Origin of the sequence: Aminobacter ciceronei (genome assembly GCF_014138625.1) — a bacterium.
GTDB lineage: Bacteria > Pseudomonadota > Alphaproteobacteria > Rhizobiales > Rhizobiaceae > Aminobacter > Aminobacter ciceronei.
This window is the reverse complement of sequence record NZ_JACJHY010000014.1, coordinates 1-113,658: the sequence shown is the minus strand read 5'-3', so window position 1 is coordinate 113,658 and position 113,658 is coordinate 1. Positions and strand designations below refer to the sequence as shown.

Annotated in this window: 106 protein-coding genes, 2 tRNA genes and 1 pseudogene (1 of these 109 only partly in view); 49 read left to right on the top strand and 60 right to left on the bottom strand. The window is 64.7% G+C overall.

The features are described 5' to 3' along the window. The 4 genes from HNQ95_RS15850 to HNQ95_RS15835 form a co-directional block, all read right to left on the bottom strand. Positions 1-1,675 carry the 5' portion of a serine hydrolase domain-containing protein gene (locus tag HNQ95_RS15850; protein WP_182574499.1) on the bottom strand. It extends 2 nt beyond the left edge of the window, so 1,675 of the gene's 1,677 nt are visible here — the first part of the coding sequence; its start codon is at positions 1,673-1,675; only part of the stop codon is in view: it crosses the left edge, with 1 base visible at position 1. Positions 1,676-1,712: 37 nt separating this feature from the next. Further along, entirely contained in the window at positions 1,713-2,585 is an 873-nt protein-coding gene (locus HNQ95_RS15845) for an ABC transporter permease (protein WP_067955573.1), read from the bottom strand. Then, positions 2,582-3,619, bottom strand: a complete 1,038-nt coding sequence (locus tag HNQ95_RS15840) for an ABC transporter permease (protein ID WP_312874162.1) — start codon at positions 3,617-3,619, stop codon at positions 2,582-2,584. Before HNQ95_RS15840 ends, HNQ95_RS15845 begins: the two co-directional genes overlap by 4 nt. A 78-nt stretch (positions 3,620-3,697) precedes the next feature. Beyond that, positions 3,698-5,626, bottom strand: coding sequence for an ABC transporter substrate-binding protein (locus HNQ95_RS15835; protein ID WP_182574517.1), 1,929 nt, complete (start codon positions 5,624-5,626; stop codon positions 3,698-3,700). Positions 5,627-5,751: 125 nt separating this feature from the next. Between HNQ95_RS15835 and HNQ95_RS15830 the strand changes: the two genes are divergently transcribed. From HNQ95_RS15830 to HNQ95_RS15810, 4 genes and pseudogenes are all read left to right on the top strand, one after another. After that, positions 5,752-6,705: a LysR family transcriptional regulator gene (locus HNQ95_RS15830; RefSeq protein WP_182574498.1), complete on the top strand. Its 954-nt coding sequence runs from the start codon at positions 5,752-5,754 to the stop codon at positions 6,703-6,705. A 260-nt stretch (positions 6,706-6,965) separates the two neighbouring features. Continuing rightward, positions 6,966-8,845 (top strand): annotated as a pseudogene (locus HNQ95_RS34185) (ABC transporter ATP-binding protein). A 48-nt stretch (positions 8,846-8,893) separates the two neighbouring features. Further along, positions 8,894-10,117, top strand: a complete 1,224-nt coding sequence (locus HNQ95_RS15815) for an alanine racemase (protein ID WP_246340769.1) — start codon at positions 8,894-8,896, stop codon at positions 10,115-10,117. 67 nt (positions 10,118-10,184) lie between these two features. Further along, positions 10,185-10,526: a hypothetical protein gene (locus HNQ95_RS15810; RefSeq protein ID WP_067955578.1), complete on the top strand. Its 342-nt coding sequence runs from the start codon at positions 10,185-10,187 to the stop codon at positions 10,524-10,526. A 160-nt stretch (positions 10,527-10,686) separates the two neighbouring features. On the opposite strand, the gene HNQ95_RS15805 is transcribed toward HNQ95_RS15810, so the two are convergent. Then, a complete protein-coding gene (locus tag HNQ95_RS15805) occupies positions 10,687-11,751 on the bottom strand; it encodes a siderophore-interacting protein (RefSeq protein WP_182574496.1) in 1,065 nt (354 codons plus the stop codon). A gap of 189 nt (positions 11,752-11,940) precedes the next feature. Between HNQ95_RS15805 and HNQ95_RS15800 the strand changes: the two genes are divergently transcribed. Further along, a complete protein-coding gene (locus HNQ95_RS15800) occupies positions 11,941-12,198 on the top strand; it encodes a hypothetical protein (RefSeq protein WP_182574495.1) in 258 nt (85 codons plus the stop codon). Positions 12,199-12,446: 248 nt separating this feature from the next. Here HNQ95_RS15800 and HNQ95_RS15795 read toward each other — a convergent pair. Then, a tRNA-Ala gene (locus tag HNQ95_RS15795) sits at positions 12,447-12,522 on the bottom strand. A 146-nt stretch (positions 12,523-12,668) separates the two neighbouring features. Beyond that, the gene (locus HNQ95_RS15790) at positions 12,669-13,055 is read right to left on the bottom strand and encodes a TIGR02300 family protein (protein ID WP_067955590.1); all 387 of its coding nucleotides are present in this window, start codon (positions 13,053-13,055) and stop codon (positions 12,669-12,671) included. Positions 13,056-13,230: 175 nt separating this feature from the next. On the opposite strand from HNQ95_RS15790, the gene aroA reads away from it, so the two are divergent. From aroA to HNQ95_RS15765, 5 genes are all read left to right on the top strand, one after another. Then, positions 13,231-14,571, top strand: a complete 1,341-nt coding sequence (gene aroA / locus HNQ95_RS15785) for a 3-phosphoshikimate 1-carboxyvinyltransferase (protein ID WP_154385240.1) — start codon at positions 13,231-13,233, stop codon at positions 14,569-14,571. Positions 14,572-14,609: 38 nt separating this feature from the next. Then, the gene (locus HNQ95_RS15780) at positions 14,610-15,311 is read left to right on the top strand and encodes an SDR family oxidoreductase (protein ID WP_182574494.1); all 702 of its coding nucleotides are present in this window, start codon (positions 14,610-14,612) and stop codon (positions 15,309-15,311) included. A 20-nt stretch (positions 15,312-15,331) separates the two neighbouring features. Further along, positions 15,332-15,970 carry a (d)CMP kinase gene (cmk, locus tag HNQ95_RS15775; protein ID WP_182574493.1) on the top strand — a complete coding sequence of 213 codons (639 nt, stop codon included), beginning with the start codon at positions 15,332-15,334 and terminating at the stop codon, positions 15,968-15,970. Between the two features lie 170 nt (positions 15,971-16,140). Beyond that, entirely contained in the window at positions 16,141-17,838 is a 1,698-nt protein-coding gene (gene rpsA / locus HNQ95_RS15770) for a 30S ribosomal protein S1 (protein ID WP_067955598.1), read from the top strand. 219 nt (positions 17,839-18,057) lie between these two features. Beyond that, on the top strand, positions 18,058-19,200 hold the full coding sequence (locus HNQ95_RS15765) for an alpha/beta hydrolase (protein WP_182574492.1): 1,143 nt from the start codon (positions 18,058-18,060) through the stop codon (positions 19,198-19,200). A gap of 50 nt (positions 19,201-19,250) precedes the next feature. Here HNQ95_RS15765 and HNQ95_RS15760 read toward each other — a convergent pair whose 3' ends face one another. Genes HNQ95_RS15760 through HNQ95_RS15750 form a run of 3 tightly spaced genes read right to left on the bottom strand, consistent with a single transcriptional unit; the run spans position 19,251 to position 22,208 of the window. Then, the gene (locus HNQ95_RS15760) at positions 19,251-19,958 is read right to left on the bottom strand and encodes an SDR family NAD(P)-dependent oxidoreductase (protein ID WP_182574491.1); all 708 of its coding nucleotides are present in this window, start codon (positions 19,956-19,958) and stop codon (positions 19,251-19,253) included. Between the two features lie 31 nt (positions 19,959-19,989). After that, positions 19,990-21,564: a 5-guanidino-2-oxopentanoate decarboxylase gene (locus HNQ95_RS15755; protein WP_182574490.1), complete on the bottom strand. Its 1,575-nt coding sequence runs from the start codon at positions 21,562-21,564 to the stop codon at positions 19,990-19,992. Continuing rightward, positions 21,561-22,208 carry a TetR family transcriptional regulator C-terminal domain-containing protein gene (locus HNQ95_RS15750; RefSeq protein WP_067955605.1) on the bottom strand — a complete coding sequence of 216 codons (648 nt, stop codon included), beginning with the start codon at positions 22,206-22,208 and terminating at the stop codon, positions 21,561-21,563. The genes HNQ95_RS15755 and HNQ95_RS15750 overlap by 4 nt, the downstream gene beginning before the upstream one ends. 234 nt (positions 22,209-22,442) lie before the next feature. Between HNQ95_RS15750 and HNQ95_RS15745 the strand changes: the two genes are divergently transcribed. The 6 genes from HNQ95_RS15745 (at position 22,443) to HNQ95_RS15720 (ending at position 27,925) form a co-directional block, all read left to right on the top strand. Beyond that, complete coding sequence (locus tag HNQ95_RS15745) at positions 22,443-23,255, top strand: ABC transporter ATP-binding protein (protein WP_067955607.1); 813 nt, start codon at positions 22,443-22,445, stop codon at positions 23,253-23,255. Positions 23,256-23,347: 92 nt separating this feature from the next. Continuing rightward, the gene (locus tag HNQ95_RS15740; RefSeq protein WP_067955609.1) at positions 23,348-24,121 is read left to right on the top strand and encodes a transporter substrate-binding domain-containing protein; all 774 of its coding nucleotides are present in this window, start codon (positions 23,348-23,350) and stop codon (positions 24,119-24,121) included. 257 nt (positions 24,122-24,378) lie between these two features. Next, the gene (locus HNQ95_RS15735; protein WP_182574515.1) at positions 24,379-25,107 is read left to right on the top strand and encodes an ABC transporter permease; all 729 of its coding nucleotides are present in this window, start codon (positions 24,379-24,381) and stop codon (positions 25,105-25,107) included. Next, positions 25,104-25,913, top strand: coding sequence for an ABC transporter permease (locus HNQ95_RS15730; protein WP_067955611.1), 810 nt, complete (start codon positions 25,104-25,106; stop codon positions 25,911-25,913). Before HNQ95_RS15735 ends, HNQ95_RS15730 begins: the two co-directional genes overlap by 4 nt. 5 nt (positions 25,914-25,918) lie before the next feature. Next, positions 25,919-26,944 carry an Ldh family oxidoreductase gene (locus HNQ95_RS15725; RefSeq protein WP_192312697.1) on the top strand — a complete coding sequence of 342 codons (1,026 nt, stop codon included), beginning with the start codon at positions 25,919-25,921 and terminating at the stop codon, positions 26,942-26,944. Between the two features lie 600 nt (positions 26,945-27,544). After that, positions 27,545-27,925: a hypothetical protein gene (locus HNQ95_RS15720; protein ID WP_067955616.1), complete on the top strand. Its 381-nt coding sequence runs from the start codon at positions 27,545-27,547 to the stop codon at positions 27,923-27,925. Between the two features lie 228 nt (positions 27,926-28,153). On the opposite strand, the gene HNQ95_RS15715 is transcribed toward HNQ95_RS15720, so the two are convergent. Continuing rightward, the gene (locus tag HNQ95_RS15715) at positions 28,154-28,351 is read right to left on the bottom strand and encodes a CsbD family protein (protein WP_067955618.1); all 198 of its coding nucleotides are present in this window, start codon (positions 28,349-28,351) and stop codon (positions 28,154-28,156) included. Between the two features lie 214 nt (positions 28,352-28,565). Between HNQ95_RS15715 and HNQ95_RS15710 the strand changes: the two genes are divergently transcribed. The 3 genes from HNQ95_RS15710 to HNQ95_RS15700 all read left to right on the top strand — a co-directional run bounded on the left by HNQ95_RS15710 (position 28,566) and on the right by HNQ95_RS15700 (position 30,974). Continuing rightward, positions 28,566-29,024 carry a DoxX family protein gene (locus HNQ95_RS15710; protein WP_182574488.1) on the top strand — a complete coding sequence of 153 codons (459 nt, stop codon included), beginning with the start codon at positions 28,566-28,568 and terminating at the stop codon, positions 29,022-29,024. 193 nt (positions 29,025-29,217) lie between these two features. Next, positions 29,218-30,192, top strand: coding sequence for a complex I NDUFA9 subunit family protein (locus HNQ95_RS15705; protein ID WP_067955620.1), 975 nt, complete (start codon positions 29,218-29,220; stop codon positions 30,190-30,192). A 14-nt stretch (positions 30,193-30,206) separates the two neighbouring features. Then, positions 30,207-30,974, top strand: coding sequence for a sulfite exporter TauE/SafE family protein (locus tag HNQ95_RS15700; RefSeq protein WP_182574487.1), 768 nt, complete (start codon positions 30,207-30,209; stop codon positions 30,972-30,974). 264 nt (positions 30,975-31,238) lie between these two features. On the opposite strand, the gene HNQ95_RS15695 is transcribed toward HNQ95_RS15700, so the two are convergent. Beyond that, complete coding sequence (locus HNQ95_RS15695) at positions 31,239-32,045, bottom strand: undecaprenyl-diphosphate phosphatase (RefSeq protein ID WP_067955625.1); 807 nt, start codon at positions 32,043-32,045, stop codon at positions 31,239-31,241. 160 nt (positions 32,046-32,205) lie between these two features. Between HNQ95_RS15695 and HNQ95_RS15690 the strand changes: the two genes are divergently transcribed. The 13 genes from HNQ95_RS15690 to HNQ95_RS15630 all read left to right on the top strand — a co-directional run bounded on the left by HNQ95_RS15690 (position 32,206) and on the right by HNQ95_RS15630 (position 43,408). Further along, entirely contained in the window at positions 32,206-32,898 is a 693-nt protein-coding gene (locus HNQ95_RS15690) for a glutathione S-transferase family protein (protein ID WP_067955626.1), read from the top strand. Further along, positions 32,879-34,042, top strand: coding sequence for a tRNA epoxyqueuosine(34) reductase QueG (gene queG, locus HNQ95_RS15685; RefSeq protein ID WP_182574486.1), 1,164 nt, complete (start codon positions 32,879-32,881; stop codon positions 34,040-34,042). The genes HNQ95_RS15690 and queG overlap by 20 nt, the downstream gene beginning before the upstream one ends. Then, the gene (locus HNQ95_RS15680; protein WP_067955631.1) at positions 34,039-34,953 is read left to right on the top strand and encodes an SDR family oxidoreductase; all 915 of its coding nucleotides are present in this window, start codon (positions 34,039-34,041) and stop codon (positions 34,951-34,953) included. Before queG ends, HNQ95_RS15680 begins: the two co-directional genes overlap by 4 nt. A 94-nt stretch (positions 34,954-35,047) precedes the next feature. Continuing rightward, positions 35,048-36,142 carry a penicillin-insensitive murein endopeptidase gene (gene mepA, locus HNQ95_RS15675; RefSeq protein WP_182574485.1) on the top strand — a complete coding sequence of 365 codons (1,095 nt, stop codon included), beginning with the start codon at positions 35,048-35,050 and terminating at the stop codon, positions 36,140-36,142. Between the two features lie 126 nt (positions 36,143-36,268). Further along, a complete protein-coding gene (locus HNQ95_RS15670; protein ID WP_182574484.1) occupies positions 36,269-36,652 on the top strand; it encodes a methylglyoxal synthase in 384 nt (127 codons plus the stop codon). A gap of 26 nt (positions 36,653-36,678) precedes the next feature. Then, a complete protein-coding gene (locus HNQ95_RS15665) occupies positions 36,679-37,701 on the top strand; it encodes a glucokinase (RefSeq protein ID WP_154385253.1) in 1,023 nt (340 codons plus the stop codon). Between the two features lie 92 nt (positions 37,702-37,793). Next, positions 37,794-39,641: an ABC transporter ATP-binding protein gene (locus HNQ95_RS15660; protein WP_182574483.1), complete on the top strand. Its 1,848-nt coding sequence runs from the start codon at positions 37,794-37,796 to the stop codon at positions 39,639-39,641. Position 39,642: 1 nt separating this feature from the next. Then, a complete protein-coding gene (gene dapB, locus HNQ95_RS15655) occupies positions 39,643-40,452 on the top strand; it encodes a 4-hydroxy-tetrahydrodipicolinate reductase (protein ID WP_067955638.1) in 810 nt (269 codons plus the stop codon). A gap of 40 nt (positions 40,453-40,492) precedes the next feature. Beyond that, entirely contained in the window at positions 40,493-41,110 is a 618-nt protein-coding gene (locus tag HNQ95_RS15650; protein WP_067955640.1) for a 2,3-bisphosphoglycerate-dependent phosphoglycerate mutase, read from the top strand. Between the two features lie 236 nt (positions 41,111-41,346). Further along, a tRNA-Leu gene (locus HNQ95_RS15645) sits at positions 41,347-41,431 on the top strand. 230 nt (positions 41,432-41,661) lie between these two features. Continuing rightward, positions 41,662-42,150 (top strand): YbjN domain-containing protein, encoded by a 489-nt coding sequence (locus tag HNQ95_RS15640; RefSeq protein ID WP_067955642.1) that lies wholly within the window; start codon positions 41,662-41,664, stop codon positions 42,148-42,150. Between the two features lie 257 nt (positions 42,151-42,407). After that, positions 42,408-42,836 (top strand): outer membrane beta-barrel protein, encoded by a 429-nt coding sequence (locus HNQ95_RS15635; protein WP_182585802.1) that lies wholly within the window; start codon positions 42,408-42,410, stop codon positions 42,834-42,836. Further along, entirely contained in the window at positions 42,833-43,408 is a 576-nt protein-coding gene (locus HNQ95_RS15630; RefSeq protein ID WP_182574481.1) for a hypothetical protein, read from the top strand. Before HNQ95_RS15635 ends, HNQ95_RS15630 begins: the two co-directional genes overlap by 4 nt. Positions 43,409-43,451: 43 nt before the next feature. Here HNQ95_RS15630 and HNQ95_RS15625 read toward each other — a convergent pair whose 3' ends face one another. The 3 genes from HNQ95_RS15625 to HNQ95_RS15615 form a co-directional block, all read right to left on the bottom strand. Next, entirely contained in the window at positions 43,452-44,411 is a 960-nt protein-coding gene (locus tag HNQ95_RS15625) for a hypothetical protein (protein WP_182574480.1), read from the bottom strand. A gap of 61 nt (positions 44,412-44,472) precedes the next feature. Beyond that, a complete protein-coding gene (locus HNQ95_RS15620; protein ID WP_182574479.1) occupies positions 44,473-44,727 on the bottom strand; it encodes a hypothetical protein in 255 nt (84 codons plus the stop codon). A 237-nt stretch (positions 44,728-44,964) separates the two neighbouring features. Further along, positions 44,965-45,339, bottom strand: coding sequence for an SPW repeat domain-containing protein (locus HNQ95_RS15615; protein WP_067955652.1), 375 nt, complete (start codon positions 45,337-45,339; stop codon positions 44,965-44,967). A gap of 231 nt (positions 45,340-45,570) precedes the next feature. Between HNQ95_RS15615 and HNQ95_RS15610 the strand changes: the two genes are divergently transcribed. Beyond that, complete coding sequence (locus HNQ95_RS15610; protein WP_182574478.1) at positions 45,571-47,163, top strand: alkaline phosphatase family protein; 1,593 nt, start codon at positions 45,571-45,573, stop codon at positions 47,161-47,163. On the opposite strand, the gene HNQ95_RS15605 is transcribed toward HNQ95_RS15610, so the two are convergent. Both HNQ95_RS15605 and HNQ95_RS33670 read right to left on the bottom strand, forming a co-directional pair. Further along, the gene (locus HNQ95_RS15605; RefSeq protein ID WP_067955656.1) at positions 47,147-48,043 is read right to left on the bottom strand and encodes a glycosyltransferase family 2 protein; all 897 of its coding nucleotides are present in this window, start codon (positions 48,041-48,043) and stop codon (positions 47,147-47,149) included. The genes HNQ95_RS15610 and HNQ95_RS15605 overlap by 17 nt on opposite strands. Positions 48,044-48,162: 119 nt before the next feature. Next, complete coding sequence (locus HNQ95_RS33670; RefSeq protein WP_246340767.1) at positions 48,163-48,483, bottom strand: hypothetical protein; 321 nt, start codon at positions 48,481-48,483, stop codon at positions 48,163-48,165. Positions 48,484-48,656: 173 nt separating this feature from the next. On the opposite strand from HNQ95_RS33670, the gene HNQ95_RS15595 reads away from it, so the two are divergent. Next, on the top strand, positions 48,657-49,013 hold the full coding sequence (locus HNQ95_RS15595; protein WP_067955657.1) for a septal ring lytic transglycosylase RlpA family protein: 357 nt from the start codon (positions 48,657-48,659) through the stop codon (positions 49,011-49,013). A gap of 30 nt (positions 49,014-49,043) precedes the next feature. Here the strand turns inward: HNQ95_RS15595 and HNQ95_RS15590 are convergent, their stop codons facing one another. The 7 genes from HNQ95_RS15590 to HNQ95_RS15560 all read right to left on the bottom strand — a co-directional run bounded on the left by HNQ95_RS15590 (position 49,044) and on the right by HNQ95_RS15560 (position 55,896). Next, a complete protein-coding gene (locus tag HNQ95_RS15590; RefSeq protein WP_182574477.1) occupies positions 49,044-50,099 on the bottom strand; it encodes a D-alanine--D-alanine ligase family protein in 1,056 nt (351 codons plus the stop codon). 159 nt (positions 50,100-50,258) lie between these two features. Beyond that, on the bottom strand, positions 50,259-51,128 hold the full coding sequence (locus HNQ95_RS15585; RefSeq protein WP_154385259.1) for an SMP-30/gluconolactonase/LRE family protein: 870 nt from the start codon (positions 51,126-51,128) through the stop codon (positions 50,259-50,261). A 1-nt stretch (position 51,129) separates the two neighbouring features. Beyond that, positions 51,130-51,765, bottom strand: a complete 636-nt coding sequence (locus tag HNQ95_RS15580) for a 2-dehydro-3-deoxy-6-phosphogalactonate aldolase (protein WP_154385260.1) — start codon at positions 51,763-51,765, stop codon at positions 51,130-51,132. Further along, on the bottom strand, positions 51,762-52,703 hold the full coding sequence (locus tag HNQ95_RS15575) for a 2-dehydro-3-deoxygalactonokinase (protein ID WP_182574476.1): 942 nt from the start codon (positions 52,701-52,703) through the stop codon (positions 51,762-51,764). The genes HNQ95_RS15580 and HNQ95_RS15575 overlap by 4 nt, the downstream gene beginning before the upstream one ends. Next, on the bottom strand, positions 52,700-53,467 hold the full coding sequence (locus HNQ95_RS15570) for an SDR family NAD(P)-dependent oxidoreductase (RefSeq protein ID WP_154385261.1): 768 nt from the start codon (positions 53,465-53,467) through the stop codon (positions 52,700-52,702). Before HNQ95_RS15570 ends, HNQ95_RS15575 begins: the two co-directional genes overlap by 4 nt. 254 nt (positions 53,468-53,721) lie before the next feature. After that, on the bottom strand, positions 53,722-55,065 hold the full coding sequence (locus HNQ95_RS15565) for a putative bifunctional diguanylate cyclase/phosphodiesterase (RefSeq protein ID WP_067955669.1): 1,344 nt from the start codon (positions 55,063-55,065) through the stop codon (positions 53,722-53,724). A 189-nt stretch (positions 55,066-55,254) separates the two neighbouring features. Further along, positions 55,255-55,896, bottom strand: a complete 642-nt coding sequence (locus HNQ95_RS15560; protein ID WP_182574475.1) for a ferric reductase-like transmembrane domain-containing protein — start codon at positions 55,894-55,896, stop codon at positions 55,255-55,257. 106 nt (positions 55,897-56,002) lie between these two features. On the opposite strand from HNQ95_RS15560, the gene HNQ95_RS15555 reads away from it, so the two are divergent. From HNQ95_RS15555 to HNQ95_RS15545, 3 genes are all read left to right on the top strand, one after another. After that, complete coding sequence (locus HNQ95_RS15555) at positions 56,003-56,650, top strand: TetR/AcrR family transcriptional regulator (RefSeq protein WP_067955672.1); 648 nt, start codon at positions 56,003-56,005, stop codon at positions 56,648-56,650. Between the two features lie 147 nt (positions 56,651-56,797). Next, the gene (gene gshB / locus HNQ95_RS15550; RefSeq protein ID WP_182574474.1) at positions 56,798-57,742 is read left to right on the top strand and encodes a glutathione synthase; all 945 of its coding nucleotides are present in this window, start codon (positions 56,798-56,800) and stop codon (positions 57,740-57,742) included. Positions 57,743-57,807: 65 nt separating this feature from the next. Beyond that, positions 57,808-58,209 (top strand): VOC family protein, encoded by a 402-nt coding sequence (locus tag HNQ95_RS15545; protein ID WP_182574473.1) that lies wholly within the window; start codon positions 57,808-57,810, stop codon positions 58,207-58,209. A 124-nt stretch (positions 58,210-58,333) separates the two neighbouring features. On the opposite strand, the gene cml is transcribed toward HNQ95_RS15545, so the two are convergent. Together cml and HNQ95_RS15535 are read right to left on the bottom strand one after the other, a co-directional pair. Further along, positions 58,334-59,524 (bottom strand): CmlA/FloR family chloramphenicol efflux MFS transporter, encoded by a 1,191-nt coding sequence (gene cml / locus HNQ95_RS15540; protein WP_182574472.1) that lies wholly within the window; start codon positions 59,522-59,524, stop codon positions 58,334-58,336. 347 nt (positions 59,525-59,871) lie between these two features. Continuing rightward, on the bottom strand, positions 59,872-60,912 hold the full coding sequence (locus HNQ95_RS15535) for a diguanylate cyclase domain-containing protein (RefSeq protein ID WP_182574471.1): 1,041 nt from the start codon (positions 60,910-60,912) through the stop codon (positions 59,872-59,874). A gap of 282 nt (positions 60,913-61,194) precedes the next feature. On the opposite strand from HNQ95_RS15535, the gene HNQ95_RS15530 reads away from it, so the two are divergent. Beyond that, positions 61,195-62,727, top strand: coding sequence for a YifB family Mg chelatase-like AAA ATPase (locus HNQ95_RS15530; RefSeq protein WP_067955681.1), 1,533 nt, complete (start codon positions 61,195-61,197; stop codon positions 62,725-62,727). Between the two features lie 258 nt (positions 62,728-62,985). Here HNQ95_RS15530 and HNQ95_RS15525 read toward each other — a convergent pair whose 3' ends face one another. The 9 genes from HNQ95_RS15525 to dnaK all read right to left on the bottom strand — a co-directional run bounded on the left by HNQ95_RS15525 (position 62,986) and on the right by dnaK (position 72,480). Next, positions 62,986-63,615 (bottom strand): transglutaminase-like cysteine peptidase, encoded by a 630-nt coding sequence (locus HNQ95_RS15525; protein WP_067955683.1) that lies wholly within the window; start codon positions 63,613-63,615, stop codon positions 62,986-62,988. Positions 63,616-63,915: 300 nt separating this feature from the next. Continuing rightward, the gene (locus tag HNQ95_RS15520; protein WP_067965868.1) at positions 63,916-65,187 is read right to left on the bottom strand and encodes a polyhydroxyalkanoate depolymerase; all 1,272 of its coding nucleotides are present in this window, start codon (positions 65,185-65,187) and stop codon (positions 63,916-63,918) included. A 293-nt stretch (positions 65,188-65,480) separates the two neighbouring features. Continuing rightward, positions 65,481-65,768 carry a DUF1330 domain-containing protein gene (locus tag HNQ95_RS15515; protein ID WP_055982026.1) on the bottom strand — a complete coding sequence of 96 codons (288 nt, stop codon included), beginning with the start codon at positions 65,766-65,768 and terminating at the stop codon, positions 65,481-65,483. A gap of 146 nt (positions 65,769-65,914) precedes the next feature. After that, positions 65,915-66,616, bottom strand: coding sequence for an orotidine-5'-phosphate decarboxylase (pyrF, locus tag HNQ95_RS15510; RefSeq protein WP_067955685.1), 702 nt, complete (start codon positions 66,614-66,616; stop codon positions 65,915-65,917). Further along, on the bottom strand, positions 66,613-67,209 hold the full coding sequence (locus HNQ95_RS15505) for an NADPH-dependent FMN reductase (RefSeq protein WP_067965870.1): 597 nt from the start codon (positions 67,207-67,209) through the stop codon (positions 66,613-66,615). Before HNQ95_RS15505 ends, pyrF begins: the two co-directional genes overlap by 4 nt. 90 nt (positions 67,210-67,299) lie before the next feature. Continuing rightward, positions 67,300-67,905, bottom strand: coding sequence for a phospholipid N-methyltransferase PmtA (gene pmtA / locus HNQ95_RS15500; RefSeq protein ID WP_067955687.1), 606 nt, complete (start codon positions 67,903-67,905; stop codon positions 67,300-67,302). Positions 67,906-68,004: 99 nt separating this feature from the next. After that, complete coding sequence (gene dnaJ / locus HNQ95_RS15495) at positions 68,005-69,138, bottom strand: molecular chaperone DnaJ (protein WP_067955689.1); 1,134 nt, start codon at positions 69,136-69,138, stop codon at positions 68,005-68,007. A 165-nt stretch (positions 69,139-69,303) separates the two neighbouring features. Beyond that, positions 69,304-70,395 (bottom strand): acyltransferase family protein, encoded by a 1,092-nt coding sequence (locus tag HNQ95_RS15490; RefSeq protein WP_182574470.1) that lies wholly within the window; start codon positions 70,393-70,395, stop codon positions 69,304-69,306. 168 nt (positions 70,396-70,563) lie between these two features. Continuing rightward, complete coding sequence (gene dnaK, locus HNQ95_RS15485; RefSeq protein WP_067955694.1) at positions 70,564-72,480, bottom strand: molecular chaperone DnaK; 1,917 nt, start codon at positions 72,478-72,480, stop codon at positions 70,564-70,566. 214 nt (positions 72,481-72,694) lie between these two features. Between dnaK and HNQ95_RS15480 the strand changes: the two genes are divergently transcribed. Then, the gene (locus HNQ95_RS15480) at positions 72,695-73,807 is read left to right on the top strand and encodes a zinc metalloprotease HtpX (protein ID WP_067955696.1); all 1,113 of its coding nucleotides are present in this window, start codon (positions 72,695-72,697) and stop codon (positions 73,805-73,807) included. A 322-nt stretch (positions 73,808-74,129) separates the two neighbouring features. On the opposite strand, the gene HNQ95_RS15475 is transcribed toward HNQ95_RS15480, so the two are convergent. From HNQ95_RS15475 to infC, 12 genes are all read right to left on the bottom strand, one after another. Beyond that, positions 74,130-74,828 carry a spermidine synthase gene (locus HNQ95_RS15475; protein WP_182574469.1) on the bottom strand — a complete coding sequence of 233 codons (699 nt, stop codon included), beginning with the start codon at positions 74,826-74,828 and terminating at the stop codon, positions 74,130-74,132. A 116-nt stretch (positions 74,829-74,944) separates the two neighbouring features. Next, the gene (locus HNQ95_RS15470) at positions 74,945-75,931 is read right to left on the bottom strand and encodes a Gfo/Idh/MocA family protein (protein WP_067955701.1); all 987 of its coding nucleotides are present in this window, start codon (positions 75,929-75,931) and stop codon (positions 74,945-74,947) included. Between the two features lie 90 nt (positions 75,932-76,021). Continuing rightward, complete coding sequence (locus tag HNQ95_RS15465; RefSeq protein WP_067965872.1) at positions 76,022-76,612, bottom strand: YceI family protein; 591 nt, start codon at positions 76,610-76,612, stop codon at positions 76,022-76,024. 69 nt (positions 76,613-76,681) lie between these two features. After that, positions 76,682-77,260 carry a cytochrome b gene (locus HNQ95_RS15460; RefSeq protein WP_067965874.1) on the bottom strand — a complete coding sequence of 193 codons (579 nt, stop codon included), beginning with the start codon at positions 77,258-77,260 and terminating at the stop codon, positions 76,682-76,684. Between the two features lie 57 nt (positions 77,261-77,317). Then, a complete protein-coding gene (locus HNQ95_RS15455) occupies positions 77,318-77,917 on the bottom strand; it encodes a nucleotidyltransferase family protein (protein WP_067955703.1) in 600 nt (199 codons plus the stop codon). Positions 77,918-77,935: 18 nt separating this feature from the next. Continuing rightward, positions 77,936-80,341: a phenylalanine--tRNA ligase subunit beta gene (pheT, locus tag HNQ95_RS15450; protein ID WP_182574468.1), complete on the bottom strand. Its 2,406-nt coding sequence runs from the start codon at positions 80,339-80,341 to the stop codon at positions 77,936-77,938. Beyond that, on the bottom strand, positions 80,338-80,769 hold the full coding sequence (locus HNQ95_RS15445; protein WP_067955708.1) for an ASCH domain-containing protein: 432 nt from the start codon (positions 80,767-80,769) through the stop codon (positions 80,338-80,340). Before HNQ95_RS15445 ends, pheT begins: the two co-directional genes overlap by 4 nt. Continuing rightward, positions 80,766-81,851, bottom strand: coding sequence for a phenylalanine--tRNA ligase subunit alpha (gene pheS, locus HNQ95_RS15440; protein WP_067955709.1), 1,086 nt, complete (start codon positions 81,849-81,851; stop codon positions 80,766-80,768). The genes HNQ95_RS15445 and pheS overlap by 4 nt, the downstream gene beginning before the upstream one ends. A 114-nt stretch (positions 81,852-81,965) precedes the next feature. Continuing rightward, positions 81,966-82,367 carry a 50S ribosomal protein L20 gene (rplT, locus tag HNQ95_RS15435; protein ID WP_067955711.1) on the bottom strand — a complete coding sequence of 134 codons (402 nt, stop codon included), beginning with the start codon at positions 82,365-82,367 and terminating at the stop codon, positions 81,966-81,968. Between the two features lie 34 nt (positions 82,368-82,401). After that, a complete protein-coding gene (gene rpmI / locus HNQ95_RS15430; protein ID WP_018430570.1) occupies positions 82,402-82,605 on the bottom strand; it encodes a 50S ribosomal protein L35 in 204 nt (67 codons plus the stop codon). A gap of 209 nt (positions 82,606-82,814) precedes the next feature. Beyond that, positions 82,815-83,441 (bottom strand): methyltransferase family protein, encoded by a 627-nt coding sequence (locus HNQ95_RS15425; RefSeq protein WP_067965876.1) that lies wholly within the window; start codon positions 83,439-83,441, stop codon positions 82,815-82,817. Between the two features lie 127 nt (positions 83,442-83,568). Then, positions 83,569-84,105: a translation initiation factor IF-3 gene (infC, locus tag HNQ95_RS15420; RefSeq protein ID WP_040457142.1), complete on the bottom strand. Its 537-nt coding sequence runs from the start codon at positions 84,103-84,105 to the stop codon at positions 83,569-83,571. A gap of 199 nt (positions 84,106-84,304) precedes the next feature. Between infC and HNQ95_RS15415 the strand changes: the two genes are divergently transcribed. The 4 genes from HNQ95_RS15415 (at position 84,305) to HNQ95_RS15400 (ending at position 87,654) form a co-directional block, all read left to right on the top strand. Beyond that, the gene (locus HNQ95_RS15415; RefSeq protein WP_067955716.1) at positions 84,305-85,078 is read left to right on the top strand and encodes an alpha/beta hydrolase; all 774 of its coding nucleotides are present in this window, start codon (positions 84,305-84,307) and stop codon (positions 85,076-85,078) included. Between the two features lie 4 nt (positions 85,079-85,082). Continuing rightward, entirely contained in the window at positions 85,083-86,225 is a 1,143-nt protein-coding gene (locus tag HNQ95_RS15410) for a benzoate/H(+) symporter BenE family transporter (protein ID WP_182574467.1), read from the top strand. Between the two features lie 121 nt (positions 86,226-86,346). Further along, positions 86,347-86,787, top strand: coding sequence for a DUF2852 domain-containing protein (locus tag HNQ95_RS15405; RefSeq protein WP_067955719.1), 441 nt, complete (start codon positions 86,347-86,349; stop codon positions 86,785-86,787). Between the two features lie 108 nt (positions 86,788-86,895). Further along, positions 86,896-87,654 carry a M48 family metallopeptidase gene (locus tag HNQ95_RS15400; RefSeq protein WP_067955721.1) on the top strand — a complete coding sequence of 253 codons (759 nt, stop codon included), beginning with the start codon at positions 86,896-86,898 and terminating at the stop codon, positions 87,652-87,654. Positions 87,655-87,784: 130 nt separating this feature from the next. Here HNQ95_RS15400 and HNQ95_RS15395 read toward each other — a convergent pair whose 3' ends face one another. After that, complete coding sequence (locus tag HNQ95_RS15395) at positions 87,785-88,654, bottom strand: LysR family transcriptional regulator (RefSeq protein ID WP_067965877.1); 870 nt, start codon at positions 88,652-88,654, stop codon at positions 87,785-87,787. Between the two features lie 314 nt (positions 88,655-88,968). On the opposite strand from HNQ95_RS15395, the gene HNQ95_RS15390 reads away from it, so the two are divergent. Genes HNQ95_RS15390 through HNQ95_RS15370 form a run of 5 tightly spaced genes read left to right on the top strand, consistent with a single transcriptional unit; the run spans position 88,969 to position 94,080 of the window. Then, the gene (locus HNQ95_RS15390; RefSeq protein WP_067955723.1) at positions 88,969-89,628 is read left to right on the top strand and encodes a phosphoribosylanthranilate isomerase; all 660 of its coding nucleotides are present in this window, start codon (positions 88,969-88,971) and stop codon (positions 89,626-89,628) included. A 29-nt stretch (positions 89,629-89,657) separates the two neighbouring features. After that, entirely contained in the window at positions 89,658-90,908 is a 1,251-nt protein-coding gene (gene trpB, locus HNQ95_RS15385; RefSeq protein ID WP_067955725.1) for a tryptophan synthase subunit beta, read from the top strand. A 2-nt stretch (positions 90,909-90,910) separates the two neighbouring features. Then, positions 90,911-91,753, top strand: coding sequence for a tryptophan synthase subunit alpha (gene trpA / locus HNQ95_RS15380; protein ID WP_067955727.1), 843 nt, complete (start codon positions 90,911-90,913; stop codon positions 91,751-91,753). Positions 91,754-91,789: 36 nt separating this feature from the next. After that, a complete protein-coding gene (gene accD / locus HNQ95_RS15375) occupies positions 91,790-92,713 on the top strand; it encodes an acetyl-CoA carboxylase, carboxyltransferase subunit beta (protein WP_182574466.1) in 924 nt (307 codons plus the stop codon). Positions 92,714-92,748: 35 nt separating this feature from the next. Next, positions 92,749-94,080, top strand: a complete 1,332-nt coding sequence (locus HNQ95_RS15370; RefSeq protein WP_182574465.1) for a bifunctional folylpolyglutamate synthase/dihydrofolate synthase — start codon at positions 92,749-92,751, stop codon at positions 94,078-94,080. Positions 94,081-94,156: 76 nt separating this feature from the next. On the opposite strand, the gene trxA is transcribed toward HNQ95_RS15370, so the two are convergent. The 12 genes from trxA to HNQ95_RS15310 form a co-directional block, all read right to left on the bottom strand. Continuing rightward, positions 94,157-94,477, bottom strand: coding sequence for a thioredoxin (trxA, locus tag HNQ95_RS15365; RefSeq protein WP_067955731.1), 321 nt, complete (start codon positions 94,475-94,477; stop codon positions 94,157-94,159). A gap of 74 nt (positions 94,478-94,551) precedes the next feature. Then, positions 94,552-98,082, bottom strand: a complete 3,531-nt coding sequence (addA, locus tag HNQ95_RS15360) for a double-strand break repair helicase AddA (protein WP_182574464.1) — start codon at positions 98,080-98,082, stop codon at positions 94,552-94,554. Continuing rightward, positions 98,079-101,204, bottom strand: coding sequence for a double-strand break repair protein AddB (addB, locus tag HNQ95_RS15355; protein ID WP_067955735.1), 3,126 nt, complete (start codon positions 101,202-101,204; stop codon positions 98,079-98,081). Before addB ends, addA begins: the two co-directional genes overlap by 4 nt. Further along, positions 101,201-101,905, bottom strand: coding sequence for a nucleotidyltransferase family protein (locus HNQ95_RS15350; protein ID WP_067955737.1), 705 nt, complete (start codon positions 101,903-101,905; stop codon positions 101,201-101,203). Before HNQ95_RS15350 ends, addB begins: the two co-directional genes overlap by 4 nt. A 36-nt stretch (positions 101,906-101,941) precedes the next feature. Next, positions 101,942-103,450, bottom strand: a complete 1,509-nt coding sequence (gene tsaE, locus HNQ95_RS15345; protein WP_067955738.1) for a tRNA (adenosine(37)-N6)-threonylcarbamoyltransferase complex ATPase subunit type 1 TsaE — start codon at positions 103,448-103,450, stop codon at positions 101,942-101,944. A gap of 5 nt (positions 103,451-103,455) precedes the next feature. Then, positions 103,456-106,005 (bottom strand): sensor histidine kinase, encoded by a 2,550-nt coding sequence (locus HNQ95_RS15340; RefSeq protein ID WP_154385273.1) that lies wholly within the window; start codon positions 106,003-106,005, stop codon positions 103,456-103,458. Between the two features lie 195 nt (positions 106,006-106,200). Beyond that, the gene (gene ahcY / locus HNQ95_RS15335) at positions 106,201-107,601 is read right to left on the bottom strand and encodes an adenosylhomocysteinase (protein WP_067955742.1); all 1,401 of its coding nucleotides are present in this window, start codon (positions 107,599-107,601) and stop codon (positions 106,201-106,203) included. Positions 107,602-107,753: 152 nt separating this feature from the next. Continuing rightward, complete coding sequence (locus HNQ95_RS15330) at positions 107,754-108,056, bottom strand: HPr family phosphocarrier protein (RefSeq protein ID WP_067955743.1); 303 nt, start codon at positions 108,054-108,056, stop codon at positions 107,754-107,756. Continuing rightward, positions 108,053-108,454, bottom strand: coding sequence for a PTS sugar transporter subunit IIA (locus HNQ95_RS15325; protein ID WP_067955745.1), 402 nt, complete (start codon positions 108,452-108,454; stop codon positions 108,053-108,055). Before HNQ95_RS15325 ends, HNQ95_RS15330 begins: the two co-directional genes overlap by 4 nt. A 159-nt stretch (positions 108,455-108,613) precedes the next feature. Then, the gene (locus tag HNQ95_RS15320; protein ID WP_182574463.1) at positions 108,614-109,060 is read right to left on the bottom strand and encodes an HPr kinase/phosphorylase; all 447 of its coding nucleotides are present in this window, start codon (positions 109,058-109,060) and stop codon (positions 108,614-108,616) included. A 3-nt stretch (positions 109,061-109,063) separates the two neighbouring features. After that, positions 109,064-110,824, bottom strand: coding sequence for a sensor histidine kinase (locus HNQ95_RS15315; RefSeq protein WP_182574514.1), 1,761 nt, complete (start codon positions 110,822-110,824; stop codon positions 109,064-109,066). Between the two features lie 28 nt (positions 110,825-110,852). After that, a complete protein-coding gene (locus HNQ95_RS15310) occupies positions 110,853-111,554 on the bottom strand; it encodes a response regulator transcription factor (protein WP_109578295.1) in 702 nt (233 codons plus the stop codon). A 357-nt stretch (positions 111,555-111,911) separates the two neighbouring features. On the opposite strand from HNQ95_RS15310, the gene HNQ95_RS15305 reads away from it, so the two are divergent. Continuing rightward, positions 111,912-113,522, top strand: coding sequence for a phosphoenolpyruvate carboxykinase (locus HNQ95_RS15305; protein ID WP_154385274.1), 1,611 nt, complete (start codon positions 111,912-111,914; stop codon positions 113,520-113,522). The last annotated feature ends 136 nt before the right edge of the window (positions 113,523-113,658 follow it).

The following is a 113,658-nucleotide window of genomic DNA, read 5'->3' as shown; positions in this document are numbered from 1 at the left end:
AGGCCGCCTCCGCCCGGGACAAGGGGCGCCGCTCGAGAAACATCGGCCCGACGCGGATGCCGCGCCTGCCGTGATCGTCGACGGCATCGAGCTCCAGGATTTCGTCCTCATAAAGCTTGCCATGCATGCGGAAGCGCCCTTCGCCCACCGGCTCGCAGCTGTGGGTGCAGAAATACTCGATCAGGCATTTCAGCCCGCCATGGCTGTAGCTGAGATAGGTGATGTTGAAGTCCGGGCCGTACTCGCCGAGATGCGGCTCGATCTCCTCCGGCACGGTCTCGTCGGCAGGCGCCTCGATGCGCGTCCAGCTGGCATCCTTCCAGACCAGCTTGCCCGGCTCGGGAAAGGACAGGTTCATGTGCGCATAGCCGGCGCCGCGGCCATAGATGCGGCCGTCGATGACGAAGTCCTTGCCTGATACTGGCCGGATCTGCAGCGGCACGCCGTCGCCCATCAGATAGAGCTTGCCGTCCTTCGCCTTGACCTCGACGACCTCCTGCGTGGCATCGTCGCTGTAATAGCCGGGCAGGGTCCTGAACTGCTCGTCGGCGATGACGGGCGGACGCTGCAGGCGCTGCAACGGCTTGCCCATCTTGCGCTCTGCAAGGGCTATGCGCAGACCATCGACGCCGAGGCGTGAGGCGATCTGGTTGGCGAAATCGAGCGTCGCGAACATCAGCACGCCGATGCCGGCACCTGGCAGGATCAGCATGTGCGAGGCATAGCCATAGACCGCCCCGCCATGGCCGACCGACTCCCAGCCGTCGACCTCGCCGGCGCCGTAGCACAGGCCATATCCGGCCATCGACTTGTCAAGGCTGTCGGGGCGTTTGCCGAATGGCGCCCACATCTCGCGCAGCGAGGCCGGCGAGATGATCGAGTTGCCCTCGGCATTGAAGCCGCCGCGCAGCAGGCACTGGACGTAGCGCGCCATGTCGCCGGTCGTGGAGAAGATGTTGCCCGCAGGCGAGCCGCCGAGGCTGAACACCGGCGCCGGCGTGTCGCCGTCCAGGGTCCACATGTCGGCGGGCGCCAAGCGTTCGCGGATGCCTGAAGCCATGCCGCAGGACGACTGGTTCATGCCGAGCGGCTTCATGATGTTTTCTGAGACATAGTCGGAATAGCTCTGGCCGGTCACCACCTCGATGACCCGCCCGACCACGGCGATGCCGGCATTCGAATAATGCATGATGCCGATGCTCGGATCCTGCTTCAGCGTCGAGCTGGCGAGCTCATTGACCGTATCCGCGAGCGGCGGCCGGGTGGCGTCGAGATAGTGGCCGCTCTTCGGCTCGCGCACCAGACCGGAGGTGTGCGTCATCAGCTTGCGCAGGCTGATCACCGAACCATGCGGACCAGCTTCGGCGCCGGCGAACGGGTTGATCGGATGGAAGCCGGGCAGGTAGGTCGAAACGTCGACATCGATGTCGACGAGCCCCTTCTCGACAAGCTGCATCATCGCCAGCGAGGTGAAGGTCTTGGTGATCGAACCGATGCGGAAGCAGGTGTCTTCGCGCATGTCGAAATGGCGGTCGCTCCGCTGGATGTGACCCTCGGCCAGCACGCCGTCGTGGTCGACGAGTGCATAGGAGATCGACGGGATCGCCTTGTCCTCGACCTCGTAGCGGATCAGGTCCTCGAACAGCTCGATCGATGCGGCGGACAGGGAAGGCATGGCAAATGCTCCTTGAGCTGAAAAGATGGGGGAAATTTCAGTGGGAATGGCGGGGGTCGAGCATGTCGCGCAACGCGTCGCCGACAAGGTTCCACGACAGCACGAACAGGAAGACGGCAGCACCTGGGAAGGCAAGCGTGTACCAGAACTGGAACGGGTTGCCGGGCTGGCCGACGATCCAGTTGCGCGAATAGGCGATGAACTGGCCCCAGTCGGCATAACCTTCCTCGGTGCCGACACCGAGGAAGCTGAGCGCGGACGCCGACAGCACCATCGAGCCGGTGGCCATGGTCGCCAGCACCAGCACCGGGAACATGGCATTGGGCAGGATGTGCAGCACGATCAGCCTGAGGTCGCTGGCGCCATAGGCGCGCGCCGCGTGGATGTAGTCCATCTCGCGGATTCTGAGGATCTCGCTGCGCACGATGCGGGCGTAGCTCATCCAGCCGAAGGTTGTCAGCGCGATGGTGATCGGCCAGATGCCCTTGCCGAGCAGTGCGGTCAGCACCATTGCGGCGATCAGGAACGGCACAGCCATGAACACGTCGACGATGCGCATCAGCACCTCTTCGACCAGCCCACCATAATAGGCGGCGACAGCACCGATCACCGTGCCGATCAGCACCGAGATGGCAACGACGCCGAGGCCGATCTTGAAGGCGGTGCGGGTGCCCCACACGACGCCGTAGAAGATGTCGTACTGGCCTTGCGTGGTGCCGAACAACGCATCACGCGACGGCGGCATCGGCGTCGCCAGAAAGCCGGCGCGCGGCGTGTCGTAGGGCGACAGCTGGAAGCTCTGCGGCGGCGCCAGCATCGGGGCAAAGATGGCAATCAGCACGAAGGCCAGAAGGATCACGACGCCGAGCAGCGACACCGGATTGCGCGCGAGGTAGCGAAGAAACTTCATTGCGTCTTCACCCTCGGATCGAGCAGCGGATAGATCAGGTCGACGATCAGGTTCATCAGCACCAAGACGACCGCGAAATAGAGGCCGAAGCCGAGAACCGCCGGGAAGTCGAGATTGGCCGCGGTCTTGGCGGCGAACTGGCCGAGCCCGGCATAGTCGAAGATGGTCTCGGTGATGACGACGCCGCCCATCATGACGGCAAACTCCATGCCGGCGATGGTCGCCACCGGCAAAAGCGCGTTGCGCCGGGCGTGCTTGAGTTCGACCACGCGGCGCGGCAGGCCCTTGGCGCGGGCGGTGCGGACATAATCCTGACGCAGCGTCTCGAGCATCGAGGTACGCATCACCCGCGTCATCGAGGCAACGTTGACATAGGTCAGCGTGATGACAGGGGCTGCGAGGTGGCGCAGCGAATCGACGAAGATCGCCCAGTTGCCGTTCAGGATCGAATCGACGGTGTTGGCGCCGGTGTAGCGGACAAAATTGCCGGAGCTGACGGTCGTTTGTGCCCACTGGCTGAGCCGGCCAGGCGGGAACCAGTCGAGCGCCGAGTAGAACACCAGAAGCATCAGCAGGCCGAAGACATAGACCGGAAACGACCAGCCCAGGATGGTGAAGATGCGGATGACGTGGTCGGGCCAGCGGTTGAGGTGGATGCCGGCGCGGGAACCCAGGAATACCGCGAGCAGCAGGCACGGAATGAACGCCAGCACCACCAGTTCCAGCGTTGCCGGAAACAGCGACATCAGCGCCGTCGACACCGGCTGGCGGGCCGTTTCCGACCAACCGAGATTGCCGGTCAGCACGCCGCCGATCCAGCGGCCATACTGGATGTAGAAGGGATCGTTCAACCCGTACTGCTCGATCATCCGGCGGATGCTTTCCTGGCCACCCTTGAGGTAGTCGGGCGACGGCGCATAGGCCGCCAGGCGCTGTGTCGGCGATAGCGACATCTGCAGCGCAAAGATCATCAACGACAGCGCGAACAGGACGATGGGCAGCATCATCAATCGTCTGAGGGCGTAGGTCAGCACGGGTGCACGGGTTCCGGTTTCGGGGAAAACAAGCAATACGCCGGGCGAAGGGGATCGCCCGGCGTATTTGGCCGCCAATCAGTCGTTGGCCTTGGTCACCGGGTAGAAGTCCCAGGCACCGTAGAGGATCATGTTGTCGACATAGCCGTCGATGTTGCTACGGGTGACGACGTAGCCGAAGTCCTCCCACAGGAACTGCGTGGTGGCGTATTCGTAAGACATGTCCTGCAGCTTGGCGTAGATCGGCTCACGCACGGCCGGGTCGTTCGAGGCCCAGGCCTCATCGAGCAGCGGCTTGAACTTCTCCGCCATCAGGTCGCGGTAGCCCTGGCCGACCATGCCGCCGACGAGGCCGGTGGGCGAGAGGTAGTAGGATGCCGCACCGAGCGGGCCGCCCGGATCGGAATAGTCGGGACCCCAGCCCATCACCGTCAGCGGCGCCGCCGGCTTTTCGCGGTTGTTGAGCTTGTCAGAGACGGACGCCCAGGGCAGTGCCTGGATCTGCATCTTGAACTTCGGGTTGATGCGCGACAGGCCCATCTGCAGCGCCGACAGGGCTGCCGTCAGCTGCGGATTGCCCTCGGTCACATAGGCGGTGAAGGTGAAACCGACGTCCCACAGCTTGCCGCCAAAGGCCTTCTTGAAGTGCTCCTCGGCCTTGGCAGGGTCGTAGCTGTAGATGGGTGAATCCGGGCGGTAGCCCATGATGCCGCGCACCGTCGGCCCACGCGACTGCACCGTCTTGCCGAGCAGCACCTGGTTGATCAGCGCGTCGTAGTTCTGGGCGTAGTTGAAGCCCTTGCGGACATCGATGTCGGCGAAGAAGTCTGGCGGAATGCCTTGACCGTCCAGCTTGCCGCTGCCGATGGCGGGATTGTCGTTGTCGTCGAGCGGCCAGGCGAAAAAGATGCCGCGCGAGAACACCTTCTGCAGGCCGTCAATGACCTTGACGCCTTCGGTCTTGCTGAGCTCGTCGATGAACTCGACGGGCGCCGCGACGAAATCGGCATCGCCCGACAACAGCTGCAGGCGCCGCGTCGTCCATTCCGGCACCGTGCGCATGACCACGCGCTCGAGCTTGGCCGGACCCTGGAAGTAGTTGTCGAAGCGCTTCAGCGTGATGCGGCGGTCGGTGCGGTCCCATTCCTCGAGCATGAACGGACCGGTGCCGTTTTCCTCGGCGAACAGCGGATTGGCGCCGAGCTCCGGGCGGTAGTGCGCCTTCCAGTTGTCGCCCGAACCGTCCCAGCCGCCGACCGAGGCGACCCATTCCTTGTCCAGGATGGAGGTGCCAAAAGGCAACGCGATGACGCCGAGCGTCGCCGGGAACGACTTCGGCAGCTTGAGCGTGACGTTGTCGCCGTCGACGACGATCTGCTCCGACAGCTGGTCATAGACCTTGCGCAGCGTCTCGGGGCTGGCCTCGGCGAAGGTCTTGACCTTGCCTTCCGTCTCCACCCACTTGGCGATGTCGGTGTATTTGCCCGCCGTGATCACCTCGGTAATCGCGTTCGACATCCAGGACTGGCCCTGCAGGATGGCGCGCAGCAGCGAATAGCGCACGTCATCGGGCGTGATCTGGCCGTAGCCCGGCTCTATCGCCGCCTTCTGGGCGTCGGTCAGCTTGTCGTAATACTCCCAGGTGATCTTGCCGTCGGCGCCCTTGACGCCGACCTTGTGGGCAAAGACGCCCTTGCGGATCGGGAAGGTGTAGCTCACCGAACCGTCGTCGCCCTGCTTGATCAGGCCGTTTTCCAGCGACGGCACCTCCGTCGATAGCGACGGTACGAACTCGGAAATCTTCGAACCGTTGAAGTTGAGCAGGCGGCTGTAGATGTTCAGTGCGCCATAGGAGCTCGGCGTGTTGGCGATGTAGGCCGGATCAAACGACTGGATGTCGTCGGTCCACATGAAGACGAATGTGCCGGGGTTCTTTGTCTCGGCCATGACAGGCGCAGCCGTGACGGCAAGCCCCATGCCCATAGCCAACGCTAAGGCTAGTTTCATCATCGTTCCCTTCTGATGGCGGAGGAAGTTTTCTTCTTCTCGTTATGGAAAGGCTAGAAGAGCGCTTGCCGGTCTGTCCAATGTGTAGATAGGATGGACTATGCAAAACACGCATGAGGGCCGGCATGGAACTGCAATGGCTTGAAGATTTCCTGGAAATAGCCGCGACACGCAATTTCTCGACCGCCGCCACTGCGCGCAACATTTCGCAGCCGGCCTTCAGCCGTCGCATCAAATCGCTGGAAAGCTGGATCGGCGCCGACCTCATCGACCGCAGCACCTATCCGGTGCAGCTGACCCGGGCGGGCAATATGTTCCTGCCCGGCTGCCAACGGCTGGTGCGCGAGGCCTACCGGTTGCGCACCGACTGCCGCAATGTCGCCGGCGAAAGCTCGGCAATGCTGACCTTCACCTCGCTGCACACGCTGGCGATGTACTTTTTTCCGAAGTGGATCAGCTCGCCGCTGATTTCGCGCATGCCGCTACGCACCAGCATGCACGCGGCCGATTTTCTCGAAAGCGTCGACCATCTGTGCTCGGGGCAGTGCGACTTCTGCATCACCTATGTTCATCCCGACGGCCCGCCCGTTCTTGAAGGCGGACCTTTTGAATCGTTGCAGATTGGCAAGGACAGGCTTGTTCTGGTCTCGGGTACCGACGAAAACGGCCGCGCCCTGTTCGACATCGACGTGCCCGAAAGCACCGAGATTCCTTACCTCGCCTACTCCTGGAGCGACGGCTACATCGGCAAGCTGGCGACGCTGGTACAGTCGCGCTGGCGCCGCCCGCTCAATCTCAGCACCGTCTACCAGTCGGCGCTTGCCGACGGCCTGAAGCACATGGCGGTCGCCGGGCGCGGCGTCGCCTGGCTGCCGCAGATCTGCGTCGCCGAAGCGATGAAGCAGGGCCAGCTCGTCCAGATCGGCGGCCAGCAGATGGCGCTGGAAATGGAGATCCGCATTTTCCGGCGCGCCGGCGCGGGCAGCCATGACGGCGACGCCCTGTGGCAGCATCTCAAGGAATGCGCCGAACTGCCCCGGTACCGAAGCAGTCTCGATGCCACGCTGGACGCCGCCTGACCGATCGGGATGCCCCGAATGGCTGGTCAGGCTTGCTATGCGAAGACAGGCGATACGATGCGTGATGCGCATAGTTTTGGCCGACCCAATTGCGGCGCCTTGATTTCACTGGCTTTTGCGCCGGCGCGTCACGTCACCGGCCAGACATGACCGCTCCAGGGCGGGCCACTACCCCCTGCCCGCCTATTGACAGGACGCGGCGCCGTTGCGTTCGATGCCCCGACACGACATCTCGTCGTTGAAACCGGGTCCATGCGCCGATGATCCCTGCCAACTCCGCCCCACCCGAACTGCCCGAGGATGTCATCCTGTCGGTTGAGGATCTCGAAGTCTCCTTCGCTGTCCGCTCCCGCGCACCTTTCCGCGCCGTGCGCGGCATCTCCTTCACCATTTCGCGCGGCGAGACGGTAGCGCTGGTCGGCGAGTCCGGCTCGGGCAAGTCGGTGACGGCAATGACGATCATGCGGCTGACCGAATATGATGGTGCCGCCATCACCGGCGGACGGGTACTGATGCGCCTCAAGGACGGCAAGGTCGCCGACCTCGCCAAGCTCTCCGAAAAGCGCGTCGAGGCACTCAGGGGCGCCGAAATTTCGATCGTCTTCCAGGATCCGATGTCGAGCCTGAACCCGGTCTTCACCGTCGGCGACCAGATCGCCGAGGCCGTCGTCCACCATCAGGGCAAGACACCGGAGCAGGCGCGCCAGATCGCGCTCAACACGCTCAAGCTGGTGCGCGTACCCGATGCCGAACGCCGCCTCGACCAGTATCCGCACCAGCTCTCCGGCGGCATGCGCCAGCGCGTGATGATTGCGATCGCGCTCGCCTGCCGGCCGTCGCTGATGATCCTCGACGAGCCGACAACGGCGCTCGACGTGACCATCCAGGCACAGATCCTCGATCTTGTTCGCGCCTTGCAGCAGGAGATCGGCATGTCGGTATTGTTCATCACCCATGACATGGGCGTCGTCGCCGAGGTCGCCGACCGGGTGTGCGTCATGCTTAAGGGAGAGATCGTCGAGACGGGAACCGTCTACGACGTCTTCGCCAAGCCCAGGCACGCCTATACGCGCGCGCTGATCTCGGCAGTGCCGCGCCTCGGCAGCATGGCCGACAAGGACGCGCCCGAAAAGTTCCCGCTCTTGGTGTTCGAACCGGAGCGCCAGCTCGCCGAGGCAGACGAATGAACGCATCCTCCCCAATGAAAGAGGTTGGCCGGCCGCTGGTCGAAGTGCGCAACCTGGTCACCCGCTTCGACCTCAAGACCGGCCTGTTCGGCCATGTCTCCGGCCGCGTCCATGCCGTTGAAAACGTCTCCTTCGACATCTTCCCCGGCGAGACACTGGCGCTGGTCGGCGAGTCGGGCTGTGGCAAGTCCACCGTCGCGCGGTCGATCATGCAGCTCGACAAGCCACGCTCCGGCTCGATCCGCTTCGACGGCGTCGAACTTGTCGGCGCGCCGCGGCAAGTCGTGGCGAAGTTTCGGCGCCAGGCCCAGATGGTCTTCCAGGACCCGTTCTCCTCGCTCAATCCGCGCATGACCATCGAGCAGTCGCTGATCGATCCGATGCGGGTGCACAAGCTCGGCTCGCTCGAGACCATGCGCGCCCGTGCCGCCGAGCTGATGGCCAAGGTCGAGCTCGCGCCGGAGCTGCTGGAACGTTACCCGCACGCCTTCTCCGGCGGCCAGCGCCAGCGCATCTGCATTGCCCGCGCCCTTGCCCTCCGCCCGCGCCTGATCGTCGCCGACGAGGCGGTCGCCTCGCTCGACGTCACCATCCAGGCACAGGTCATCAACCTTTTGATGGATTTGCAGCGCGACATGCAGATCGCGCTTTTGTTCATCAGCCACGACATGGCCGTGGTCGAGCGCATCGCCCACCGGGTCGCAGTGATGTATCTCGGCGAGATCGTCGAGATCGGCGACCGCCGCTCGATCTTCGGCAACCCACAGCACCCCTACACGCGCAAGCTTTTGTCGACGGTGCCGATCGCCGATCCGACGCGCCGTCCCGAAGGACGAGTGCCAATGTCGGACGAAATCCCGAGCGCCATGCGCGCGCCCGACTTCGTGCCCGTCGAGCTGCCGATGCACCAGATCTCATCCACCCACTACGTAAGACAGGTGGCCGCGGGCTGACGACTGCCTTATCAAGCATTCCCTATTTCAAATCAGAGCATTCCCAACATGACCCCTTCGAACATGTCGTTGGCGGCCGCCCCTGCGTCCGCCAACACAAGCCCCGACATTGCCGCATCCCAAGCGCAGCTGAAGATCGAGGGCCTTAGACGCCCGGCCGCGGCGGAATGGCCGACACCCTATGTCGAGGTCGACGAGACGCGCTTGGCCCGCAACATGCAGGCGATGCAGGCCCGCGCCGATGCTGCAGGGCTCGTCATGTTCCCGCACGTCAAGACGCACAAGAGCATCGACCTGGCGAAGCGGCAGCTGGCGCTTGGCGCCCGTGGCATCACCGCCTCCAAGCCAAGCGAGGCACTGGTCTTCGTCCAGGCCGGCATCCCCTCGATCATCGTCGCCTATCCGATCGTCAATGCCAGTTCGCTCGACCGCCTGCTGCCGGCGGTGAAGGCGCACGGCACCCAACTGCGCACGATTGCCGCCAGCGAAATGGGCGTCGACGCGCTCTCCACCGCTGCCGTGCGCCACGGCGTCGACATCGGCGTCTTCCTCAAGGTCGATGTCGGTCTCGGTCGCGTCGGCCTCAAGCCGAACGATCCCGCGGCGATCGCTGTCTGCCAAAAGATCGCCGCAGCACCCGGCCTGCATTTCGCCGGCCTGCTGTCGCATGCCGGCCATTCCTATGCCGCTACCGATTCAGAAAACCTCGCCGCGGTTGCCCGCACCGAGGCGGCAGCAATAACCGGCCTCGCCGCCATGCTGAAGGGCCTGAGCATCGATGTACCCTGCCTGTCGGTCGGGGCGACGCCGACCTGTCTCGGCGCGCCGCTGCAGGCAGTCGACTGCATCCGCCCTGGCAACTACGTCTTCCTCGACGGCACCGCCCTCCGCCTCGGCATCTGCAGTGCCGACGATCTGGCGCTTTCGGTGGTGGCTCGTGTCGTTGCCGCCAACGACACACATTTCATCATCGATGCCGGCTCCAAGACGATGAGCTCCGACCGTGGCGCCCATGGCATGGGCGGCAACGGCTTCGGCATCGTCATCGGCGCCGACGCCGGCAGCGGCGCCGGCGTGTGGACGCTCGAACGCATGTCGGAGGAGCACGGCTTCGTACCCGCGGGAGGTCGCACCCTGCCGCTCGGCAGCCGCGTCAGGGTGTTCCCCAATCACTCCTGCGCCACCATCGCCAATTTCGACAGTTTTGTCCTCCGCCGTGACGAGGGCGAAGTGCTGACGCTGCCGGTCAACGCCCGCAGTTGCCAGACCTGAGCTGACGCGCGAGCGCTCACCTGGGCACCTGGTTCCAATCTCCGGCCGGGCTTGTTACTCTTGCCCGATGAAGGCAATTGCTCTTGCTTCAGCGAGGACCACACTGTTCCTCGCCCTGGCCGCCGCGGCCGGCTGCGTATCCGGGCCAGGCTCGGTCGGACCAGTCGATCCGCTGAAATACGACGCCATGGCCTGTGCTGAACTCGATGTCGTCATGGGCACCACGGCATCAAGCATTTCGCGCACCGCGATCAGCCGCGGCACCGTCGGCCAGTGGAACGTTCCGGCATGGGCGCCGGGCGGCACCAAGGCCATCACTGCCATCCAGGACAGGCAGACGGCCAGGATCGACGGCCTGCGGCAGGAGCAGGCCGCCATCGACTCTGTCAGAAAGCGCAAATGCCGCTAGGCAATTGCCGCGCAACACGCCGACACTTTCCACGACGACGGCCGTGGCCAGCGGCGCTACCGCCTGCCGACCGGGCGCTATCACATGCACTGGACCGTCGACCGGCAGACGGACGGCCGCGTCAGCGCGATGCGCTTTCACATGGAATGATCCCCGGGGATCAGCCGGCGTCGCCTCGCGTCCAGTAGGCCGAGGCGATCGTCTGGTCTCGGCCCAGCGACAGATCGCTGCGCCAGTGGTCGCGCACCCGTTTTGCCGCTGCGGCTTCCGCCGCAAACCAGCCGAAGCCTGTTACCTGCTCCGGCCAGGCAACCGACATGACCGCATCGGCGAGGGCCGAGCTCTCGCCGCCTGCTACACCGTTGCGGTACAGCCACTTCACCTCAACCGCGGTCAGATTGTCGATCTGCTGGCGTTCGCCCTCGTCAGCGACTTCGATGAAGCCGATGCCGCGCGTCGTTGCCGGCAGGCCCTCCAGCATCCGCCCGACCGCCGGCAGGCCGGTTTCGTCGGCACCCATGACAAACCAGTCGGCCGGCCTGAGCGGACGTCCGACCGGCCCCAAAATGCCGACCTTGTCACCCTCGCGCGCTGACGATGCCCAGTTGGAACCGACGCTCTCGCCTTCGTGGATCAAGAAATCGACGTCGAAATGCCCGCCGGCCACTTCCAGCCGGCGGATGGTGTAGACCCGCGATGGTGGGCGCCTGTTTTCGTCGGGCCAAGACACAAGGCCGTTGTTGCCGCGCACCGGCCAGACCGGATTCGGCACACTGGCCGTCGGAAACAGCATGCGGATGTGCAGACCGCCAAACGAGGCGAAGCGTTCGAGATTGGGCGCCTTGAGCCGGATGCGCTTCATATGCGGCGTCAGGTCGATCACGTTGACGACGGTCGCCAGGCGGAACTGCTCCAGCTCGCCTTGGCCCGATAGGTCGCCCTGCCAAACGATCTGCGGCTGGCTCTCTCTGGCGTAGAACTCCACCGACGTCGCCATTAAATCCTTGAGCCGGGCCAGGCCGTCGGGATGCGATGACCTGGCCCGCATGATCAGCGCTCCCTTGGGCATCACCAACGAGGCTTCGCCAAAGAGGAAGCGGAAATTGACGGCATCGCCCTCTGCGCTTGCGCTCGCGTCAAAGCTCTCCAGCCGATCGCGGATCTTCTCCAGTTGATCGGGCGAAAGTTGCAGCTGCAGTTCGGCGCGGGATTGAAGGTCGGTCATGTCAGTTCGCTTCCGGTTCGTGTCGCTTCCACCCCCCAGGTCGTCCATCTGGCAAATTGCTGGCTGAATGTGCGGGGCCGCACCGAGCTGGCTCGACGGGTACTGTCCGCGTCATGGGCTTGAATATTTAAACTTGAATATGATAGTCAAGTTAAATCGTTGCCGCAGCCTCAGGACAGGACCGACGACATGGACCGTGTAGAGCCCTTCAGCTTACTGGCAGTCGCGCAGACCTTGCTCCGGTCGCGCGCCATTGCGCGCGCGGCCCTGCTTTGCCTGCTGCTCGCTGCACTCACCATGCTGGCGCATGCCGGCACGGTCGTCGATTCGACTGGACTGATGGTCAGCGTCACCGGCGGCCGAACGCCAGGATTTCTACTCATCCAGTTGATGAGTGACGGTTTTGGCCGACCGACGGCGGAGCAGGTGTTTCCGTCCCGGCGTTGAGCACCGCGCCTAAGGCAGCGAATCGGGCGCTGGTCGCACTCGACGGCGCCCGGATGGCCGGCTGCGGTCCATGCACGGCGGACGCGCTACCCAACTGGCCTGCACGCTCAATCCGGATGAAATGGCTGCGCCGACAAACCGAGCGGATGCGGACTAACTCGTGATGTGACGAAGGAAAACTGCGTGGTCAGGCCAACGTAGCGGCTTGCTGGCCACTGTCTCTAACGTGCTGACTTGGTGAAGGAATTTGGTGGAGCCAAGCGGGATCGAACCGCTGACCTCCTGCATGCCATGCAGGCGCTCTCCCAGCTGAGCTATGGCCCCACACCGGCCTTGGCCGGGCGCCGTTTCCGGCGAAGGTCGGCGCGAATTTGTCGTCCGCGCCGGTGTTGTTGGGCGGCTTCTAGCGCCGCATTCGACCATTGGCAAGCCTTGATCGAAACCTTTTTTCGGTTTCCCGAAAAGCCGCGTCAGATCTCGTCGTCGTCGTCGCCGACGCCGATCATGTCGGAGACGTCGTCGTCTTCCTCTTCCTCGTCGGCGAGGAACGTGTCGTCGTCATCGTCGCCCAGGTCGACATCATCGTCGTCCAGATCCGGCAGGTCGTCGCCGCCCTTGGCCTCGTCGTCGGCGTCCTCCAGGGACACGACCTCTGCGCCTTCATCCTCGGCGTCGAGCTCCTTGGCGTCGGCTTCCTCTTCCTCTTCCATGATGGCGGCGATCTTGCCATCGTCGAAGTAGGAGCGCGGATAGGCCTTGCCGGTGTAGGGCGAGACGATCGGGTCCTTGTTCAGATCATAGAATTTACGTCCCGTTTCCGGGTCGACACGTTTGGTGCCAAGTTCGGGTTTTGCCACGTCAGGCCTCGTCTTGTCGCTTTTTGGACCCCTTAGCCGCAGTTTGGGGCGCTGTCAAAGCCAAATCCCCCGGCAGGGGCGATGGGGGATGACCGTTGCGGCAATCGATGCTACGACACCGCCGCAATCATTGGGAAAGCCCGGTTTCGCGGGGCGTCCCGCACGAGGAACCACCATGTCGCATCAAGCTGTGCCGCAGCCGGCCATCGCCCGGAAGTCGAAATCCCTGTCTGGAACCGCCCGCGTTCCTGGCGACAAGTCGATTTCGCACCGCTCCTTCATGTTTGGCGGCCTGGCTTCCGGCGAAACCCGCATCACCGGCCTGCTCGAGGGCGAGGACGTGATGCGCACCGGCGACGCGATGAAGGCAATGGGCGCCCATATCGAGAAGCATGGCGACGAATGGGTCATCAAGGGCACCGGCAACGGCGCGCTCCTGCAGGCCGAGGCGCCGCTCGACTTCGGCAATGCCGGCACCGGCTCGCGCCTGACCATGGGCCTCGTCGGCACCTATGACATGGAAACCACCTTCATTGGCGACGCCTCGCTGTCGGGCCGGCCGATGGGCCGCGTGCTCGATCCGCTACGCCAGATGGGCGTGCAGGTGCTGAATGCCGCCCCCGGCGACCGCATGCCGCTGACGTTGCGCGGCCCACGTCAGGCCGCTCCGATCAGCTACCGCGTGCCGATGGCCTCCGCCCAGGTCAAGTCGGCCGTGCTGCTTGCCGGCCTCAACACGCCCGGCATCACCACCGTCATCGAGCCGGTGATGACCCGCGACCACACCGAAAAGATGCTCAAGGGCTTCGGCGCCAACATCGAGGTCCAGACCGACGAGCAGGGCGTCCGCCACATCTTCATCGAAGGCCAGGGCAAGCTCACAGGCCAGATCATCGCAGTGCCGGGCGACCCGTCTTCGGCCGGTTTCCCGCTGGTCGCGGCGCTGATCGTGCCGGGCTCCGACATCACCATCGAAAACGTGCTGATGAACCCGACCCGCACCGGCCTGATCACCACGCTGATCGAGATGGGCGGGTCGATCGAGATCCTCAACCGCCGCAATGCCGGCGGCGAGGACGTCGCCGATTTGCGCGTCCGCGGCTCCGAGCTCAAGGGCGTCAAGGTCCCGGCCGAACGCGCGCCGTCGATGATCGACGAATACCCGGTCCTCGCCGTCGCCGCCTGCTTCGCCGAGGGCGAAACGCTGATGCAGGGGCTGGAAGAGCTGCGGGTCAAGGAATCCGACCGCCTGGCAGCGGTTGCCCGCGGCCTCGAAGCCAATGGCGCCGACTGCACCGAAGGCGAGACAACGCTGTCCGTCCGCGGCGTGCCCGGCGGCAAGGGCCTCGGCGGCGGCACCGTCAAGACCCATCTCGACCACCGTATCGCCATGAGCTTCCTGGTCATGGGCCTGGCTGCCGAAAAGCCCGTCACCGTCGACGACCAGGCGATGATCGCAACCAGCTTCCCCGAGTTCATGGGCCTGATGGCAAATCTGGGTGCAGAGATCGAATAAGCCCCTTAAGTTCGGCAGGACCAACGAGGAGCGAGCCTATGTCTGACAAAGTAGCAATGATCGTCGGCGGCGGCAGCGGCATGGGTGCCGCGGCGGCGCGCAAGCTGGCAGCAGACGGCTATTCGGTCGCCGTCCTGTCGTCCTCCGGCAAGGGTGAGGCCTTGGCCAAGGAGCTCGGCGGGCTCGGCTTCACCGGGTCCAACCAGTCGAACGACGACCTCAAGCGCTTCGTCGACCTGACGATGGAAAAGTGGGGCCGCATCGACGCCCTGGTCAACGGCGCCGGACATGGGCCGCGGGCGCCGCTGCTGGAGATCACCGACGAGCAGTGGCACACCGGCATCGACGTCTATTTCTTGAACGTCGTGCGCGCGACGCGGCTGGTGGCGCCCATCATGGTCGCCCAGAAGGGCGGCGCCATCGTCAACATTTCGACCGCCTGGGTCGGCGAACCGGCGGCGATGTTCCCGACATCGGCCGTGGCGCGCGCCGGCCTCGCCGCCTACACCAAGCTCTTCGCCGACCAGTACGCCCAGCACAATGTCCGCATGAACAATGTGCTGCCGGGCTGGATCGACAGCTTGCCGCAGACCGACGAGCGCCGCGACGGCGTGCCGATGCAGCGCTACGGCACCTCGGCCGAGATCGCCGCGACAATCGCTTTCCTCGCCTCCGAGGGTGCCGCCTACATCACCGGGCAGAGCCTGAAGGTCGATGGCGGCCTGATGCGCGGCGTCTGACCAGGAGTTCGGGCCAGGACATGCCTGCTTCGATCACCATCGCCATCGACGGTCCGGCCGGCGCCGGCAAAGGTACGCTCGCCCGCCGGCTCGCCGACTACTACCACCTGGCGCTGCTCGACACCGGGCTGACCTATCGCGCCGTCGCCCACATGCTGCTTGAGAAGGGCTGGCCGCTCGACGACGTCGCCCACGCCATCGAGGCGGCAAGGCTGGTCGATCTCGGCCATCTCGACCGCAAGGTGCTGTCGGCGCATGCCGTCGGCGAGGCGGCGTCGAAGGTCGCGGTCATCCCCGAGGTGCGCAAGATTCTTGTCGACAAGCAGCGTGACTTCGCACGCGCGCCGCAAGGTGCCGTGCTCGACGGCCGCGACATCGGCACAGTGGTCTGCCCCGACGCGGAAGTGAAGCTCTATGTCACCGCCAGCGCCGAGGTCCGCGCCCAGCGCCGGCTCGCCGAGATCGAGGCCAATGGTGGTGTCGCCGATTTCGCAGGCATTCTCGCCGATATTGTCCGTCGCGACGAGCGCGACACCGGCCGCGCCGACTCTCCGCTCAGGCCTGCCGACGACGCGCACTTGCTCGATACGTCGGAAATGGATATAGAAGCCGCGTTTTCCGCAGCCAGGGATATCGTTGATCGGGTCCTCGGCAGCTGAGAACAGGCTGAAATCCTCGGATTTCGCCACTTAACCGACCTGTCCGCATTTTTCTTGCGCCGATTTGCCGCATCAGGCGGCCAAGGGCCTTTGGCCCGGAATGTTGGCAGGTCAACGCAACGCTAACCCACGGCGCCGCTCCCGCTAGACGGGACGCACCAGGAGATCCAATGTCACAAGCTAATCCCTCCCGCGACGATTTCGCGAGCCTGCTCGAAGAGTCCTTCTCGGACGGTCATTCGGGCGAAGGCCAGGTCGTCAAGGGTATCGTCACGGCCATCGAAAAAGACATGGCCATCATCGACGTCGGCCTGAAGGTCGAAGGTCGCGTTCCGCTGAAGGAATTCGGCGCCAAGGCCAAGGACGGCTCGCTCAAGGTCGGCGACACCGTCGAGGTTTATGTCGAGCGCATCGAAAACGCGCTTGGCGAAGCCATGCTGTCGCGCGACAAGGCTCGCCGCGAAGAGAGCTGGGTCAAGCTCGAAGAGAAGTTCACCAAGGGTGAGCGCGTCGAAGGCGTCATCTTCAACCAGGTCAAGGGCGGCTTCACCGTCGATCTGGACGGCGCCGTTGCCTTCCTGCCGCGTTCGCAGGTCGACATCCGTCCGATCCGCGACGTCACCCCGCTCATGCACAATCCGCAGCCCTTCGAGATCCTCAAGATGGATCGCCGTCGTGGCAACATCGTCGTGTCGCGCCGCACCGTTCTCGAAGAGAGCCGTGCAGAGCAGCGCTCCGAGATCGTCCAGAACCTTGAAGAGGGTCAGGTTGTCGAGGGCGTGGTCAAGAACATCACCGACTACGGTGCGTTCGTTGACCTCGGCGGCATCGACGGCCTGCTGCACGTCACCGACATGGCCTGGCGCCGCGTCAACCATCCGACCGAAATCCTCAACATCGGTCAGACGGTCAAGGTGCAGATCATCCGCATCAACCAGGAAACCCACCGCATCTCGCTCGGCATGAAGCAGCTCGAGTCGGATCCGTGGTCGGACATCGGCACCAAGTTCCCGATCGGCAAGAAGATCACCGGCACCGTCACGAACATCACCGACTACGGTGCGTTCGTCGAGCTCGAGCCGGGCATCGAAGGCCTCATCCACGTTTCGGAAATGTCGTGGACCAAGAAGAACGTGCACCCCGGCAAGATCCTGTCGACCACCCAGCAGGTCGACGTGGTCGTGCTCGAAGTGGATCCGGCCAAGCGCCGCATCTCGCTCGGCCTCAAGCAGACGCTCGAGAATCCGTGGGAAGCTTTCGCCCGTAACCACCCGGTCGGCACCGAAGTCGAAGGCGAAGTCAAGAACAAGACCGAATTCGGCCTGTTCATCGGTCTCGACGGCGACGTCGACGGCATGGTGCACCTGTCCGACCTCGACTGGAACCGTCCGGGCGAGCAGGTCATCGAAGAGTACAACCGTGGCGACATGGTCAAGGCTCAGGTTCTCGACGTCGACATCGAGAAGGAGCGCATCTCGCTCGGCATCAAGCAGCTCGGCAAGGACGCCGTCGGTGAAGCTTCGACCTCTGGCGAACTGCGCAAGAACGCCGTCGTCACCTGCGAAGTGATCGCGATCAAGGACGGTGGCCTCGAAGTCCGTCTTGTCGAGAGCGGCATCGAGACCTTCATCAAGCGCGCCGACCTGTCGCGCGACCGTGACGAGCAGCGCCCTGAGCGCTTCGTCGTCGGCCAGAAGGTTGACGCCCGCGTCATCGCTTTCGACAAGAAGACCCGCAAGCTGCAGGTCTCGATCAAGGCGCTGGAAATCGCCGAAGAGAAGGAAGCAGTCGCTCAGTACGGCTCGACCGACTCCGGCGCTTCGCTCGGCGACATCCTCGGCGCAGCCCTGAAGAACCGCAACAACTGAGCCAACAGCTCATTGTCGTGAACTGAATGACCCCGCCGGAGCGATCCGGTGGGGTTTTTCTTTGTCTGATTGTCGTCGCCGGCCAGAAGTGATGCCGGAATGCTTCACGGCTCATCCGAATGCTTCCCGGCCGGGCATGATCGGCTTGTCCAAGGTTGCCGCGACAGGGAATTGCTGCGCATTAGTCGCAGACTTGCCGCCCGCGTTCAGAGCCTGCCCATGCCCAGTTTGCGTTTTCTGACCGTCTTTTTCGTGTTGCTGGTCCTCTCAGGCTGCGGCGGCCGGGCCGTGCTTGGGCTCAATGACGGCAAGCAGGGCGAATCCGCTTCCGTCGTCCAGATCTATGTCTCGACAATGCGCGCCCGCTCGAATGACCTGTCGTTGCCCTATTCGGCGGAACGCGCCAAGCAGCTCAACTTCGCAAAGTTCGAGATCGGCATCCCAAGGACCCATGTCGCCGGCGAGGTCGAAAGCACGAGCCGCACGCCGAGCCCGGAACGCAATTTCATCGCCCGCACCTTCCAGCCCTATGACGACAAGACGCAGTTCGTCGCCGCCCTCGACGCCGACCTGATGCGACGTCCCGAGGCCGAGCGCGAGATCTTCATCTTCGTGCACGGCTACAACAACAACTTCGCCGACAGCATCTTCCGCAACACCCAGATCGTCCACGACTACAAGGTCAAGGCGGTGGCGTTGCATTACGCCTGGCCGTCGGCCGGGTCGCTGCCGCTCTATGTCTACGACCGCGACAGCGCCGCATACAGCCGCGACGGCCTTGCCGACACCATCGAGATCGCCGCCCGCACCAAGGCCAAGCGCATCGTGCTCGTCGGCCACTCGATGGGCAGCTATGTGGTGATGGAGGCGCTGCGCAGCCTGTCGCTGAGCGGCCGCGGCAAATACATCAACCGCATCAACGGCCTGGTGCTTGCGGCACCCGATATCGACATCGACGTCTTCCAGAGCCAGCTGCGCGATATTGACGACCTGCCCGACCCGTTCATGATCCTGGTTTCGAAGCGCGACAAGGCGCTCAACCTGTCGGGCGGGCTAACTGGCGGCCATCCACGCGTCGGCAGCGGCGCCGACGTCGCAGCCCTCCAGGCCGAGAACATAACCGTGCTCGACACCTCCAACCTCGACGGCGGCAGCCATGGCGTCTTCGCCAGTTCGCCGACGCTGATGGCGTTGACGACCTCGGGCGGACTGATGAACGACGTCACCGACAGGGGCGAGGGCGCGCCGGCCGAGACGATCCTGGCCGACGGCGGCCAGGTCATCAAGGGCGCTGCCTCGCTGGTCATCTACCTGCCGGCCAAACTGCTTGGCGTACCCAATGGCGGCCTGCTGACACAGTAGGCGCGGCCACTATTCTGCTCGCGGCCCGACTTCGTTGCAGGCGATTGTGCCTACGCGCGGCCGTAGATCTCTGCCACCGTGCCGCTGGTGACCTGATTGGCCGGCGATGCCAGCTGCGCGATCGTAACAGCAGCCGCTTCGAGGCTGACCCATTTGGCGAAATCCGCCTTGGGCATCGCATCGCGATTGGCCTTGGTGTCGAGCGTCGACGGCGCCACGGCGTTGACCAGGATGTCGGCGCCCTTCAACTCCTCGGCTAGCGCCAGGGTCAGCGCCGCAACAGCTGCCTTGCTCACCGCATAAGCGGACATGCCGCCGCCCTTGCGCGGCTCGATGCCGGCGCGGGCCGAAACGTTGACGATGCGCCCGCCAGCCTGGCCCGCAATCATTGCGCGCGCCGCCGCACGGCAGCACAGGAAGGCGGTCTTGGCGTTGATGTCCATCATCTGGTCGAACTGGGTCGGATCGACCTTGTCGATGGAGGCCATGTCGAAGCCACCGGCGGAATGGAGCGAAGCCCACAGGCCCGGAATGGCGTCGTAGAAAGCATCCACGGCTTTGGCGTCGGTCAAGTCGACGCTGGTGGCGACATGGACGCGATCATGACCGGCAAACTCGAACCCGTCAGGAGCCTTGGCCCGGCTGATCGGCAAGTGGCAGATGGCGCCCTCGGCCAGCAGGTGCCTGGCAACCGCTGCCCCCAGCGCACCGGTCGCGCCGGTAACCACCACATGCCGGCCTTCGAAATTCTTAGTCATGATCAACTCCCGTAATGGGCCGCGACGCAGCCTATTCTACGGTGACTTCTATCAGACAGGGTTTTCCCGTCGAGCGGGCCTTCTTGAGCGCCACACCCAGCAGGTCGACACTCTGCAATCGCTCCGCCTCAAGCCCATAGGCCTGCGCGATCAGCACGAAATCCGGCGGCACCGGCGACACGCCAATGGGTTCGACCCCAGCGTCGAGCATCGAGGTCTCGATCTCGCGATAACCGCGGTTGTTCCAGACGACGAAGATGACGGGTGCTGCCGCATCGAGCGCAGCACCCAGCTCCGGCAGAGTGAACTGGAATCCGCCATCGCCGCTGAGACAGACGACTGGCGCATCGGGGACGGCAAGGGCTGCGCCGATCGCCGCCGGCGGCCCGAAGCCGAGTGCGCCATAGCCCGTCGCGGCGTTGAACCAACCGCACGGCCGGTCATGGTCGTAATAGAGATTGGCGGCATAGACCGGCTGGGTGGAATCGCCGACGATCATCGCGCCCGGCAAGGCGTCGCGGATCACTTCAACGGCCTTGACCTGCGCCTGCATCGCCGGACCGATCTCCGTCCAGGCGCTTTCCCGCGCTGCCCGGGCGCGCGCCGCACCATCGGCCTTGCGCGCGTCGCCGACATCGTCCCCTATCCTCGCCAGCGCTGCCGCCGCATCGGCCTGGATCGAAACCGGTGCCGGGCGCCGTCCCAGCTGCATCTCGTCTATGTCGATGCGGATCAGCTTCTCCGGCATCACGAAGCCGCCGTCGCCATACATGTCGTAGTCGGTCGGGCCGAATTCGGTGCCGACGGCGATCACAAGATCGGCGTCGGCCATCAGCGCGCGCACAGCCTTGAGGCTCGGGCTTGCCGGCACGTTGAGCTCGTGCCCGTGCATCAGCCCGCGTCCATTGGCCGTGGTCACAACAGGCGCATCGAGCCTTGCCGCCAGGGCCGCAAGTTCGGCTCCGGCCCGCCGCGCCCCGCCGCCGGCAAGGATCAGCGGCCGTTTCGCGGCACTGATCAGCGGCCTGGCCTCGGCGATGACGCGTTCGCCCGCAAAATGCGCGGCGCCACGCTTCGGCAACTGCCGCAAACCGTCCGCCGGCAAGGCCATGACATCGAGCGGAATCTCGATATGCACCGGCCCCGGGCGCCGCGTCGCAAAGATCTCGAAGGCCTTGCCAATCGCACCGGGCAGTTCGGCCGCCTCGGTCACTCGCCGCGACGACAGCACCACCTTCTCCATCATGCCACGCTGGTCGGGCAGCTCATGCAGGAAGCCCAGCCCCTTGCCGAGCGAGCCAAGCGCGTTGACGCCAGAGATGACCAGCATGGGCACAGAATCGGCGCGTGCCTGGGCCATGGCGGTGATGGTGTTGGTCAGGCCCGGGCCGGTGATGACAAAGGCGACGCCCGGGCGGCCAGAAGCACGGGCATAACCGTCGGCCATGAAACCGGCACCCTGCTCATGGCGCGGCGTGACGTGGCGAATGCTTGAGCGCGCCAGCCCGCGATAGAGTTCGATCGTGTGCACACCGGGAATGCCGAACACCGTGTCGACGCCATGCGCCTCCAGAAGCCCGATGAGCGCTTCGCCGATCGTCGTCATGCCACGTCTCCCTGTCGCAAGCTCAATCCCAGCATCGCCTCGACCGAGCCGATGCCGATCTCCGCCAGTTCGCCGCTGGCAAACATGTCGCCGGCGAGACAACCCTCCACCCACAAACCATCGATGATCGCATTGATGGCGATGGCGTGACGGCGCAATTCGCCCTCGCTCGCCTTCCGGCCGACATCGGCCAACACCTTGGCCACCAGCGCCTCGACCTCGTCACGGAAGCCGAGATAACCGGCCCTGTGCGCCACGCCCAATGCCGGGTCGGAGCCGGCCCGGCCGATGAAGCTCGCCCACAAAGAGAATGTCCTGGCGTCGATGACCGGCGGCACCAGGCTGGCACCGACGAAGGCGGCGAGCCTCAGCCTCGGTTCCTCCTCGACGGTCGCAAGCGCTGTCTTGGCGAGTTCGGTCATGCGTCCCATGATCGTCGCATAGGCTGCCTGCAGCAGCTCTTCCTTGCCCGGGAAATAGTGCCTGATCAGGCCTGCGGTGACGCCGGCGCGCAGAGCAATCGCCCTGACGGTGGCACCCTGCAGGCCGTTTTCGGCGACGCAATCCAGCGTCGCCTCGATCAGGTCCTGCCGCCGGCGCTCCTCGCCTTCGCGGCGGAATTTTCTCCGCGCAGCGACTGCCATGCCCACCTTCGCGTCTTGAGAATAATCGCCGAAGCCGGCTTTTCGCAATATTTATACACTTGCATAACAACGTCGCAAGTGCCGTAATGGGCCGCATAAGAAGCGGGAAATGGCGCCGTTGACGCCGCAAGGCAGAAGGGTCCACTCTCCCCGCCCAGGGGAACATCGCGACGCGACCATGAGCAGCCGATTGCCAGCTGACGGGACAACGTTCATACGCCGGGGCCATCGCTGATGGTTGCGGTCGATGCAGCCAAGCACCCTGCCCCGACCGACGGCCTCGCCGCCGAAGCCATCCATGTCGAGAACCTGCACAAGAAGTTCGGCCAGTTGCATGTGCTGAAGGGCGTGTCGCTGTCGGCCCGCGATGGCGAGGTGGTGGCGATCATCGGTGGCTCGGGCTCCGGCAAGTCGACGCTGCTGCGCTGCATCAACTGCCTGGAAAACCCGACCAGCGGCATCATCCGGGTCAATGGCGAGGAGATCCGCCTCAAGCCCAATGGTTTTGGCGACAGCATCCCCGCCGACCGCCGTCAGATCGAGCGCATCCGCTCGCGCCTCGGCATGGTGTTCCAGAGCTTCAATTTGTGGAGCCACATGACGCTCCTGGAAAACGTCATCGAGGTGCCGGTGCATGTGCTCGGCATCAAGCGCATGGACGCCATTGCAGAAGCCGAGCGGCTGCTCGCCCGTGTCGGCCTCGCCGAGAAACGCGACGTCTATCCGGCCTATCTCTCCGGCGGCCAGCAACAACGCGCGGCGATTGCGCGCGCGCTCGCTGTGCAGCCGCGCGTCATGCTTTTCGACGAGCCGACCTCGGCGCTCGATCCCGAACTGGTCGGCGAAGTGCTCAAGGTCATCGGCGACCTCGCCCGCGAGGGCCGCACCATGGTGCTGGTCACCCACGAGATGAAGTTCGCCCGCGAGGTGGCGACGCATGTGATCTATCTCTTCAACGGGCAGGTCGAGGAGGAAGGGCCGCCCGAACAGATTTTCGGCGCGCCGAAGTCGGAACGCCTAAAGCAATTCATCCGCAGCATCGGCTAGCGTAGTCCCCGATGGCACGGACCATGCGCAAAACCCAGACGAGCGGACGAAATCAAGGGAACGTCAAAACAAACGATAACGGGAGTGACAGCATGAAATCTCTGCTTGCAACTGTGGCCCTGGCCTTGGTTCTCGGCGCCGGAAGCGCCAGCGCCCAGTCGATCAAGGTCGGCATGGCGCCCGAACCCTACCCGCCCTTCGCCTCGCCCGACGCTTCCGGCAAATGGGGCGGCTGGGAAATGGACATGATCGAGGCGCTCTGCGCCGAAGCCAAGCTCCAGTGCGAGGTCACCATGACCGCCTGGGACGGCCTCATCCCGGCGCTCAACTCCAAGAAGATCGACGCCATCATCAACTCGATGTCGATCACCGACGAGCGCAAGAAGTCGATCGACTTCTCCGACAAATACTACAACACCCCGACCGGCATCATCGGCTCCAAGGACGCCAAGTTCGACGCCACGCCGGAAGGGCTGAAAGGCAAGATCATCGGCGTCCAGGTATCGACCGTGCACGAGGCCTACGCCAAGAAGCACTTCGGTTCCACCGCTGCCGAGATCAAGATCTACCAGACCCAGGACGAGGCCCAGGCCGACCTTGCGGCTGGCCGCATCGATGCAGTGCAGGCGGATTCGCTCTCGCTCAACACCTACCTCGCCACCGATGCCGGCAAGGCCTGCTGCGACATGAAGGGCGACGTCGCCGAAGACCTCGAAGTGCTCGGACCGGGCGTCGGCGTCGGCCTGCGCCAGGGCGACACCGAGCTGAAGGACAAGTTCAACGCCGCCATCAAGGGCATCCGCGACAACGGCAAATACGCCGAGATCACCAAGAAGTATTTCGACTTCGACATCTACGGCAAGTGAGCGGGCCGGCGCAGGGTGCCTTGGTCTGCCGCCATGATGTTTGCGATCCAAGCCCCTCTCCGCCTCGCTTCGCTCGGCACCTCTCCCCCACTTGCTGGGGGCGAGGAACCGAGCGTCTGCAAGGTCGCGCCAAACTTCCTGGACAGGCGCCACCTTTCCCTTACGAAGCGGAAAAAGGTGGCGGGGACGGTGAGGGTGACTTTTGACGACCTCGTGTGCGAAGGACCACTGACATCGAGCATCTGCTGAACCCGCTGCTGCAAACGAGCGCCGTCGAGCTGCTTGCGATCTCGCCGCCCGGCTGGGGCGCCAACCTGTTGCGCGGGCTCACCAATTCGATCCAGATCGCGGTTGGCGCCTTCGGGCTTGGCCTTGCCATCGGCATCGCGGGCGTCTGGGGCAAGCTCTATGGCAGTCCTGTCGTGCGCGACCTGATGGAGATCTACACCACCTTCGTGCGTGCCGTGCCGGAGCTGGTGCTGATCCTGCTGCTCTATTATGCCGGCACCGACCTCATCAACCGGGCGCTCGAACAGTTCGGCTACGCCACTGTCGACATCTCCGGTCTCGCCGCCGGCATCGGCGTGCTCGGCATCGTCCAGGGCGCCTACGCCACAGAGGTCATCCGCGGCGCCATTCTGGCCATACCGCAGGGCCAGATCGAGGCGGCGCGCGCTTATGGCATGCCGCCGGGCAAGATGCTGCGCCGCATCACCCTGCCGGCGATGTTGCCCTTCGCCATTCCCGGCCTCGCCAACCTCTGGCTGATCGCCACCAAGGACACGGCCCTGCTCGCCGTCGTCGGCTTCAACGAGCTGACCCAGGAAACACGCCAAGCCGGCGCCACCACCAAGGCCTATTTCACCTTCTTCGTCGCAGCCGGCGTGCTCTACCTGCTGTTGACCCTGTTCTCCAACGTCATCATCGGCCGCATCGAGCGCTGGGCGCGGCGCGGCATGCCGCCGATCGCCGAGACCGGCCGATGAGCGCAACCACGCCCTTTGCAGCAGTGTCTGCTGCCCGCTCCGAGTGGCTGCAGCCGCACCGCATCGTGCTCATCGCCATCGCTGCAGCACTGGTGCTCTCGGCCGCCATCTTCATGCGCTGGGACTGGCTGCCCAAATATTACGACCTGGCGCTGCTCGGCATCTGGCGCACCATCTGGATCCTCGCCGTCACCGTGACGCTCGGCTTCATGCTTGCCGTGCCGCTCGGGCTCGCCCAGGCCGCAGGTCCGTTCTGGCTGGCCTGGCCGGCTAAGGCGTTCTGCACAGTCATCCGCGGCACGCCGCTGCTGCTGCAGCTCTGGCTGCTCTATTACGGCCTCGGCTCGCTGTTCCCGCAATATCCGTGGATCAGGCAATCCGAACTCTGGCCGATCCTGAGGCAGGCCTGGCCCTACGCCGTCGTTGCGCTGACGCTGTCTTATGCCGCCTATGAAGGCGAGGTGATGCGCGGGGCGTTCGCCGGCGTGCCGAGGGGGCAGCTCGAAGCGGCGCGCGCCTTCGGCATGAGCCCGTGGAAGCGCTTCCGCCGCATCTGGCTGCCGCAGGCGATCCATCGCGCCTTGCCGACGTTGGCCGGCGAAACCGTGCTGCAGCTCAAGGCAACGCCGCTCGTCGCCACAATCACCGTCATCGACATCTACGCGGTCGCCTCGCGCGTCCGCCAGGACACCTTCATCGTCTACGAGCCGCTGTTGCTGCTCGCCCTCATCTATCTGATCATCACCGGCATCCTCGTCTTCGGCTTCCGCAAGCTGGAGGCGAAGATTCCGTCCAGACTGGGATGACGCCCGTGCCGCAGACAAAGACAGAGACCGTCACGCTCAACCTCGAAGAAGCCCGTAACTTGTGCATCGCCGCAGCCATCGGCGCCGGCGCCTCCGAGGAAACGGCGATCTCGATCGCGCTTGCCGCCGTTGCCGCAGAGGCCGACGGCCAGGCGAGCGTCGGGCTGTCGCATTATGTCGACTATCTCGAGGCGCTCGAGGCCGGGCGCATCGACGGCAAGGCCGAGCCCGTGGTCAGCCGGCCGGCGCTGGCGATCTACCTGTCCGACGGCCAGGGTGGTGCGGCGCATACCGGCTTCGACCGAAACTTCCAAGAGATCGCCAAGGCAGCCCGGCTGTTCGGCGTCACCGTATTCTCGCAGAAGAATGCCTACACCTGCGGCTCGCTCGGCTATTTCACCGGCCGCCTCGCCGAAGCCGGCCTCGTCGCGCTCGCCGCCACCAACGGACCGGCGCTCGTCGCCGGCTCAGGCTCGACCAAGCCGGTCTACTGCACCAACCCGATCTCGCTTGCAGCACCCGCCGCCGACGGCCCACCCCTTGTCATCGACCAGTCGTCCAGCGCCACCGCCTTCGTCAATGTCCGCAAGGCGGCTGAAACAGGCGAGGCGATCCCCGAGGGCTGGGCCCTCGACGCCAAGGGCAAGCCGACGACAGACGCAAAAAAGGCGATGAAAGGCGTGCTGCTCGCCTTCGGCGGCGCGCGCGGCGCCAATGTCGCACTGATGGTCGAGGTGCTTGCGGCCGGCGTCTCGGGCGCCAACTGGTCGATCGACGCGCCGTCCATATCGGAAGGCCACCAGACGCCAGGCACCGGGCTGTTCATCGTGGCGCTCGACCCGAAATTGTTCGATCCCGGCTTCGAAACGCGCATGCGCGAACAGCTCGACCGGCTGTCCAGCCAGTACCACGTCCACATCCCCGGCCCGGCAAAAGCTGTGGCGCGGGCCCGCTCAGAGGCCGGGGGGATCGCAATCCCTGCGGCCCTGCACGCCCGTATCAGCGAGTTTGCCGCGCGGCAGGCAGAGTGAGCCTAGGCGTTTTCGGCCCCACTTCATTACCTGACCGTTGGGGGCGCGAAGCCCGTAGTGGCGGTTTCACCGTCGCGGCAAGGATCCCCGGGTTTCCGCACTCCTTCGCTCCTGCTCCACCCGAGGATGACGAAGACATGGGCCTCGACGCTCGTCGTCGACGTCGGAGGCTCGCGGAGAGCTTCCAGCTCCTGTTCCTGCGTTGCCCTGCATTGAGAACACCCGCCAAAAAACCAACCTCGAAGCCTGCCAACCACTGACGTCGGCGATTGGCCGCAGGCCTCAAAGCCTTCGTCATCCTCGGGTGGAGCAGGAGCGAAGCGACGTGCGGAAACCCGGGGCTCCATGCCGTGACGCCTCCAATAACCTGGCGGTTCAGAACCCCAACCCGACGGACCAAAAACCACCCACGAAACCCTCGCGAAAATAATTCGAACTCGCTTTGAACCTTTCCCGCTGACGCTGCGACCCAGTCATGTCCAGGGCGAGGTGAGCTCGCCAGATCAACCGGGGGGGAACCCAAACCGAAAGATCGTTCCGACGTGGAAACCAGAGCGTTTCCGCGACCCCGAAACGCAACCTCGAAAAGGGAATAAGACAATGAAGACCAAGATCACCATCCTGACCGCCGTCCTGCTGCTTGCCGGCGCCATCGGCAGCGCCAATGCCGCCAGCTTCTCGGCCGGCCCGGGCGGCGGCGACCGTCCGTCGGGTCCGAGCGACATTTCCGACGCCCCCGGCGGCAACGGCCCTTCGGGCCCCGGCGACATCTCCGACGCCCCCGACAATGACAAGCCGTCCGGCCCGAGCGGCAAGGCTTCGTCGGGCAATGGCGGCGCGACCGAAGACAAGTACTGCAAGAACGGCTCCAGCAAGTTCCCGGACTGCAACACCAAGTTCATCCAGGACTGCAAGGCCGCAGGTGGCAACATGTCGGGTCAGCAGGGTTGGGGTGGCAAGACCTGCCGGGAACCCTCCTGATGCCTCGAGCATGATCGAGAAGTCTGGAACCGGCTTTGGGATCATGCCTCGCGAAGGCTGCGGCCTCGCCAGACATCGGCCACCCGATTGCTGCCATCCGGAGAACCCCGCCTCGCGCGGGGTTTTCTGCATCGGCGCTATCTGCAACGAAAGCCTGCAACGAAAAGCCCCGCTCGACGGCGGGGCTCTGCGCGGGAGGATCGCCCGCGGCGCGTTGCGAAAGACGGTTCAGTGGCGGGAGAGCCAGCTGTCGATGTCCTTTTCGGCCTCTTCCTGGGCCTTGCCATAACGGGCCTGCAGCTTGCCGGCGAGTTCCTTGCGCTTGCCCTTGATGACGTCGAGATCATCGTCGGTCAGCTTGCCCCACTGGCTCTGCACCTTGCCCTTGAACTGCTCCCAATTGCCTTCGATCTGGTTCCAATTCATCGCGATTTCTCCTTCGGGGATTGATCTGGATTGGCACGACAGGTCCGCCGCACTGAGGGGTCAACGCCTCGGTCAGCGCAGGGTTCCGACATTATTAAAAGTTGACTTTGTCAATCATCTTTATATCAAACCTTGTTGACTTGACCGTGACCCGGCCATCGCGGCGTTGGTGCATTGCAATATTTTAATCGTGCATAGCCCCGCAATCGGAGACATGTCCTTGACCCTGACGACCGAAAATTCCGGCCGCCGACTGTTCATCCCCGCGCTCCGCGGCCTTTATTCGAACCTCCACGATTCAGCCGAAACCGTTCTGCGCGTCGTCGCCGGCGCAGCGCTGGTCACCCACGGCCTCGGCAAGATCTCCGATCCGTTCGGCGCTGCCGGCATGGTCGAAGGCCTCGGCTTCTACCCCGGCGCCTTCTGGTCGCTGCTTCTGTCCTGCACCGAGTTCTTCGGCGGCATCCTGATCGCCATCGGCCTGTTCACGCGCCCGGCCTCCTTCGCCGCCATGTTCGTGCTCCTGGTCACCGTCTGGTTCCACTGGGTCACGATGAGCCAGGGCTACCAGGGCGCCGAGAAGTCGATCATCTGGGCGGCGATCTTCCTGTTCTTCGTCATTCGCGGCGGCAACCGCCACTCGGTCGACGCACGCCTCGGCCGCGAGTTCTAGTTTGTGACCCGCATGGTCGTTTCCGGAAAACCGGATTTCGATCCTGCCTCGAAACCCTGCCTCCCAAGGCAAGCCGCATGCCCGCGCCAGATCGGCGCGGGCCGCTCCGTGCAGTCGCTCGATGATTGCCTTTTTTGCGAAACGGGCTAAGAAACGCTACATCTTCTGCCCCTTTTGGCGACCGGAGCCAGCGATGACTGAAATTCTGCAGACCCCGCAACTCGTGACCGTTTTCGGCGGGTCCGGCTTCCTCGGCCGCCATGTCGTGCGGGCGCTGGCCAAGCGCGGGTATCTCGTGCGCGTCGCCTGCCGTCGGCCCGACCTCGCCTTCCACCTGCAGCCGCTCGGCAATGTCGGCCAGATCCAGCCGGTGCAGGCCAATCTGCGCGTGCGCTGGTCGGTCGACCGCGCCGTCCAGGGCGCCTCGCACGTCGTCAACCTCGTCGGCATCCTGCATGAAGGCGGACGCCAGCGTTTCTCGACGGTACAGGAATTCGGCGCCCGCGCCGTCGCCGAGGCGGCGCGCGCCGTCGGCGCCACGCTGACCCATGTCTCGGCCCTTGGCGCCGACGCCAATTCGCCCTCGCTCTACGCCCAGACCAAGGCGCGCGGCGAAAAGGCCGTCCAGGACACGCTGCCAAACGCGGTGATCTACCGCCCGTCGATCGTCTTCGGCCCCGAGGACCAGTTCTTCAACCGTTTCGCCAATATGGCGCGTTTCTCGCCGGTGCTACCGCTTATCGGTGGAGGCGAAACCCGCTTCCAGCCGATCTATGTCGGCGACGTTGCCGAAGCGGTCGCGCGCGCCGTCGACGGCAAGGTCAAGGGCGGCTCGATCTATGAGATCGGCGGCCCGCAGGTGCTAAGCTTCAAGCAGTGCATGGAAGAGATGCTCGAGGTCATCGACCGCAAGCGCACGCTGGTGCCGGTGCCGTGGTCGATCGCCAACCTGCAGGCCTCGATCCTCGGCATGCTGCCCAATCCGCTGCTGACCAAGGACCAAGTCCTTTTGCTGCGCTCCGACAATGTCGTGTCGAAGGCAGCCCTCGACGAAGGCCGCACCATCGCAGCCACGGGCATCGCCCCCAAGTCGACAGCATCGATCCTGCCCAGCTACCTCTGGCGCTACCGCGCCGCCGGCCAGTTCACGCGCCGGACAGAAGCCTGACCGGCTGAGGGCGCATGGACGCCCTCGCCTTGCTCCTGCCTGAGGGACTCGACCCGCTCATCGGGATTGTTCTCATCGTCGCCAGCGCCTTCACCTCGGCGCTGACCGCCGCTTTCGGTGTCGGCGGCGGCATCGCCATGCTGACGCTGATGGGCCTGTTCGTGCCGGTGGCCGCGCTTATCCCCGTCCATGGCGCGGTGCAGCTCGGCTCCAACAGCGGCCGCGCCTGGCACCAACGCGCCAATGTGCGCATGGACGTCGCCGCCCCCTTCATTGTCGGCTCGATCGTCGGTGCCGTCATCGGCGCCTTCGTCGTCATCCAGCTGCCCGACGCCTGGCTCAAGCTGGTGCTCGGCGCCTTCGTCATCGCCATCACCTGGACCAAGGTTCCCGGCATCGACAAACTGACTCGCACCGGGCTTGCGATCGGCAGCGTCATCGTCGCTTTGATCGGCATGCTCGTCGGCGCCACCGGGCCGCTGGTCTCGGTGCTGTTCGCGCAGTTCTTCGCCAATGACCGCAAGGCGCTCGTCGCCACCCATGCCGCCGGCATGGTTGCCCAGCATGGGCTCAAGATCATCGTTTTCGGCCTCGCCGGCTTTGCCTTCGGGGACTGGCTGCCGCTGATCGGCGCAATGATCGTCTCGGGCTATCTCGGTACCGTCTACGGCACCAAGCTGCTCGAACGCATGCCGGAAGAGAGCTTCCGCAAATGGTTCAAGATCGCCATCACCGTGCTGGCGCTGGACCTGCTCAGGCGTGGACTGACGACCCTCGCCTGAGGCCCAACCCGTCCAATCACAGGTTGCAACCTTTTCGGAGCCGCACCGTTATCATTGCAGGCTACCTGAATTTGCCTGGACGCAAGAGCCTGCAGTGGTGTGCGGAGGGTGCCATGGAAGAGGACAATTTCGGCAGGGGTATAGCCTTCGGCGCGGTTGTGAGCGGTGCCGTGTGGGTTGTGGTGATCGTCGTCGTCTTTGCAATTTTCTAACGGCGCGATTTCCTGACGGACGGCTCACCCTGAACAGACCGCCTCGGGGCGATCAGCCCCAGACCATCAGTGCGATCAGCCCGGCGCCGCCGACCAGCAGGCGCCACCAGCCAAACAGCGCGTAACCGTTGCGGGAGACATAGTCGAGCAGGTGCCGCACCACGATCAGCGCGGTGATGAAGGCGGCAAGAAAGCCGACCGAAATCACCGGCAAGTCAGCTGCCGACAGGATGTCCCGGTTCTTGTAGAGGTCGTAGGCAAAGGCGCCGGCCATTGTCGGCATCGCCAGAAAGAACGAGAACTCGGCCGCCGCGCGCTTCTCCACGCCCATCAGCAACGAGCCGACGATGGTGGCGCCAGAGCGCGAGGTGCCGGGGATCATCGCCAGGCACTGGAACAGGCCGATCTTGAGATAGACCGACAGCGGGAAATTGGTGACGTCGCCATAGCGCGGCTTGAGGTCGAGCCTGTCGAGGAACAACAGCACCAGGCCGCCGAGGATCAGCATGACACAGATCAGCTGCGGCGATTCGAACAGCACCGTCTTGATGAAATCATGCGCCAGGGCACCGATCACGGCCGCCGGTAGGAAGGCGATCAGGATGCCTGCGACGAAACGCTGCGTCTTCGGGTCCGACGGCAAGGTGACCAACATCTGCCACAGCTTGGTCGCGTAAACCGACAGGATCGCCAGGATAGCACCGAGCTGGATCAAGATCTCGAAAGTCTTGCCGGTCGAGTTGAAACCGAGGAAATGGCCGGCAAGCAGGATATGGCCGGTCGAGGACACGGGGATGAATTCCGTCAGGCCCTCGAGCAGCCCGAGCAGCAAAGCATTGATGATTGTCTGGCTATCCATTCCCATCCCCGCGAGGCGTTCATGCGCGATTGCTTGTCATGCGGCGGAACTCACCCTATAGGTCGGGTCGCCCGAGAGCCCGGCGAGCCGGGCCGCAGAAGCTCTAACGACGCCTCAGGCGATTCGCCAGAGCGCCATCGATCACGAATTTCGCAGGACCATGCTGACGCTTTTCCACCACCCGATGTTTGCCACATGCCGTTTCGTCCGTTTGGCGTTCGGCGAGTATGGCGAGGAGCTGGCGCTGATCGAGGAGAAGCCGTGGACGCGGCGCAAGGAGTTCCTGTCGCTCAACCCGGCCGGAACGCTGCCGGTGCTCCTGGCCGAGGGCGACGTGCCGATCGTCGGCGCGATGATCATTTCCGAATATGTCGACGAGACCCGCGGCGTGCTCAAGCGCGAGCGTCGTCTGTTCGCCGAAGACCCGATGGAACGCGCCGAAATCCGCCGCCTGACCGACTGGTACCTGACCAAGACCGAAAGCGAAGTGACCCGGCATCTGGTGCGCGAGCGCGTGCTGAAGCCGCTGATGCCGGAAGCGGCCGGCGGCGGTTCGCCCGATTCGGCGGCCATTCGTGCTGCCCGCGCCAACATTCGCCAGCATATGAAATACACCAACTGGCTCGCCGGCACGCGCCACTGGCTCGCCGGGTCGCGCATCACCTATGCCGACCTTGCCGCCGCCGCATCGCTTTCGGTGCTCGACTATCTCGGCGAGATCGACTGGCGCGAATATTCCTCGGCGCGCGAATGGTACACACGCGTCAAGTCGCGCCCGTCCTTCCGGCCCCTGCTCGCCGACCGGGTGCGCGGGCTGACCCCGGCATCGCATTATGCGGACCTCGATTTCTGAGAGCGCGCTGCGCCACCTGATCGAGCGCGAAGCCAGCCGCGCCGGCTTCGCTGCCATCGCCGTCACACGCCCCGACGCCATCCCGCTCGCGCCTGCCCGCCTCGCCCAGTTCGTCGGCGAAGGCCTGCACGGCTCGATGGCCTGGATGGCGGAGACGCTGGAACGGCGCAGCGAACCTTCCGTGCTGTGGCCCGAGGTGCGTTCGATCGTCGTGCTCGCTATGAATTATGGGCCGGACAGCGACCCGCGCGCGCTGCAGGCCATGTCCGACCGGGCGGCGATCTCGGTCTACGCTCGCAACCGCGACTATCACGACGTCATGAAGGGCCGGCTGAAGGAGATCGCCGGCAAGATCGTGTCCCGTGCCGGCGGCGACGTGAAGGTGTTCGTCGACACGGCGCCGGTGATGGAAAAGCCGCTCGCCGAAGCCGCCGGCCTCGGCTGGCAAGGCAAGCACACCAATCTGGTCAGCCGCGAATTCGGCTCGTGGCTGTTCCTCGGCACCATCTTCACGACAGCAGAGCTAGCACCTGACGAGGCCGAAATCGACCGCTGCGGCTCCTGCCGCGCTTGCCTCGACGCCTGCCCGACAGAAGCGTTCCCGGCGCCCTACCGCATCGACGCGCGGCGCTGCATCTCCTATCTCACCATCGAGAACAAGGGTCCGATCCCGCTCGAATTCCGCCCAAAGATCGGTAACCGCATCTATGGCTGCGACGACTGCCTTGCGGCCTGCCCGTGGAACAAGTTCGCCCAGGCCGCATCGGAGCAGAAACTCGCCGCCCGCGACGATCTGCGCGAGCCGCGCCTTGCCGAACTGCTTTCCCTCGACGACGCGACGTTCCGGATCTTCTTCTCCGGTTCGCCGGTCAAGCGCATCGGCCGCGACCGCTTCGTCCGCAACGTGTTGATCGCATCAGGCAATTCCGCCGACGCCACGCTGATCGCACCATGCCGGACGTTGCTCTCCGACACCTCGCCTCTGGTGCGCGGTGCCGCCGTCTGGGCATTGTCGCGGCTGCTGCCCGACGCGACGTTTTCGGCTCTTGCAGAACAGATGCTGAAGGTCGAAACCGATAACGACGTGATCGCGGAATGGCAGGCCGGGCTCACCCAAGTCGAACAGTCGCGGACGCAGTCATGACCGAGCAGACCTTTTTCATCTTCGGCGCCGGCTATTCCGGCAAGGCATTTGCGCAGATGCGCCCGCAAAGCCTTAGCGTTGCCGGAACGACGCGTTCTCAGGACAAGTTTCCGGCGCTCGAAGCCGCTGGTATCGAGCCCTTCGTCTTCGACGGCCACCTCACCCCCGAAATCAGGGCGCAACTGGCCAGGACCACGCATCTCGTCGTCTCCGCCGCTCCCGGCGATGATGGCGATCCCGTGCTCAACGCCGCCCGCGAGGCGATCACGCACGACATGCCGCTGCTGCGCTGGATCGGTTATCTCTCGACCGTCGGCGTCTATGGCGACCATGGCGGTGCCTGGATCGACGAAACCGCCACGTGCCGGCCCAAACCGGGGCGATCGACCATGCGCCTCGAGGCCGAACAAGCGTGGCATGCACTTGGCGAACAGATCGCGCGCCCAGTCGCCATCCTGCGCCTGTCCGGCATTTACGGCCCCGGCCGCAATGCCTTCGTCAATCTCGAAAACGGCACCGCCAAGCGGCTGGTCAAGAAGGACCAGGTCTTCAACCGCATCCATGTGCAGGACATTGCCAGTGCGCTGTGGTTCCTCGCCGAGGGCGACTATGGCGGGGTCTTCAACGTCACCGACGACGAGCCGGCACCGCCGCAGGACGTCGTCGCCTATGCGGCCGAAAAGATGGGCGTTGCACCGCCGCCCGAAATTCCGTTCGAGACCGCCCAGCTTTCGCCCATGGCGCGGTCCTTCTATGGCGAAAACAAACGTGTCGCCAACACCGCCATCAAGGCGCTCGGCTTCGCCTTCGGCATGTCCAACTATCGCAAGGCGCTGGACAGCATGTGGGCCGACGGCAGCTGGCGCGGCGAAGGCGAAAGCGACAGGCGCAGCCCGATCAGGCAGGGCTGAGCGGAAGTCGCGCAAAGAATGACCGGGGTGCGGGTGCCGAAATTTACCTCTAGGTAACCGTGGCAGCCCAAGCTGGCTGAGAGGATCGGGTTCCATGACGACAATTTTCAGCGGACTTCTTGGCAAGGCGGGGCGGCTCCTGATGGCGGCGGCAACGCTTGGCCTTGTCGGTACCGACATCCAGGCGGCCAGCGCTGCGGAGCTCGCCAAGGACCTGTTCGGCAACAAGAAGCTGCCGGCAGCGATCGCGCCCGCGTCCTACGGCTTCTACTCCAAGGGCTGTTTCTCCGGCGGCGTGGCGATCGCCACCGACGGCCCGACCTGGCAGGCGATGCGCCTGTCGCGCAACCGGCGCTGGGGCCATCCCAAGATGATCGCGCTGATCGAGAAGCTGTCGCGGGAAGCCACCCAGGACGGCTGGCCCGGCCTTCTGGTCGGCGATATCTCGCAGCCGCGCGGTGGCCCGATGCTATCAGGCCACGCCTCGCACCAGATCGGCCTCGACGCCGACATCTGGCTGACGCCGATGCCCGACCACAGGCTGTCGCCGACCGAGCGCGAGAACATGAGCGCGGTGTCGATGGTCAACGAAAAGACCCATCGTGTCATCGAGAAGCGCTGGACGCCGGCGCATACGCGCCTGCTCGAGCGCGCGGCGAGCTACCCGGAGGTCGAGCGCATCCTGGTCAATCCGGGCATCAAGAAGAAACTCTGCGACACCGTCACCGGCGACCGCTCGTGGCTGCGCAAGGTGCGCCCGTTCTGGGGCCACGACTATCATTTCCACGTCCGCATCGGCTGCCAGCCGGGTTCGCTGGGCTGCAAGGAGCAGGATGCGACGCCGCGCGGCGACGGCTGCGACAAGTCGCTGGCCTGGTGGTTCACCGAAGAGCCGTGGCGTCCGGCTACCGGCCCGGCCAAGCCTCGGGCGCGTGACATCATGACCATGGCGAGCCTGCCCAAGGCATGCCGCGGCGTGCTCGACGCACCCTCGCCGGTCAACGAGGCGGCCGTCACCTATCACGGGCCCGGCGGCAGCGCATATGCGGCAACGCCCAACCCTGCGGCTCCGGCAGTGGCAGAGACACCAATCATCGCCGAACCCGGCGTGCCGGCCACGGCAAACGCCTTTGCGCCCCGACCTTCAGTCGACATTCCGGTGCCGCGCCCCCGGCCTGCCGGCAAATAGGCCCCGCCAACAAGCAGGTTGGGCGCGTTGGCCGCGCCGGCTGCATTCACGCACCCGGCGCTTCCAAAGCGATCGAAATCGGTCTATGGAATTTCAACCGATTTAGCTTGCCTGGATGAACCCCGAGTGACACCAGCTTTGCGTCTCGCATTGATCGCCCATGACGAAAAGAAGGACGACCTCGTCGCCTTCGCCAGCGATCATGTCGACTTCCTTATGACCTGCCATATCGTCGCCACCGGAACCACCGGTCAGCGCATCCTGGCGGCCTGCCCGAACCTCAACCTGACGCCGCTGAAAAGCGGTCCGCTCGGCGGCGACCAGCAGATCGGCGCGCTGATCAGCGAAGCCAAGATCGACCTTTTGATTTTCTTCGTTGATCCGCTGACGCCGATGCCGCATGACGTCGATGTGAAGGCATTGATGCGGCTTGCCATCGTCTACGACATTCCCATGGCGTTGAACCGGGCGACGGCCGAGATCATGCTGGAAAACCAGGAGAACGGCTGAACGCCGGCACGGGGACGAAACAGGGCATGTCACATCAGAGCGACCAGTCGCAGGCTCTCCCCTTTCCGATCCTGATCGGCGACATCGGCGGCACCAATGCGCGCTTCGCCATCGTCGAGAGCGCCGACAAGGACGCCGGCGAGCCGCGCATCGTCCAGACTGCCAGCTACGCCACCATCGACGACGCCATCTTGGCCGTGCTCGACGGCTCGCCCATCCGCCCACGCTCGGCGGTGCTGGCAGTTGCCGGCCCGGTCGAGGGCGAGGAGATCGCGCTTACCAATTGCCCGTGGGTGGTGCGCCCCCGGCAGATGTTTTCGACGCTCGGCCTCGTCGACATCCTCGTGCTCAACGACTTCGAAGCCCAGGCACTGGCCGTCGTGGCGCTCGGCGACGAACATATGGAAAGGATCGGCGGCGGCGAGCCTGAACCAGGCGCCGGCCGCGTCGTGCTCGGACCCGGCACCGGCCTCGGCGTCGCTGGTCTTGTCCACGCGCTCGGGCGCTGGATTCCCATTCCCGGCGAAGGCGGGCACATGGACATTGGTCCGCGCTCCAAGCGCGACTTCGAGGTGTTCCCACATATCGAAAAGCTGGACGGCCGCATCTCGGGCGAGCAGATCCTGTGCGGCCGCGGTCTGGTCAACACCTACCGCGCCGTCGCCAGGACCGACGGCAAGGCACCTGTGCTGACCCAGCCGGCACAGGTCACCGCGGCAGCGCTCGACGGCAGCGACCCGGTGGCGGTCGAGGCGCTCGAGCTGTTCGTGACCTGCCTTGGCCGCACCGCCGGCGACCTCGCTCTGGTGTTCAAAAGCAAGGGCGGCGTCTTCCTCACCGGCGGCATCGCCCAGAAAATTGTGCCGGCGCTGAAACGGGGCAATTTCCGCGAGGCCTTCGAGGACAAGGCACCACATCGCGAGCTGATGGCCTCGATGCCGGTCTATGTCATCACCCACCCGCTGGCGGCCCTTGCCGGGCTTGCCGCCTATGCCCGCAATCCCGATCTCTTCGGCATCGAGACAGGCGATCGGCGCTGGCGGACATAGCCATCGCCGCACTGCGGCAAATGGCGGTTTCCCCTCGCGGCATCATGCTTTAAGAGGGGCGCAGTTTTCGCAAGAGCGACAGGACTGCCTGTTTGACCATCGACCCCAACCAGACGCCGAGCTCCAAGCGCAGCGAGATCGTCGGCGTCATCAAGCGCATCGTCGCCGAAAACGGCCGCGACTACATCTGGCACTACACCTTCGCGGCGATCTTCCTGCTCACCATTTCGGCGACGACAGGCTTCCTTGCCTGGATAATGCGCGACATCATCAACCTGATCTTTTATGAGCGGCGCGCCGACCTGATCCTGTTGATCACCCTGTCGACCTTCGCCGCCTTCGTCATTCGCGGCCTGTCCACCTATGGCCAGGCGGTCGTCCTAGCCAAGGTCGGCAACAACCTCATCGCCCGCTATCAGCGTCGCGTCTTCGACCACCTGATGAGCCTCGGCATGGACTTCTTCTCGTCGCAGCGCTCGGCTCAGCTGATCGCCCAGGTCAACCAGAATGTCGCCGGCGTGCGCGACCTGCTCAACATCCTGATCACCTCGATTGCCCGCGATGCGGTGACACTCATCGTGCTCATCGGCGTGATGGTCTACCAGGATCCGGTTCTATCGCTGCTGGCCTTGCTGATCGGGCCCCCGCTGGTCTTTGCCGTCAACTACCTGATGCGCCGGCTGCGTCGCCTCAACCGCGATGCCATCCTCGTCGGGGCCCGTCTGTTCGGCTCGATGCAGGAAACCGTCCAGGGCATGGCCATCGTCAAGGCCTTCACCATGGAGGATCAGCTCGCCAGGCGCATGGACGGGCTGATCGGCGACGTCGAGGCACGCTCGAACAAGATCGCCCGGGTGTCGGAGCGTCTTTCGCCGATCACCGAAATTCTCGGCGGCGCGATCTTTGCCGGCATCATCGGCTACGCCGGCTACCGCTCGGCAGTCGACATGCAACCGCCTGGCAACATCATCTCGTTCATTTTTGCGTTCATCTTCGCCTATGATCCGGCACGCAAGCTCGCGCGCACCCAGGTAGGCCTCGAGAGTGCGTTGGTAAACGCCCGCATGCTCTACGAGATTCTTGACACCCAGCCGCGGCAGGAAGACGCCCCGGACGCCAAGGCGATCGCTGTCGGCAAGGGCGAAATCCGCTTCGACAACGTCTCCTTCGGCTATGGCGACGACCTCCCCGTCCTGCGCGAGCTGAGCTTCACCGCCGTCGGCGGCAAGACCACGGCGATCGTCGGCGCCTCGGGCGCCGGCAAGTCGACGCTGATCGCGCTTTTGCAGCGCTTCTACGATCTCGACGGCGGCCGCATCGTCATCGACGGCCAGGACATATCAGGCGTCACCAAGCGCTCGCTGCGCCAATCCATCGCCTATGTCTCGCAGCATCCCTACCTGTTCGAAGGCACCATCGCCGACAACATCCGCTACGGCCGCCCCGATGCCACCGACGCGGATATCCGCGACGCCGCCAGGCAGGCCTTCGCTGATGACTTCATCCTCGACCAACCTGAGGGCTACGACACGCCGGTCGGCGAAAGCGGCTCGACATTATCCGGCGGCCAGCGCCAGCGTGTCTCCATTGCGCGCGCCCTGGTACGCAATGCGCCTATCCTTTTGCTCGACGAGGCGACCTCGGCGCTCGACAACGAGTCCGAGGCGCGTGTCCAGCAAGCGCTTGCCACCGCCACGCAAGGGCGCACCACCATCGTGATTGCCCATCGCCTCTCGACGGTCATCAATGCCGATCATATCGTCGTGCTGGACGCAGGCCGGCTGATCGAGCAAGGCACCCATGCCGCGCTGATGGCCGACCCCAACGGTGTCTATGCGCGCTTCCACAATCTGCATGACGAAGCCGCACTTGGACTCGTGGACGATACCACCGAGACTGCAATGGTAGAGCGGCAGCACGCGCTGCCTCAGGGAGCCTGATATGAGCGAGATGGGTCTTGTCGTCGTCGGTGCCGCCGGGCGGATGGGTCAGGTGCTGTTGCGTACCGTGCACAGCATGGCAGGCGTGCGTGTCGTCGGTGCCATCGAACGGGCAGGCTCGCCGCATCTCGGCAAGGATGCTGGCGAACTCGCCGGCATCGGCATCATCAACGTGCCGATCTCTGACGATCCGCTGTCCGCCTTCGCCAAGGCCGACGGCGTGCTCGACTTCACCGCGCCGGCAGCGACGATCGAATTCGCCGGCTATGCCGCGCAGGCCCGCATCGCCCATGTCATTGGCACGACCGGCTGCTCGCCGGACGACGACGCCAAGATTGCCGCCGCCGCGCGCCATGCCACCATCGTCAAGTCGGGCAATATGAGCCTCGGGGTCAATCTGCTGTCGGTGCTCGTCGAGAAGGCCGCGCAGGCTCTCGGACCCGATGATTTCGACATCGAGATCGTCGAGATGCACCACCGCCACAAGGTCGACGCGCCATCGGGCACGGCACTTCTGCTCGGCGAAGCCGCCGCAGAGGGCCGCAAGATCGCACTTGCAGAGAAGAGCGTACGCGTTCGCGACGGCCACACCGGCGTGCGCGAAACCGGTACGATCGGCTTTGCTGCGTTGCGCGGCGGCTCGGTCGTCGGCGAACATTCGGTTATCCTCGCCGGCACGGGCGAGCGCATCGTCATGTCGCATCTCGCCGAGGATCGCACCATCTTTGCCCGCGGCGCCGTCAAGGCGGCGCTGTGGGCGCATGGACGCAAGCCCGGCCTCTATTCGATGCGCGACGTGCTCGGCCTCTAATCAAACTCCGCCACTACAGTCCTCACCCAAGGGAGCAAAAATGTCCGGTACTCTCGTGCTCGTCCGCCATGGCCAGAGCGAATGGAACCTCAAGAACCTGTTCACCGGCTGGCGCGATCCCGGCCTGACCGAGCAAGGCCACGCCGAGGCCAAGTCGGCCGGCGAGAAGCTCAAGGCGCGCGGGCTCAAATTCGACATCGCCTTCACCTCGGCGCTGTCGCGCGCCCAGACCACCTGCCAGCATATCCTCGACGTTCTCGGCCAGGGCGACCTCAAGACGATCCGCAACGCCGCGCTCAACGAGCGCGACTACGGCGACCTCAACGGTCTCAACAAGGACGACGCCCGCGCCAAGTGGGGCGAGGAGCAGGTCCATATCTGGCGCCGCTCCTACGACACCCCACCGCCCGGCGGCGAGAGCCTGAAGGACACCGGTGCGCGCGTGTGGCCCTACTATTTGCACGACATGCAGAAGCATGTGCTCTCCGGCGGCACCGTGCTGGTCGCAGCCCACGGCAACTCGCTGCGCGCGCTGATCATGGCGCTCGACGGTATTTCTGGGCCTGACATCGTCAAGCTCGAACTCGGAACCGGCGTGCCGATCGTCTACAAGCTCAACGCCGATTCGACCGTCGCTTCCAAAGACGTGCTGGCCTGAGTCGCGATGGCGTCGGCCGTCCAACGGGACGCGCAAAGGACGGCGTAGATTTTTGAACGTATTCGGGAGCCGTGCATACGCGGCTCCCGACCCTTCGCCGGCTTCGAAAGCCAGTCGGCCCCTGCGTCAGCCTCATCACCCGAATGCGACATTTGCGGCCTGCCGCAGCATTCCTCGGCAAAAGCAGAAAAAGCGCGTTGACACAGTCGCTTCGCCCGCTTACATCACCGCCACCAGCCCAGATGGCGGAATTGGTAGACGCGCACGGTTCAGGTCCGTGTGCCGCGAGGCGTGGAGGTTCGAGTCCTCTTCTGGGCACCAGTTTCCTGCTTCAGACAGCTCCAACTGTCTGAAGACACTCAAAAAGCCCGGTTCGCCGGGCTTTTTTGTTGTCCGCATTTTCCAGCCTTTTCTCCCGTTCTCCCCGACAATCTCCATGCATTGCCGAAGCCGGCTCCATCGCCCGAATGGTCAGCTTCCGACTGACCCATCGCAGGTGATAATATCAGGTTGAGCTAATTATTGAGCACAACCCGTCGAGGAGTCCGCCGATGCTGCGTCTGGTCCTTGCTGCTGCACTGGCTCTTGCTGCCGGCACGGCAGCCAGGGCCGAAGACAAACCACAGGCCGCCCCAACGGTTATGGAAGGCATAACCGTCGCGGAGTTCGGGGACATCATGACCAAGGCCGGCTATCAGGCCAAGGTCGGCGTCGACAGCGACAACCTGCCGGTCATCGATTCCAAAGCCTCCGGCATGAATTTCTGGGTCTATTTCTACAATTGCGAGGGCGGCGAACCGCAAAAGTGCCGGCGCGTCCAGTTCCAGAGCAGCTTCAAGACCGACAAGGCGATGCAGGACAAGGCACTCGAATGGAACAACAAGAAGGTCGCCGGCCGCGCCTCGAACGACAAGGACAACACCTATTTCGACTACCTGATCGACTGCGGCGGCGGCGTCTCGTCGACCAACCTGTCACAGAATCTCGAGCGCTTCGACACGCTGATGGCCGAGTTCACGACGTACATAGGCTGGCGCTGAACGACGCGCACAGGACTGCCAGGCAGCATGCACTGGATGCATGCATGTTGCATACTTGCGTGCACGATAAGAAAACTGAGGCAAATATGCCACGCGGCATTATTACTTCTCATATATTGATAAATTTGTCGTCTGTGCCATTGCTATCGCCCCACCAATACTCATTCAGTCAAATAATATTTGAACCATAAAATTTTCAAGCGAAAATCCGGGGTGGCACAGTGAAATCTAGAAATTATCTTGGCGCAGCCAGCGTCATGGCTTTCCTATGCGTGTCATCGGCTGTGGTCGCGGGCGAACAGGTTTCCGACCAGCAGTCCATCGGCTACCGCATCGGCCTTGCCTTCGCCGGTGTCCACAACACTCTTGGCGGGATGGGGATAGAATCATCAGGCGGCGTCAGAGTTGACGACACACGTCCAACCGTGATGTTTGATGGAACACTGGGCTACGACTTCGCGCCCAACTGGGGCATCCAGGGCGACCTGCAGGCGGCAGCGCTAGGCAAGCCCGACGTCGCCGATGGCGACAGGACCAACGCCTATGGCCATGGCGCCGTCCACCTCTACCATCGTACGGACAGCTTTCTCGTCGGCGCCCTGGGCGGCCTTGGCATTCACGACGATCGCGGCGATTCCAACCGGGAGATGAACTATTGGTTCGCCGGCGCCGAAGGCAGCTGTTGACCGGCTGGGGCTCGGTCTTCGCGCAGGCGGGCTATCTCGATTCTTACGACAGGTACGACGAAGGCACGCGGGAGGCGCCGTTCGCCCGGCTTGGCATCAACTACCTCCTCAACGACAACTGGTCGGTGAAGCTCGACGGCGCTTATGCCGGCGGCAAGAAGTGGACCGACAACCTGCCCAACCGGATCTTCGACTTCAACGTGGAGAGTGAAATCCGCCCGGAAACCTGGCCGGTCTCGTTGTTCACCCGCTACGAATTCACCCAGATTTCCTATCATGCGCTCGATAGCGACCAGTACCGCTATGGCGAGAACTTCCATACCGTCATGGTCGGGCTCAAGTTCCGCTCCGGTACGACCCTGCACGAGGCCGACCGTGCACCCGGCTCGCTCGACTTGCCATCCCTTGGCAAATGGGTCGCCTTCAACGCCAACGAGCAGCCGGTCGCTTCGCGCTCCCAGCTACCCTTCATCTGCCTGACCGACGATCACGCGCTGCGCAGCGAAAGCAGGGACTGCCGCGTTGTCGAACCGCTGTTTCCGCAGGATCCGATACCAGCCAGCGCAACCTGAAAATCCGCCCGCATGTCCATTTGCCCGAACACGACTGCTCCATCTACATCGACAACTCCGTGATCCTGAAACGGCCCCCCTCCGAACGAATGCTGGAGCTGATCCGGCAATCGGCTTCCTCGTCGCACCGCATTCCTACCGGGAAACGGTACTGGATGAGTTCCTGGAGATGGCGAGAAAAGGTTCTGACGACGCCTCCCGCATTTTCGAGCAGCTCAACCACTGCACGCTGAGCTGCCCCGAAATACTGGAGGAGCGCCCATGATGGACAGGCATGATGATCCGCGACCATCGTTCGGCGCGCGTCACTTCCATACTTGAAGCCTGGGCCTTCCACGTGATGCGCTACTCGCGCCGGGATCAGCTCTCGATGAACGTGGCGTTTCGGTCGGCCAGCTTCAGCCCAACGGCATGGGCCGTGGACAACAGGGAATCCGACCTGCATCTCTGGCCACATACGGTGGGACGGGATCGCGACCTGGGTTCCCGCAATCCGGCGATCAGCCTGATGCCCGCAGCCGCCCGCGTGCGGCGCATCGAGCTGAAAGAGGCCGCATGGACCGCGCAGGAGCGTGCCTATCGCGCCGAGATCGAACGGCTTAACGCGAAAGCCGAGGCGCGCAAACCGCACAACCGATTGCGCAGGCTGGGCGAAAAGCTCCTTCGGCTGCCCGACAGGCGCACTGGCAGCCGAACGCCAGAAGAAGCCGTCGCGCTGCCGGTCCGTGTCCGCGCGCCTGGCGGCGCGTGGATTCATGTCGACCCGCTGGACCGTCGCGCCCAGAAACTGATCCAGTCCGACGGCAATCTCAATCCGCCCGCCCTGTCTGCCTGGCATCTGCTGCTGCAGCAGCATGCCTGGACGCATGTCATCGATGTCGGCGCCAACTATGGCGAGATGCTCGTCAATGGCGGCCTGCCTTCCGGGGCAAGCATCATCGCGGTCGAACCCAATCCGGCGATCCGCCCCTATCTCGAACGAGGCAGGGCTGCCGGCGATCATCCTGGACGCTGCGTTGTCCGACAAGGAAGGCCAGGCCGCGCTTCACGTCGACCCAAACTGGTCAGGAACGGCTCGTCTCGCCAAGCCCGGCGACAACGGCGCCTTGCCGGTGCGGACGACCACGCTCGACCGGCTCCTTCGCAGCTTCGATGCAGGTCCTTCGATGATGCGCGTGCTGGTCAAGCTGGATGTCGAAGGAGACGAGGCAAACATCCTGCGCGGTGCGCTGGCCATACTGCCAAGCCTCGGCGAATTCGCGGCGCTGGTCGAGATCCTGCACGTTGCGCCGGCCGATCTCGTCTTGCTGGTCGAGCATTTCGAGATCTCGCTGCTCGACATGCAGCCGGGCGGCGGGCTGGTGAGGCCCCCGCCACGGCAGCTCGGTGACATGCTGCGTCCGGGCGCTACCACACGCAGGATGCCGTGTTGCGACGGCGCAGGTGAAGCGCACCAGACAATTCTGTCTGGCAATTCCCCGGTCCGGAATCCCGTACCGTTCCGGCTTCGCAGACCGCCCCCCGAAAGAGGTCCCCTCTCCTGTCTCCCGCTGCTGCTATGCCTCGAGGTTGCGGTTGCGATCCTGCCAGAGTTCAAGGGTCGCCAGCACCGCCACCGCGATGCCGAGGCCGATGTGCCAGCTGCGCAGAGCGCCGCCATATTCGAAGACGAACGGCTGCACCACCATCCAGACGCCGCAGAACAGCGACAGGATTTCTTCCCAGCGCCGCAGGAAGATCTGCTCCAGTCCGGACAGAACGACGATCGCAGCACCGACGAGCGCGGTGACCGCCATCATTGTCGGCATCTCGGTCACGCCGAGCCACATCGGCGAGACGATGATCGCGGCGCCGAGGATCATCGACACGATGTCCTCCCAGCGCCGATGCCGGGTGAGCCCAAGGGGCTCCATTACGTTTAGCGTTGCCATGATGAACAATCCTCTTTGGCTACGTTCGAGTTAAGCTCGAGCGCCCGTGAGGACTATGTGCGTGCCAGTCGAACTCCTCAGCGGGCGTTCTCGCACTGGGAATATTATCTCAGATATCGGTAAGAAATTCAATGAAGCGCCGGTGTCGCAGGCTACCGCGTCCTATCCGGCCATTGTCGACCTTGGCTGGCTCAGCAATACTGGTCGTGGGGAACTCAGGCTGGAGGGAAAATGCCGCGCGTCATTGCAATCGGGCTAGACGGGATGGACCACGACCTCGTCGAGCGGATGATCGGCGAAGGACGCCTACCCAACCTCGATCGGTTGCGGCGCAACGGCATTGGCCTCAAGCTCGATCATGGCCGCGACAAGCTTTCGGGTCTCGCCTGGGAACACGTCGCCACCGGGCTCGCGCCATCCGATGGCGGCCGCTGGTCGGCGGTCCGTTACGATCCGGCCACCTATGACGTCCTTCAGGAAGAAGTCACTGCCGCTTCCCATCTGCCGGGCATCGGCCGCAAGGTGGTGGCCTTCGACTTGCCCTATTGCCGCCTGGGCGACAGTGGCGATGTCCTCGGCCTCGCCGCCTGGGGTGCGCATGATCCCGGCGTCGAGGCCCATTCCAATCCACCTGGTCTCGCTGCCGAAATTGCCGGCAGGTTCGGCCCATACCCCGCCCCGGAATGGATCTACGGCTTCTGCTGGCCTTCCGCCGCGAAAACCGAAGCGGCCGCCGCCGCCCTGATCGCTGCAGTCGAAAAGCGCCGCGAGATCGCGCAGTGGCTGCTGCGCGAGAGGCTTCCCGACTGGGATCTGGCGATCGTCGTTCCCTCCGAGGCACACTCCGGAAGCGAGCCGTTCTGGCACGGCATCGATACCGAACACCCCCTCCATCATCACGCCTCCGCAGTCCCGGCAAGGCGAGGGATGATCGGCATCTACGAAGCGCTCGACCACCTGGTCGGCGACCTCGCCGACACCTTCCCCGACGCGACGGTGCTGGCCTTTTCCATGCATGGCATGGGCATGAACGAGGGCGACGTGCCCGCGATGGCGCTGCTGCCGGAGCTGCTCTACCGACGCAGCTTCGGCAAAGCCTATATGCGCGACCTCAAGCCTGCGGCGCGCCTTGCCGACGGCACGCCGCTGCTGGGTGAGCATGAGGGTTGGGAGCCGACGCTGCGCAAGCTCGCTCCATGGCCGGACAAGCCTGGCCCCATTGCCCGCGCGCTGGTCAAGGCAGGCATAGGCAGGCGGCGCGACGCCGAATCGCTTCGCCGCCAGCGGGAGCCTCGCGGCATCGGCTGGATGCCCGCGACGCGCTATCGCGGCTTCTGGCCTGATATGGACGCCTTTGCCATTCCAGCCTTTTACGACGGACAGATTCGGCTGAACCTGCGCGGCCGGGAAGCATCGGGAAAGGTGGCGCCCGAACGCTATGATGCACTCCTCGACGAACTTGAATTGCTGCTGTCGCAGTGCCGCGATCCGCTGAGCGGCGAACAGGCGGTGCGCGAAACCTTCCGGGCTGGCAAGCCACCGTTCGAAATCGGGCCACATGAGGCCGATCTCTACGTCCTTTTCCGCAAGGGCCTTCTTGGCATGACGCATGAGCGACTCGGCACCGTCGGTCCGCTGCCCTGGCGCCGGACGGGTGGCCATACCGGCGACTGGGGGTTCATCTTCGGTGCCGGCCCGGGCCTCGAAGCCGGCCGCTCGGGCACCAGCAGTTCCTTTGACGTCGTGCCGACGATCCTGGACCTGTTGGGCGTATCCCCGGATCTGGCCCCCAGCGGAAAGACGCTGCTCAGAGATCCGGTCTGACACCGGCCTTTCCTGCCAGCTGCGCCGCCTTGACGAACAGCTTTAGCCATTCCCGGGGCTCCATCCTTGTCCGCGCCCGCCGATAACGGCGAAAGGCCCTACCGGCCTTGAGCCGACCCAGAAGCGACGCCGGGTGCGCGGACATTCGCTGCTGTGCGTCGGCGTGAAAATACCCCCACAGCCAGACCTCGCTCTGCCGCTCCGGTCCGATGAGATGGTCGACGATCGCTTCGGGAACCCAGCACCCGTGGTGACCGGCGGCAATTGCGGCGCGCATCACAGCGATCTCCTCGCCGCCGGCGAACGGGCTGCCTGGCCGCCGGCCAAGCTCGGGATCGAAGCGAAAGCGGCGCTGGGCATCGGTCACCATGCCGTAGTTGGCGCCGAACGGAAGATCGGCGTCGACGTCGGCAAAGACATCGGCTGTGGCTCGCCGCCGGGCCGCATAAGCGCCCTCCACCACATCAAGCCCGGCCAGCAGCCAGGCGGGCGGCTCTCCGTCCAGGCGCGGAACGATCACGCCGCCAAAGATGCTGCATCGTGGCGATGCGGCCATGGCGGCTGCATAGGCACGCAGGAAGCCGGGCCGCACCAGGGCGTCGTCGTCGAGCCAGACGATCAGCCGTCCGCGCGCCTCATCAATGGCCCGGTTGCGGGCGTGGGACAGCCCGCCCCGCGGCTCCGCGACGACGACCATCGGCAGTCGGTCGGCGAAACGCTCCGCCACCGGCACTGTGTCGTCGCTGCAGTCATTGGCCACAACCACGATTTCGAAGCTGGAGCTCGGCTTTTCGGCCGCGGCGAGTGCGGCAAGGCATCGCAAGAGCAGCGGCGCCCGGTTGCGGGTGCATATCGCAATCGTCATGCCGATTTCGGTCAATTGCCCCTCGCACCCAATACCGACCGGACCGGCCACGCCTTAGCGAGCCTATTCTTAGCGGCTCGGCGCCCAGCTGCAATTGTCTGACGTGTTGTCGTCCGGCAGTGCAACCGTTCGTTTCACCTGCCGGGGCGTCTGAGCCACAAAAACGCGACACAACCGGCCAACGCCGTCACGATCCCGATCCAGAACCATTCTGTACGCCCTGTCATGAAGCTGCCGCCGAGCAGGCCGGCGCCTTGCAGAATCCAGACGATGCCTATGACGACCGCGAGTCCCGCCACGATGTTTGGCAATAACTTCATTTCGACACAGCCTTCCTGTTGATTATCTTCACAACGCTCGCTTGATTCTTGATATTTCTTTCCTTCTGAAAGTATCATCAAGAAGTTTTTCGCCAGCGGCGAATCCAGTGATTCAGCGATGAACTCGTCGCCCACTCCGCAATTATGAAGATATTCCTTCCCTGCGTCCCGAACGGGCCTGACAAACTGTTACCTTGAGACTCCAAACGTGTGCGCTCGCCTCGGAACTGCCCGATGCTTGCCGCATTCGCTGCCACATTTCGGGTGAAACCGCTCCGTGTGTTTATCAACAGAGCGTTAACCAGAAGATGAAGAACCGCGCCAAGCCTGCGATCGCGGCGGCCACCCTCGCCGCCGGCATGATGATAGCCCTCACCGGCACCGCTTCCGCCCAGTGCGGCAAGGCGTCCTGGTATGCACTGACCTCGAAGACCGCTTCGGGCGAACGCATGAACCCATCGGCCATGACCGCGGCGCACCGCTCGCTTCCTTTCGGCACCAAAATCCGCGTCACCAACCAGAAGAACGGCAAGAGCGTCGTCGTCCGCATCAACGATCGCGGCCCATTCATCAAGGGCCGCGTGCTCGACCTGTCCAAGGGCGCAGCCCAGCAGATCGGCTTCGTCAGGTCGGGACATACGTCCGTCTGCATGCAGCGCACCTGACGGTTGCGCTGCCAAAGACGCGGCGCGCCTCTAACCGATGCGCCGCGCCGCCGTCTCGGCCATCGCCTCGGCGAGGCTGAGCTGCCACTCCGTCCGGCAATAGGCGCGGAAATCGAAGCAGGGCAGGCCCGGGCAGACCTCGAATTCGATGAGGTGCACGGTGTCGTCGGCCTCGACGCGGAAGTCGAGCGAGAAGACATCGCGCAGGCCGAGGCCCGCCACCAGCCTTGCGGCGATCCGCCGGATGCGCTCGGCCGCGCGCGGCTGCAGCGACGCCACCTGCACCAGTCCCGGCTCGACATACTTCCCCGCTTCCCTGGCTGCCGCGCCGGTGTCGCCATAGAGCGCCATACTGTCGGCCATGGTCTGGAAATCGCCACCTGAATCGACAAAAACGATGCCGAGCGCCTCGGGCCCAACTTCAGGATCGACCGCCAGGAAGCTCGCCCGCACATTGCGGCCCGCGACATAGGGCTGGACGATGACGTCGTCGCGGTAGGCGTCGAACACCCTGCGCCCGAGCGCCAACGCCTCCGTGACGTTGGCGATCCGCGAATCCGCCCAGATGCCGATCTTGGCGCCGAGCCGGTTCGGTTTGACAAAATAGCCCGACGAAGACGCCGGCGGTTCGACCAGCCATTCGCCGCCGCGCACGAGGCCCGCCGCCGGCACCGGCAGGCCGAGAGCCGATAGCACGGAACCGGCACGAAACTTGTCCTGGCACAGCGCAAACAGGCTGTCGTCGGCGCCGATGGTGCGCAAGCCGTTCAGCCGGGCAAGTGCCGGTGCGGCACCGCCACGGAAAAAAGCAATGCCGTCGGTCAGCGTCCACACCAGGCTGGCGCCACGGTCAACTGATGCCAGCACCGCTGCCGCATCGTCCAGTTCGACGGCGCGAAAATCGAGGCCACGCCTGGCGCATGCTTCATCTAGGGCGCTGAACTCCGGCACCATGTCGGTCGACTGCGCCAGATAGGACGAGATCTCCATCGCCGCCTGGGCCGAGAAGCCGTCATCGAGCAATCGCTCCGAACACGCACGCTCCGGCTCATGGACGAGAAAAAGCGTCGGTTTTTGTCCGGCCATCGACACTGTTCCTGCATGCGAGCGGCGCGGAAGCACTTCGCCGGTGCACGACAATGGCATCCCCGTCGTCTCAGGCTTGCCGGAAAACCGACCTGTTGCCATCGTCCGGGCGACAAGGCCCGCCAGTTGAAGGACTGCAGAGCGGGCGCTTGCCGCGCCTCAGATCAGTACGTTCGGCTCATGCCGACCATTGACCTGGATGTCGAGCAGGAAGGTCTTGCCGGCATGCGGATCCGCCCGGCGCGCTTTGGCGCTCATGCCTTCGGCCGCCGAGGTCACCACCATCCGGTCGGCGGCGTGCCCGACGAAGGCCGGGCACGAGGTCTGCACCGCCGGCACTGGCACGCTGCGCACCAGCTTGCCGTCGGGCGCATAGGCGTCGACGCGGCCGCCGCCCCAGCTGGCGTTCCACAGCACCCCGTCGCGGTCGACGACCGAGCCGTCGATGCCGCCCCTGTCGCCGCGCCGATCAACAAACAGCTTCGGCTCGCCGAGCGGCAGACCGGTGTCGGCATCGCAGTCGAGGCGGTAGAGCAGGTTGACCGCCGTGTCGGTGTAGTAGGCGGTCTTGCCGTCCGGGCTGAAGCAGATCGAATTGGGAATGCTGATCGCCGGAAAAAGCAGCCTGAGCTCGCCACGGAAGAACCAGTAGATGGCGCCGGCACCGGCCTCGGCCTTCTTGCCCATGGTGCCGAACCACAGCGCGCCGCACGGATGCACACGCGCGTCGTTCGAGCGCGTGTCGGCATTGGCGGCTTCGACCGACATATGCAGCTTGAGCTTGCCGGTCGTAGCATCGCGGACATGCAACCCGGTTTCGGTGAGCAGCAGCTGGCGCTCGCCGTCGATCGTGGCGATCGCGCTCGCCATCTCGTCCAGTTGGTGGATGCGCGTCTGCCCGCCGGACAGCTTCTTCTCCAGCATCCGGCTCGCCAGTATGTCGAACCAGTAAAGCGTGTCGGTGGCGGGATCGTAGGTCGGGCCCTCGCCGAGCTCGCAGGTCTCGTCGGACAGGATGCTGGCCGCCATGTCAGGCACCCTTGCCGATGGCGTCCCAGCCGGCCACTGCCGCCCGGGCGCGTTCGCCGACGTCGGCAGCACTCATGCCGGGTTTGTAGAGGCTGGAGCCGAGCCCGAACAATTGTACACCGACCTTGGCGTAGGCGGCGAAATCGACCTCGGACACGCCGCCGACGACACCGACCTGCGTCTCCCTGGGCAGCACGGCACGGATCGCCGAAATGCCGCCTGGCCCGAGCACGCTCGCCGGGAAAAACTTCAGCGCCGAGGCGCCCAGCCGCAGAGCCAGGAACGCGTCGGTCGGCGTCATCACGCCGGGCATCGTCACCATTTTGTGCGCACCCGCGCGGCCCATCACCTCGGCATCGATGTTGGGGCTGACCAGCAGCCGCCCGCCGGCATCGTGAAGCCGATCGACATCCTTGGCCCACACCACGGTGCCGCCGCCAACCAGTGCCGCAGGCAGCGCCCTGGCCAGGATCTCGATCGAGCGGAACGGATCGGGCGAATTGAGCGGCACCTCGATCGCCTCGATACCGGCATCGAACACCGCCTGGCCAACGCCAAGCGCCTCCTCCGGTTTCAGTCCGCGCAGGATGGCAACCAGCCCGCGGCCAAGCTCGGGGAACGGTGCAGTCACGCTCATTCAGCCACTCCTTCAGCCAGCATCCCATTGCGGCGGGCAGCGGCCACCAGGCCGGCCAGCACCGCTTCATCGGCATCGGCGATCGTCACCGCAATGCCGGCGAGGCGCATCGCCTCGGCGTAGAGCCCGCCCAGCGCGCCGGAGACGACAAGCACGACAGGCGTTTCGCGCCGGCCGAAGCGCCTGACCGCCGAGGCAACCTCGGCGCCGATCAGCAGGCCCGAAAGTGCCGCTGCCGCATCCTCCTGGCCGAGTCCGGAGAGCAGGCCGGCGGCGCGGATGCCGAACAATCTCGCGCCGATGTCGCCGTCGGACAGCGCTTCCCCGCACCAGTCGCGGAAGACCTTGCTGTCCGGCGACACCTTTGCCGGCTTGTCGCCGATCGAGTGGCGCAGGATCGAATGCTGAGCCAGCACCGAGAACATCTCGCCGGTCGGCCAGGTGCCGAAACCCTGGATGGCGCCGCCCGCGGCGGTCACCCATTTGCAATGCGTGCCGGGCATGCAGACGAGATGGCTGCCCGCTCCGATCAGGGCGGCAATGCCGGCGAGCTGGGTCTCCTCGCCGCGCATGACATCGGGCGCCCGCGGGTCGCGCTGGGCCAGTCCCGGCACGATGCGGACGTCGCGGCCGGCACCCGACACGGGCACGGCGGCGCCCAGAATGTCGCCCAGCGACGACGGCACGTCGACATAAGGCGCCTCGACCCAGCCCTGGCGCGCACCTGCCATGCCGCAGACGATCGCCGGCAGGTCCTTCGCAGCGCCCATGTCCTGCAGCTGCCTGTCGAGAACCGTGGCAAAACCCTTGTGCTGCGCCGTGAGCAAGCCCTCGTCGCTGCGCCGTTCGTCCAGCACCGCGCCCTTGGCGTCGAGCAGCCAGACACGCAGCCTGGTCGTGCCCCAGTCAACGGCCGCTATCGTAGGGGTAGCACTCACAAGATACCTCCATCGACGATCAGCGTCTGTGCCGTCAGCATTTTCGACGCGTCCGAAGCCAGGAAAAGCACCGGCCCGACCATGTCTTCCGGCAGCATCATCCGCTTGATGCACTGGCGCGAGATATGCGCCTTGAGCGACTTCTCGCTGACCCACAATTCGCGCTGCCGCTCGGTGATCACCCAGCCCGGCGCCACCGCATTGACCCTGATGTTGTCGGGGCCGTAGCGCCCGGCAAGCCCCTTGGTCAGGCCAACGATCGCAGCCTTTGCCGCCGTGTAGGCCGGCATGGCGCCGATGTTGAGCATATAGGAGGTCGAGCTGAAATTGATGATCGAGCCGCCGCCGGCCTTGACCATGCCCGGCGCCACCGCCTGGATGGTGAAGAAATGCGGCCTGATGTTCACCGCCTGGTTCTCGTCCCAGCTCTCGGGAGTGACATCTGATACCTCGTGGCGCAGGTCGTTGGCAGCGTTGTTGACCAGAACCGTCACCGGGCCATGCTCTTCCTCGGCCCGGCCGACGGCCCGGCGCAGCTCCGAGATGTCGCGAAGGTCGGCGCGCAGATAGAGCGGCCGGTTGCCGGTCGCCTGCTCGATCTCGTCACACAGCTCCTGGCTCGGCTTCAGCGCGATGTCGATGAAGGCGACCTTCGCGCCCTGCCGGACAAACGCCTCGGTCAGCGACGCACCGATGCCGGTGCCGCCACCAGTGATCAGCACCGACTGGCCCTCGAGATCAGGAAAACGTGCCGATGGCATCATGATCTTTCCCCTCGCCTCGCCCACTTCCCCCAAAGCCGGACATGCCCACCGTCATAGAGCAAGATCGCAAGAAGTGGGAACCGGTTTTCGGAGAAGATCGTGCTCGCTCACGGAAAATTCGGAGCATCCTGCCGGAGCCTCGAACGGGAACAATCTATCACGCCATGCTCCCGGACCGGCGCCCCGACCTTGTGTTCGCGACGGGTGCAGCACAGCCACCGCGCGACGCGAGAAGTGATGTCAGGACATGGCGGTCAGACCGCCCGGGCGAAGCTCCCGCCGCGATGGGCTTCGCGCAGATAGCCGAGCGTGGCGGCGGCGTCGGCCGGACGGCCGAACAGATAACCCTGCCCGCCGGCACAGCCGAACTGCGTCAGCCGTTCCGCCTGCGCCTCCATCTCGATGCCTTCGGCGACGACATCCATGCCGAGGCCTTCGCACATCGCCAGGATGGCGCGGATGATGTGTTCGGACGGCCGGTCTTCGAGGATCGAGGCAACAAAGGCGCGATCGATCTTGAGCTTGTCGAAGCGGAATTCGCGCAGGCGCCCGAGCGACGATTGGCCGGTGCCGAAATCGTCGAGCGAGACACGGATGCCGACCCGCCTGAGATCCTCGACGATCTTTTCGGCCGAGGCGGGATCGGTCATCAGGCCGGTTTCGGTGATCTCGATCTCGAGGCGGCGCGGGTCGAAGCCGGTGCGCTCGAGGATCGACAGAATGTGCAGGCCGGTGTTCTGGTCGACCAGCTGCGACGGCGACAGATTGAATGACAGGAACATTTCCTTCGGCCAGCTGCGCGCCGCTTCCGCCGCCTTGCGCAGCACCAGCTGCGACAGCGGGCCGATGATGCCGCGCTCCTCGGCGATCGGAATGAAGACTGCCGGCGAAACGAAGCCGAGGTCGCGGTCGGTCCAGCGTGCCAGCGCCTCGAAACCGATGGTGCGGCGGCTGTTGAGATCGACGATCGGCTGGAAATGCGGCGCGACATCGCCGGCGGCAACCGCACGGCGCAGCGCCTGCTCGATTCGGGTGACGCGCTTGGCCGCCTCCTCCATCTCGCGGGTGTAGACGACGACGCGGCCGCGACCCGAGCGCTTGGCGTGGTAAAGTGCTGTCTCGGCCTTGCGCACCAGCGTCTCGGTGGTGTCGTCGCTCGAATGGAACAGCGAGCAGCCGACCGACGCCGACAAGCGCGCCGTGCGCTCGCCGACATCGTAAGGTGCCGACAGGATTTCGATCAGCATGCGCGCTTTCTCGGCCGCCGCATCCTCTGAGAACACCAGCGGGTAGAGGAAGGCGAACTCGTCGGCGCCGATACGCGCCACCGCCGAATAGCCATCGCAGGCGGCGCGCAGCCGCATCGCCACCTGGATCAGGATGTCGTCGCCGGCGCGGTGTCCGAACAGGTCGTTGATCGGCTTGAAGCCGTCGAGATCGAGGATGCCGACGGTGAACGGCGCGGGGTCCTCGGCGCGGTCGCCGATCAGCCTTTCGACCTTGTCGAAGAAACGACGCTGGTTGCCCAGCCCGGTCAAGGCATCGGTGAAGGCCAGATCCGCCGTTTCCCTGTCCGAATGGCTGACGCCGATAGGCATGCTTTGTCTCTGTTCTGCTAATATTTGCAACTGTTGCAGCACAGTGCCAGCAAAGCGTTTAGGAATTGTATTCAATCAGCTTGCCGTCCGGATTTCGACACGGCGTCGAAACCGGTTTCAGCGATGGCAATCCGGCGCTGCCAAAATGCTGGATCCAGGCGCCAGTCAGCCATCAAATTGACGCGCAAGCTAAGCGCCTTGCCCGGCCACGTCGCGCTTGCGGCCACACAATTGGCTCATCAACCGGAGCGCGATCGCGGCAAGGATCAGTGCCATGTAAGGCCAGTACATTCCCGGGTTCAGCACCGCCCGGCGCCCGAAATTGACGACAAAGAAGACAGCCAAGAACCAGGCGCCACCGCCGTGGATGATGCGCCAGGCTTTCGGCCCGATCGCGGCAGCCGTCCGGTCGAACGACGTTGCCGCCATCAGGATGATGGCGAGATAGCCGGCGCCGCCGGCGATGAAGGCGGCGGGCGCCGTGAGCTCGTCGAACAGCACCGGATCGAGCTGCGACAGTGCGATGATGGCGACGGCATGGACGCCGTGCGAAAGGGCGAAGGCCAGGCCGAAATGGCGGCGGTTCGCCCTGATCCAGCGCGACATGGCCGATGGCCAGAGCCAAGCCAGGCTCGAGGCGGTGAATGCGAGCACGAACAGCATGAGTGAGGTGCGTGCGGTGAGCCTGATCACCACGCGCGCGCCGTCGACCGGATCGCCTGCCAGGCCGGCAGCAGCGCCGCACGCCGCCAACACGACCAAGCCAAGCCAGGCTGTCAGCCGCCAGCCGCTGGGCGGCCATCTCGAAGTGCTTTCGGGCCAGACCCGCATGATTTTTCCTCCTATGTAATCACTGCTTACATTCGGTTGCAAAGAACTGTCAAGTCGATGTTTACGCCGCTTACATTTCGGCCCGCCGACCGCTACTAGAAGAGGCATGACCAACTCTTCCCGCGCGGCGTATCATCACGGCAACCTCGTCGAGGAGCTCATCGCCGCCACCATCGGGATGATCGAGGAGAAGGGCGTCGACGCCGTTTCGGTGCGCGAAGCCGCAAAGCGCGCCGGCGTTTCGCCTGCGGCCCCCTTCCGCCATTTCGCCAACAAGACAGCTTTGATGACGGCGGTGGCCGAGCAGGCGATGGGCCGCTTGACCTTGTCGGTCCAGCAGGAGCTGTCGGCGACCGGCGACGCCGACCCGGTCGAGGGCCTGCGCGCCATCGCGCGGGGCTATCTCGCCTGGGCGCTCGCCAATCCGACGCACTTCGACGTCATCGCCTCGCGCACGGTGATCGACTTCCACGGCTCGCCGAAACTGACCGGCGAAACCGAGGCGATCCGCCTGGTCATGCTCGACCTGATCGCCCGCGGACAAGCGTCCGGCCGAATATCTGCAGCCCTTGCCCCCGACGCGTTGATGCTGTCGGCGCGCGCCTTCATCTATGGCCTGTGCCGGATGTGGATCGACGGCCACTTTGCCGAATGGCATGTCGAAAAGCCGGCCGGGCAGGCCATGGCCGAAGCGGTCGAGCTGTTCATCGACATGATCGGCGGGCGCCATGCGACGAACCTCTCCGGGACCTAGCATCGGCCAGCCGATGCATCGGGTGAACTTGTTCGCACCCGCCGCCATTGCATAAGGACGGCAAATTGCTACATCCTCGTCACCGCAGAGCGCGACCGGAGCCCGGCCCGCGCGACAAGATTACCGAAAGCCGCGCCGGAGACGTCCATGCCGCTCAAGATCGCCGTCCAGATGGACCACATCTTCACCGTCAACATCGCCGGCGACACGTCGTTCGCGCTGTCGCTGGAGGCCCAGCGACGCGGCCACGAACTCTACCACTACACGCCCGACCGGCTGTCGATGCGCGATGGCAAGGTCTTTGCCCGGATCGAGAAGCTCGAGGTCCGCGACGTCAAGGGTGACCACTTCACCCTCGGCGAGCCCGTCCGCACCGACCTGTCGGAGATGGACGTGATCCTTTTGCGCCAGGATCCGCCCTTCGACATGAACTACATCACCACCACCCACATGCTCGAGCGCATCCACCCCAAGACGCTTGTCGTCAACGACCCGGCATGGGTGCGCAACAGCCCGGAAAAGATCTTCGTCACCGAATTCGCCGACTTGATGCCGGAGACGCTGATCACCAAGGATCCGCAGGAAGTGGCCGCCTTCCGCAAGGAGTTCGGCGACATCATCGTCAAGCCGCTCTACGGCAATGGCGGCGCCGGTATCTTCCACCTGCACGAGGCCGACCGCAATCTGTCGTCTCTGCTCGAGATGTTCGGCCAGCTGTTCCGCGAACCCTACATCGTCCAGCGCTACCTCAAGGACGTGCGCAAGGGTGACAAGCGCATCATCCTGATCGACGGCGAACCCGCCGGCGCCATCAACCGCGTGCCGGCCGAGCATGATGCCCGCTCCAACATGCATGCCGGCGGGCGGGCCGAGAAGACCGAACTCACCGAGCGCGAGCGCGAAATCTGCGCCCGCATCGGCCCGTCGCTGCGGGAACGCGGTTTCATCCTCGTCGGCATCGACGTCATCGGCGACTACATGACCGAGATCAACGTGACCTCGCCGACCGGCATCCGCGAGGTCAAGAAGTTCGGCGGCGCCGACATCGCCGCGCTGTTCTGGGACGCGGTGGAGAAGAAGCGGGCGAAATAGCCCCTTTCGCCTGCGGCGACATCACGACCCACGTCGATGAAGTTGACCAGCATGGAGGCAAGACAATGGAACTGAAGCGCGGTCGTTTGATTGACCATCTGCATTTGCGCACCCGCGACCTCGCGGCAAGCAAGCGGTTCTATACGGCCGTGCTTGGCGTCCTGGGGATTCCGATCATCGATGGCGGCGCGCATTTCTACGCCGACGAGCTGTGGGTCGACGCCGGCGAGCAGTCCAGCCGCGTGCATGTTGCGTTTCAGGCTACCGACCGCAGTGTCGTCGACCGGTTCCACGCCGCAGGTCTTGCTGCGGGCGGCAAAGACAATGGCGCGCCCGGCGAGCGCGCCTATCATCCCGGCTACTACGCAGCCTTCCTGTTCGATCCCGATGGCAACAACATCGAAGCCGTGTTTCACGGCCCCGCCAACCGCTCGGTCGACGCGGTTACGATCACCTGGGCTCCATAACAAGGACAGCGTGATCCCGTCGGTGCCGCCGGCGGAGATGGCTGCAACTCCGGCTTCAAGCGCCGCGCCCCTGACAAGGGGACGCGGCAAAAGGCGGCCTGCAAGGCCCCCTGGAGTCACAGACTTACCCCACCTGCAACCACCTCAGGCCGCACAGCGTCGCAATTGCCATGACCGCGCAATAGGCGGCGAGCGGCCAGGCTGTGTCGCCGCCGAGCATGAGCACCGCCAGCGTGCCCATAAGGCCGACGATCAGGCTCTGAACGCAGAAATAGAGCGCCACCGCGGTGCCTGCGGCATCGCCGAACGCTTCGAGCGCGCCATTCGCCGTCACCGCGCCGGCAAAGACGATACCGATGGCGATCACCCACATCGGCATGATGAAGGTCGCGAAGGAGGGTTGGCCGAAAAGCTGGCCAAGACAGAGCAGCACTGCGCCTGCGAGCAGCATCGCCATGCCGCGCTTCAGGCTGCCGGGTATCCCCCAACGCGCCACGAACAGTTTGGCGAAGCGCGTGGTGACGATCATGGCCACCGCCGCGGTGGCAAAGGCAAGGCTGAAGCCGAGCTGCGAATAGCCGGCGCGATCGATGAGCACGCGTGGCGCCGTCGAAAAGAAGACGAAGAACGCCCCCATCGCGGCGCTGAAGCCGAGCGTATAGACGAGGAAGGCCGGGCTCTTGAGGATCGCCCGGAAGGCGGGGCGCGACTGGGTCGTTTCGGGCCGGGTCTCGTGCCAACGCAGAAGCGCATTGACCATGGCCAACACGGCGAGCAAGCCGAGCGTGGCGAAGATCGCCCGCCAGCCCAGGCCATGAGCAATAAGCGCGCCGGCGATCGGGCCGAACGCCGGCACGCAGGCCAGCATGGCGCTGAACAGGCTGTAGATAACAGCACCTTCCGGCCGCTCGGCATAGGCGTCGCGTACCGTGGCGAAGGTGGCGACGAGTGCCGCGGAGGCGCCCAGAGCCTGGACGACGCGCAGGGCGACGAACAGCGGCGCCGAGCTGGTGACGGCAAGCAGGAACGAGGCGGCAGCAAACAGCAGCACGCCGCCAAGCAGCACCGAGCGGCGGCCGATCCTGTCGGAGATCGGGCCGAAGATCCCCTGCCCGAGGCCGAGCACGATCATGTAGAGGCTCAGCGTCAGCTGGACGACGTCGGGCGTGGTGGCGAGGATTGCCGGCATCTCCGGCACCACAGGCAGGTAGATGTCCATGGCCAGCGAGGCCAGGATGTCGAAGGGCGCCATCAAAAGCAGCGCCGCGGGCAGGGAATGGCTCCACGTGGGCGTGGGAGAGTTTCGATTGGGCATGACTTTTCATCCGCACAAATGAATTTCATCTGGCGGCGATCTGCCACTTCGCTTGTCGATTACATCGGCTGGATGTCAGGAAACGATTTCCCGCAACCGCGCCGGACCGATCAGTGATCAGGAAATGAGGGGGCAGGGCGCCGCAACAACGTCTTGGTGTTGTTGCGGCCTACCTGTCTGCGGACTTGGCTGTACCCATGTTCGTCTCGCGGAGAAGCGCGGGCGCCTTGATTGGCTCGCGGCTTCCTAGCAGCCCGCCTAGCCCGGAACAACCCCGAGCCTCGGAAGGAGGCGGCTCGGGCGGCCCCGCCGAAAAACCAGCTCGCCAGCAAAAGCGCAGTCGCGCCTCAGGCGGCGCGCGGGTTTCTCACCCCGATGGCCTCGGTCGGCTTGAAGATCCGGAAGGTGTTGCGACCCGCTGATTTGGCGGCATAGAGCGCGGTATCGGCTCGCACCAGCAGATCCGAGGGGCTGCACACTTCATGAATCGCGATGCCGATCGAGGCGCCGAGCTTCAGGGCCCGGCCGCCGTGGTCGACCGGTCTGCCCAGCCTGTCGATGATCTGGCGCGCCAGTTCCGAGATCGCCGCAAGGTCCAACTCCGGCCCCACCAGCACGGCGAACTCGTCGCCGCCGATGCGCGAGACGAGCTCGACGCCGGCGCAGGCGTTTTGCAGACGCCGGGCCACTTCCTTCAGGCACTCGTCGCCGGCGACATGGCCAAAGGTGTCGTTGATCTGCTTGAAGCCGTCGAGGTCGACCAGCAGCAGCGCTCCGAGCAGAGGCCGATCGTCGGCATCGGCCGTCAGCTCCGCCAACTTGGTCTGGAACCGGCTGCGGTTGGCGAGCCCGGTCATGACGTCATATTCGGCGAGATAGCGGGTCTGGTCGGCCAGAATCTTCTCTTCGGTGATGTCCTGCTTCATGCCGAAGATACGCACGGCAACGCCATCCTCGCATTCGACGCTGGCAGTGATGCGGATCCAGCGGCGATTGCCCTTCGCAGTCACGATCTCGGCGTCGAGGCCGAAGCCGGTGCGCTCCGCAATGCCCCTGCTGCGCTTGGCATGCAGCTCGATGGCGGAAGCCTCGGTGTAGCATTTGACGATGTCCTCACGGACGAGCGGTGCTCCACGCGGCAGGTCGAACAGATCATAGACCACGTCGGTCCAGTGCAGCGCCTGGTCGGCGAGGTTGCATTGCCAGACGCCGATGCGGGCAGCGGCCGAGGAGCGGTCGAAAATCTTCTGGCTGTGCGCCAGCGAGGCCGCTTGTTCGCGGATCAGCGCCGTCTGCGCCTCAAGCCTTGCCTCGAGCCCCGCGATGATGGCGTCGCTCTGCCTGAGAACGGCCCGCCGCCGTATGTGCCGCGATGACGGACTGCGCATGTGGATAGCCCCTGTTTCGGGCAGAGCTTCGCGCGGCGGCGCTTAATATTCCCTCTCTCTAATGCCGCAAGGGCAGATTGCTGCGCACCAGGGTTAACGTATCCCGAACGCACAATGCCGACGTGCATGTTCTTGAATTGTTCTTGCGCACCTTTGCAATCTATGCTTGTCTTTGGCTGAGGCTTACGCAGGCGAGGGGCCACCTGCCGGAAGCAACGTGCATGAATTCGCCACAGCGCATCCGTGCGGCCCCAAGGAGCGCGGTGCTATAGGGAGGGCAGCATGGTTTCGCGCGTGCGCACTGTCGCGTTCCAGGGCATCGAGGCGGTTCCCGTCGACGTGCAGGTGATGGTCGCGCCCGGCAAGGTCGGCATGCAGATCGTCGGCCTGCCCGACAAGGCGGTGGCCGAAAGCCGCGAGCGGGTGCAGGCGGCGTTGCACGCGTCCGGCCTGTCGATGCCTGCCAAGAAAGTCACCATCAACCTTGCCCCGGCCGACCTGCCCAAGGAAGGCAGCCATTACGACCTGCCGATTGCGCTCGGGCTGATGGCAGCACTCGGCGCCCTGCCGGGCGATGCTCTCGCCGCCTATGTCGTGCTCGGCGAGCTGTCGCTGGACGGCACCATTTCGGCGGTCGCAGGTGCGTTGCCGGCGGCAATCGGCGCCAATGCCGAGGGCAAGGGGCTGATCTGTCCCGCCGCCAGCGGACCGGAAGCCGCCTGGGCCGGTGCCGACATCGACATTCTGGCGCCGCGCAGCCTGATTGCCATCGCCAACCATTTTCGCGGCACCCAGGTACTTTCCCGACCCGAACCCGGCATTCGTGCTGCGGCGCGCGACCTGCCCGACCTCGCCGACATCAAGGGCCAGGAAAGCGCCAAGCGAGCGCTTGAGGTCGCCGCCGCTGGCGGCCACAACCTGTTGATGGTCGGCCCGCCTGGCGCCGGCAAGTCGATGCTGGCGGCGCGGCTGCCCTCGATCCTGCCGCCTTTGTCGCCCAAGGAACTTCTCGAAGTGTCGATGATCGCCTCGATCGCCGGCGAACTCGCGGAAGGCAAGCTCACCGACCGGCGCCCGTTCCGGGCACCGCATCATTCCGCCTCGATGGCGGCGATGGTCGGCGGCGGATTGAAGGCGCGGCCGGGCGAAGTATCGCTCGCCCATCACGGCGTGCTGTTCCTCGACGAGCTCCCCGAATTCACACCACAGGTGCTCGATTCTTTACGCCAACCGCTCGAAACGGGCGAATGCATGATCGCCCGCGCCAATCACCGCATCACCTATCCGGCGCGCATCCAGCTGGTCGCGGCGATGAACCCGTGCCGCTGCGGCATGGCCGGCGAACCCGGCTATCGCTGCCTGCGCGGCACGCGCTGCCAGTCCGACTATCAGGCACGTATCTCCGGGCCGCTGCTCGACCGCATCGACCTGCGCATAGAGGTGCCCGCGGTCTCGGCCTCCGACCTCATCCGCGGCAGCCGCTCGGAAGCCAGCGCCGATGTCGCCTTGCGTGTCGCCCGGGCGCGGACGATCCAGCGCGAGCGCCTCGAACGCCATGGGGTCACAGGTGCCACCACCAATGCGCAGTGCGCCGCAGGCCTGATCGAAGACATCGCCGCGCCCGATGCCGCTGGGCTTTCGCTGTTGCGCGACGCCAGCGAAAAGCTCGGCTTTTCCGCCCGCGCCTATCACCGTGTGCTCAAGGTGGCACGCACGCTGGCGGATCTCGATGGCAGCGAGACTGTCGGCCGCATTCACCTCGCCGAGGCGATTTCATATCGCATGAGCGCCGAGCGCATGGCGCAGGCAGCGTAGGAAGAGGAGGGGCGCCGCAAGCGCAGTTCAGGCTGTCGCAAGGGAGGTGAAGGCAGTAGACGAGCCCAATGAAAGCGAACAGCGGACATGCAGCGTCCGCGGCGCTGGCGGAACTCAACCTCACCGCTCGGTAAGTCTAACGGGACGGTGGCATATGGCCGCCGTTTTGCCTCGCCAGAGGACGCGGCCAGGACCACTTGGCCACAAGCCGCCCTGCGAAACACGAAGGAACAGCGGTTACCGTATCCGCAAGAGACGCTACTTGACCGAGCCGACCAGCATCGGCTGGCCTTCGCGGATCGTCACCCAGCGGCCGGTGTTCTCGCTCGACTGGCGCTTGAGGTAGCTGTAGCCGGTCTCGTCCCACTGGCGCACGGCATCGGTCAGATTGTCGAGGATGAAGTCGCCCTTGGAGGTGCGCACGGTCAGCACCGCATGACCCTCGCCATCGGGCTTGCGCACCACCGTGATCAGCAGGTTGGACAGTTTCAGACCTTCGCGGTTCAAGGTCCGGCGCTTTTCCAGCACATAGTCCTCGCAGTCGCCTTCACTATTGTCGGGGTAGGTCCAGACCTCGTCGCGGCCATAGATGTCGATATCGTTCATTGGTTTGACGGCGGCGTTGACCGACACGTTTACGGCGACGATCTTGCGCCACATCGCGCCTGTCATCTGCTCGGGCCCGGTGTCGCGCGACCGGATCGAGCACTCGGCCGGATTGAGGCGGCAGAAATCGTAATGGCCGATCGGCTGCGACGTCAGCCCACCCGTAGTCATCGGCTGGGACGCAGCAAAGGCTGCGCCAGCGGACAAAACCACGCCCGTCATCAGCCCGAAAAACACACCGGCACGCCCCGCCGCGCACCGTACGCCTGCTGCGGAAATCATCTGCCCCGCTCGCCCCATTTACATCGTTAATAAAACGTTAAGAGCGAGGGGCAGGCGGAGTCAATCAAAGCTCGCTGCAGATTGCAGACATGGTTACCGCAGCGGCGGCCAAGCGATAATTGTGCAACAGACGCACGGCACGGCGGCCGGACAACCGGAGCCGGCTTTCGCCAGCCGCGCTGCACGAATTCAACGAGTTAGGGTGCCCTGTACCCGAAAAGGCGCACAGAACGCAGAAAGGCCCGGCGTTTGCACCGGGCCTTGCCTGTGGAAAAGATGAACCTGGCTGGGCGGCGGCCGTCAGGCCTTGCGCACCAGCCGAGGCTTGGCCGCCTTGCGTGCGGATGCGCCATAGCTTGCCATGAAGTCGACGATGCGGGGCACGATCTCGGCGCGGAAGCGTGAGCCGTTGAAGACGCCGTAATGGCCGACAGCCGGCTGCATGTAATGCGCCTTCATGTCCTGGGGAACGTTGACGCACAGATCATGCGCTGCCTGCGTCTGGCCGAGGCCCGAAATGTCGTCGTTCTCGCCTTCGACGGTGAACAGCGCGACGTTGCGGATTGCCGAGGTGTCGACGGGCTGGCCGCGATGGGTCATCTCGCCCTTGGGCAAAGCGTGGCGCACGAACACGGTGTCGACCGTCTGCAGGTAGAATTCGGCGGTCAGGTCCATCACCGCCAGATATTCGTCATAGAAGTCGCGGTGCTTCTCCGCCCCGTCGCCATCGTTCTTCACCAGGTGCATGAAGAAGTCCTTGTGGGCGATGATGTGGCGGTCGAGGTTCATGGTCATGAAGCCCGACAACTGCAGGAAGCCCGGATAGACCTCGCGGGCAAAGCCGGGCGCCGGCCACGGCACCTGCATGATGACGTTGTCGCGGAACCAGTCGATGCTCTTCTTCTCGGCCAGTTGGTTGACGGCGGTCGGATTGCGCCGGGTGTCGATCGGGCCGCCCATCAACGTCATCGTCGACGGCGCGAAGCGGTCGCCGCGCGCCTCCATCACGGCGACTGCGGCGAGCACCGGCACCGAAGGCTGGCACACCGCCATCACATGGGTGTCCGGTCCCAGCGCGTGGAACATGTCGATGACATAATCGATGTAGTCGTCGAGATCGAACTTGCCTTCGGTCACCGGCACCATGCGGGCATCGGCCCAATCGGTGATGTAGACGTCGGCATACGGCAGCATTGCCTCGACAGTGCCACGCAGCAGCGTCGCATAGTGGCCCGACATCGGCGCCACGATCAAAAGCTTGGGGTCGGGGCGGCGGCCGGCGGGCAGGTCGCGCTCGAAGCGGATCAGATTGCAGAACGGCCGCGACCACGCGACCTTCTCGGTCACCGCCACCGGCTGGAAGTCGACAACCGTCTTGTCGAGACCGAAGGCGGGCTTGCCGTAGCGGCGCGTCGTGCGCTCGAACAGTTCGGCCATCGCCGCCACCGAGCGGCCGACCGGCATGTGCGAGAACGGGTTGAGCGGGTTGGAGTAGAACAGCTTGACGGCGTCCGCATAGGCGCGGGCCGGCTGCAGCGCAGCATGGGTCGATTCATAAAGCTGGTAAAACATGATGTCCTCATACGGCCATTCGGGGAGGCGAGCCGGCCGGAGGCCCGTCATGCAATGCAGCGAAGGTAACAAACATCTGCTGCGATGCAATATCTCACTTGGTGTGAAACAGGGTCATTCTTTGGTCCAAGCTGTTGAAAATCCGTTTTCAATCGCGCCGCCGGCTCAGCACCTGTCGCCCTTGACGTTGTGCGACGCCGAAAGACCCCGAATCAGCCCGGCGGCCAAACACCATCGCCCCGCCGGGCAAGACTGCACGGCGGAGCAGGACAATTCAGAGTGTTGTGAAGCTGCTAGATGCCTTCGACCAGCATGATTTCGCCATCGGCAAACTGCTGGCGGATCGACTTGGCGTGCTGGTATTCGGGCGAGAAGTAGCAGTTGCGCGCGTCGTCCATCGAGGCGAACTCGATGATCACATTGCGGGCCCGGCCAGGCCCCTCGACCGCCTCATGGGCGCCGCCACGGGCGATGAACTTCGCACCGAAGCGTTCGAAGGCCGGCTTGGCCGCAGCGACATAGCCCTTGTAGCCCTCGGGGTCGCGAACATCGACGCGTGCGATCCAGTAAGCCTTGGTCATTCTTTCCTCCCGGGCTGCCCCATCTTCAAAACGCGCTGTGACGAGCCGACTGGTGTTGTTGTCGAGAACCGGAGCACAGTGGACATTCAGGTCCGTGAGCACCGGAAGCGGAGACAACCGCGGCGGGCGTTCGTCACAGAGGAATCTTAGGCTTTTGCCATTTCCTCAAGGATAGCCTGCGCCGCAGCCTTCCTGTCAACCGCGCCGACGATCGGGCGGGCAACGACGAGGTGGCTCGAGCCGTTGCGCATGGCGTCGGCCGGGGTAACAACCCGCTTCTGGTCGCCATGGTCGCTGCCTGCAGGGCGGATGCCCGGCGTCACCACCGCCATGCTTGGCCCGACGATGCGGCGCACTGCCGAGGCTTCGCTGGCCGAGCAGACGATGCCGCCCATCTTTGCCTGCAGCGCCTGTTCGGCGCGGCGCAGCACCAGCGTGTGCGGGTCGTATTCATAGCCCGCGTCGATCATGTCCTTTTCGTCCATGGAGGTGAGGACCGTTACCGCGAGCAGGCACAGGTCGCTGCCTTTGGCTGCCTCGACCGCCGCCTTCATCGCCTTGGGATAGGCATGCAGCGTCAGCATGGTCATGCCCATCTTGACGATGTTCTCGACGCCCTTGGCCACCGTGTTGTCGATGTCGAGCAGCTTCATGTCGAGGAACACCTTGGTGCCGCCGCTGGCCAGTTCGCGGGCGAAGTCGAGCCCTCCGGCAAAAGCCAGCTGGTAACCGATCTTGTAGAAGCTCGCGGTGCCTTCGAGTTCGCGGACCGCTCTTTCGGCTTCCTTGACGGTGGGCAGGTCAAGGCCGACGATCAGCCGGTCGCGTACAGTGTCTATGCTGCTCATGGTTCTACCCTTCGCGACATCATGGTGGCTCGTTCGACAAGCGTTTGGCACAGCCGCTGCATGCCCTTGCGCAGGCGCTCCTCGCGGAATTCGCCGTTGTCGTCGAAGGCTTCGCTGCCATGCGGCACCGAAACCTGCGGCGAAATCACTTCCATCTGGATGTGCGACAGCACCGCGCGCAGGTGAGTTGCGCTGCGGATGCCGGCGAAATGGCCGTCGGAGGACGAGCAGATCGCCACCAGCTTGCCGGCATAAGGCTGAAGCCGCCTGCCGCCGTCGCTACGCACGCGGCTGACCCAGTCGATGGTGTTCTTGAGCAAGGGCGGCATCGAGCCGTTATATTCGGGCGTCGCGATCAGCACCGCGTCGTGCATGTCGATCAGGCGGGCGAGCCTGACGGCGTTTTCGGGCACGCCGTCGCGTTCCTCGAGGTCTTCGTCCATGATCGGCAGCGGATAGTCGGCGAGCGAGATGCGCGTCACCTCGGCACCCTGCAGCGCCAATTCCTTCTGCGCTATGTCGGCCGTGCGGCCGCTATAGGCGCCGGCCCTGATCGAACCGGCAAAGACGAGAATTCTGGGAACGAGCGGCATCATCCATCCTGTGGCACGCCCGGCAAGACGCACCAAACATCGTGGCGACGGTATAGGGGCGATCAGCCGGCCAAATCAAGGCCGCTGTGCTCAGTGCTTGGCGCGGCGATAGACCCAGAGCTGCGTCGGCGGAATGTTGCGGATGATGAAGTCGAAATGCTCGACGGTGTAGTTGCCGAGGCCCGGAGGAATCGGCGACTTCGGGCCGTAGGTCAGCTGGATCACCGGCCGTCCGGCAGGGATGCGCTTGAGCAGGCCCTCGAGATAGGCAACGCGGCTGGTGACCGGAAAGTTGAGCAGCGGCACGCCCGAGACGACCGAATCGAAGATCAGGTCCTTCTTGTCACCGAGCGTGTTGTCGAGGTCGAAGGCGTCGCCCTCGATGACGTTGACGCCTGGGTAGAGGCGGCGCAGGTGCTGGACGAAATCGGCTGAGTATTCAACCGTATAGAGATCCTCGGGCTTCACGCCGTGGGCGAGGATCGCCTTTGTGATGACGCCGGTGCCGGGCCCGACTTCGAGGACCGGCAGGCCCGAGCGGGTGTTGATGACCGAGGCCATGCGCTTGGCGGTGACCGAGCTGGTCGGCACGATCGAACCGACGGCCTTGGGCTTGTCGATCCAGCCCTTGAAGAACTTCAGTTCGTCGTCGAACCTTGCCGCAAGGGTTTTGCGCAATCCGGAACCGCGTGGCATCGCTTCGATCTCCTCACCGCTGCTGGGGGGAGAAATAACAGCAAAGTGGGCCAGCGCAAGCAGAAAGCTGGCTCAATTTCCGTTACGGCAGAAACATCCTCATTTATCGCCGAAGGACTCGAAAAAGTCCTTCATGCGCGAGAAGAAACCGCTCGACTGCGGCGAGTTCTCGGTCGACGACAGCTTCTCGAATTCCTCGAGCAGCTCGCGCTGCCGCCGCGTCAGGTTCTGCGGCGTCTCGACGGCGGTCTGGATGTAGAGATCGCCGACCTGCGGCTGGCGCAGCACCGGCATGCCCTTGCCCTTGAGGCGGAACTGGCGGCCATTCTGGGTGCCTTCGGGCACTTTTACGCGGGTCTGGGTACCGTCGAGCGTCGCCACCTCGAACTGTCCGCCCAGTGCGGCGGTGGTCATCGAGATCGGCACCTTGCAATAGAGATCGGCACCATCACGCTGGAAGAACTCGTGCGGCTTGACCGACAGGAAGATGTAGAGATCGCCTGACGGGCCGCCGCGCAGGCCGGCCTCGCCTTCATTGGCGAGACGGATGCGGGTGCCGTCCTCGATGCCCGAGGGGATGTTGACAGACAGCGAGCGCTCCTCGGTGACGCGGCCCTGGCCGGCGCACTTGCCGCACGGGTCCTTGATCGTCTGGCCGCGGCCCTGGCACTGCGGGCAGGTGCGCTCGATGGAGAAGAAACCCTGGCTGGCGCGCACCTTGCCGTGGCCCTGGCACATCGAGCAGGTCACCGGCTGGGTACCGGGCTTGGCGCCCGAACCGGCGCATTCGGTGCACAGGATCGATGTCGGCACGCGGATTTGCGCGGTCTTGCCGGCAAAGGCCTCCTCGAGCGAAATTTCCATGTTGTAGCGCAGGTCGGCACCGCGCTCGCGGCCACCCGAGGAGCGACGGCGCCCGCCGCCCATCATGTCGCCGAAGATGTCCTCGAAGATGTCGGCGAAGCCGCCGGCGCCAAAGCCGTGGCCGCCGCCATTGCCCATGCCGCCATTCTCGAAGGCGGCGTGGCCGAAGCGGTCATAGGCGGCGCGCTTCTGCGGGTCCTTCAACGTCTCGTAGGCTTCGTTGATTTCCTTGAACTTGTGCTCACACGCGTCGTCGCCCGGATTGCGGTCGGGGTGGAACTGCATGGCAAGCTTGCGGAAGGCCGACTTCAGCTCCTTCTCGTCGGCGCCCTTCTGGACACCCAGCGTTTCGTAGAAATCAGCTTTCATATCTTCCCGTCACTGCCTCGGCGCGATCCACCGGATTGCGCCATCGGTGGTAATAGGCCCCGATTTAGTAAACCATGCGCCGGTATGCCATAGGCCGGTTGGCCGAAGCGGCAGATTTCGGCAGAAAATCGGCTAAATTTGCAGCCATTGTGGCCTTGGGGCCGCTCAAGCGATACGGCGACGTGCCGCTTTAGGTTTTTCCACCCCCAACCGGGAATTGAGATACTGGCTCACCGGCCCCTCAAAGTAGCGGTCGGAGGCCATCGCCACCACCATGACGGTTGCCGCCGGCACCAGCCAGAAGGTGTAGAAGCCGATCACCTCGAGCGGTTCGACCAGCTTGCGCCAAACTAGCGCCAAAAGCAGCGTCTCGATGACAGGGTGGATCATGTAGATGCCGAACGAGACGCGGCCGAACGGATGCAACGGCTTGAGATAAAGCGCGCCATCGGGATTGTTGCGCTCGGCAAGGGCGGCGAGGAACATCGCCGCCGCCAGCAAGAGCACGATCACATAGGCGTTCTGCTGGGTCGCCATTGCCGCGATCGCCAGGGCAAAGGTCAGCCAGCCGGGCAGGTGGCTCGACAACTTGAGCCTGGAGTCCCGCATGGCCACCGCCACCATCGCGCCGAGTGCGAAATCGGCAAAGGCGCGATAGGCGCCCCAGGTGTTGGCCTCGAGCCAGCTCGGAAACGGGATCCAGCCCAGCATCACCGCCAACTCCAGCCCAGAGACGGCGGACGCCGCCACCACAGCCAGTCCCAACCTGCCGTGGCGGCGATAAGCCAGGACGATGACGGGCAGGGCGAGATAGCAGAACCACTCTGCCGACAGCGTCCAGCTGACATAGTTGAAGGTCAGATTGTCGGTCAGGCCCCAGGCCTGGACCAGCAGCAGGTTGGCTGGCAGCACCGCCCAGGCATAACGCTCGGGCTGCTGGGTCTGCACCAGGCCGAAATGCAGGGCCGCGGCAACCACGCAGAAGAACAGCAGCGTCACCAGATAGAGCGGATAGAGCCGGGCCAGACGGCGCACGATGAAGCGGCGGAACGATCCCGGCTCGGCCATAAGCGTGTCGGCATAACGCAGCATGATCAGGAAGCCGGAGATCATGAAGAACATTTCCATCAGCGGCATCAGCCGGTAGAGCGCATTGCTCGCCGCCTCGTGTCCGGGCGGCGCATATCGCAGAAAATGCCACATCATCACGGTAAGAGCTGCGGCCAGCCGCCAGATTTCGAGCGTCCTGAAGTGCATGCCGCCCTCCACCACCGCACCGCCGAGGTCAACTCTCGGCCGGGTCCAGCCACAGCCTGCCTGTACATTCTTTCCTTAAGCTTAAACGCCGACAGTCTCTGTATTTGACGCAAAAGAAAAGCCCGGCGCAATGGCCGGGCTTTCCGATTAGACTGGATGTCGATCCGATCAGGCCGACTTCTTCTTGTCGTCGTTGTCGTCGATCTCTTCGAAATCGGCGTCGACCACGTCGCTGTCCTTGGCAGCATCGGCGGCGGCGTCGGATTCGGCCGCTTCCTTCTGCGAAGCCTCGTACATGGCCTGGCCGAGCTTCATCGAAGCTTCGGCAAGCGCCTGCGACTTGGCGTTGATCGCTTCGGCGTCGTCGCCTTCGGTCGCGGTCCTCAGGGCTGCGATCGCATCCGAAATCGCAGTGCGGTCTGCTTCGGTGACCTTGTCGCCATATTCCTTGAGCGACTTCTCCGAGGAATTCAGCAGGCTTTCGGCCTGGTTACGTGCCTCGACCAGTGCCTTGCGCTTCTTGTCGGCCTCGGCATTGACCTCGGCGTCCTTGACCATCTTCTCGATGTCGGCGTCGGACAGACCGCCAGATGCCTGGATGCGGATCTGGTGCTCCTTGCCGGTGCCCTTGTCCTTGGCCGAGACGTTGACGATGCCGTTGGCGTCGATGTCGAAGGTCACTTCGATCTGCGGCACGCCGCGCGGTGCGGGCGGAATGCCGACCAGGTCGAACTGGCCGAGCATCTTGTTGTCGGCAGCCATTTCACGCTCGCCCTGGAAGACGCGGATGGTCACCGCCGACTGGCTGTCCTCGGCAGTCGAGAAGACCTGGCTCTTCTTGGTCGGGATCGTGGTGTTGCGCTCGATCAGGCGGGTGAACACGCCGCCCAGCGTCTCGATGCCCAGAGACAGCGGGGTCACGTCGAGCAGCAGCACGTCCTTGACGTCGCCCTGCAGCACGCCGGCCTGGATGGCAGCACCGAGAGCAACCACCTCGTCGGGGTTGACGCCCTTGTGCGGCTCCTTGCCGAAGAACTGCTTCACGATCTCCTGGATCTTGGGCATGCGGGTCATGCCGCCGACCAGGACCACTTCGTCGATCTCGCCTGCCTTCAGGCCGGCATCCCTGAGCGCTGCCTTGCACGGCTCGATCGTGCGCTGGACGAGGTCGTCGACCAACTGTTCGAACTTGGCGCGCGACAGCTTCAGCGTCAGGTGCTTCGGGCCGGTCGCGTCAGCGGTGATGAAGGGCAGGTTGATTTCAGTCTGGGTCGTCGACGACAGCTCGATCTTAGCCTTCTCCGCAGCTTCCTTGAGGCGCTGCAGGGCAAGCTTGTCGTTCTTCAGGTCGATGCCCTGTTCCTTCTTGAACTCGGCCGCCAGGTACTCGACCAGGCGCATGTCGAAGTCTTCGCCGCCCAAGAAGGTGTCGCCGTTGGTCGACTTCACCTCGAACACGCCGTCGCCGATCTCGAGAACCGAGATATCGAAGGTGCCGCCGCCAAGGTCATAGACGGCGATCGTCTTGCCTTCGGTCTTGTCGAGGCCATAGGCCAGCGCAGCTGCGGTCGGCTCGTTGATGATGCGCAGCACTTCCAGACCGGCAATCTTGCCGGCGTCCTTGGTGGCCTGGCGCTGGGCGTCGTTGAAATAGGCCGGAACGGTGATGACGGCCTTCTCGACCTTCTCGCCGAGATAGGCTTCCGCCGTTTCCTTCATCTTCTGCAGGATCATCGCCGATATCTGGCTGGGCGACTGCTTCTTGTCGCCGGCTTCCACCCAGGCGTCGCCATTGTCACCCTTCACGATGTGATAGGGGACCAGCTTCTTGTCCTTTTCGGTGACCGGATCGTCGTAGCGACGGCCGATCAGGCGCTTGACCGCGAAGACGGTGTTTTCAGGGTTGGTGACCGCCTGGCGCTTGGCCGGCTGGCCGACGAGACGCTCGCCGTCGCCGCTGAAGGCGACAATGGAAGGGGTCGTGCGCGCGCCTTCCGCGTTCTCGATGACTTTCGCGTCCTTGCCGTCCATGACGGCGACGCAGGAATTGGTCGTTCCCAGATCGATGCCGATAACTTTTGCCATTTTAGTACTTCTCTCCGCTAAGCAGGCTCTCTGGACCCATGAAGGCGTTCCGACGAAAGCCCCTGTTCACTCGAAATGCCGCTCCAGATACCGGTTTTCCGGGCCGAAGCGGTGTTGCGGCGTATATAAGAACAGGCTCCTGACAGCGCAAGCGTTCTGCAACTTTCCGTGCAGGGGACTCGGCAAAAGCCTGTGACAAGCTCATATTTGGGGCATGAGCGAGCTACAATCCATCAACCTTTTCGAACGCCGACGCAATCGCGCGCTGAACACGGCGCAAACATGGCTGCTCGGCGCCGGCAGCCTGCTCCTGCTCGGGGTCACCGCCTGGGCCTTCGCAGGCAGCACCGGCATCCTCTATGCCCTTGTCTTTGGCGCGCTTTCCATGTGGGCGGTGCGGCGCATCAGCCCGCAGATGGTGCTGTCAATGTACAAGGCGCGGCAGGTCACGCCGGCCGACTTCCCCGCCGGCTTCCGCATCGTCGAAGAGCTCGCCCGCCGCGCCGAGCTGCCTGCGGTGCCAAAACTCTATGTCATCCCGTCGAAGATGATGAACGCGTTTGCCGTCGGCCGTCGCAACGACGCGGCCATCGCCGTGACTGACGCGCTTGCCCGCAACCTGACCCCGCGCGAGTTCGCCGGCGTGCTCGCCCATGAGATCAGCCACATCGCCCATGAAGACGTGAAGGTCATGGCCTTCGCCGACATGGTGTCGCGCTTCACCTCGTTCATGTCGACTGTCGGCCTGGTCTCGCTGTTTCTCAATCTGTTCGGTTTTGCCGGCGGTTTCGGCACCCAGGTGCCCTGGCTCGCCGTGCTGGTGCTGCTTGCCGCACCCACCGTCGGCGGCCTGCTGCAGATGGCGCTGTCGCGCACCCGCGAGTTCGACGCCGATCTTGGCGCCGCCATCCTCACCGGCGACCCGGACGGCCTCGCCTCGGCGTTGACCAAGCTCGAACGTGCCCAGGGCAGGGTGTGGGAAAACATCCTCCTGCCCAGCGGCCGCATCCCCGACCCCTCGGTGCTGCGCACCCACCCGCTCACCGCCGACCGCGTCGCCCGGCTCAGGGCGCTGAAAACCACCGGGGCGCCGGAGCCCATCGTTACAGCCGACAGCGCCGCTGTGCCGCATGGCGCCCGACCGTCGATGATCCCCAAGATCCGCGCCCGCCCCGGCACGTATTTGCCGCAAGGCGCGCGCGGCTTCATCAATGCCGCCAACACCGACTTCGCCGACGACAGCCGTCCCGCCTGCGACGCCTCGCTCAACCCACCCGACAAAGGTCGCCCGCGCATCCGGGTGACCCGCGGCGGCGTGTGGTGGTGATTTTTTGCGCCGAAGTGGAGAGATTTTGAACAGGGTGGCTCGTCACCAACGATCCTTCTGACCTGCAGGCGATCTTAGCTGTCATCGGCGCCGCGACCAATCGATAAGGCCGCAAAGCTTATCCCTGCAATACAGCAGGATGAGCACCGCCGGCGACGAGACCAATCTCCCTCCTTGTGTGGGAGATGGCCGGCAGGCCAGAGGGGTGCGAAGGATCGCAACTTGGCTTCATGGGTGGCCGAACCGATCAATCGCGCCCGGGTGTCGCTTCGCTCACCCGGAGTGAGTGACTTCCCATCAACACTGAAGAAGGGGCGCCGCCCTATCTCCGCCCCTTCACCGCCGTCGCGCCGCGATTGGCCGCCACCCAGACGACATGGCGAGCGCCGCTGCCCTTGGTGCTGGCACGGACCTTGACCTCGTCGGTTACGAAGCCGCTTTCATGCAAGCGCCGCGAAAACGACTTGTCGGGGCCTTGCGACCAGACGATCAGCACGCCGCCCGGCTTCAGCGCGGTCTTCGCAGCATAGAGCCCGGTATAGTTGTAAAGGCTGTCATTGGCGTCGCGCGACAGGCCCTCGGGACCGTTGTCGACGTCGAGCAGAATGGCGTCATAGTCGCCCATGCCATCGCGGATGAGCTTGCCGACATCGCCCTCCACTATTTCGACGCGCGGGTCGTCGAGGCAGCCGGCGAAGAGTTCGGCCATCGGCCCGCGCGCCCAGGCGATGACCTCTGATACCAGTTCGGCGACGACGATGTGGGCATCCCGGCCGAACAAGGCAAGGGCTGCGCGCAAGGTGAAACCCATGCCGAGGCCGCCGATCAGGATGTTGGGCTTGGAACGGCCACCGATGCGCTCATGGGCGAGTTTGGCCAGCGCTTCCTCGGAGCCGCTCAGCCGGCTGTTCATCAGCTCGTTGCTGCCGAGCATGATCGAGAACTCGGTGCCGCGCTGCTTGAGCCGCAGTTCGCCGCCGCCGGGAATCTTCGCCGTGTCGAGCACTACCCAGGGAATCATCGCCGCGCGCCTTCATTGTCCGACTTCATGCGGCGCTCCCTAGCACAGCATGGCGCAAACGACAGCCTTCGCCCGGCCGATGGTGGGCAGGCTCGAAAGCCCGGAGGCCCAATGGCCTAGACCTCCTCCCAGCCGTCACGGTCGCCGGCGCGGAAGATGGCATCGATGACCTTCTGGTTGAGCACCGACTGCTCGAGCGAGAAGACGTGGTCTCCACCCCCTTGCGCTGCGCGGACAAAGGTCTCGACCTGCAGCCGGTACTGCTGAGCGCCGGGGAAGCGGAACACCGTCGCCTCGTTGTGGCCGGCATTGTGCAGCTCGACGCGGTGATGGTCGTAGAGCCCGGCATTGAACGGCGCATGGATCTCGATGAAGCCCTTGTCGCCGTGGAAGACCATCAGCTGGCGGTTGGCGAGCTGGGTCGAGAGATAAAAGGAAAGTTCGAAATCGCCGAAATCGGCGCGGACGCTGGAGTAGATGTCGGTACCGAATTTCGGGTCGCGTTCGATGCTCGCCTGCACCCGCACCGGCTCCTTGCCGGTCGAAAAGCGCGTCGTGACCGTCGGGTAGACGCCTATATCGGGCAGGGCGCCGCCGCCGAGATCGAGCTGGTTGCGCATGTTGTTGGGGTCGACGTTGAAATAGGAAAACGCGCCCTGGACGTGCTTGAGCTTGCCGATGGCCCCGGCTGCGATCAGGTCGCGCACCTTCAGCCATTGCGGATGATAGGTGACCATGAAGGCTTCAGAGACGATCACCTTGTTGCGGTCGCGGATGGCGATCAGCGGCGCGATGTCCTCGGCCTTCAGCGCCAACGGCTTTTCGACCAGCACGTGCTTCCCGGCCTCGGCCGCCTTTGCCGCCCATTCGAGATGTTGCGAGGTCGGCAGCGGAATGTAGACGCCGTCGACGGTGTCGGAGGCAAGCAGCGCGTCATAGGAGCCGAAGGCATGTGCTGCGCCGAAGCGGTCGGCCAGGGCTCGCGCCTTGCCGACGTCGCGGCTGGCGACCGCGGCCAGCACGCCATTGTCGGAATCGGCGATCGCCGGCAACAGCTGGTCACGGCCGATCTTGGCTGTCGAAAGTACGCCCCAACGAAACATCTGGCCTCCGGACACAAGGAAAAAGCTGGCCCAATTGCCCGCTTCGGGAGATTGGCGGAAGCCGCCGCCAAATGCCAGAGCCTATCTTGTTTAGCCGCGGCGGCCACTGAACTCCATGTCGAAGGCAACGATGTTGGAATAGATCGGCGTGCCGACATCCATCTGGTAACGCGAGCGGAACACCTGGCCGCTGACCCGGAAACGGATCTGTCCGCCCTTCAGGCCCTGCAGCTCGGCGGTGAACTTTTCGGTGTTGGTGTGGCCGCGCGCCGTCAGCTGGCCGGTGATGACAGCCGAATTGTCGCCGGTGCGCCGGACACTGGTCGAGCGGAAGGTGATCTCACGTGAATTGGCGACGTCGAAGACGGCGTCCGACTTCAGGAAGGCGTCGATACGGCCCTGACCGGTGCCGACGCTTTCGGGAAAGATGGTGATGTCGACCTTCGAACGGGCAATGTCGCCGCCGTCGATGCGGATCGTCCCCTTGAACTGGCCGAAAGCGCCGGAGAGCCCGCCGCCGCCGATCTTGCCGATGGCAAAGCGGATGCTCGAACCGTTGTTGGAAACGGCATAACGCCCGGCCGCATCGGACAGCGCCACCGCCGAGGCAGTGTCGCCGAGCAGACCGACCGCAATGAGGGCTGCAGCGCCCAAAACACGCCCAAAAACATGCACGGACATCTCATCATGCTCCCTGATGGCAAGGCCCATCCGGGCCATGCACCGAGACAAACGAACGGATTGCAGCTGCTATTCCGGCTTTCGTGGGGACCTCGCGAAAAATGGCGAGATCATCCGAACCAGCACGACATCACGCAGCCAGAAATGGTGCCGGAGCGCCGCCAGAATGTGCAGCACAACCAGCGCGATGCCGGCATAGGCCAGCCATTTGTGGCCGAAGACCCAGAATGTCTCGGCCGCATCGGAAACCTGCAACGGCAGATGCGGCATGACGAAAAGATTGAACGGCACCGACGGGATTTCGAGTACCGAAACCGACACCAGCGCCCAGCCGGACAGCGGCACGACGAGCTGCGCGGCATAGAGCAGGAGATGCACCGTGGGTGCTGCCTTGCGCTCCAGCGGGTCGACTTCGTCGGGCAGCTCGGGGCTCAGGTTGCCGAGCCGCCAGCCGATGCGGAGCAGCACCAGCCCGAGCAGCAGGAAGCCGAAGGACTTGTGCAGCTGGATCAGCTCGAAGGAGGTGCGTTGGCTGGTCATGCGGACCATGACCAGCCCGAGCGCGAACTGGCCGATGAACAGAGCCGCGATCAGCCAGTGCAGGACGATCGCCGCCCAGCCGTAGCGGGTAGTGGTGTTGCGCAGCATCGACGGCACCTCGGTCGCACAACGAATCTGGAGCGGAATTCGTCCCGGAACAGAGGCCTACCAGTCCAAGACGGTGACCTCCGGCCACATCTCCCTGGCGCGCCGGCCCTTGGCCTCGTGGGTGGCGCGGTTGTCGTTGCGATGATTGGGCGTGATCCGGAAGGCAAAAACATCGTCGAGGCCGAACGGCGCCCAGACCCGCGCAGCGCCGTCGACAAGGGCGAGGCCGACTGCATGGGTGCGCGAAGCGAAATGCTCGAGCGACTCGGCGCTCGACCCGAGCGGAGCGCGCGGCGAGCCGAAATGATCCTCGAACCAGAGATGCACGCGGGCCTGGTTTCGGATCTCGACCGGCAGCGGCAGATGCGCAAAGGCCTCGTTGCCCCGGCGGATATGCACGTCTTCGGCCTCCCAGGAGAGGTCGGCGCCGTCGAAATAGAACAGGTCGAGATCCTTGATGCCGTGCCCGGCGGGGCGGCCGGTCAGATGGTTCCAGACGCTGTTGTAGAGCGCACCCGAAACCAGCATCCACTGTGGCAGAGCGAGTTTCTCGGCCACGGCGAGTGCCGGACGGACGATCGGGTCGGCAAGGAGGATATCGAGCAGGACCTGCCGCTGGTCTTCAAACGGCAGGCCCTTGTATCGCAGATGCTCCATCCTGCACCCCGAGAACGATCAGCTCCTGAGCGCGCCGCCGGTCTGCTTCTTGACGTTCTCGACGATGCGCGCCGCGAGCGCCTCGAAATCCTGGTCGGTCAGCGTCTTCTCGACCGGCTGGATCGACACCTCGATGGCGATCGACTTCTTGCCTTCGCCGAGCGATGCGCCTTCGAAGACGTCGAAGACCGAGACGCCCGTGATCAGCTTCTTGTCGGCGGCGAGGGCGGCACGCGTCAATGTGCCGGCCTCGACCGCCTTGTCGACGACGAAGGCGAAGTCGCGCTTTACGGCCTGGAAGGCCGACAATTCGAGCTTCGGCTTGGTCTTGGTCGGCTTGGCCTTGGGTTCGGGGATGGCATCAACATAGACCTCGAAGCCGCAGAGCGGGCCCGACACGTCGAGGCCTTCGAGCGTCCTCGGATGGAATTCGCCGAAGGCGCCGAGCACGACCTTGGGGCCGAGCTTGATCACGCCCGAGCGGCCCGGGTGATACCATGCCGGCGCGCCGGTCTCGATCTGCAGCCGATCGACGGGTGCGCCGCAGGCTTCGAGTGCGGCGATGGCATCGGCCTTGGCGTCGAATACGCCGACATTGCCGGCATTGCCCGACCAGTTGCGGCCCGAGCCCTCAAGCTTGGCGGTGCCGCGGCGGATACCAGAGGCGACGCGACGCTGGCCTTCGGCCGTGTCGTTCTCATAGGTGCCGGAGACCTCGAACAGGGCGACGTCGCCGAGGCCGCGGTCGGCATTGCGCTGGGCAGCGGCGATCAGGCCGGGCAGCAGCGACGGCCGCATGTCGGACATGTCCGCTGCGATCGGGTTCGACAGCTTGAGGCTGTCCTGGCCGCCGCCGAACAGCTCGGCGTGCCTGGCCGGGATGAACGACCAGGTGACGGCCTCCATCATGCCGCGCACGGCGAGCGCGCGCCGCGCCGAGCGGGTGCGAATCTGCAGCGTGGTCAGGATCTTGCCGTTGACGGCGTCATGCGCGCCCAGCGGCTGCGGCGCGATGTTGTCGACGCCGTGGATGCGAATGACCTCCTCGACCAGGTCGGCCTTGCCGTCGACGTCGGGACGCCAGGACGGCACGGAAACCTCGACGACGTCGCCATCGCCGCTCACGCCAAAGCCGAGGCGGGTGAGGATGTCGAGGCTCTCGGCCTTCGGCACCTCGATACCGGTCAGGCGCTTGACCTCGGACAATGGCAAGGAGACGACCTTGGCCGTGTGACCGGCATAACCTGTCACATCGGTCCTGGTCGGCTGGCCACCGCAGAGTTCCAGCACCAGCTTCGTTGCCAGCTCGACACCCGGAACCATGAATTCGGGGTCGACACCACGCTCGAAGCGGTAGCGCGCATCGGTGATGATGCCGAGCGTGCGGCCGGTACGGGCGACGTTGAGCGGGGCCCACAGCGCCGACTCGATCAGCACGTCCGTCGTGTTCTCGTCGCAGCCCGAATGCTCGCCGCCCATGACGCCGGCGATGGATTCGACGCCATTGTCATCCGCGATGACGCACATCTCCGATGTCAGCGCGTATTCGCGGCCGTCGAGCGCCAGCACCTTGTCGCCTTCGCGGCCACGGCGGACGACGAGATTGCCGGCAACCTTGCTGGCGTCGAAGACGTGCAGCGGACGGCCATGGTCGAAGGTGACGTAATTGGTGATGTCGACCAGCGCGTTGATGGGCCTGAGGCCGATGGCCAGCAGGCGCTGCTGCATCCATTTGGGCGAGGGACCGTTCTTGACGCCGCGCACAAGGCGCAGCGCGAAACCCGGGCAGAGCTCCGGCGCCTCGATCGACACCTTGACCGGGCATTCGCCATCACCGGCGACCGGCTCGACCTTACCGCCCTTGAGCGTGCCGAGGCCGGACGCCGCGAGATCGCGGGCGATGCCATGGACGCTGGTGGCGTCGGGACGGTTCGGCGTCAGGTTGATCTCGATGACCGGGTCGTCGAGATGCGCGTAGGCCGCGAAGGACGTGCCGACCGGCGCATCAGCCGGCAGGTCGATGATGCCATTATGCTCATCCGACAGCTGAAGCTCGCGCTCGGAGCACATCATGCCGTGGCTTTCAACGCCGCGGATCTTGCCGACCGACAGCGTCACGTCGATGCCGGGCACATAGGCGCCGGGAGCGGCGAAGGCGCCGATCAGCCCGGCCCGTGCATTGGGCGCGCCGCAGACCACCTGGACGGGCTTGCCGTCACCGGTGTCGACGGTGAGAACCTGCAGCTTGTCGGCGTCGGGATGCCTGTTTGCCGTCAGCACCTTGGCAATGACGAAAGGCTTGAGGGCCGCCTTGTCGTCGACGGACTCAACTTCGAGGCCGATCGACGTCAGGCGCTCGACGATCTGGTCGAGCGAGGCGTCGGTGTCGAGATGATCCTTGAGCCAGGAGAGGGTGAATTTCATGGGTTCACTCGTTTCGTGTCGTTGCGGTCGAGCACTTCCACCACCCGGAACCGCTCACAAACCAAAATCATGTCAGGCGAAAAGCCGCCATTGCGGGCGAAATAGGCCTCGTGGGCCTGACGCCAATATTCATAGGACAGGTCACCCTCGCCTTCCGCGGCGGCAAACTCCGCATCGACCTCGTCGAAGCGGCGCTGGATCGCCTCGACGGTTTCGATGACAGCGGCACGGCGGCCCTGGCCGTCGAGCACGACATCCCTGCGGCCGACCTCGGGCACCGGCTCAGCGCCGCCGTAGTCGCGCAAGGCGCCGCAGGTCGCGGTCTTACGCCCTGACAGCACCAGCGCCAGCAGCTCGTCGGCGAGCTCCGGGCTGTCGCCGAAGGCGAAGGTCACCGCACCGGCATATCGGTCGGCAGCGTCACTCATGCGCTCAGGCCACCGAACAGGGTCGGCATGTCGAGCGGGCGGAAGCCATAGTGCTGGAGCCAGCGGACATCGGCGTCGAAGAAAGCGCGCAGATCGGGCATGCCGTATTTCAGCATGGCGATGCGGTCGATACCCATGCCCCAGGCGAAGCCCTGATACTCGTCGGGATCGAGGCCGCCATGGCGCAGCACGTTCGGGTGCACCATGCCGCAGCCGAGGATCTCCATCCAGTCGTTGCCTTCGCCGAAACGTACTTCGCCGGGACGCGAACGGTCGCATTGGATGTCGACCTCGAGGCTCGGCTCGGTGAACGGGAAGAAGGACGGACGGAAGCGCATCTTGACCGAGGGGACCTCGAAGAACGCCTTGCAGAACTCCTCCAGCACCCACTTCATGTTGGCGATGTTGGCGGTCTTGTCGATCACCAGGCCCTCGACCTGATGGAACATCGGCGAGTGCGTGGCGTCCGAATCCTGGCGATAGGTCTTGCCGGGAATGACGATGCGGATCGGCGGCTTCTGCGTCTCCATGGTGCGGATCTGCACCGGCGAGGTGTGGGTGCGCAAAAGCTTGCGCTCGCCATTCTGGTCGGGCGGGAAGAAGAACGTGTCGTGCATCTCGCGCGCCGGGTGGCCGACGGGGAAGTTGAGCGCGGTGAAATTGTAGTGGTCGGTCTCGACATCGGGACCTTCGGCGATGGCAAAGCCGAGGTCGCCAAAAATCGCCGCGATCTCGTCGATGACCTGGCTGATTGGATGGATGCGGCCGCGCTCGGCCGGCGACTGACGCACCGGCAAGGTGACATCGATCTTCTCGGCGACGAGGCGGGCGGTAATGGCGACATCGCGCAACTCGCTCTTGCGGGCCGAGAGCGCGTCGGTGACCCGGTTCTTCAGGCCGTTGATCGCCGGCCCCTTGGTCTGGCGCTCTTCGGCGCTCATCGCGCCGAGGGTCTTCAGCATCTCCGAGACCGAGCCCTTCTTGCCGAGGGCGGCGACGCGCACCGCCTCGACCGCCTGCTCGTCGGAGGCCGAAGCGATGTCGCTCAGCAGCGATTGTTCGAGAGTTTCAAGATCGCTCATGGTCCAGTTCCGTTGCGGCCCTGCGGCCGTTCGTTGCGGCAAAAGAAAAACCCGCGCCAGCCGTGCCAGCGCGGGTTCCCCAAATCAAGTCTGTGATGCTTGGGAAGGCGCTGGTTAAGCTACAGCGCTTTCAAAAGCATTTGGCGTGGTGTTCTTGAGGTACTCAAGAGCAACCTTGGCCTTGGCCACGAGTGCGGCGAATGCCTGCGGCTCATGGATAGCCATGTCGGAGAGGATCTTGCGATCGATCTCGATGTTGGCCTTGTTCAGGCCGTCGATGAAGCGGCCATATGTCAGGCCGTGCTCGCGGACCGCGGCGTTGATGCGCTGGACCCACAGGGCGCGGAAGTTGCGCTTGCGGTTCTTGCGGTCGCGGTAAGCGTACTGCTTCGACTTTTCCACCGCCTGCTTGGCAATGCGGATGGTGTTCTTGCGGCGGCCGTAGAAACCCTTGGCCTGCTCGAGAACCTTCTTGTGCTTGGCGTGGGCGGTTACGCCCCTTTTGACGCGTGCCATGTCATGATCTCCTTAAACGTTGTCCAGGCCGGGCTCAGAGGCCGTTCGGCAGAAAATTCTTGATGACCTTCTTGGCATCCGGTTCAGCCAGAACCATCGTGCCGCGAGCATCGCGAATGAACTTGTTGGAACGCTTGATCATGCCATGGCGCTTGCCTGCGGCAGCCGCCAGGACCTTGCCAGTCGCGGTAACCTTGAACCGCTTCTTGGCAGCCGATTTGGTCTTCATCTTGGGCATTTTGCTACTCCGTTCTTCAGGATCCCGCGGCACCCGAAAGTGCTTCGAAATCCCTTCATGTTGTTGTTTTCAGGCCGACCAAAGCCCGAAAAGCAAATGAAACCGCCACGGCATGCCCTGCCGGGCGGTTCTGGGACGCGGCTATATACGCGGAAGTTTGGCGCAGTGCAACACCCTGAAACGGCCGCAACCGCAATGTTTCCGCGGCCTCAGGGGAGGCGGAACAGCACCGGTAGCGCGCCGGTGACCTGGGCGTGGTCGATCAGCTCGAAAACGGGCAGGGCGACGAGAAACACCAGGCCGTCGAGCAAGGTGTTGAGCAAAAGCTTGGGCCGGAAACTGCCGGTGTCGCCTTCCTGATAGAGCGAGAGCTTCGGGAAGAAACGCGGCACCCTTTCGACATAGGCCTTGTAGGCGGCGCCGAAAAGCGCTTCGAGATGCCGCTCCTCACGCAGAATGACCACATGGAAGGCCAGCGCGCACAGTACGGCAAAGCCGATCGTGGCGACGATCGACCCCATCTGCGCGCCGACGCCGGCGGCCGCCAGCGTCGAAAAGACGTAGAGCGGGTTGCGGGTCATCGAATAGGGCCCGCCGGTGACGACCTCACCCGATTTGCGCCCGCCGATATAGAGCGTGCACCACAGGCGGCCGACGATGCCGAGGAAGATCAAAAGGATGCCGACCATCTCGACGACTTCGTGGACGGTGGTGTCGGGCGGAAAGGTCGACTGGCCGAACAGCAAGGCCGCGAACATCGCAACGATCAGCACGGCCAACACGAGGCGGCGCATGCTCTGGTACCGGCCCAGGCCTGATGTGTCGTCGTTGCTCATGCGGCCAAACACTCCAGCCGCCCTGCGCGGGCAGGTCAGCCTTTTGGCACCACTGTCGGGGAAAATAGCCCCGGCGGATGCCGGGGCATCGGTGCATTGCGCGCCCGTCTGGGCGCGCAACATGGCATCAGCGTGGCGCCAGCACCATCATCATCTGACGGCCTTCGAGCTTGGGCTCGGCTTCGACCTTGGCGATGGTGGCGACTTCCTCGCGCACCTTGTTGAGAAGCTGCATGCCGAGTTCCATATGCGCCATTTCGCGGCCACGGAAACGCAACGTCAGCTTGACCTTGTCGCCTTCCTCGAAGAAGCGTCGCACCGCCTTCATCTTGGTCTCGTAGTCATGGCTGTCGATGTTCGGGCGCATCTTGATCTCCTTGATCTCGATGACCTTCTGGTTCTTGCGCGCCTCGGCCGCCTTCTTCTGGTTGGCGTATTTCAGCTTGCCGAGGTCAAGGATCTTGACGACGGGCGGCGTGGCGTTGGGGGAAATCTCTACGAGATCGAGGCCTGCCTCTTCGGCGGCCAGGAGTGCGTCGTTGATGGAAACATCGCCACGGTTCGAACCGTCGACGTCGATCAGTTGGACCCGGGGAACCCGGATGTCACGGTTGGAACGCGGGCCGTCCTTGGTAGGCGCGGCTGCTTTAAAAGGTCTGCGAATGGTCGTGGTCTCCTCGAGCCATTGACGTTGTTGAATGTCTGACGCGCCAATGTGGGTAGCGCGCGGGCGAAGTCAATAACACAGCACTCGCAACAAATCACCTGCTTCTGCGCATGCGAACTGCCCCAAAATAACGATTCTTGGGGCACTTTCCGCATCAGGCCGGCTGTGCCACAAGTCCCAGCCAAGGGGATTTGACATGACTGCAAGCGCACCGGACTTCATCGAGGTCGAAGGCAACCGTATCGCCTTGAGGTACCAGCCGGGCCAGGCGCCGGGCGTGGTCTGGCTCGGCGGCTACAAGTCCGACATGCTGGGCACCAAGGCCGAGGCTCTGGCCGCGTGGGCGGCGGGCGAAGGGCGCGCCTTCCTGCGCCACGACTATTCCGGCCATGGTGAGAGCGGCGGCGCCTTTGCCGACGGCACGATCTCCAGGTGGCTGGCCGAAAGCCTTGCGGTGTTCCGCGCGTTCACGACAGGGCCGCAGGTGCTCGTCGGCTCGTCGATGGGCGCCTGGATCGCGCTCAGGATGAACGCCGAGCTAAACAAAGCGGGCGAGGGTGACCGCGTCGCCGGACTGGTGCTGCTGGCGCCGGCGCCGGACTTCACCGCCGAGTTGATCGAGCCCGAACTGACCGAGGCCCAGCGCAGGGACCTGGCCAAGAAAGGCTATTTCGAGGAACCGTCGGACTATTCGCCGGAGCCCTATATCTACACCCGCGCGCTGATCGAGGACGGCCGCAACAACCTCGTCATGACAGGGCCGATCCACACCCATTGCCCCGTCCACATCATCCAGGGCCTTGCCGACCCCGACGTGCCGCACAGCCATGCGCTGAAGCTGATGAGCCTTCTGCCCGCCGACGACGCAACGCTGTCGCTGGTGCCAAACGGCGATCATCGCCTGTCACGGCCCCAGGATCTCGAGCTGCTGACCCGCGCAGTCGGCGAAACCATCGCGCGGGCCGGCTGAGCCGATGCGCATCTCGATCCCGATCTCGGCCTTTGTCGCGGCCATCGTCGGCTTCGGCAGTACACTCGCCATCATCGTCGCCGCCGCCGACGCGGTCGGCGCGACGCAGGTGCAGACGGCGAGCTGGGTCACCGCCATCTGCCTCGCCATGGCCTTCGAGACGGCCTGGCTGTCTTGGCGGACCAGAATGCCGGTCATCTCGGCCTGGTCGACGCCGGGTGCGGCGCTGATCGCCGCGAGCAGCGGCTTTACCATCAACGAGGCTGTCGGCGCCTTCCTGGTGACAGGCGTGCTCCTGGTGCTGACCGGGCTGATCAAGCCGCTGACGCAGCTGATCTCGCGCATCCCGGCCTCCGTCGCCTCGGGCATGCTGGCCGGCATCGTCGTCACCTTCGCCATCAATGCCGCCAAGGCCGTGCCCACTGACCCGTGGCTGATCCTGCCGCTGATCGGCGCGTTCTTCCTGGTCCGGCTCTACAATCCGGCATTGTCGGTGCTGGTGGTGCTGGTTGGCGGCGGGCTTGCTGCATTCCTCACCGGCCGCGTCGGCACTCTGCCCGTGCCGGAACTGTCGACACTGACGCTGATCGCGCCCGAATTCACGCTGACCGCGACGATCGGCCTGGCGCTGCCGCTCTATCTCGTCACCATGGCCTCGCAGAACCTGTCCGGCCTCGCCGTGCTGCGCGCCGCCGGCTACAACCCCGAGCCCGGCCCGCTGATCGGGGTGACCGGGCTGCTTTCGGTGCTGTCGGCGCCATTCGGCGCCTCGACCACCAACCTCGCCGCGATCTCGGCTGCGATCTGCACCGGTCCAGACGTGCACCCCGACATGAAGGAGCGCTGGAAGACCGGGCCATTCTATGCGCTCGCCTATCTTGTCTTCGCCGCGTTCGGCGCGTCTCTGGTGGCGGTGTTTGCCGTGCTGCCGCCGAGCTTGATCGTGCTTGTTGCCGGGCTCGGGTTGGTGTCGTCGCTGGCCAATGCACTCGCCATTGCGCTCAAGGACGACCATCACCGCATGGCGGCGACGATCGCTTTCGTCGTCACCGCATCGGGGCTGACTTTGCTCGGCGTCGGCTCGGCCTTCTGGGGACTGGTCGCAGGGCTTGTCGTGCTGGTGCTCGAGAACTTCAAAAAAGGCTAGCTTTCCCAAAGCCTTGTCCGGTTTTGGCCGGCGTCGTCTTGAATCGCCATTTTTGCTTTCCCATGTCGATGTGAGCAGCATTTTTCCCCTGCTGCCTCGAACAAAGGAACGGCAATCTACTATGAACACGACTGCACTGATCCGTCCGGCTTGGACGCCGGCAACCATCGCGTTGATGGTGATCGGCTTCATGGTGTTCTGGCCGCTCGGCCTCGCCATGCTTGCCTACATCATCTGGGGCGACCGGCTTGACGGTTTCAAGCGCGACGTCAACCGTGCGACCGACGGCATCTTCGCCGGCTGCCGCAAGGCTTCCTACCGTGCCAACACCCAGACCGGCAACGTCGCCTTCGACGACTGGCGTGAGAAGGAACTCGAGCGCCTGAACGAAGAGCGTCGCAAGCTCGACGAGATGCGCGACGAATTCGACGCCTATGCCCGCGAACTGCGCCGGGCCAAGGACCAGGACGACTTCGACCGCTTCATGGCCAACCGCAACAAGCCGACGGCTCCGACCGTCACGCCCAAGAAGGGCGGCAAGTCGGGCCTGCTTGACGACTGAGGCCACCCCAAGCCGCTGAATGCCAACGGCGCCGTGATCGCGGCGCCGTTTCTATTGCGCCGGCGTTTCTATTGCGCCGTTGTCACTCGAATCATCTAGTCTCGCACCATGTCCTTTGGCTTCTTCCGCAAGCTGACCAAGCCGGCGCCGACACCCGTCCTGGAACGGGACCATGTCGTGGCCGGCCGCACGCTGCCGCTCAGGATCGTCGAGAACGACCGGGCGCGGCGGCTGACTTTGCGCATCGACGCCGGCGGCCGCGGCCTGCGCATCACCGTGCCGCCCGGCCTGCGCCAGGGCGAGGTCGACCGCTTTCTCGACCGTCATCAGGGTTGGCTGGAACAGCGCCTCGCCAAGGTGCCCGACCGGCCGCAGGTGCGTCCCGGCATCAAGATTCCGATCCGCGGTGTACCGCATCTCATCATCCACGAAGGCGGAACGCGCGGCACCGTGCGCCAGTCGCAGGACGAAAGCGGGCCGACGCTCGTCGTCCATGGCGACCGGACGCATTTGCCGCGCCGCATCGCCGACTTCCTCAAGCGCGAGGCCAAGCGCGACATCGAAGCGATGGTGGCCAGGCACAGCGAGGCCGCCGGGCGCCGCGCCAAGGCGATCCGCTTCCGCGACACGACCAGCCGCTGGGGCTCCTGCACCTCTGATGGGGTTCTGTCGTTCTCGTGGCGCATCATGATGGCGCCGACGCCTGTCATCAACTACCTCGTCGCCCACGAGGTCGCACATCTCCGCGAGATGAACCACGGCCCGAAATTCTGGAAGCTGTGCGAAGAACTCTGCCCCGACACCGAGCGCTGCAAGGCGTGGCTCAAGCGCAATGGCGGAGCACTGCAGGCGATCGTGTTTGAGTGAGTAGGGCCTACCCTCCCGCTTGTGGGGAAGGTCGACGCGAAGCGGCGGGCGGCGGTTGGAAGCGCCCACCATCCGACGAAGCGCTCGCTGATCGCTACCCCTGCGGTCCGACCCTCCCCACAAGGGGTGACTACGCCTCCAACCACTCTCCCATGAAATCCAGAAACGCCTGAACCCGTGGCGCGCGGAAACGACCCTTGGGCATGACGGCCCAGAGCGAGATCGGGTCCGAGCGGTTGATGTCTGCGAGGATTTCGATCAACCGGCCTTCGCGAACCGCCTGGCCAACGACAAAATCCGCCAGCCGCACGATGCCATGGCCCTGGACGGCGAGGTCGAACAGCATGCCGACATTGTCGCAACCGAAGTTGCCGGAGGGCTGGAAGCGCACGAGATCGTCGCCACTCGCCAGCGGCCATGTCGTCATCGACGACTGACCCGAAAGCGGAATGCAGTTGTGACCGGTAAGTTCGGTTGCCGAACATGGCGTACCGGCACGCGCCAGATAGGACGGTGCTGCGCAGATCACCCGGCGGCTTTCGGCCAGCTGGCGAGCCACCATGTCGGACCCTGATGTCGGGCTGCCGCGCAGGACGACATCGACTTGCTCGGCGACCGGATCGATAAGCTTGTCAGTGAGGCTGAGATCGACAGTCACTTCGGGGTAGCGCCTGAGAAACTCCGGAATGGCGTGCAGCAGTGTCTGGCGCGCGAAGCCGGTGCTGGAATTGACGCGCAGGAGCCCCTTGGGCCTGGCGCGCGCCGACGCGACGTCGGCTTCAGCGAGATCGATGAGTTCGAGCACCTCGCGCGCCCGCTCGAGGAACAGCGTGCCCTCCGAGGTCAGCGCCAGCCGGCGTGTCGTGCGCGTCAGCAATCGGACACCGAGCCGGTCCTCGAGCCGCGACACCAGTTTCGACAGGGCCGACGGCGTGATGCGCAGGTCGTCGGCGGCTTTGGCGAAGGAGCCGAGATCGACGATCCGCACAAAGGCCTTCATGTCTTCGGATGACGCCATATTGCTGATCTCAGTTCATGAATGCACCAACAGGATAGCTGATTATGTACAGACCTGGAAATGATACGTCTCGGGCATGGTTTCACCGAGGACCCAGCCATGACGTCCCGTCAGCACCACCCCGCATCAGTTCCGTCAGCGCACGACACAATCGACTACAACCGCTTCCGGGCGATCGCCGCACATCAGCGTCGCCTGGCGATCGCCCATTTTTCCCGTGCCGCGCGTCGCTTCCTGACCGCGATGTTTCGCAAGCTTTTCTCGACTCGGCCGGCTTTTCGTGCCAATCCCGGCGCATGGCACTCGACATCAAGATCTGCGGCCTCAGCACCGCTGAAACCTTCGACGCCGCTCTAGGCAATGGCGCGAGCCATGTCGGGTTCATCTTCTTTGCCAAAAGCCCGCGCAACGTCTCGCCCGCTCTCGCCGGGCAGCTGCGCCAGTCCGCCACAGGCCGCGCCGAGGCGGTAGCCGTCACGGTCGACGCCGACGACGCCTTTCTCGACGCGATCGTGGCTGCCGTTAAGCCCGACATGCTGCAGCTGCACGGCAAGGAGGCGCCCGAGCGCGTGGCTGACGTAAAGGCCCGATACGGCCTGCCTGTGATGAAGGCCTTCTCCATTCGCGAAGCCCAGGACTTCGACGCGATCGTGCCTTATGGCGAGGTCGCCGATCGTCTGCTATTCGACGCCAAACCGCCCGCGGGGTCCGAATTGCCCGGCGGCAACGGCGTTTCCTTCGACTGGCGGTTGCTTGCGGGCCTTGACGCCTCCGTCGATTACATGCTTTCCGGTGGTTTGAACGCCGCCAATATCGGCGACGCCCTCAGGCTCGCAAACCCGCCCGGCATCGACATTTCCTCGGGCGTGGAAAGCGCACCCGGCGTCAAGGATGCGGCGCTGATCGACAATTTCTTCAGGGCCGTCCGGGCCGCGCGCGAAGACAGCGCCGCCTGAGTGAGCCTCCAGCCGCAAGGAGATCGGCCTTGAACCAGCCGGCAGAGCCCAATTCCTTCCGCACCGGACCCGACGAGCAGGGCATGTTCGGCATCTTCGGCGGCCGTTTCGTCGCCGAGACGCTGATGCCGCTGATCCTCGACCTGCAGCGCCACTGGGACGAGGCCAAGAACGACCCGGCCTTCAAGGCGGAACTCAACGAGCTGTCGACCTTTTATGCCGGCCGGCCGTCCAAGCTCTACTACGCCGAAGGCCTGACCCGGCATCTTCGTGACGTTTCCTCGGCGAAGGGCCTCGGGGGCGGCGCCAAGATCTATTTCAAGCGCGAGGACCTGAACCACACCGGCTCGCACAAGATCAACAATTGCCTGGGCCAGATCCTGCTCGCCAAGCGCATGGGCAAGACCCGTATCATCGCCGAAACCGGCGCCGGCCAGCATGGTGTTGCTTCCGCAACCGTCGCCGCCCGCTTCGGCTTCCCCTGCTTCGTCTATATGGGCGCCACCGACGTCGAACGGCAGAAGCCAAACGTCTTCCGCATGAAGCTCTTGGGTGCCGAAGTGCGCCCGGTCAGCGCCGGCCACGGCACGCTGAAGGACGCCATGAACGAAGCGTTGCGTGACTGGGTCACCAACGTGCACGACACCTATTACCTGATCGGCACCGCCGCCGGCCCGCACCCCTATCCCGAGCTCGTCCGCGACTTCCAGTCGGTGATCGGCACCGAGGCGCGGGCCCAGATCCTCGAGCAGGAGGGGCGCCTGCCCGACATGATCGTTGCTGCCGTCGGCGGCGGCTCGAACGCCATTGGCCTGTTCCACCCTTTCCTCGACGACCGCAGCGTCAAGATCGTCGGCATCGAAGCCGGCGGACGTGGCCTCGACGGCATCGAGCACTGCGCCTCGATGAGCGCTGGTCGCCCCGGCGTGCTGCACGGCAACCGCACCTACCTGTTGCAGAACAATGACGGCCAGATCCTCGACGGCCACTCGATCTCCGCCGGTCTCGACTATCCCGGCGTTGGCCCCGAACATAGCTGGCTCCGCGACAGCGGCCGCGTCGACTATGTGCCGATCCTCGACGACGAAGCGCTGGAGGCGTTCCAGCTGACCACCAAGGTGGAAGGCATCATCCCGGCGCTCGAATCCGCCCATGCCATCGCGCATGCGGTCAAGGTTGCGCCTACGATGGGCAAGGACAAGGTGATGATCGTCAACCTCTCCGGCCGTGGCGACAAGGACGTGCATACGGTGGCCAAGATGCTGGGCATGGAGATCTGATCATGACGACCACCCGCATCGACCGCCGCATGGCAAAGCTGAAGGCCGAGGGACGCCCGGCGCTCGTGACCTATTTCATGGGCGGCGACCCTGACTACGAAACCTCGCTGTCGATCATGAAGGCACTGCCCAAGGCGGGCAGCGACGTCATCGAGCTCGGCATGCCGTTTTCCGACCCGATGGCCGATGGCCCGGCGATCCAGGCCGCCGGCCTGCGCGCGCTGAAGGCCGGTCAGACGCTGGCCAAGACGCTCAAACTGGCGCGCGAGTTCCGCCAGGGCGACAACGACACGCCGATCGTCATGATGGGCTATTACAACCCGATCTACATCTACGGCGTCGACCGCTTCCTGACCGACGCTGTCGCCTCGGGTATAGATGGGCTGATCATCGTCGACCTGCCGCCGGAGATGGACGCCGAACTGTGTATCCCTGCACTCAAGGCCGGCATCAACTTCATCCGCCTGGCAACGCCGACGACCGACGACAAGCGCCTGCCGAAGGTGCTCGAAAACACGTCGGGCTTTGTCTACTACGTCTCGATGACCGGCATCACCGGCTCGGCGCTGGCTGACACGACCAAGGTGGCGGAGGCGGTGAACCGCATCAAGGCGCACACCGATCTCCCCGTCTGTGTCGGCTTCGGCGTCAAGACCGCCGAGCAGGCACGCACCATCGGCGCATCGGCCGACGGCGTGGTCGTCGGCACAGCGATCGTCAATGCCGTGGCCAACGTCCTGGGCCCGAAGGGTGAAAAGACCGCCGACCCGGCCGAAGCCGTGGCGACGCTGGTTACCGGCTTGTCCCAAGGCGTTCGCGCCGCACGCCTTGCTCCCGCCCAATAAATACCCCATGTCCTGGGCTCGAAGAGGACCACTGCCATGAACTGGATTACCAATTACGTCCGCCCCAAGATCAACTCGATGCTTGGCCGCCGGGAAATGCCCGACAATCTCTGGATCAAGGATCCCGAGAGCGGCGAGATGGTGTTCCACAAGGACCTCGAGGAAAACCAGTACGTCATCCCGTCTTCGGGCCATCACATGAAGATTTCGGCGAAGGAGCGGCTGCGCTTCTTCTTCGACGATGGCCGCTACGAGATCATCGAGAACCCCAAGGTCGTGACCGACCCGCTGAAGTTCCGCGATGAGAAGCGCTATGTCGACCGCCTCAAGGACGCCAAGACCAAGACCGGTCTCGAAGACGCGATCCTGTCGGGCACCGGCAAGATCGAGGGCCTGCCCGTCGTCGTCACCGTGCAGGACTTCGCCTTCATGGGCGGTTCGCTCGGCATGGCCGCAGGCGACGCCATCATCCGCGCCTTCGAGGTTGCGCTGGAGAAGAAGCGTCCGCTGATCCTGTTCGCTGCCTCGGGCGGCGCGCGCATGCAGGAAGGCATCTTGTCGCTGATGCAGCTGCCACGCACGACTGTCGCAGTCGACCGGCTCAAGGAAGCCGGCTTGCCCTATATCGTGGTGCTGACCAATCCGACGACCGGCGGCGTCACCGCCTCCTACGCGATGCTGGGCGACGTCCATATTGCCGAGCCCGGTGCGCTGATCGGCTTCGCCGGCCCGCGCGTCATCGAGCAGACCATCCGCGAGAAGCTGCCTGAGGGCTTCCAGCGCTCGGAGTACCTGATGGACCACGGCATGGTCGACATGGTGGTGTCGCGGCTCGAGATGAAATCGACGGTTGCCAACCTGCTCAAGATCCTGACCAAGGCACCGGTGGCGGCCAAGGCTGTCGAAGCCGAGATTCTGCCACCCGTCGTGCCGGTGCCGGAACGCCGCCCGCAGGCCTGATACGACCGCAGCAGCGTAGCGCCCGAGGAAATGCAATGACCACGCTCGAAGCCGATCTCGAAATCGAGCGCCTGTTGGCGCTCCATCCGAAGGGCTTCGACCTTTCGCTCGACCGCATCACCCGGCTGCTCGAAAGGTTGGGCAATCCGCAGGACCATATGCCGCCGGTGATCCACATCGCCGGCACCAATGGCAAGGGCTCGTGCGCGGCGTTCTCGCGTGCGCTGCTCGAAGCCCAGGGTCTGCTGGTCCATGTCCACACCTCGCCGCATCTGGTGAACTGGCACGAACGCTACCGCCTGGCAGCGCCGGGCGGCGGCAAGCTTGTCGCCGACGACGTGCTGGCGGATGCCGTACGCCGCGTCGGCGAAGCCAATCGCGGCGAGAAGATCACCGTCTTCGAGATCCTCACGGCCGTCACGTTCGTTCTGTTCTCGGAGCATCCGGCCGACGCCTGCATCATAGAGGTCGGGCTTGGCGGGCGCTTCGACGCCACCAATGTCATCAAGCGCTCGGCGGTGTCGGTGATCATGCCGGTGTCGATGGACCACGAGGCCTATCTTGGCGACAAGGTCGAGCTGATCGCCGCCGAGAAAGCCGGCATCATCAAGCGCGGCTGCCCTGTCGTCGTCGGCGCGCAGGAGACCGAGGCGGCACAACAGGTGCTGATCGACACCGCCGAGCGGCTCAATTGCCCACTTGAGGTTTATGGCCAGGATTTCGTCGCCTTCGAGGAAAACGGCCGCATGATCTACCAGGACCAGACCGGCCTGCTGGACCTGTCACCGCCACGCCTGCCCGGACGTCACCAGTTCGCCAATGCAGCCGCCGCGATCGCCGCGGTGAAGGCCGCCGGCTTCCCGGTCGACGAACGCACCGCCGACAAGGCGATGGCGTCGGTGACCTGGCCCGGTCGCATGCAGCGCCTGCCGCAGGGCGCACTCAGCGAGCTGGCGCCGAAGGGCGCCGAGGTCTGGGTCGACGGCGGCCACAATCCCGGCGCCGGGACCGTCATTGCCGAGGCCCTGACCGAGCAGGAGGAGAAGTTCCCGCGCCCGCTGTTCCTGATCTCCGGCATGATCAACACCAAAGACCAGACCGGCTATTTCAAGCCGTTCCACGGCATGGCGCGCCATGTCTACACCGTGCCGGTGACGATGAGCGATGCCGGCGTTCCCAACGAGGAACTGGCTGTGCACGCCACCGAGGCCGGGCTGTCGGCCGAGCCGGTGAGCTCGGTTGCCAATGCACTGATGCTTTTGCGCGATACCTGGGACGAGAAAGAGCCGGCGCCGCGCATCCTGATCGGCGGCTCGCTCTATCTGGTGGGCGAGGTGCTGGCGGCCAACGGCACGCCGCCGACCTGAGGGCCTGTCCAGCGGCCATTCGAGATACAAAAAAGCCCGACCAAAGCCGGGCTTTTCATTTGCTTGATCCGAGCGGTCAAACGTTGCCGCTGATCCAGTGCGACAGCGCGGTCTTGGGCAGCGCGCCGACCTTGATGTCGGCAACTTCGCCGTCCTTGAAGATCATCAGCGTCGGAATCGAACGCACGCCGAACTGGGCGGCAATCTCGGGGTTCTCGTCGATGTTGACCTTGGTGATCTTGACCTTGCCGGCGAGCTCGTTGGAAATCTCTTCGAGCGACGGGCCGATCATCTTGCAGGGGCCGCACCATTCAGCCCAGAAATCGACGACGACGGGCTCTTTGGCCTCGAGCACGCCGGACTTGAAATTGCTGTTGTCGATCTTGACGGTGGCCATGATACGATCCTCTTGGAGTTGTCTGTCGCGCCATATGTGGTAGTGCGCGGACCCTTGGTCAAGCATCCGTTGTGTCACGCTTGGGTGAGTCGAACAAGGGCGGCATCCATCGCCTCGGCCGGTACGGCGATCAGCCGCGGCGCCTCTGTGAACAGCAGGGCCGCGGCAACCGTCTTGCCGGGATAGAGCGGCCGGAGCAGCGCGCGGTAGAGCGCAAGCTGCACGACATAGGCGTTTGGCACCTGCTCGAACGAGGCGGGTGGCGGCCGGTTGGTCTTGTAGTCGACGATCAACACCTCGCTGTCGGTGACCGCCAGGCGGTCGATCTTGCCCGACACCGAGCGCGGCTTTCCCCTGACCACGAGGCTGCCCATAACAGACACTTCGGCGCGCGAGGAGGGCGAAAACAGCGGCGAAAACCTGGGGTCGTCGAGGACTGCAAGCACGGATGCGAGCGCGCTGGCACGCTCCGCCTCCGGCCAGTCCTGGCCGACACGGACGAGGTAGCGCTCGGCGGCGGACTGGCGTATCTCGGCGTCGAGCCGCGGCAGAATCTGTAACAGCCGGTGCAAGGCCGAACCGCGGGCGATGGCAAAGCCCGGCTCGCCCTCGGCGTCGAGCACCGGCGAGCGGCCCGAGATCACGGCCTCCTGCGTCTCCTCGATCAGCGCCGAAGCGCCCGACGGGGACAGCGGCTGCGGCAAATCCGCGAAGGCCGGCGGCGCGCCAAAAAGGCTTTCCGGCAAGGGCTCGATGCGGGCTCTCTCGCTGGCCGCCGGTTCCGACGCCGACAAAGGCGTTGCGGGCAATGGCGTGACGCGGAAGCGGTGGACAGGCCTGTCCGTGATGACGGGATGGCCGCGCTCTGCGCTTTCGGGCGCCACCGACAACGCACGGCTGACAATCGAATGCCAGGTGTTGAGGCCGGGCTGGCGCTTGCCGTGATAACCGCAGATGATCAGCCGGTCCTCGGCGCGGGTCATGCCGACATAAAGCAGGCGCCGGTATTCGTCGTCGGCGAGATCGCGGGCCAACGCGCTGGCACCCTTCGAGAAGGCGTTGGCGACATCGGCGCCAGCGCGCCAGAGATAACCCTTGCCCTGCCAGTGTCGGCCTTGCGGGACGAAAGGCATCAGGCGCGGCAAATGCTGATCGCTGAACGGGGCCGAGCCGCTGTCGACGAGGAACACCACCGGCGCCTCCAGACCCTTGGCGGCGTGTACGGTCATGATGCGGACCTCGTCACGCGTCTGATCCATCTCGCGCTTGATCTCGGGGCCGGCACTTTCGAGCGTCGACAGGAAGGATTCGAGACCGGGCAGGCCGGTGCGCTCCTCGGCCAGGCAGAAATTCAGGAACTCGTCGAGAATGTCGCCGGCCTCCTGGCCAAGGCGCGAGATCATCTTCTTGCGCACGCCGTCGCGGCTGGGTCCGCCCGACAGCACGCCCGAATAGAACTCGAAGATCGGCCGGAAGGCAGCCTCCGTCGCCCAGGCCTCAAGGACGGCGGCCGCCTCGGCGAAAACAGCATCTCTCGCCGCATGATCGCGCAGCGAGGCGATCAGCGACCTTCCTTTGCCCCGATTGGCCGAGAGCACAAACAGCGCATCTTCCGACATGCCGAAGATCGGGCTACGCAGCACGGCGGCCAGCGACAGGTCGTCCTCCGGCTGGATCAGGAAACGCCCAAGCGCGATCAGGTCCTTGACCGCGATATGGCCGGGCAGGCTCAGCCGGTCGGCGCCGGCTACCGGGATGTCGCGGCGCTTCAGCGCCCGCGACAGCGCATGAACGAAGCGGTCGCGCTTGCGCACCAGCACCATGACGTCGCCCGCGCGCAGGCGCTTGCCGGTGCCTTCGATGACCTCACGCTCGTCGAGCCATTTGCGGATGGTGGCGGCGACCTGTTCAGCAACCACCACGGCAGGCGCATGAGCATGGTCGATAGGCTTGCGCCAGTCGTCGGGCTCGTCGACGGCATCGGCGCCGACCGAGGGCCAGACCTCGACGTAACCTGCCGCCCCGGCGCGGATCGCCTTATGGCTCGGCGGCTCGGGCGCGCGGGTGACGCCGCGACGAACGCTCGTGTCCTCGAAGACACGGTCGACGGCCGACAGCACGTCGTCTGTCGAGCGGAACGACCAGGTCAGCGTGACGTCCTCGAAACGGGCATCGGCATCACGGATGCGGCCGGCGAATTCGTGCTTGGAGTTGTCGAAGGATTCGGGCGCGGCACCCTGGAACGAATAGATCGACTGCTTCTCGTCGCCGACGGCGAAGACCGTGCGGTGAACGTTGTCGCGGGCGCTGAAGCCGGAGAAGAACTCTTCCGCCAGCCGCTTCACCACTTCCCATTGGTCGGGGCTGGTGTCCTGGGCTTCGTCGAGCAGTATGTGGTCGATGCCCTTGTCGAGCTTGTACTGCACCCACGGCCCGGCGTCGGGACGCGCGAGCAGGTTGACGGTGCGGGTGATCAGGTCGTTGAAATCGAGGAAGCCGCGGCCGGTCTTCAGCCGCTCGTAGCGGGCAATCAGCCAGTCGGCGATCGTCAGTGCCGCCTGCGTTGCCTCCAGCATGCGAAAATGGGCGAGCCGGTCGGCTGCCTCGATGATGGCCGCTGCCGTCGCCGCATAACGCTCGGGCAAATCTGGCAGCCGGTCGAGCAAAGCCTTCTTGAACGCGCTGGACGGATTGTACGGATCGCCGTCGGCCTTGAGGAAGGCATTGCACAGAAGCGACAGCCGGCGCATGGGGTCGGCCTCGGCATAGGCGAGCCGGGCGTAAGGCAGGATATTGTTCAGCACGCTGCGCGCGTCTGTGGCTTCGGCTGCTATGGCGAATTCGGTGAAGAAGGTCGGCTCGAAGCCCGGCAGCGGCCAGATCGAAGCGGCGATGGCCTCGGCACTGTCCCTGGGCGAAAAACCGAACTCCTCGTAGAGCGCTTCGAAATTGAAGTCTTGAACCTGGGCGATGAAGGCGCGCAGCCCATCGCGCTTGCGCACGATCTCGGCGAGCAGCGCATCGAGCCCGGCCTCGCCGCCACGCTCCAGCACCTTGGCGAAGGCCTCGGCGAGTTCGGGATTGTGCTCGCCGGCGCCGGTGACCATGTCGCGCCGCGCGGTGGCGAACAAAGTCGCCTCCATCTGGCTGTCGAGCATCTCGAAATGGGCGGCGATGTTGGCCTCGAGCGGGAACTGGTGCAGCACCGACTCGCAGAAGGCGTGGATGGTCTGGATCTTCAGCCCGCCCGGCGTTTCCAGCGCCTCGGCGAACAATCGGCGCGCGCGGCGCAGCTTGGCAGCGTCAGGGCGGACACCGTCGAGTGCCGTGATGCGTGCGGCCAACTCGGCGTCGGCCAACATCGTCCATTCCGACAGGTTGGCGAAGACGCGATTCGACATGTTGGCGGCGGCGGCGCGGGTATAAGTCAGGCACAGGATCTTCGATGGATCGGTGCCACGCAGCAAAAGCCGCATCACGCGCTGCGACAGCACGTGCGTCTTGCCGGAGCCGGCATTGGCCGACACCCAGACCGAATTGCCCGGATCGGAGGCGCGCGCCTGGCGCTCTGCCGTCTCGGTGGGGACGAAGAACGCCTTCTTCATTCATCGCCCTCCGCACTGCCATCACCGCCGGCCGACCATTCGAGCACGCGGGCGAGATGGTCGTAGTCGCCGTCGGTCTCGCCTTCGCGGAAGGGCAAGGCGCGCGAGAGATAACCCGTGGTCGGATCGTTGTAGTGCAGCAAAAGCTGCTCCAAGCGCTCCCAGGCCTCTTCGGACAGTTCGACGGCTGATTTTGGCTTACGGTTGTGCTCGAGGATCGATTCTTCGAACACCTCGCCATTCGGCTTCAGGCGGACGAACGCCAGCTGCGAGGGCTCGCGCTTACCAAGCTCGCGGAAGGCGCCACGCCGCAGAAGCGCGCCTTCGAGCGCCAGCTGGGGCGAGATCAGCGTGTGCGCCTGCGCCTTGGATGGCGACGAGCCGGTCTTGTAGTCGAGGATGTCTGCCATGCCGCCGGCAAGCACGTCGACACGGTCGGCGCGACCGGACAGCGTCGCGCCGCTGAGTCCGACTTCGACGGTCGAGGCGTCTTCCTCGGCGTGGCGGGAAACCACGGCGTCGGCGCGGCTGCGCTCCCACTCCAGGATGTTGACCGCCAGTCGCTCGAAGCGTGGCCACCAGACGGCCTCGACGTCGGCGGGCAGGGCCGCCTCGGCGAAGCAATGGCGGCCGGCGGCGATCAGTGCGTCGAATGCGGCGGGATCACGCGGATCGACGATGGTCGCCGAAAACAGGTGCAGGATATCGTGGAACAACGTGCCCCGCTCGGCGGCACCGGGATCGCGCACCAGCGGGTCGAGCGCCGACAGGCCGAGGATACGCCTGGCATAGACGGCATAGGGATCGCGGCGCAGCGTCTCGATCTCAGTGATGCTGAAGCGGCGCGGCCTGACCTCCACCGGCGGCCTGGGCTCCGGACGGGTAGCGAAATCGGTCTTTTGGCCGGCATCGAGCTGGCGCGCCCAGTGAAGCAGGTTTTCGCCGCGCTTGCGCAAGACGGCCGCGTGGTCGGGGCCGAGATAGGTGAGCAGGCGCTGCAGCCAGCGCGACGGCACGGCGGGCGCATCGCCCGAGCGGGCGGAACGCGACAGGACGACGTTTTTCGCCCCCAACGCCATCTGGAAATCATGGGCGGCGAGGCCGATGCGGCGTTCCGGCGGTTCGAGGTCGATGCCCGTCTTCATGACGCGCGACATGAAGCGGTCGGCCTCTGCCTTGCGCGGCCAGGTGCCCTCGTTCAGCGCGCCGATGACCAGCGTATCCACCGTCTGCAGGCGGGCTTCGAGCGCACCCCAGATGGCGATGGCGCGGTCGGCACCTTGCGCCGGCTTGACCGCCTCGGGCGCCACCAGCGCGTCCATGACGTCGGGCCACTCGTCGGCGGCGAAACTGAACGAGGCCTGTGCTGCGACCAGCGAGCGCAGCGCCTCGGCGAGCTTGGCACCGGCATCGCCGTCATAGAGTGTGCCCAGGCCGCCATGCTCGTCGCGTCCGAGATTTTCCAGCGCCTCGACGGTGGCACGGACGATCGCCGCGAGGTCGACCTCTGCATCGCCACGAAAGGCGAACAATGGCGCCAGGCGAGAGACGAGCCTGCCTGCTATGTCCCGGGCTTCCTCGATGCGGCGCACGCTGATGCGGTCGAACCAGAACGGCCTGCGCGACGCGCCACCCATGCTTGTCAATCTGACCTCAAATTCCTCGGCGAGCCCGGCAATGTCAGGCCGGCCGACGCCACCACGCAGCACGACGAGCTCGATGGTCTCGGCAGCACGCCGGACGGCTGAACGCTCTTGGCCAAGGCGCAGCAAGGGATGCTTGAGCAGCGACAGCACCGCCACCGGATCACCCGGACGGAAGGCGGCAGCGAGCATGGTACGCAGAAGGGCTGCCGGCGGCGTGTTGGCCAGCGGCACGCCACCGGAATCGTCGGCCTGGATGCCGAAGCGGCGAAGCTCCGCAGCGACACGGCGGGCAAGGTTGCGGTCGCTGGTGACCAGGGCAGCGCGATGGCCCGATTGGGCGACCGCCTGGCGAAGCGCGATGGCGATAGCCGCCGCCTCGTCGCGCTCATGCGCGGCTTCGAGAAGTGTTACGCCGGCGAAGGCATCGGCGATCTCGGGGTCGTCGACGTCGCTGCGCTTCTCGGCCCAGGCGTCGGTGGTCTCGGCCGGCCGCAGCGCTTCGCCGACGACGGCCGCGCGGCGGGCCATGGCACCGGTCGGCGCGCCCAGTTCGTCGACGTCGCCGCGCATGATGCCGATCTTGCCGATCAGCTTGGCAAGGCCATACTGGGGATGGCCAAGCACCGAGGCCCTGGCGCCGATCTCGGTGATCGTCTCATAGGCGCGCTGGTCGAGCGTGGCGTCCAGTCCGGGAAGCACGACTGCACCACGCGGCAAGCGCGAAATGGCCGCGAGCAGCTCGGCGGTAGCAGGGATCGAGCCGGTGGAACCCGCCGCGATGACCGGTCCGGCGGGCGGGTTGCGCTTCAGCCGCTCGGCTTCGAGGCGGATCAGGGCGCTGCGATGGGCGGCAGGATTGGATTGGCCGCGCTCCTTCAGCATTTCCGGCCAGGCGCCGGTGACGATGGAGAGGAAGTCGAGCGTCACCTGCCACCAGCCGGACAGCTCACCGGTCACCAGGTCGGCTAGCCGCGACCAGTCGGAGCCTTCGGTCTCGATCTCGTCCATCAGCCCGGCAAGATCGCGGGCCAGCCAGATGGCGTCGGCAGCCGAGGCCGGCACGACGATCTCCTCCTCGAACAGCGCCGCGACATGGGCGGGAAGACGGCGCTTCCAGGCACGCACCAAGGGTGCGAGCAGGAGCAGGCGGTCGGTGGCGGAAACCGGCGGGGCAAGGTCGAGCGCACCGGCGCCTTCGGTCTCGAAGGCCGCCTCGTCCTCGTCGAACTCGCCGAGCGGCTTGATAACAGGCAGGATCGCCGAGCTGCCGCCGCCGACATCGACGAAGACACCGCGCAGCGCACGCGCAGCGCGGCGCGTTGGCACGTAGATTGTGACGTCGGCCAGCGCCAGCGGATTGCCGTCGAAGCGGAAGTCGGAGATCAGGCTGCCGTCGAGCAGGGACGCCGCCAGCGTCGGCAGGAAGGGGGTGCCGGGCGGGATGGAAAAGACGCGTGGCGACGCGCGGCCGCTCATTGCGCCTCCGCCAATGCCCTCTTCACCGCGGCCTCGGCAGGTGCGATGGCATCGGGCGTGCCGACGGTGATCCAGCTGCCCGACATGCGCATGCCGTGAAGCCGACCGCTGGCAATCGCCTCGTCGAAATAGCGGTTGAGCGAATGCGGCGTCTCGGGTGCAGCGGCGAACAGGCGTGGGTGGACGATCGCAGCACCGGCATAGATAAGCCCGTCGGGCGCGCCCCTGGCGCGGCTCAACGTCCCGTTCGGCGCGACCAGGAAGTCGGTACCACCCGAGTGTCCGGTCGCCTGTTCGAGGTCCGCCAGCATCAGCAGAATATCCATGCGCCCGGCATCCCAGGCAAGGGCGAGGCGGGTCAGGTTGGGCACGCCCTCATCGATCCAGAAGGTGTCGGCGTTGACGATGTAGAACGGTGCTGCGCCAAGCCGGGGCAGCGCCCTGACGATGCCGCCGGCGGAATCGAGCAGTCCGTCGCGCTCGTCGGAGATTTCGATGCGCGGCGCCTGGCGGGAAGCGACATGCTCGACGATCTGGTCGGGCAGATAGTGGACATTGACGACGGCTCGCTCGACGCCCGCCTCGGTGAGGCTGTCGAGACCCCAGTCGAGCAGGGTCTTGCCAGACACGCGCACCAGCGGCTTGGGGATCGTATCGGTGATCGGCCGCATGCGCTTGCCGAGACCGGCGGCCAGAACCATGGCAACGGAGGGATTTTTGGCAGGCCCATTCACGCGTCAGAACTCCTCGAGCAGGCGGTTGTCGCGGTAGAAGTCGCGCAGTTCCGCCAACGACGGGTGTGAGAGCGAGCGGTGCAGATAGTCCCTGATGCGCGGCAGGTGCCTGAGATATTGCGGCTTGCCATCGCGCCGGTCGAGGCGGACGAAAATGCCGAGAATCTTCGAATTCCGCTGCGCCGCCATGATGGCGTAGGCTTCGCGGAAGGCCATCTCGTCAAAACTGCCGGCAGCATGTCGCGCGGCGACATAGGCATCGACGGTGCCGCGCTCGATGTCGGGCGACACGGTCACCCGCGCATCCATGGCGAGTGAGGCGACGTCGTAAGCGACGGGGCCAATCAGCGCGTCCTGGAAGTCGACGATGCCGAGGCGGTCGTGGCCATGGCGATCGCCACGCCAGATGATGTTTGGCGAATGGTAGTCGCGCAGGACAAGGCCATATTGCTTGTCGGCGAGGCGGTCGAAGACGGCGTTCCAGGCGGCGCGGTAGCCGTCGCACAGCTCAGCCGAAGCAGGCGCACCGGTGACCGCCTTCACATACCATTCGACCAGCAGCTCGACCTCGATCATCAAAGCGTCACGGTCGAAGGGCGGCACCTGGTGGACGACACCGGGCGCGGCCTCCAGCCGGTCGTCCCAATGTTTCCCGTGAATCATTGCCAGCAGTTCTGCCGCAGCTGCGTAGCGCTCGGTGACCGGCCTGCCCTCGGGATCGAGGAAAGCGCCTGAGCCGAGATGCTCGAGCAGCACGAAACCCTGGTCGAGGTCCTGGGCGACGATGCCCGGCACGGTGACGCCACCGGCGGCAAGCGCGCGATCGATGGCGGCGAAGGCGGCGACGGTCTGGGCGGTGTGCGCGATCTCGGCGTAGGGCTTGCCGTCACGCACGGGCGGACCGAGCGTCAGTCTCGGCGAGTTCATCAGCACCAGCGGTGCATGGCCTTCCCTGGTCACCGTCTCATAAGACCGCGCCGAGGCGTCGCCGATGAAACGGGCACGATGAGCATCGCTGCACGCTGAGGCTACGAGGAAGTCACGCATGGCGAGTGAGCGGGCGACACGGTCGAAGGCCGGTCCATCGCCTGTAATCGTGATGCGGCGGCCATCGCCCTCATGCTGGAACGCGATGCGCAGGCTGGTTGCCGGCATGGCATCAGTGGCGCGCTCAGGCCATTCGACCAGCGCCACGCCCGAGCTAACCGCCTCGTCGAAACCAAGCTCTTCCAGCTCCTCTGGCGAGGACAGGCGATAGAGGTCGAAATGATGGACGACGACAGGCGTGTCGTAGCTCTGGACCAGCGTGAATGTCGGGCTCGGCACCTCATGGGCGGGATCGGCGGCCAGGGCGCGGATCAGGCCGCGCGCCAAAGTGGACTTGCCGGCGCCGAGATCGCCGTCCAGCAGGAACACGTCGCCAGGCCGCACGGCCATGGCGAGGTCCTCGCCCAGCTGCGTCGTGGCGGCCTCGTCGGGCAGGTGCCGTTCCAGCGATCTGGCCGTCGTCAAACCTGCTACTCCGCCGCGACCCGGACGCCGGCGGGCATGTCTGGGAACAGGCAGATGACGGTCGTGCCAAGATCTTTGCCGCTGTCGATCCGGACGGTGCCGCCATGCAGCTCAACGAAGCTCTTGACGATCGACAGGCCAAGGCCGGCGCCGCGCTTCCGGCCGCCGTTGACGCGGGATTCGAAGCGCTGGAACATGGTGTCGAGCACCTCGGGCGGCACACCCGGGCCGTCGTCATGGACCGAAAATTCGACGCCTTCGGCGCGCTGGCGGCAAGCGAGCGTGATGGTGCTGGCAGCCGGCGCGTAGTTCACCGCGTTCGAGAGCAGGTTGTAGAGGATCTGGCGGACGCGGGTCTCGTCGCCGTTGAAGCTCTTCGGCGCGCCCTTGATCTCGATGGCAAGCTTGATCGAGTGCTCTTCCAGCCGGTCGGCGACGAGCTCGGCAGCAGCCTCGATGGCGCGATGGACATGCACTTCGGAGATATCGAGCTGCATGATGCCGGCGTCGACGGTAGCGAGGTCGAGGATGTCGTTGACGATGGTCAACAGCACGCCCGACGACGAGCCGATATGCTCGACATATTCGCGCTGGCGCGGCGACAGCGGTCCGGTGCCGGGCAGCGACAACAGCTCGGTGAAGCCGATGATGTTGGTGAGCGGCGAACGCAGCTCGTAGGAGACGTGCTGGACGAACTCGTTCTTGATCTGGTCGGCGCGCTGCAGCGCCTCGTTCTTGTCCTTCAGCGCGCGCTCGACATTGACGCTGTCGGTGACGTCGACGAAGGTCAGCATCACCTGGCCGTTGGGCAGGTGGATGACGGCATGCTGCAGCACCGAGCCGTTCTTGAGCTCGGTCTGGCCATGGCGGTCGCTGCGTTCGTCAAAGCCGGTGACGGCGGAGACGAAATCGCCCCACGGGCTGTTGTCGGCACGCGTGTCGCATTCGGCGCGGATGGCCGAGATGTGCGTGTTCTGCCGCAGCACCTCGGGCGAGACGCCCCAGAGCTGGCCGAAGGCCGGATTGAACAGGCGGATACGGCCATCTGGGCCAAAGACGACGACGCCTTCGGCCAGATTGTCGAGGGTTTCGCCCTGCACACGCACGGCTGTGGTGTAGCGGCTTTCGAGATCGATCCGCTCGGTCAGGTTCTCGAACACCCAGGTGACGCCGCCCTTGGGCTGCGGATTGGCGACGACGCGGATGGTGCGGCCGTCGGGCAGGTGCCAGAGGTGCTCCTGCGGATCGACGGCGCGATAGGCCGACAGCAGGTTCTCCTTCCAGCGGCGCCATTCCTGCTGCTCGGGCAGCTTGCGTTCGCTGCGCAGGCGGTCGAGCAGCAGCGCATTGTCGGGCGCGCTCGAAATGTAGCCGGCGTCGAGATCCCAGAGCTTCTGGAAGGCGTTGTTGTAGAAGCGCAGCTTCTGCCCGGCGTCGAAGGTGGCGACGGCGGTGGCAACCTGGTCGAGCGTATCGGCATGGCTGCGCACGACCAGGCTGTATTCCTCGCGGATGGCGTCGGCGGCGCTCATGTCGGCGGCGATGCCGGCCGAGCCTTCCTTGCCGACCAGATCGGTGACGGCAAACATCTTGCGGTCGCCATCGATGACGGTCGACAGTGTCTGCTGGAACAGCGGCTGCGTCTGGTGCTGCTGGACGATCGCCTCGCGCGCCTGGGTGCCGAGAAATTCCTTGCCGTCACGAATGGCGGCGGACGAATCCACCGCCTCGACGGCCTTGGCGAAGGCCTTGTTGACCCATTTAAGGCGGCCGTCGGCATCGCGCATCCAGAACGGCATGTCGATTGCGTCCAGCAGGCCGATCAGCGTCTCGTATTCGGCGCTCAGGCGCTGGTTTTCGAGCTTCAACCGCGCCTGCCCGCGCTGCGCTTCGGAAATCGAGACAAAGCGGACGATGACATGGGCACCGCTCTTGCGGCCATGGACCTCGAGCGCAGCATTGGCGTGGGTTTCGGCAATCAGTTCGAAGGCCGTGCCCTTGTCGCGCAAGGCAGCGATGGCGTTTTCGAGCGCTGCGGCCGAACGCGGCATCAGCCAGCGGCCAAAGCCAAGGAAGGCGGCACGATCATCCGGGGCCCCTGTCTCGATCGGCAGCGAACCGACGAGTTCGGGCTTCTTGTTCTCGTTGGCCCAGACGATGACGCGCTGGTCGCGCAAATTGAGCAGGGCCTCGGAGCGCTGCAGCGAGGCATTGAGATCGGCAACGCGGCCGCGCAGCTCGACATTCTCGGCGCTGATGCGGCCCTTCTCGCGGATCAGCGCGATTGCCGAGATCAAGGCAGCGCCCATCACGCCGACGAACATCGCAAGCTGGATGACTTCTACGGTGCTCACGGGCAGGCCGGCAATCGATGCCTGCTGGGCGTGGGCGAAGCCGAGAGGCGTGCAAATCGCAGTCGTGGCAAGGGCCGCGCTCGCCGCCCAACCGCCCACACGCCGCAAGGCATGCCAGGAGCGGCCTGCGGTCGCGTTCTGCGAATCCTCGTGGCCGCCGGAGACGGCCTGTCCCGCTGGAAGCGGGTATTCCCCCGGCATGTCTTGTTTCCTCTGTGCCGCCCGACTGCAAGACCGCCCCGTAGTGCCCGAAATTCCCGCCAAGAATGGGCGCGTGACGAATCATGTCACCATACCGCTTAGGCGAATCGACGTGAAGCAGGCGAGCCCCCAAAAAAGAAACCGGGCGAAAGTCAATCGCCCGGCTTCAATATCTAGTAGGTATTTTCGCTATGGTTAATAGCGGTAGTGTTCCGGCTTGAACGGACCCTTTGGCGTGACGCCGATATAGGTAGCCTGCTCATCGCTCAGCGTGGTCAGCTTGGCGCCGAGCTTGTCGAGATGCAGGCGCGCGACCTTCTCGTCGAGATGCTTGGGCAGGACATAGACTTCGTTCTTGTACTGGCCGGGCTTGGTCCAGAGCTCGATCTGGGCCAGCGTCTGGTTGGTGAACGACGCCGACATGACGAAGCTCGGATGGCCGGTGGCGTTGCCGAGGTTGAGCAGACGGCCTTCCGACAAAAGGATCATGCGCTTGCCCCCCGGGAAGGTGATCATGTCGACCTGCGGCTTGACGTTGGTCCACTTCAGATTGCGCAGCGCGGCAACCTGGATCTCGTTGTCGAAGTGGCCGATGTTGCCGACGATGACCATGTCCTTCATCAGGCGCATGTGATCGAGGGTGATGACGTCCTTGTTGCCGGTCGTGGTGATGACGATGTCGGCGGTCGGAGCGGCATCCTCGAGGGTTACGACTTCAAAGCCGTCCATCGCCGCCTGCAGCGCGCAGATCGGATCGACTTCCGTGACCTTGACGCGGGCGCCGGCGCCCTGGAGCGAGGCGGCCGAACCCTTGCCGACGTCGCCGTAGCCGCAGACGACGGCGACCTTGCCGGCCATCATGACGTCGGTACCGCGGCGGATGCCGTCGACCAGCGATTCCTTGCAGCCATACTTGTTGTCGAACTTCGACTTGGTGACCGAGTCGTTGACGTTGATCGCCGGGAAGGGCAGTAGGCCCTTCTTCTGCAGCTGGTAGAGACGATTGACGCCGGTCGTGGTCTCTTCGGTGACGCCGCGGATCGCAGCCTTGTGCTTGGCGAAGAAGCCCGGCGTCTCGGCCATGCGCTTCTTGATTTGGGCGAAAAGGATTTCTTCCTCTTCGCTGCCCGGATTGGACAGCACGTTTTCGCCTGCTTCAGCGCGAGCGCCGATCAGGATGTACATGGTGGCGTCGCCGCCATCATCGAGGATCATGTTGGTGGCGCCGCCATCGGTCCACTGGAAGATCTGGTCGGTGTACTGCCAGTATTCCTCGAGCGTCTCGCCCTTGACTGCGAAGACCGGGATACCAGATTCGGCGATCGCCGCAGCGGCGTGGTCCTGCGTCGAAAAGATGTTGCACGAGGCCCAGCGGATGTCGGCGCCGAGAGCCTTCAGCGTCTCGATCAGCACCGCGGTCTGGATGGTCATGTGCAGCGAGCCGGAAATGCGTGCGCCCTTGAGCGGCTGTGCTTCACCGAACTCCTCGCGGCAGGCCATCAGGCCCGGCATTTCGGTTTCGGCGATCTCGATTTCCTTGCGACCCCAGCCGGCGAGCGAAATGTCGGCGACCAGATAATCCTTGCTACCCGTCATGGCTTGCTCCGATTCCTGTTTGCTGCGCGCCGAAGCGGGAGGCTTGAGAGGGCGCGCGAAAGATCGGCCTGACTACCAGATCAGGCCGTCATCGACAATGGGACATAAAGAAATCTTTATTCGTGCATGTCACTGGGCAGATAACCCGGCGATCAGCACTCCTCGCCAAAACGCGCGGCAACGAGTGTCGCAAGCGCTTCCATCGCCTGGTCGGCCTCGGGGCCGCTTGCGGTCACCCGGATCGTGCAGCCGGGACTGGCGGCCAGCATCATCAGGCCCATGATCGAGGTGCCGCCAACGGAAATGCCGTCCTTCTCGACGCTGATCGAGGCTTCGAACTCGCCGGCGATCTGCACGAACTTCGCCGAAGCGCGCGCATGCAGGCCTCTCTGGTTGACGATGGCGAGGTCGCGGACGACGTGGCCCTTCTCGGGCGAGTAGGGCATGCCGCTCATTTGCCGCTCAGCACCTGGCTTGCAACGTTGATGTATTTGCGTCCTGCCGCCTGCGCTTCGTCGAGCGCGCCGGACATGTTGTCGGCCTTGCGCACGCTGGTCAGCTTGATCAGCATTGGCAGGTTCATGCCGGCGATGACCTCGACACGGCCGGCCTCCATCACCGAGATGGCGAGATTCGACGGCGTGCCCCCGAACATGTCGGTCAGGACGACGACGCCGGCACCGGTGTCGGCGCGGGCAACGGCGTTGATGATGTCGCTGCGGCGCTGCGCCATATCATCGTCGGCGCCGATTGAGACGGTCTCGAAATTCTCCTGCGGTCCGACGACGTGTTCCACGGCATGGCGGAACTCCTCAGCCAGTTGACCGTGCGTCACAAGCACGAGTCCGATCATTCTGTCATGGCTCCCGTCATGGCCCTTTCACAGCCGCGCAGTATTTTTGCCGCCTTGGGGGCGGGAGCGCTATCTTGTCGACGGCGAGGGCGTTTACAAGCCCCAATTTACGGCAAGACCTGCCATTTTGACGCAATGCAGCAAAAATGTTGGGCAGCCTCAGGCTGGAAACCGGGCGCCGAGCAGCGCCAGCAGCGCGGGTGTGGCCACTGCGATTTCGCGCTCCGCGAGCATCAATCTTGGCACTTTGCAACCCAGGAGAAGCTCACTTGCGTCCTCGGGCAGCCGCTCCACCGCGCCGGCCGGAACCAGCCTGACAAGCAGGTCGACCGTTGTCGCGGCCTCATGTTCGACGGGGATTGGGCCGCCGCCTCTGACTTCAACGAGACCGGCGATCGTTGACGGCGCATGGCAGACGAGCCGACCCTGATGGGCCGACAGGAAAACCTGATCGTCGGATACCAGCCGGGCAAAACGGTTGCCGGCGCGAAATTTTTCGACAAGCGCAAGAGCGAGTGACGATTTGCCTGAGCCCGGCGGTCCGGCGATCAGCACGCCGCGATCTCCGAGTACTATCGCCGTCGCATGCATGTTGGTCGGCGCCACGGATCAGCTTTCGGCCGGGAAGGCGACAATGAAACGCGCACCCTTGAGTTCGCCCGGCTTGGTGCCGGTGATGTTCTCGGCCGTCAGCGTGCCGCCATGGGCTTCGACGATCTGGCGGCTGATCGAGAGGCCGAGGCCGGAGTTCTGGCCGAAGGCTTCGCTGGCGGGCCGGTCGGTGTAGAAGCGCTCGAAGATGCGGTCGATGTTTTCGGCGCGGATGCCGGGACCGTTGTCCTCGACGGTGATGACGTTGAACTTGCCGACGCGTGCAAGCGAAATGGCGATGTGGCCATGCTCGTCGGGCACGAAGGAGCGGGCATTCTCGATCAGGTTGGTGATGACCTGGCCGATGCGCAGATCGTGGCCGGCGACATTGTAGTTCTTCACGCCGGCCGGCAACTTGGCAGGGGTGAATTCGATCTCGACCGGCTTCTTGTGGCGGCCGCTCTCACGCGACACCGAGACCAGGTCGCCGATGAACTTCTTGAGATCGACCCTGCTGGCGTCCTCGCGGGCCAGTTCGGCATCGAGGCGTGAAGCGTCGGAAATGTCGGTGATCAGCCGGTCGAGCCGGCGCACGTCGTGCTGGATGACCTCCATCAGGCGCGCCCGCGAACTTTCATTCTTGGCCAGCGGCAAGGTCTCGACGGCGCTGCGCAGCGAGGTCAGCGGGTTCTTGAGCTCGTGGCTGACGTCGGCAGCAAAGCTCTCGATCGCTTCGATACGGTTGTAGAGCGCGTTGGTCATGTCGCGCACGGCGACCGACAGGTTGCCGATCTCGTCCTGGCGATCCGAGAAATCGGGAATCTCGTCGCGGTTCTTGCTACCGCGCCTGACGCGATTGGCTGCAGCCGAGAGGCGGCGCAGAGGCGTGGCGATCGTCGAGGCCAGAACCATCGAAAGGATGGCGGTGACCAGTGCCGCGACACCGAAGACGCGCAGAATCGCCTTTTGCTCGGCCGCCACGATCTTGTCGATGTCGCCGCCTTCGGTCGACAGCATCAACACGCCGAGCACGGCGCGGAAACGCTGGATCGGAACGGCGACGGAGACGATCTGCTCGCCCTGCTCGCTGACGCGCACGATGGTCGCGGGGCCGCCGGTCAGAGCCTGGACGACTTCCGGGAAGGCAGCGCCATTGCCGCCCGGCTGCTCCTTGTAGACCGGCAGGGAGCTGTCGACGAAGAAGTCGAAGATGAATTTCTGCGCCCGCTCGATCAGCGTCGGCTCTTCTTCCTCCACCGGCGGCAGGTCGTAGCGCAGGATCTGGTGGCGCGAGTCGAGCAAAAGGTTGGCGTCGCGGTCGTAGATGCGGGCGCGGGTGCGGGTCGGCGAGATGACCCGCCGCAGCAGCGGCGCGACACGCTCCGGATTGATCGGGAAATCGAGGCTGTCGAGCTGGTCGGTGCCGGGACCAAGGCTTTCGCCGGCCTGCAGCTCGAGCAGCTTTTCCGGATCGATCCTGATGGCATCGGTTTCGACCGTTGCCGACGAAGCGATGGCGCCGGCAATGATACCGCCCTGCGTCATCAGGCTTTCGACGCGTGCCTCGATCAGCGCGCCGCGGAACGCGTTGAGATAGAAGATGCCCGCCACCAGCACCGCCAGACCGGCGAGGTTGAGGAACAGGATGCGGCGGGTCAGGCTCGAGAAGAAATAATGGCCAAGCAGGCGGCTCAGGCGAATCCGGGTCCGGTCGAGAAACAGCAAACGCCCGCGCGGCCGCTTGGAGGCGGCCGCCGGCTTCCTGATCTCTGCGTCCATCGCCATGTGATCTCAGCCCTCGCCGATATCACGCTTCGCGGAATCTGTAGCCGACACCGTAGAGGGTTTCGATCATCTCGAAGTCGTCGTCGACAGCCTTGAACTTCTTGCGCAAGCGCTTGATGTGGCTGTCGATGGTGCGGTCGTCGACATAGACCTGCTCATCATAGGCCGAATCCATCAGGGCGTCGCGGCTCTTGACCACGCCCGGGCGCTGCGCCAGCGAGTGCAGGATCAGGAATTCGGTGACGGTGAGTACGACCGGCTCGCCCTTCCAGGTGCAGGTGTGGCGCTCCTGGTCCATCACCAGCTGGCCACGCTCGAGCGAGCGAGCCTGCTGCGTCGGCGCCTTGGTCGCGGCCTCGCGGGCGCTTGCCCGGCGCAATACGGCGCGGACACGCTCGACCAGCAGGCGCTGCGAGAACGGCTTGCGGATGAAATCGTCGGCGCCCATCTTCAGACCGAAGAGCTCATCGATCTCGTCATCCTTGGAGGTCAGGAAGATCACCGGCAGATCGGTCTTCTGGCGCAGCCGGCGCAACAGCTCCATACCATCCATGCGCGGCATCTTGATGTCGAGGATGGCAAGGTTCGGCGGACGCGCGGCCAGCCCTTCGAGCGCCGACGCACCATCCGTATAGGTCTCGACGCGATAGCCCTCGGACTCAAGTGCGATCGAAACCGATGTCAAAATGTTGCGGTCGTCGTCGACAAGCGCGATCGTTGCCATTTCCAGCGGCTCCCTCATGAGCGGGTGTCCCTTCCTGCTTACAGCAGGGCTTGTGCAGGACAAATTAGGTACAAAATGTGGCATAGCCTCCGTTCGAGGGGAGCGCAACCGCCATGCCTTGTGCTTGCCTTATATGGGGCGGCGGCGCCAAAGCTCGAACAAAAAACTGCCGATCTTGTGTGGGCCGGCGACTGCTTGCACACCTTTTAAACGATTTAGACAAATTTCAAAATTTTTAAATCGATTAATGATTTGATATCGCTGATCTTTTCTGTTTCAGCCTGCCTCAGTCCCGTTGGGACAGCGGCGTCCGGCCCGCAGACCGGACACAGCGTCATGGCTACGAGGCTTCACTAAATGACCGAAACCGGTAAGCGAAATCCCGCCTGCGGGATCGAAACGGCAGGGCTCAAAACGTCGGGCACCGTCCGTTACAACTTTGGCGCTGCATTTCTCACCGAAGAAGCGATCCGGCGCGGCGAGGCTAAGCTGACCGCGCATGGCGCACTCGTCGCAGAGACCGGCCAGCATACCGGCCGTTCGCCCAAGGACAAGTTCGTCGTGCGCGACGAAAACACCGAAGACCATGTCTGGTGGGACAACAACAAGCCGATCAGTCGCGCCCAGTTCGACGCGCTGCACGCCGAATTCCTGGCCCAGGCGGCCGACAAGGATCTCTATGTCCAGGACCTGATCGGCGGCGCCGACCGCTCGCTGTGCCTGCCGACGCGCGTCGTCACCGAATTCGCCTGGCACTCGATGTTCATCCGCAACCTTTTGATCCGTCCGACGGCGGCCGAGCTTGCCAGCTTCGTGCCCGAGATGACGATCATCGACCTGCCGTCGTTCCGCGCCGACCCGGCCCGCCACGGCACCCGCACCGAGACCGTGATCGCCGTCGACCTGACCCGCATGATCGTGCTGATCGGCGGCACCGCCTATGCCGGCGAGATGAAGAAGTCGGTGTTCACCGCGCTCAACTACCTTCTGCCGACCAAGGGCGTGATGCCGATGCATTGCTCGGCCAACGAAGGTCCCGACGGCGACGCCGCCGTGTTCTTCGGCCTGTCGGGCACCGGCAAGACGACGCTGTCGGCCGATCCCAAACGCACGCTGATCGGCGACGACGAGCACGGCTGGGGCCCTGACGGCATCTTCAACTTCGAGGGCGGCTGCTACGCCAAGACGATCCGGCTGTCGGCCGAAGCAGAACCGGAAATCTTCGCCACCACCCAGCGTTTCGGCACCGTGCTCGAGAACGTGGTGCTGGACGACAGCCGCGTTCCCGATTTCGACGACGGCTCGCGCACCGAAAACACCCGCTGCGCCTATCCGCTCGACTTCATCCCGAACGCCAGCGCCACCGGCCAGGCCAGCCACCCGAAGAACATCATCATGCTGACGGCCGATGCCTTCGGCGTGATGCCGCCCATCGCCAAGCTGACGCCGGCGCAGGCGATGTACCACTTCCTGTCGGGCTACACGGCCAAGGTTGCCGGAACCGAGCGTGGCGTGACCGAGCCGGAGGCGACCTTCTCGACCTGCTTCGGTGCTCCCTTCATGCCGCGCCACCCCTCGGAATACGGCAATCTGCTACGCCAGCTGATCGCCGAGCACAATGTCGACTGCTGGCTGGTCAACACCGGCTGGACCGGCGGCGCTTATGGCACCGGCTCGCGCATGCCGATCAAGGCAACGCGCGCCCTGCTGTCGGCAGCGCTCGACGGCTCGCTGAACGCGGTCGAGTTCCGCACGGATGCGAATTTCGGCTTCGCCGTGCCCGTCTCGGTGCCGGGCGTCGACAGCAAGATCCTCGACCCGCGTTCGACCTGGGCCGACGGCGCTGCCTATGACCGCCAGGCCAAGAAGCTGGTGTCGATGTTCGCCGACAATTTCGGCAAGTTCGAAAGCCATGTCGACGCCTCCGTTCTGGGCGCAGCACCGCAGGTGCGCGAAGCCGCCGAGTAACACTCGCATCGGCTGAACAAACATCGAAAGGCCCGGCCAAGTGAACTGACCCCGTAAAGTTGGACGGTTCATTGAGCTGGTAGATTTAAGGGCTGGGTCCTGTATTGCACAGGGGCCAGCCCTTTCAGTTTCAGTT

Bases quoted from the DNA above. Each gene is read 5' to 3' on its own strand.
- HNQ95_RS15595 (WP_067955657.1), top strand. From the start codon at position 48,657: ATGAAGAACCGCGCCAAGCCTGCGATCGCGGCGGCCACCCTCGCCGCC.
- HNQ95_RS15415 (WP_067955716.1), top strand. From the start codon at position 84,305: ATGACTGCAAGCGCACCGGACTTCATCGAGGTCGAAGGCAACCGTATC.
- rpmI (WP_018430570.1), bottom strand. From the start codon at position 82,605: ATGCCCAAGATGAAGACCAAATCGGCTGCCAAGAAGCGGTTCAAGGTT.
- HNQ95_RS15590 (WP_182574477.1), bottom strand. From the start codon at position 50,099: ATGGCCGGACAAAAACCGACGCTTTTTCTCGTCCATGAGCCGGAGCGT.
- HNQ95_RS15585 (WP_154385259.1), bottom strand. From the start codon at position 51,128: ATGGCGGCCAGCATCCTGTCCGACGAGACCTGCGAGCTCGGCGAGGGC.
- HNQ95_RS15470 (WP_067955701.1), bottom strand. From the start codon at position 75,931: ATGTTTCGTTGGGGCGTACTTTCGACAGCCAAGATCGGCCGTGACCAG.
- HNQ95_RS15445 (WP_067955708.1), bottom strand. From the start codon at position 80,769: ATGAGTGACGCTGCCGACCGATATGCCGGTGCGGTGACCTTCGCCTTC.
- HNQ95_RS15525 (WP_067955683.1), bottom strand. From the start codon at position 63,615: ATGATTTCCGCAGCAGGCGTACGGTGCGCGGCGGGGCGTGCCGGTGTG.
- pheT (WP_182574468.1), bottom strand. From the start codon at position 80,341: ATGAAATTCACCCTCTCCTGGCTCAAGGATCATCTCGACACCGACGCC.
- HNQ95_RS15520 (WP_067965868.1), bottom strand. From the start codon at position 65,187: ATGTTTTACCAGCTTTATGAATCGACCCATGCTGCGCTGCAGCCGGCC.
- HNQ95_RS15370 (WP_182574465.1), top strand. From the start codon at position 92,749: ATGACCACGCTCGAAGCCGATCTCGAAATCGAGCGCCTGTTGGCGCTC.
- HNQ95_RS15400 (WP_067955721.1), top strand. From the start codon at position 86,896: ATGTCCTTTGGCTTCTTCCGCAAGCTGACCAAGCCGGCGCCGACACCC.
- pmtA (WP_067955687.1), bottom strand. From the start codon at position 67,905: ATGCCACGCGGTTCCGGATTGCGCAAAACCCTTGCGGCAAGGTTCGAC.
- trxA (WP_067955731.1), bottom strand. From the start codon at position 94,477: ATGGCCACCGTCAAGATCGACAACAGCAATTTCAAGTCCGGCGTGCTC.
- HNQ95_RS15555 (WP_067955672.1), top strand. From the start codon at position 56,003: ATGACCAACTCTTCCCGCGCGGCGTATCATCACGGCAACCTCGTCGAG.
- HNQ95_RS15640 (WP_067955642.1), top strand. From the start codon at position 41,662: ATGCTGCGTCTGGTCCTTGCTGCTGCACTGGCTCTTGCTGCCGGCACG.
- aroA (WP_154385240.1), top strand. From the start codon at position 13,231: ATGTCGCATCAAGCTGTGCCGCAGCCGGCCATCGCCCGGAAGTCGAAA.
- addA (WP_182574464.1), bottom strand. From the start codon at position 98,082: ATGAAGAAGGCGTTCTTCGTCCCCACCGAGACGGCAGAGCGCCAGGCG.
- HNQ95_RS15340 (WP_154385273.1), bottom strand. From the start codon at position 106,005: ATGCCGGGGGAATACCCGCTTCCAGCGGGACAGGCCGTCTCCGGCGGC.
- rpsA (WP_067955598.1), top strand. From the start codon at position 16,141: ATGTCACAAGCTAATCCCTCCCGCGACGATTTCGCGAGCCTGCTCGAA.
- HNQ95_RS15635 (WP_182585802.1), top strand. From the start codon at position 42,408: ATGGCTTTCCTATGCGTGTCATCGGCTGTGGTCGCGGGCGAACAGGTT.
- HNQ95_RS15530 (WP_067955681.1), top strand. From the start codon at position 61,195: ATGGTTTCGCGCGTGCGCACTGTCGCGTTCCAGGGCATCGAGGCGGTT.
- HNQ95_RS15545 (WP_182574473.1), top strand. From the start codon at position 57,808: ATGGAACTGAAGCGCGGTCGTTTGATTGACCATCTGCATTTGCGCACC.
- dnaK (WP_067955694.1), bottom strand. From the start codon at position 72,480: ATGGCAAAAGTTATCGGCATCGATCTGGGAACGACCAATTCCTGCGTC.
- HNQ95_RS15625 (WP_182574480.1), bottom strand. From the start codon at position 44,411: ATGATCGCCGGCAGCCCTGCCTCGTTCGAGATAGGGGCGGATCGCCGG.
- rplT (WP_067955711.1), bottom strand. From the start codon at position 82,367: ATGGCACGCGTCAAAAGGGGCGTAACCGCCCACGCCAAGCACAAGAAG.
- HNQ95_RS15570 (WP_154385261.1), bottom strand. From the start codon at position 53,467: ATGATGCCATCGGCACGTTTTCCTGATCTCGAGGGCCAGTCGGTGCTG.
- trpA (WP_067955727.1), top strand. From the start codon at position 90,911: ATGACGACCACCCGCATCGACCGCCGCATGGCAAAGCTGAAGGCCGAG.
- HNQ95_RS15830 (WP_182574498.1), top strand. From the start codon at position 5,752: ATGGAACTGCAATGGCTTGAAGATTTCCTGGAAATAGCCGCGACACGC.
- HNQ95_RS15700 (WP_182574487.1), top strand. From the start codon at position 30,207: ATGGACGCCCTCGCCTTGCTCCTGCCTGAGGGACTCGACCCGCTCATC.
- HNQ95_RS15705 (WP_067955620.1), top strand. From the start codon at position 29,218: ATGACTGAAATTCTGCAGACCCCGCAACTCGTGACCGTTTTCGGCGGG.
- HNQ95_RS15800 (WP_182574495.1), top strand. From the start codon at position 11,941: ATGGACCGTGTAGAGCCCTTCAGCTTACTGGCAGTCGCGCAGACCTTG.
- HNQ95_RS15710 (WP_182574488.1), top strand. From the start codon at position 28,566: ATGTCCTTGACCCTGACGACCGAAAATTCCGGCCGCCGACTGTTCATC.
- queG (WP_182574486.1), top strand. From the start codon at position 32,879: ATGCGGACCTCGATTTCTGAGAGCGCGCTGCGCCACCTGATCGAGCGC.
- HNQ95_RS15695 (WP_067955625.1), bottom strand. From the start codon at position 32,045: ATGGATAGCCAGACAATCATCAATGCTTTGCTGCTCGGGCTGCTCGAG.
- HNQ95_RS15565 (WP_067955669.1), bottom strand. From the start codon at position 55,065: ATGCCTATCGGCGTCAGCCATTCGGACAGGGAAACGGCGGATCTGGCC.
- HNQ95_RS15390 (WP_067955723.1), top strand. From the start codon at position 88,969: ATGGCACTCGACATCAAGATCTGCGGCCTCAGCACCGCTGAAACCTTC.
- cml (WP_182574472.1), bottom strand. From the start codon at position 59,524: ATGCCCAATCGAAACTCTCCCACGCCCACGTGGAGCCATTCCCTGCCC.
- mepA (WP_182574485.1), top strand. From the start codon at position 35,048: ATGACGACAATTTTCAGCGGACTTCTTGGCAAGGCGGGGCGGCTCCTG.
- cmk (WP_182574493.1), top strand. From the start codon at position 15,332: ATGCCTGCTTCGATCACCATCGCCATCGACGGTCCGGCCGGCGCCGGC.
- HNQ95_RS15490 (WP_182574470.1), bottom strand. From the start codon at position 70,395: ATGCACTTCAGGACGCTCGAAATCTGGCGGCTGGCCGCAGCTCTTACC.
- pyrF (WP_067955685.1), bottom strand. From the start codon at position 66,616: ATGAGCAGCATAGACACTGTACGCGACCGGCTGATCGTCGGCCTTGAC.
- dapB (WP_067955638.1), top strand. From the start codon at position 39,643: ATGAGCGAGATGGGTCTTGTCGTCGTCGGTGCCGCCGGGCGGATGGGT.
- HNQ95_RS15425 (WP_067965876.1), bottom strand. From the start codon at position 83,441: ATGAGCAACGACGACACATCAGGCCTGGGCCGGTACCAGAGCATGCGC.
- HNQ95_RS15505 (WP_067965870.1), bottom strand. From the start codon at position 67,209: ATGCCGCTCGTTCCCAGAATTCTCGTCTTTGCCGGTTCGATCAGGGCC.
- HNQ95_RS15815 (WP_246340769.1), top strand. From the start codon at position 8,894: ATGACCCCTTCGAACATGTCGTTGGCGGCCGCCCCTGCGTCCGCCAAC.
- HNQ95_RS15455 (WP_067955703.1), bottom strand. From the start codon at position 77,917: ATGGAGCATCTGCGATACAAGGGCCTGCCGTTTGAAGACCAGCGGCAG.
- HNQ95_RS15665 (WP_154385253.1), top strand. From the start codon at position 36,679: ATGTCACATCAGAGCGACCAGTCGCAGGCTCTCCCCTTTCCGATCCTG.
- HNQ95_RS15330 (WP_067955743.1), bottom strand. From the start codon at position 108,056: ATGAGCGGCATGCCCTACTCGCCCGAGAAGGGCCACGTCGTCCGCGAC.
- HNQ95_RS15515 (WP_055982026.1), bottom strand. From the start codon at position 65,768: ATGACCAAGGCTTACTGGATCGCACGCGTCGATGTTCGCGACCCCGAG.
- HNQ95_RS15760 (WP_182574491.1), bottom strand. From the start codon at position 19,958: ATGACTAAGAATTTCGAAGGCCGGCATGTGGTGGTTACCGGCGCGACC.
- HNQ95_RS15615 (WP_067955652.1), bottom strand. From the start codon at position 45,339: ATGGCAACGCTAAACGTAATGGAGCCCCTTGGGCTCACCCGGCATCGG.
- HNQ95_RS15805 (WP_182574496.1), bottom strand. From the start codon at position 11,751: ATGACCGACCTTCAATCCCGCGCCGAACTGCAGCTGCAACTTTCGCCC.
- HNQ95_RS15405 (WP_067955719.1), top strand. From the start codon at position 86,347: ATGAACACGACTGCACTGATCCGTCCGGCTTGGACGCCGGCAACCATC.
- HNQ95_RS15755 (WP_182574490.1), bottom strand. From the start codon at position 21,564: ATGACGACGATCGGCGAAGCGCTCATCGGGCTTCTGGAGGCGCATGGC.
- HNQ95_RS15350 (WP_067955737.1), bottom strand. From the start codon at position 101,905: ATGGTTCTGGCCGCCGGTCTCGGCAAGCGCATGCGGCCGATCACCGAT.
- HNQ95_RS15745 (WP_067955607.1), top strand. From the start codon at position 22,443: ATGGTTGCGGTCGATGCAGCCAAGCACCCTGCCCCGACCGACGGCCTC.
- HNQ95_RS15410 (WP_182574467.1), top strand. From the start codon at position 85,083: ATGCGCATCTCGATCCCGATCTCGGCCTTTGTCGCGGCCATCGTCGGC.
- gshB (WP_182574474.1), top strand. From the start codon at position 56,798: ATGCCGCTCAAGATCGCCGTCCAGATGGACCACATCTTCACCGTCAAC.
- HNQ95_RS15480 (WP_067955696.1), top strand. From the start codon at position 72,695: ATGAGCGAGCTACAATCCATCAACCTTTTCGAACGCCGACGCAATCGC.
- HNQ95_RS15845 (WP_067955573.1), bottom strand. From the start codon at position 2,585: ATGAAGTTTCTTCGCTACCTCGCGCGCAATCCGGTGTCGCTGCTCGGC.
- HNQ95_RS15780 (WP_182574494.1), top strand. From the start codon at position 14,610: ATGTCTGACAAAGTAGCAATGATCGTCGGCGGCGGCAGCGGCATGGGT.
- HNQ95_RS15620 (WP_182574479.1), bottom strand. From the start codon at position 44,727: ATGCTCGACCAGCAAGACGAGATCGGCCGGCGCAACGTGCAGGATCTC.
- HNQ95_RS15475 (WP_182574469.1), bottom strand. From the start codon at position 74,828: ATGATTCCCTGGGTAGTGCTCGACACGGCGAAGATTCCCGGCGGCGGC.
- HNQ95_RS15730 (WP_067955611.1), top strand. From the start codon at position 25,104: ATGAGCGCAACCACGCCCTTTGCAGCAGTGTCTGCTGCCCGCTCCGAG.
- HNQ95_RS15650 (WP_067955640.1), top strand. From the start codon at position 40,493: ATGTCCGGTACTCTCGTGCTCGTCCGCCATGGCCAGAGCGAATGGAAC.
- HNQ95_RS15740 (WP_067955609.1), top strand. From the start codon at position 23,348: ATGAAATCTCTGCTTGCAACTGTGGCCCTGGCCTTGGTTCTCGGCGCC.
- HNQ95_RS15610 (WP_182574478.1), top strand. From the start codon at position 45,571: ATGCCGCGCGTCATTGCAATCGGGCTAGACGGGATGGACCACGACCTC.
- HNQ95_RS15690 (WP_067955626.1), top strand. From the start codon at position 32,206: ATGCTGACGCTTTTCCACCACCCGATGTTTGCCACATGCCGTTTCGTC.
- HNQ95_RS15765 (WP_182574492.1), top strand. From the start codon at position 18,058: ATGCCCAGTTTGCGTTTTCTGACCGTCTTTTTCGTGTTGCTGGTCCTC.
- HNQ95_RS15720 (WP_067955616.1), top strand. From the start codon at position 27,545: ATGAAGACCAAGATCACCATCCTGACCGCCGTCCTGCTGCTTGCCGGC.
- HNQ95_RS15310 (WP_109578295.1), bottom strand. From the start codon at position 111,554: ATGGCAACGATCGCGCTTGTCGACGACGACCGCAACATTTTGACATCG.
- dnaJ (WP_067955689.1), bottom strand. From the start codon at position 69,138: ATGAAAGCTGATTTCTACGAAACGCTGGGTGTCCAGAAGGGCGCCGAC.
- HNQ95_RS15315 (WP_182574514.1), bottom strand. From the start codon at position 110,824: ATGGACGCAGAGATCAGGAAGCCGGCGGCCGCCTCCAAGCGGCCGCGC.
- pheS (WP_067955709.1), bottom strand. From the start codon at position 81,851: ATGAGCGATCTTGAAACTCTCGAACAATCGCTGCTGAGCGACATCGCT.
- HNQ95_RS15465 (WP_067965872.1), bottom strand. From the start codon at position 76,612: ATGTCCGTGCATGTTTTTGGGCGTGTTTTGGGCGCTGCAGCCCTCATT.
- HNQ95_RS15835 (WP_182574517.1), bottom strand. From the start codon at position 5,626: ATGAAACTAGCCTTAGCGTTGGCTATGGGCATGGGGCTTGCCGTCACG.
- HNQ95_RS15325 (WP_067955745.1), bottom strand. From the start codon at position 108,454: ATGATCGGACTCGTGCTTGTGACGCACGGTCAACTGGCTGAGGAGTTC.
- HNQ95_RS15305 (WP_154385274.1), top strand. From the start codon at position 111,912: ATGACCGAAACCGGTAAGCGAAATCCCGCCTGCGGGATCGAAACGGCA.
- HNQ95_RS15750 (WP_067955605.1), bottom strand. From the start codon at position 22,208: ATGGCAGTCGCTGCGCGGAGAAAATTCCGCCGCGAAGGCGAGGAGCGC.
- HNQ95_RS15560 (WP_182574475.1), bottom strand. From the start codon at position 55,896: ATGCGGGTCTGGCCCGAAAGCACTTCGAGATGGCCGCCCAGCGGCTGG.
- HNQ95_RS15810 (WP_067955578.1), top strand. From the start codon at position 10,185: ATGAAGGCAATTGCTCTTGCTTCAGCGAGGACCACACTGTTCCTCGCC.
- HNQ95_RS15680 (WP_067955631.1), top strand. From the start codon at position 34,039: ATGACCGAGCAGACCTTTTTCATCTTCGGCGCCGGCTATTCCGGCAAG.
- HNQ95_RS15580 (WP_154385260.1), bottom strand. From the start codon at position 51,765: ATGAGCGTGACTGCACCGTTCCCCGAGCTTGGCCGCGGGCTGGTTGCC.
- HNQ95_RS15535 (WP_182574471.1), bottom strand. From the start codon at position 60,912: ATGCGCAGTCCGTCATCGCGGCACATACGGCGGCGGGCCGTTCTCAGG.
- accD (WP_182574466.1), top strand. From the start codon at position 91,790: ATGAACTGGATTACCAATTACGTCCGCCCCAAGATCAACTCGATGCTT.
- HNQ95_RS15395 (WP_067965877.1), bottom strand. From the start codon at position 88,654: ATGAAGGCCTTTGTGCGGATCGTCGATCTCGGCTCCTTCGCCAAAGCC.
- addB (WP_067955735.1), bottom strand. From the start codon at position 101,204: ATGAGCGGCCGCGCGTCGCCACGCGTCTTTTCCATCCCGCCCGGCACC.
- HNQ95_RS15460 (WP_067965874.1), bottom strand. From the start codon at position 77,260: ATGCTGCGCAACACCACTACCCGCTACGGCTGGGCGGCGATCGTCCTG.
- HNQ95_RS15715 (WP_067955618.1), bottom strand. From the start codon at position 28,351: ATGAATTGGAACCAGATCGAAGGCAATTGGGAGCAGTTCAAGGGCAAG.
- ahcY (WP_067955742.1), bottom strand. From the start codon at position 107,601: ATGACGGGTAGCAAGGATTATCTGGTCGCCGACATTTCGCTCGCCGGC.